Here is a 113,740-nt window from a genome sequence, read left to right as displayed (position 1 = left end):
CATGAAGCTGTTCGACGAGATTCCCCGTGAGCGCCCCGTGACGCCGCTGCTCGACTCCTTTGATCACCCCGCTGCCCTGCGGGCCATGAATGACCAACAGCTCGCCCAACTGGCTGATGAGCTGCGTGCTTACCTGTTATATAGCGTGGGCGTGTCGGGTGGCCACTTTGGCGCCGGGCTCGGCGTGGTCGAGTTAAGCGTTGCCTTACACCACGCCTTCCATACGCCCCATGATCGTTTAGTCTGGGACGTTGGCCACCAGGCTTATCCGCATAAGATCCTGACCGGTCGTCGTGAGACGATGCTGAGTATTCGTCAGCACGGTGGTTTAGCAGCGTTTCCGCGCCGCGCCGAGTCCGAGTACGACACCTTTGGTGTCGGCCACTCCAGCACGTCGATTTCGGCGGCGTTGGGTATGGCGCTGGCGGCCAAGGCACAGGGAAATAAGCGGCACGTGTGTGCAATCATTGGCGACGGCGCGCTAACCGCCGGCATGGCCTTTGAAGCCCTGGCCCACGCAGGCCACGTAGACGCCAACCTGCTGGTGGTGCTTAACGACAACGAAATGTCGATTTCCGAAAACGTCGGCGGCATGGCGACCTATCTTGCCCGCGTGCTCTCCAGCAAGCCCTATCTCAAAATACGCGAAGAGGGCAAAAAAGTGCTTTCTCACCTGCCCGGCGCGCTTGAGCTTGCCCGGCGCACCGAAGAGCACATGAAAGGCATGGTCAGCCCCGCCACGCTGTTTGAGGAGATGGGGTTTAACTATGTTGGCCCCATTGATGGTCACGACCTCAACGCGCTAACCGATACGCTTGAAAACCTGCGCGACCTCGACGGCCCGCAGTTCCTGCATATCAAAACGGTAAAAGGTAAAGGTTTCTTGCCTGCCGAGGCCGACCAGATTGGCTATCACGCCATTACCAAGCTGGAAAAGCCCAGCACCGCTGACAGTAACGGCGCCGCCAAAAAACCCATTATTAAACAAGCCGCAGCCAAGAAAAAATACTGCAATGTGTTCGGCGACTGGCTTTGCGATATGGCCGCCGCCGATTCGCGCTTGATGGGCATTACCCCCGCGATGCGCGAGGGCTCCGACCTGATTCGCTTCTCTAAAGAGTACCCACAACGCTATTTCGATGTCGCGATTGCAGAGCAGCACGCCGTGACGCTCGCGGCAGGTATGGCCTGCGAAGGCATGAAACCAGTGGTGGCAATTTACTCTACCTTTCTACAGCGCGGCTATGATCAGTTGATTCATGATGTGGCGGTGCAGAATCTGGATGTCACCTTTGCCATTGACCGTGCAGGCTTAGTGGGCGAAGACGGGCCCACGCACCACGGCAGCATGGATCTCTCATTCCTGCGCTGCGTGCCCGGCATGGTGATTATGGCCCCAGCGGATGAAGCTGAATGCCGCGCCATGCTCAGTGCTGCCTATCATCATCCTGGCCCCGCGGCGGTGCGCTACCCACGCGGCACTGGCCCCGGCGTGGAGATTCCCGCCCACCTTGAGCCGCTAACGATTGGCAAAGCCGAGGTACGCCGAAGCACCTCAAGCGACGGCGTTCGCATTGCGCTGTTGGCGTTTGGCAGCATGAATAGCGCTGCCGCCGACGTCGCCGAACGGCTCAATGCCACCCATATCAATATGCGCAGCATCAAGCCACTCGATCGGGATGCGGTGCTACACGCCGCCGACGAGCATGAACTGCTGGTAACACTGGAAGAGAACGTAATTGCGGGTGGCGCAGGCAGCGCTGTCAATGAATTGCTCCTCGCCGAAGGCGTGCAGGTGGAAGTGCTCAATCTCGGCCTGCCGGATGCCTTTGTCGAGCACGGCACGCCAGCGCAGCTACTTGCCGACTGCCAGTTGGATATTGAAGGCATCGAGCGCGCTATTCGCGTCCGGCTGCCCTAAAACTTATTGCTATTCGGTTGCCATCCGGCATTACCTTTAAACTACTTTTGAGATTTATATGCTACTGCTTATTGTTATTTTCGGCCTGATCGGTCTTGCGTTTGGTGGCCCGGTGGGGCTTCTGATTGGCGGCGGCTTGGGCTGGTGGTTGGGGCGACGCATCAGTCGTCGCTTGAATATCGCCCGAATGCGTATTCAGGAAGGTTTTCTTGAATCGATCTTCTCGGTCATGGGCTGCCTGTGCCAAGCCGATGGCAAAGTAACCGATGGCGAGCTGGATGTAGCCGAGAAACTGTTTGATCAGATGCATCTGCAGGGTGAACAACGCGCCAAGGCCCGCGCCGCCTTTGAGCGTGGCCGCGCCGATGACTTCAACTTAGACGCCGAATTGGCCAATGTTAACCGCCTCACCCAGCGTCAACCGGTGCTGCGCCAAGTATTTATCCAGGTTCAGCTCTCCGCTATCGCCGCTGACGGCGTGCTCCATCCGGCTGAACAAGAGATGATCCTGCGCGTTGCCCGTGGCGTGGGTTGCAGCGATACCGAACTACAGCAGATCGAAGCGATGCTCCACGGCGCTGCTGCTAACTCCCAAGGCGCCAGCGAAGAAGCGCTAAAAGATGCTTATCGCGTACTGGGGGTTTCGGACGATGCAAGCGATGCTGAGATCAAGAAGGCTTACCGTCGTCTAATGAGCCAAAACCACCCCGACAAATTGGCGGGTAAAGGCCTGCCCGAGAGCATGCGCGACATTGCCCAAGCGCGCACCAGCGAAATCGGCAATGCCTACGAGCGTATACGTACGGCGAGGGGCAGCGCCTAAAGGCAGCCTTAACAACAAGATAATCGACAGGTTCGCTAGCGCCCGCTAGATTCAAGCATCGACTGTTTTCGTCAGGAGCACGCCATGATCACGCTGTATAGTTTCCCCCAGTCGCGCTCGTTAAGAGTGGCTTGGGTACTTGAAGAGCTTGGCCTTGAGTACCAGTGCCAGCACGTGGCGCTGGATAAAGGCGAGGGCCAAACGGCCGAGCATTTGGCACGTCACCCGGACGGAAAGGTACCCGTCATTGAAGATGGCGATGTACATCTATTTGAGTCGGCGCCCATTTGCCGCTATCTGGCCGAGACCTATGGCGATGGCACACTGCTGCCCAGCGACCCCGCGGCCCGTGCCCAAGTTGATCAATGGCTCAGCTTTATCGTGACGGAAATTGAGCAGCCGCTGTGGAATCAGGCCAAGCATAAGTTTGCCTTGCCCGCTGATAAGCGCGTTCCTGCTATTTTGCCAGTTTGTGCCTGGGAATTTCAGCGTGCAATAAGTGCCCTGGCGCGCCGTTATAACGGTCAGGAATATCTGGTAGGTAACACCTTTACTCTGGCGGATCTGTTTCTGACTCATACCCTTTCCTGGGCGGCCAGCATGAAGCATCGCCTGCCCGAGCCGCTACTAGCTTACCGCGAGCGGCATATCAAGCGTCCCGCCATGGCTAAAGCCGTCGCGCGTGAGAAAGCCGCCGCTGAGGGTTAAGCAGACGTAACGGGGAGAACCGCGCTATAAATAGCAAAGTAGTGGCAGACGCTTCCACCTATTACAAATAGATGCCAAATAGCGTGGTTATAGGGGATGGCACGCACGGCGTAGAAGATAACCCCGAGCGTGTAGGTGATGCCGCCCGCGGCCAGTAGGGTGATGCCGGTTGATGACAAATTGGCCGCCATTTCTTCTGCGGCGAGTAATATCATCCAACCCATCAGCAAATAAATCGTGACGCGCAATACCGCAAAGCGATGCGGCCAACATAGTTTGCAGACAATGCCCGCCAACGCGAGCGACCATACAGCAGTAAATAGTATCCACCCGGTGGGGCCGCGCATGTTCACCAATAAAAAAGGCGTGTAAGTACCCGCGATGAGGAGATAAATCGCGCAGTGGTCAAGTATTTGAAAACGCAGCTTCCAACGCCGATGCGGAATGCCGTGATAAAGGGTCGAAGCGGTATACAGCAGTACCAGCGTAGTGCCGTACAGGCTAAGGCTAACCACCTTCCATGGGTCGACGTGTGCCGCTAGGCTCGCCACTGCGAGCAAGACCACCATGCCTACCAAACTAAGCGCAGCACCAATCCCGTGGGTAATGCTGTGCAGCCACTCTTCAATAACGCTGAATTCGCCCAGCGAGTCGTCGATATCGGTATTTTTCAAACGTGACACCTCTAAACGCCCTTATTAACTTATATCAGTCATGTAAAAAATAGCGAGTAGCTGACAATAAAGAGAGTGCTAGCGGCAGTTTGTTCCTTCGTTTAAGCAAATAGAAATAAAGCAACTAAAGCCGAGCCCGAAAAATAAAGCCAGGCTCGGTATTGATTGGAGAAGAAATTCTACCAATGCACGCAATGGGAATCTTTTTAAAGCGTTGGCGAGGGTAAAACATCCTTCATATCGGCGGGCACTTGAAAGCCTAGCGCAGCACCGCGCGCACTTGCTAACCCTTGGGGGAAGCCACTTCGATAGCTGTAATCAGGGGTAGCGCCTCCTTGATAGGCATGGCGCTGGCTCAAAGCCTTGGCACAGGCATAATCAAGGGCAGTAAGAATGCCCACCGCGGTTAGCGCCAGGTAAACGTTCTGCTTCTTGGGATTATGCTCATCCTTTAGCGCAAAGGAGAGGGCCGCAAGATCTAACACATCGCCGCCAACGCGGCTCCATATTGCTGGGGTAGGATTATCTGAAAGCGCGCCGATACCACTCATTACGCCTCTTACCCCACAGGCACGCAGGCTGTTTTCGCTGCCTTGCATGCCGAGCTCACGGGTAATCCTGCCTGGTGCTAGCAGTTGATAAAGCCCGACACCCAGGCTTAACCAACCGAGCCCTCGCGCCAGCTTATCCGCTGAGCTTTGCGACTGGGTCATGTCTGTGTGCTTATGCATACCTACCTCCATGTCGGTGTCTTCAAGGCTGGAGAATTACCTTGACGCAACCATCCTGTTTATCGCGGAAGGTCTTATACATTTCGGGCCCTTGCTCTAGGCCAACGGAGTGAGTAATAACAAATGAGGGGTCAATCTGGCCTTCTTCAATACGCCGCAGCAGATCATCGGTCCAGCGATTCACATGTGTCTGGCCGGTGCGCACCGTCAGCCCTTTATTCATTAACGCACCAATGGGGAGCTTGTCGACCAATCCCCCATAAACACCAGGAATCGAGAGGATGCCTGCCGGGCGGCATACATAGATCATTTCGCGTAATACGTGAGCTCGATCAGATTCCAACAGCATGGCTTGTTTAACGCGATCGTACATGGAGTCCAGTGAACGGGTGGCGTGTGCTTCCAGGCCCACCGCATCAATGCACTTTTCCGGCCCCTTACCGTTGGTCAGGTCTTGCAGGCGGCTCAGCACACTCTCTTTATCAAAATTAATGGTGATAGCACCGCCTGCTTCTGCCATGGCCAGCCGCTCGGGGACATTATCAATCACCACCACTTGCTTTGCGCCCAGCAGCACAGCGCTGCGAACACAAAACTGGCCTACTGGCCCAGCGCCCCAAATAACCACTGTATCGGTAGGCTGAATGTCACACTGTACCGCCGCCTGCCAACCGGTAGGGAAAATGTCACCTAGGAAGAGTACTTGTTCGTCAGTGAGCGTACTGGGCACTTTAATATGGGTGGTATCGGCAAATGGCACCCGGACAAATTCAGCTTGGCCGCCTGCATACCCGCCAGTGAGATGGGAATAGCCAAATAAACCCGCGCCACCATGACCAAACGCCTTATCGGCCAATGCCTTATTGCGATTAGAGCGCTCACAGACTGAATAATTGCCACGCTGGCACTGCTCACATTCACCACAAAAGATAGTGAAGGGAATTACGACACGATCACCTACCTTTAAATTCTTTACTTCGCTGCCTACCTCCATCACTTCGCCCATAAACTCATGGCCAAGCACGTCTCCCGACTCCATAGACGGTATGAAGTGATCGTAAAGGTGGAGATCAGAGCCGCAAATAGCACAGCTACTTACATTAATGATAGCGTCGCGTGGGTGCTCAATTTCTGGATCCGGTACCGTGTCATAGCGAACGTCGTTTTTACCATGCCAGCAAAGTGCTTTCATCGTCGCTTCTCCTTAACCTTTATACCCCTGGGTTAGCATCCTGCTATGTATCAACATAGCTCAGTTGCCGGGCAAAAAAGGTTAAAAAAAAGCAAGTTTCCGAGTCCGATTAAGCATCACGCGTTGCTAGTTTGTTGTTAGTTACCCCTTACGCTCAATATCCACATCGCTGGCCTGGGTGAGTGGCGCAGTCGGAGTAACTCAGGACTTAATGGCTAATCATCCATGGGCGTGCTGAGGGGAACATCTTATTACCTTCCGCCGTATAAAATACCTGGGGTTTATGACGTTCTCGATGACAGCATCCGCTCTCATGCTCACTATGCTGATTCCCATGCCTAGGCTCGTGTGCGGCTTTTTCATTACGAGCAAAAGCATTACGTTTTGTGGCGTCCATCATTAACAGCTGAGGGGCAACCATCAGTACTCTAGGGGATAGCGTTCCGCACGTTGGGCAAGCGTGAGAATCACCCGACTCTCGTAGGGGAACAAGCTCATGGAATAAGCCATGGGAAGCACACTTATAATCATAAAGAGGCATACCACTTTCTCCTTAATAGTTTCTGTTTCAAACAGGCAGCGATGTTAAGACGTCGCCGCCTATCTCAATGCTATCAACGCTTGGAAGTCTCTATTTATCTTTTGAGAGTGGTAAGTCAGCCCCCTGAGCGACTTGGGCACCGGGCCCATTGGCATTCGGTTTCACATCAATATCAAAAATATCCGTTGGCAGCCAAAGCGTTGCGCAAGCATTAGGAATATCCACGACGCCGCTAATATGCCCTTGCACTGGCGCGCACCCTAGCAACGAGTAGGCTTGGGCACCGGTATACCCAAACTTTTTGAGATATTCGATGGCATTGAGAACGGCCTGACGATAAGCCACATGCACATCCAAATAGTGCTGCTTGCCCTGCTCGTCTACCGATACCCCTTCAAAAATCAGATAATCATCGTATTTAGGCGTGATAGGACTCGGTTTGAAAATAGGGTTTTTGATGGCGTACTTCTCCATGCCGCCTTTAATCAGGTTAACCCGTAAGTGAATCCAACCGGCCATCTCAATGGCGCCGCAAAAAGTGATCTCCCCATCACCTTGGCTGAAATGTAAATCGCCTACCGATAGGCCGCCATCTTTGACATAAACGGGAAAATAAATGGTTGATCCCCGTGATAAATCTTTAATATCGCAGTTACCACCATGTTCACGAGGTGGTACTGTTCGAGCACCTTCAGCAGCCGCTTGCTGCTTGGCTGTACCCGATAACTTTCCCATATGAGCCGTATCTGCAAAAGGCAGTGCCGCTAACTGTGGTATACGATCAGGATCCGTATCATAGAGTTCTTTTTCTCGCTTATTCCATTCATCCAACATCTCCTTTGAAGGCAAACAACCAATCAAACCTGGATGAATCAGGCCTGCAAACTCTACACCGGGAATATGGCGGGATTTAGTAAACATACCATTGAAATCCCAAATCGACTTTTGTGCCTCAGGGAAGTGCTCGGTTAAAAAACCACCACCATTTTGTTTGGAAAAGAAGCCATTGAATCCCCATTGGCTCTCTTCAAAGGTACCAATATCGAGAATATCGACCACCAGCAGATCGCCAGGCTCTGCGCCTTCAATACCGACTGGACCTGATAAAAAATGCACCTGAGTTAAATCCACATCACGCACATCGTCGGCGCTATCATTGTTATGGATTTGTCCTCCAGTCCAGTCATGACACTCAATAATAAAGTCGTCACCAGGCTTCACCATGCTGGCCATGGGGATATCTGGATGCCATCGATTGTGAATCTGCTCGTTCTCGTAAGGCGACTGATTAAGGTCAACTTTAATGATTGTTTCAGCCATGACACATACCTCTTGCACGTAACGTCGAATAATGGTTATAGAGAAACCCGTTTTCCCTGTACCACTATGTAAAATCGTTACTCAGGCAGCCATAAGCTAATGCACCACGGCTACTACGTTATATGACGTATAAAAGCTATGGAGCGGTGATGGGCAGAACGCTAAGCGAATGGCTTTCGTTGATGCTGACTTGGAATAATTGCTTATCCGGATGTTTCAGCAGAGCGCTGGCCAGCACTGGCTCTAGCGTCACGCGCAGCCTTCGTGCTAAATCGCGAGCGCCAAATTTTGGGTCGCGTTTCTCGCACAACCAGTTTCGTGCATCGTCGGTTAGTTGCAGTGAGATTTGCTGTTTAGCGAGGCGTTTATCGAGTTTCGCGAGTTCGATATCCAACAAGGACGACCACCATCGTTCGTTCAGCTTCTCGAAAGGCAAAATACGATCTATACGATTGAGAAACTCAGGGTCGAAATGACGCTGCAGCGCCTGTTCTTGCACGCGGGTTTCTTTGTTTGGCTTCACCCCTAACCAACGACGCCAACCCTGCTCAAAACGGCTGCGATAGGCCACCACGTCAGTAGCACCGATATTGCTAGTCATAAAAATAAGCGTGTTACGAAAATCAATCTTACGTGTACCGCCCGACAGTACTAACTGGCCACTGTCCATTACGTTAAGCAGGCTACGTACCACTTCCTTCGAGGCCTTTTCCAACTCATCGAATAGCACGATACCGGGTTTACTGTAGCTGCCTTGAATGGCATCGATATCAAATAGCGTGTGCCCCTCTTTACTCCCCACATAACCCGGCGGAGCGCCCGTCAATGCCGCCGCATAGTGCTCTTGAGCAAGCGTGTTCATATCGATACGGCACAGCGCATCTGCGCGGCCAGCAATAGCCTCAGCCAGCAGGCGTACCGTCTCGGTCTTGCCCACCCCAGTGGGGCCAAGGAAAAGATTAACGGCTAATGGGCGTTCCTCGGCACCGATGTCAGCCTTGACCACGTACAACATCGCTTCCATGGCATCAAGTACGTGTTCCTGACCAACAATACGTTCGCGCAATCGCTGCATTACCTGTGCAGGGTCAAACCGGAAGCGTAAAGGCCTTCCGTTGGCCTTTGGCTCCCGCTCTAGATCAGCGATCTCGCGACTCTCCTCTAAGCGATCATTAATGAAGGGCATATGTCTAATTCCTTATCTGCCTGCGCCACGCTCCTTACCTTCGACGGGTAATTCACCCACCGGGCATTCGGCGACACCCACAGTTTTGCGCGTTAGCGCCTCAACGTTTTCTTGCGCCTTCTTGGCATCCATGACCCAGGTACGATAGAAATCAAAAGGACAATCGGCGATACCCTTATCACCGTCACCCGAGGCATGAACACCTGAGTAGCCCCGGTGTAAGAGCTTGAACAGATGGTTTTGCGACTGGTCATTAGCGCGGGCATCGCGAATCTGACTGATCGAAAGCTGGGCAAACTGGATTCCCATGTCCTCCTCGCCACACTCGCCTAGCGTGCGACCATCGAAGCCGATGATCGCCGAATGGCCAAAGTAGGAATAAACTCCGTCAAAGCCGCTGGCATTCGCCACCGCCACATAGCAGTTGTTGGCCCAGGCCATCGACTTAGACATCAACACCTGTTGCTCTTTGGCTGGGTACATATAGCCTTGGCAACGCACGATCAGCTCGGCTCCCTTCATAGCGCAATCGCGCCAGATTTCCGGGTAGTTACCGTCATCACAGATGATGAGGCTAAGCTTCATGCCCTTCGGGCCTTCGGTGACGTAGGTGGTATCTCCGGGATACCACCCTTCGATGGGGCACCAGGGGATGCACTTGCGGTACCGCTGTACGATCTCGCCCTGATTATCAATCAATATCAGCGTGTTGTAGGGCGCCTTATGGGGATGATCTTCATGCCGTTCCCCGGTGAGCGAAAACACGCCCCAGGTATTTGCTTCCCGGCAGGCGGCTGAAAAAATCGCCGTTTCATCGCCGGGAATAGTCGCGGCGGTGGCCATCATTTCATCGTTGTCATACATGATCCCCATGGTGCTGTATTCGGGAAAGATCACAAGATCCATTCCGGGCAATCCAACTTTCATACCTTTGATCATTTCAGCGATATTGCGTGCGTTGTCTAACACCTCTTCACGAGTATGTAGGCGCGGCATTTTGTAATTGACTACGGCCACACCGACGGTATCGGCACTGCTGGAAATATCTCCATGACGCATAAGATTCACTCCTGGGCTTGTTGAGCATTGATTAATAAAACAATGGCTTGATTAGAAAACAGACAGGTCAAACAGCCAGATAGCTGGCGATCTTGGCTTGATCGGCAGTGGCTCGACTCTCTTCATGAATAAACTCTCCCCGCTCAATGACGGTAAGTCGGTCAGCGATCTCCATGGTAAAGCTGAGTACTTGTTCGGAAACGAGAATGGCGATTTTTTTCATCTCACGAATGTCATTAAGTGTCCGAGCAATCTCCTTAATGATTGATGGCTGAATACCTTCCGTAGGCTCGTCAAGCAGCAATACTTTGGGCTCAGTGACAAGCGCCCGAGCAATGGCGAGCTGCTGTTGCTGGCCGCCAGAAAGGTTGCCACCTTTACGGTTGCGCATATCCAACAATACCGGGAACAGGTCAAAAATTTCCCGCGGCACTTTGCGGGTTCTCGCTGTCTCAAGACCAGATTCAATGTTTTCCATCACCGTGAGGTTGGGGAAAATCATTCGTCCCTGGGGAACATAGGCCAAGCCAGCGGCAACGCGTTTGTGGGCGGGCAGGCCACTCAGTTCTTTGCCATCCAAACGAATACTTCCCGCCCCGCTTGGCAGCACCCCGATCAAAGCCTTGAATAGGGTGGTCTTGCCCATACCATTGCGACCCATGATGGCCAAGGTTTCGTCTTGATTCATGTCGAAACTGACGCCGTGGATAACTTCACTTTGACCATAGCTAACATGTAAACCATTGACTTCAAGCATGATGGTGCTCTCCTTTAATGGCCTAAATAAACATCAATGACGCGCTGATCCTGCTTAAGTGTCTGCATGTCGCCCTCTGCTAGGATTTTGCCTTGATGAAGCACCGTTACCTTGCCGCCCAGAGAGGCAACGAATTCCATATCGTGCTCAATGACGATCACTGACCGTCCTTTTGCAATTTTTCGTAACAGATGCGCCGTTTCTTCGCGTTCACTTACGCTCATCCCTGCTACTGGCTCATCTAGCATCAATAGCTCTGGATCTTGAATTAGCAGCATGCCGATCTCCAGCCACTGCTTTTGGCCATGGCTGAGCAAGCCAGCCGATTCATCAAGCCGCGTTTCCAGCTGGATCTCCTTGGCCACTTCATTAATGCGGCGGAGCACTTCCTCGTCACGCTTGAACGCCAAGGCGCCGAAGACACTTCGTCCCCTAGGATAGGAAGCTTCAAGGTTGTCAAACACACTCAGCTCCTCGTAAATAGAAGGCGTCTGAAACTTGCGTCCTACACCCTCCCAGACAATACGATGCTCCCGCATACGGGTAAGCTCTTTGCCCCTGAACTTGATCGACCCTTCACTAGCACGGGTTTTTCCGCAAATCATATCCAGCAGCGTGGTCTTACCTGCACCGTTCGGCCCGATAATGACTCGTAACTCACTCTCATCCATGTATAAGTTCAGACCTTCAATGGCTTTGAAACCATCAAAAGAGACTGTTAAGTTTTCAATAGAGAGTAGAAAATTAGTGTTCGAGCTCATGGCCTTTTCTCCTGCAACGGCTCTTGAAAACCACCACTTGAAGCAGATGAACGAGCCTTTCTATCGCCGAGCCAGCGTTCAAAAGGGGTGCGCATACGGTGACCAAAGCGGCCATAAATGCTGGCCAATCCGTAGGGCAGCACCAGCACGACCAAGATAAAAACGGCACCTATCAAGAACTGCCATAGTTGCGGGTAGGCTTCGGCAAACATGGTTTTAGCAAAGCTGACCAATAGCGCCCCATAGACGCCACCCACCAGTGACAATCGCCCGCCCACTGCGGCAAAAATCACAAACTCGATGGAGGGCACGATGCCGATGAAGGAAGGTGACATAAAGCCAACCTGGAGTGTGAACATCGCGCCACCGATGCCGGAAATGAACGCCGCCAGGCAAAAGATGAACACCTTAAAGTTGGCCACGTCGTAACCGGAAAAGCGCACGCGCTCCTCTTTATCGCGCAAAGCGGTCAGAATGCGACCATATTTGCAGTTCAGTACCCAACGACCAATCAGCAAGCACCCGATTAACAAAACGGCGTTAAGGTAATACAGCAGATAGCGGGCGCTATCATCGCGAATATCCCACCCCATCAAGGTACGCAGATCGGTGATGCCATTAATGCCACCGGTATAGCCCTGCTGGCCGATAATCAGGATTGTCAGCACCACCGCTAGGGCCTGGGTGATAATCGCAAAATAAACGCCACTAACACGCCGCTTGAACATGGCAAAGCCAATCAAAAAGGCAAAAGCCGCAGGCAGCACCAGCACCGCGATGATGGTGAACGTTAGGCTATTGAAGGGAACCCAGAACCACGGCAATTCTGTGATACGGTTCCAGTCCATAAAGTCGGGTATGCCCGGCGTGGTCTGGATGCTGGTGCTTTCTGGGTCTGAGGCTTCAATCTTCAAAAACATCGCCATGGCATAGCCACCGATGCCAAAGAAAATGCCCTGCCCAAGACTGAGAATTCCGCCATACCCCCAACACAGCACCAGGCCTAGCGCCACAAAAGCATAGGTCAAATAACGCCCTGCCAAATTAAGGCGGTAAATATCAAACACAAGCGGCATAACAACCATCAGGACGATTGCCAGCAGCAAAATGCTGCCTAAGCCAGCATGACGATCCTGAAAAAAACTGAAAAGTCTGTTCATTAGATAGGACTCCTTAGCGGCGAACCTTGCTAGCCACAAGCCCTTCGGGGCGCAGCAGTAAGATGCCAATCACCGTCAGCAGCGTGAGTACCTTGGCCATAGAGGAACCCAGGAAGAATTCCATAAGTGACTGGGCTTGAGCGATGGAGAAGGCAGACGCGATAGTGCCCACTAGACTGCCCGCTCCGCCAAATACCACCACGAGAAAGGTATCAACGATATACAGCGAACCACTGGTGGGGCCGGTGGAGGAAATGGTGGTAAAGGCCGCGCCAGCAATACCGGCAATGCCACAGCCCAGCGCAAAGGTGACGCGATCAACCCGTTTCGTGTTAATGCCCACCGCGCCGCTCATATCGCGATTGGCGGTAGTACAGCGCACGCGCAGTCCCCAGCGCGAGCGATACAGGAACCACCACACACCTAATGTCACCAGCAGGGTAAGCACCAAGATGGCGATACCGTTAAGCGGAATATCAATCATCATGGTGGGGCGGTAGGAGCCACGTAACCAGTCCGGCACCAACACGCTCACCTCGCGGGCACCGAAGGCTGATCGAAATCCTTGCTGCATGATCAAGGCCAAGCCCCAGGTCGCTAGCAAAGTATCCAGAGGGCGGTGATAAAGATGCCTTATGAGCGCTATCTCGACGACATAGCCGACTAGGAAAGCGCTACCAAATGCGATAGGGATGGCGAAGAAAAGATAGTAGTCAGTCATCCCAGGCAAGGCACCTAGAGTGATAGAGCAGAGGTAAGTGGCGTAGGCGCCTATCACCATAAATTCACCATGTGCCATGTTGATAACGCGCATCTGGCCATAGATGATAGCCAGACCTAAGGCCATCAGTAGCAAAACACTAAAAAAACTCACGCCAGCAAAGCCTTGCATGGCAAAAATTGCTAGTAGCTCTTGGGTACTAAATCCACTCATGGCGGCCTCCCCCTGTAACAAAAATCAATATTTGGCAACAACATCACAGCGGCTTGCACCGCCGTGATGTGAATCGAAGCTTATTGATAACCTTCTGGGAAAGGGTTGGGTTCGACGAGATCAGACTCCCACACAACGGTAGCTTGACCATCTTCGTTCCAGCGACCTATGCGTGTTTTGCTCCATAAGTGGCGGTTAGGATGCACTTGGACGTAACCTTCCGGCGCTGTCGTCAACTCGATATCGGCCATGGCAGCAGAAACCGCGTCTACGTCAAAACTGCCCGCTTTCTCGACACCTGCCTTCCATAACCATGGCCCGAGATAGGCGGCTTGTGAAACGTCTCCAATAACGCTGTCTTCACCCCAGCGCTCCTTGAACGCTTCCACGAATGCAGCGTTATTTTCGTTATCTAGGCTCTGAAAATATTTCATGGAGGAGTAAAAGCCTTCGACGTTCTCACCACCAATACCGAGAACCTCATCCTCAGTGACCGAAATAGTCAACAACGTTTGATTGTCGGCATTAATCCCTGCGGCATTAAGCTGGCGAAACCAAGCAACGTTACTTCCGCCGACTACCGCCGCAAAAATGACATCAGGTTTGCGAAGGCGAATACGGTTGATGTTGGAGCCAAAGGAAGTGTGTCCCAACGGGGCGTAATCCTCGCCCAACACTTCACCGCCAAGCACTTCTTCAATATGGATGCGGGCAATCTTCATTGAGGTACGCGGCCAGATGTAATCCGAACCGATTAGGTAGAAGGTACGCGCGCCCTGTTCATTCCAAGCCCAGTTAATTCCCGCCAATATCTGCTGGGTGGCTTCCTGGCCGGTATAAATGACATTTGGAGACTCTTCGAGTCCTTCATAGAAAGTTGGGTAGTAAAGCAGGCCGTTCTCACGCTCTAGCACAGGTAGCATTGCCTTGCGCGAGGCCGATGTCCAGGCACCGAAGATGGCCGGAACATTATCCTGAGTTAGCAACTTACGTGTTCGGTCTGCGAAGGTTGGCCAATCACTCGCACCGTCTTCAATAATCGGCTCAATTTGACGACCAAGCACTCCACCCTGTGCATTGATTTGCTCAATCGCCAACTGTTCGGCTTCGACCGAACCTGTCTCACTGATGGCCATCGTGCCTGTCAATGAATGCAAAATACCTACCTGTACCGTATCGTCAGTCACGGCAAGTCCTGTGGTATTGACCTCTTCGGTGGGTGGTGCACTTAAAGCGTGCGACGAAATGCTCAGCGCGATAGGCAGTGCCACAATTCCGGTCAATAAAAAACGCCGCAAATGCGACAGCGTGGTATGTGTCGTCGTCATGATGGTGAGTCCCCAAGTCAGCGAAAACTAATCAGCGGAACGCAAGTCAGCGGAAAACCGCGGAATCTTGCTGATCCCTCGCTATTGAGTATGGGGAGACCTAGGTAAGCCAACCATGCGCGGAATGCACCAGACCACTACGTCATTTACCCCATACCTACCCTCTTACCTACCGTTTAAGATCACTAATACGCCTCGGGCATGGACGTTGCATAATTCTTCTCAGCATTGAGCGTTAAGAGGTCATCCAACCCTGCTGGCCGATATCCATTGGCCGATACAAGGCCCGCTATGACAAGCACAAAACAGCGTATATTTCCGGTTAGGCGCAACTACAATAAATGGGTAGCTAATCAAACATTAGAAGATTTTGCGCTACGCTTTACAGCCAAATCCGCACGGCGCTGGAGTGCCAAACGTGTTGCCCTGACGGCTTTAGGAACAATCTCATTTTTGGCTCTGGAAGCGATTGGGGGCGTCATTACTCTCAACTACGGCATTACTAATGCTATTGCCGCCATCGCAGTGGTCACGTTTGTTATTTTTCTGCTCGGCATACCTATCAGCTATTATGCGGCGCGCTACGGAGTGGATATCGATCTCCTGACTCGCGGCGCAGGATTTGGATACCTGGGCTCGACGTTGACATCCCTCATCTACGCCACATTCACTTTTATCTTCTTTGCTTTAGAAGCCGCTATTATGGCGATGGCTTTGGAAGTGTTATTTAACGTTCCTCTTACCTTTGGGTACATCATCAGTTCTCTGGTGGTAATACCTATTGTGACTCACGGCTTTACCTACATTAGTCGTTTCCAAGTGTGGACTCAGCCCCTATGGATATTCCTTCAGCTGTTACCCTTTATTTTTATTTTATTACAGGATCCCGACTCTCTCGAGCGCTGGGTCGATTTCGACAACCATATGATAGGGACTCAAGGTTTTAATTTGCTGTTATTCGGTGCAGCCACAACCGTGATGTTTTCTCTCGTCGCCCAAATAGGGGAGCAGGTCGACTACCTGCGCTTTCTACCCGAAGCTCAGCCTGGTAAACGCTTGCGTTGGTGGTCGGCAATGCTCGCCGGGGGCCCAGGCTGGATCATTATTGGTGCCGTCAAGGCATTGGCAGGCTCGTTCCTGGCGGTTCTCGCCATTCATCACGGCTTGGCCGCCGAACTTGCTCAGGAACCTATGCATATGTACTTGGTAGGGTTCAGCCATGTCACCACGCATCCTGCCATGTTAATGGCGCTGGCGGGCATTTTTGTTGTGCTTTCACAACTGAAAATCAACGTCACCAATGCGTATGCCGGCTCCATCGCCTGGTCCAATTTTTTCTCTCGCCTTACCCATAGCCATCCAGGTCGAGTGGTATGGCTACTCTTCAACGTAATGATCGCGCTGGTACTCATGGAGATTGGCATTTACCGCGCTTTTGAAGTTATTTTGGCCAACTACGCAATGGTCGCAATGGCCTGGATCGGTGCTTTGGTGGCAGATCTAGTAATCAACAAACCGTTGGGGCTCAGTCCGCGCCATATCGAGTTCAAGCGCGCTTACCTCTATGACATCAATCCTGTCGGCTTCGGTGCAATGTTACTGGCGACGGCTGTTGCGCTCGCCGCTAGAGGAGGGCTTTGGGGTGAAACGGCAGCAGCACTCGCATCCTTTCTAGCCTTACTGACCGCGTTTGTTAGCGCTCCGGCTATCGCGTGGCTAACCAAAGGACGCTATTACATCGCCCGCACTCCAGAACCCAAATCGATTCTCCAGGGCCACGGTTGTATCATCTGCGAGCACCATTTCGATATCGAAGATATGGCCTTTTGCCCTGCTTATAACGCACCTATATGCTCGCTCTGCTGTTCTCTGGACGCTCGCTGCAATGATGTTTGCAAGCAGCACGCCACCTTTCAAGAGCAGTTAATGGACTGGTTAGGCGTACTTCTCCCTAATCACATGCTTAAGCATTTCAACTCCCGCATGGGCCATTTCGCCAGCCTATTGATGCTTGTAACCCTGGTGATTGCCGGGTTCTTGATACTTGTTTTCTACCAGCTCCCAGACCTTACGCCTGATGTGGAGGCGTTAATGGCCACTACTTTAGCTAAAATATTAGCCATTCTCGTTATTGTCAGCGGCGTGGTAGCTTGGCTCTTTGTGCTGGCCAGCGAGAGTCGGGTGGTGGCGCATGAAGAGTCGCATCGCCAAACGCGCATGCTGCTAGAGGAGATCGACGCCCATGAGGAAACCGACCGAGAACTACAAAAAGCCAAAGAACTTGCTGAAGCGGCCAACCAAGCTAAAAGCCGCTATCTGACGAGCCTAAGCCACGAGCTTCGCTCACCGCTTAATGCTGCTTTCGGCTATGCCCAGCTCCTTGAGCATGATGACACCATTCCACCTGAGCGCCGAAAAGCGGTCGCCATCATTCGCCGCAGTACCGAACACCTTTCTGATTTAATCGAAGGACTGTTAGAAATTTCCAAAATTGAAGCTGGCCGCCTGGAGCTGTATCGAAACCAAGTACGAGTCAGCGAGTTGATTGATGAACTCGTCGCAATGTTTCGACTTCAGGCTCAGGAAAAAGGCATCGACTTCACTTTTACTAGCCAAGGACGCATCCCGGAGTGGGTCATTACCGACGAAAAACGCCTACGTCAAATACTGATTAACTTGCTCTCCAATGCCATTAAATTCACTAACCATGGCAAAGTATCGCTAAACTTTCGCTACCGCAATCAGGTGGCAGAATTCACTATTCGCGATACTGGAGTAGGTATAGAAGAGGAAGACATTCAACGAATTTTCAAACCCTTTGAACGTGTGCGCAAACCCGGTGTACCAGTTGCCCACGGTACCGGTCTGGGCCTAACGATTACTAAACTACTGACCGATATCATGGGCGGGGATCTACAAGTAATTAGCACACATGGAATCGGCAGTGAGTTTCGGCTTTCGGTAATGCTATCCAGTATAGAGCCCTTAGAGCTTGTAAGATCGCCCCATCAGGTAGTTCAAGGATATCAAGGTGAGCGATGTACTCTGCTGGTGGTCGATGATGATCCCTCTCATCGGGGTCTACTCAGTGACATGCTCACACCACTGGGATTTACGATAATAGAAGCGCCCGATGGGGTGACTAGCTTGGAGCTCTCCCGCCATACCCAATATGACTTGATCTTGATGGATATCGCCATGCCGGACACTGACGGGTGGCAAACCGCTCGCCTACTCCGCCAGCAAGGATTTCAGGGGCCTATTGTGATGCTCTCTGCCAATGCCCGCGAGAGCCAAATGGAAGCGCTTAGCGAAGGGTTGCATAACGACTACTTGATTAAACCCTTCAAGCAGGGAGCGCTTCTTGATGCACTAGCACGGCAGCTACAGCTGAAATGGCATCATCACCCCCCCTCTTCACCTAATTTTGCTCAGACTCAATTGACAGTCCCAGCCCATATTGACGCGGCATTGCGTGAAGAACTCTTGTCGCTAGTAGAAATCGGCCATATCAGTGGTCTACGTAACACTCTGAACGACGCCCAGTATCATGGAAGGATTAGTTCTTCACTGGCGACAGCGCTGGAAAGTGCTTTAGATCGTTTTGACTTCCACCAAGTGATGCGTTTGCTGGAGAAATTGCCATGAACCCGATTCAGCGTAAGGATCTCATCCTAGTCGTTGATGATTCTGCCGACTCCCTGGGAATGATTCATCATGCTTTAGAGCAGGCTGGATTAACTGCATTGGTAGCGATGGGTGGGGCTCAAGCAATCTCAATCGCGGAGAAAATGACGCCTGACTTAATTCTAATGGACGCCTTAATGCCTGGCATGGATGGCTTTGAGACTTGTCGTCATCTTAAGCTACATACCGAGTTAGCAAGCGTACCGATCATATTCATGACAGGACTAACGGATACCGAAGATGTGGTGCGGGGACTTGAAGCTGGTGGTGTGGACTATGTGACAAAACCCGTTCGGCCAAAGGAATTGGTGGCTCGTATTCGCGTACACCTCAATAACGCCCGCCTCGCCCAAAGTGCTCACACTGCCCTAGATAAACTTGGCCAGGTATCATTCTCAACAGACACGCAAGGAAGATGGCTTTGGGGTACGCCTCAGGCCGAGGATTGGATCAACATAGCTGAAGAGAATTTGATCAACCCACGCACGGAGCTTGCGGAACAAATTAAGCGCTGGCTAACCCGAACGCCGCAAACCGGCGACCAGCTAGCGCTGCCCTTGCCGCATAACGCCTTAAGATTGAGATACCTGGGCGAATCTACCGCAAATGAGCACTTATTCCGCTTGCTGCATCAGGATGGGGACAGCGAAAGCTTGCTTTTACAAAACCAACTCCGACTAACTAACCGTGAATCACAAGTACTGCTATGGATTGCACAAGGCAAGACTAATCGTGAGATCGGACAAATACTCGAATTGAGCCCCCGAACTGTTAATAAACACTTAGAGCAAGTCTTTCGAAAGCTCGGTGTTGAAAACCGCACATCCGCTGCCGCCATGGCATTCCAGTGTTTAACTAATATTTGACAACACCTTAATTCAACATCCTCGCATAGCCACTATCACCCCTTACGCTCAATATCCACATCGCTGGCCTGGGTAAAGTCATCCAGGGCCATCATATGGCCGAGCTTGCCCGCTTTAGTGGCAAGGTACTGCTCGTTATGCGGGTTCAGTCCGGTCGTGATCGACAGGCGCTCCACCACGTTCACCCCGTCGCGGGTAAGGGCATCCACTTTGCGCGGATTGTTGGTCATTAATCGCAGCGACGTAATGCCCAGGTGGTTGAGCATCGGTACGCAAAGGTCGTAGCGGCGCATGTCGGCGCCAAAGCCAAGCCGTTCGTTGGCTTCGACCGTATCCGCGCCTTGATCCTGCAAATTATAAGCGCGAATTTTATTCAGCAGACCAATTCCGCGGCCCTCTTGGCGCAGATAAAACAGTACGCCGCGGCCCTCTTCGGCAATACGCTTCAGCGCTTCCTGAAGCTGATAGCCACAGTCACAGCGCATAGAAAACAGCGCATCGCCGGTTAAACACTCGGAGTGCACACGCCCCAGCACCGGCACATCGCCGGTCACATCACCCAACGTTAAGGCGATATGATCCTTGCCAGTGGCCTCATCTTCGAAGCCATGCATCGTAAAGGTTGCCCAGGGGGTGGGCAGTTGGGAAGCGGCAATAAAGCGAATGGTCACAGGTTACCTCGCTGATTGACCAAACCAGTTAACCACACCAGTGTTGGCAAAATGGGCAAGTATTCTAACAGGAAGCGGCGCCCGCCTCACGATGGCAACGCAGCTAAAGTTGGCTAATTAGAGGAGAAAAATTGATCGGGTGCGACGATTTTTGCCACCGGTTACGCCGCCCTAGCGCCTATCTTCAAGTACAATTGCTCACATACGATTTCAAATACGACCCCAAGCACTGCTTCAAGTACGATGCGGGCAAATTTCTTAAGAGCAAGTATTTATGACCACCACACCGTTACAAAATGACCGTTTCCTTCGCGCATTAGCGCGCCAGCCCGTTGACCGCACACCTGTATGGATGATGCGCCAAGCGGGCCGCTACCTGCCGGAATACCGCGCCAGCCGTGCTGATGCGGGCAGCTTTATGGATCTGTGCCGTAATCATGACCTGGCCTGCGAAGTCACTATGCAGCCTTTAGAGCGCTATCCGCTGGACGCCGCCATTCTGTTTTCTGACATTTTAACCATTCCGGATGCGATGGGCCTGGGGCTCTATTTTGAAACCGGCGAAGGTCCTAAATTTCGCAAAACCGTGCGCACCCAGGAAGAAGTCGCGGCACTGAGCGTGCCCGATGCCGAGCGCGACTTGGATTACGTGATGCGTGCGGTGTCGACCATTCGTCGCGAGTTGAACGGCCGCATGCCGCTGATCGGCTTCTCCGGCAGCCCCTGGACGCTGGCGACCTACATGGTGGAGGGTGGTTCCAGCAAGGACTTCCGCCACCTGAAAACCATGCTTTACGATACGCCGGATACCATGCACCAGCTGCTAGATACGCTGGCCCATGCGGTCACCGATTACTTGAATGCGCAGATTCGCGCCGGCGCCCAGGCGGTGCAGATTTTTGATACCTGGGGCGGCGCGCTATCCACGCCTGCGTACCTAGAGTTTTCGCTGCGCTATATGGAGCAGATCGTGTCCGGCCTGATCCGCGAACAAGATGGTCGTCGCGTGCCGGTGATTCTGTTCACCAAGAATGGCGGCCAGTGGCTTGAGCATATCGCCTGCGCCGGTGCCGATGCCCTGGGTATCGACTGGTCTACCGAGCTTTCCGATGCCCGCGCCCGCGTTGGCCATAAGGTCGCACTGCAGGGCAACCTGGACCCTAACGTACTGTTTGCCCGCCCCTCGGCTATCCGCGCTGAAGTGGCCCGTGTGCTCGAAAGCTACGGCCACGGCCCTGGCCACGTCTTTAACCTGGGCCACGGTATCAGCCAGTTTACTAACCCGGATAACGTCACCGCCTTCATGGAGGCGCTGCACGAACTTAGCCCGCAATACCATCGGGATATCCCCACCCAATCCAACACACCGCATTCAGGAGCCTATTGATGAGCGAATTACGCGACGACCAGTGGTTTACCGAAGTCTTTGATAGCCACGGCAGCGCCTTCTCGCTGAAGATCTCTGAAAAGCTGCTGGATGTGCAGAGCCAGTATCAACATCTGGAAGTCTATGCTACCGAGACTTACGGCAACCTCATGGTGCTGGACGGCTGTGTGATGCTGACCGACCGCGACAACTTCCTCTATCACGAGATGATCGCGCATCCGGCGCTGTTTACCCATCGAGACCCCAAGCGGGTGGTGATTATCGGCGGTGGCGACTGCGGCACGTTAAAAGAGGTGCTGCGCCACTCAGGCGTTGAAAAAGTTACTCAGATTGATATCGATGAAGAAGTCACGAAAGCCTCCGAGCGCTTTTTCCCGACCTTGGTAGAATCGAACAATGATCCGCGCGCCGAGCTGTTGTTCGCTGATGGCGTGAAGTGGGTAGACGATGCACCTGATGAGAGCATCGATGTATTGATTATCGACTCAACCGACCCGGTCGGCCCTGCGGAAGGGCTGTTTAAAACCGACTTTCTCAAGCGCTGCCACCGTATTTTGAAAAGCGGCGGCGTGATGGTGCAACAGAGCGAGTCACCGCTTTACCACACGGGTTCGATCATTCGTGAGCTACGCCACGATATGCTTGAAGCGGGTTTTAACAGCGTCGCCACACTGCCCTTCCCGCAGCCGGTGTACCCATCAGGCTGGTGGAGCGTAACACTGGCGGGTAAAGCCATTGATGTGAATGCGTTCCGCGAGCAGGCAGCCGCCAGCCACGAGCTGCCGCTTGAGTACTACAGCGTTGATGCCCATCGCGGCGCGCTCGCCCTTCCTCCGTTTATGCGCAAGGCATTCGCGGCCGAATAACCCCCCGTTCATCGCGTACTTTCTGTCACCGCCCACCTCAGCTTGCCCTATAAAGGTGCAAAGCGAGGTGGGTGGTAACATTTTTTGCACCTAGACGTTCGTCTCGAATCCATTGAGTAGCGTTGAAAAGCGCTGAATTCACGCCTGTACCCTTGCTGGCATCTTCCTTGCTAGGTTTAGTGACATGCTACGGCATGCATAACTATTTTAATGACGGTTTTTAATCACTTCGAGGGAAACTAAATGTTCAATAAAAAACATCTAGCGCTTCTGGCGTCCGCTGGTTCACTGAGCCTAGCGGGAATGGCGACTGCTCAAGCCGACACCTTAGAAGATACTATTGAGCGTGGTGCCGTTCAGTGTGGTGTGAGCGATGGTTTGCCGGGCTTCTCAGCACCGGATGACGACGGTAATTGGCAGGGTCTGGACGTTGATGTTTGCCGTGCAGTAGCGGCAGCAGTACTCGGCGATGCGGATGCGGTTAACTATATTTCTCTAAACGCCGTTGAGCGCTTCACCGCCCTGCAGTCTGGTGAGGTTGACTTACTTTCACGTAACACCACCTGGACCACTACCCGTGACACCACGCTGGGCCTTAACTTCACCGGCGTTAACTTCTACGACGGCCAAGGCTTCATGGTTTCCCGCGACCTGGGCATTACCGGTGCCGACGAGCTCGACGGTGCTTCTATCTGTATTCAGTCGGGCACCACGACTGAGCTGAACTTGGCTGACTACTTCCGTGCTAACAACATGGAATTCAACCCCATCGTATTTGATACCTCTGAGCAAACCGTGGGTGGTTATCAAGCTGGCCGCTGTGATGTTCTGACCTCTGATACCTCTCAGCTAGCTGCGCTTCGTATTCAGCTAGATGACCCTGAAGCCTCAATGATCCTGTCTGATGTTATCTCCAAAGAGCCGCTGGGTCCTGTTGTTCGTCAGGGCGACGATCTTTGGTTCAACATCGTTAAGTGGTCGCTGTTCGCTATGCTTAACGCTGAAGAGTACGGCGTTACCAGCGAAAACGCTGAAGAGATGCTGAACTCAGAAAATCCTGATGTTGCTCGCCTGCTGGGCCAAGACGGCAACTACGGGGAAGGCATGCAGTTGGAAGCAGACTGGGCTTACAACATCATTAGCCAAGTCGGCAACTACGCTGAAAGCTTTGAACGTAACGTGGGTATGGACTCTCCGCTTGAAATCGAGCGCGGTGTTAACGCCCTGTGGAACGACGGTGGCTTCCAGTACGCTCCCCCGATTCGCTAAGCGTCTCGCTTGACCCCGGCCCGCCACCCTCTTTACAGGTATCTGTTTCAAAGGCCTGGCGGGCCATCTGATTGACCGTCCGTGTAGCGGAGACGCCATCCATGTCTGTAAGACCCAACATTCGCCCCGCCGGCCACAAGCCGCCGTTTTGGCGAGACCGCGCTAAGCGCGCACTTATTTTTCAAATCATTTTGGTCGCCGTTGTGGCGGCTTTCCTGATCTATATTATCGGCAATACCCAAGCCAACCTGAATGCCCGCGGCATCACCACAGGCTTTAGCTTTTTGGGCAACACAGCCGGCTTTGGTATTGGTCAAACCTTAATCGAGTACTCTTCCCAGAGTACCTACGGCCGCACCTTCGTGATTGGCTTGCTCAACACGCTGCTGGTCGGGGGGCTGGGGGTCATTGCCGCCTCGATTATCGGGTTTATCGTCGGTATTGCGCGGCTATCGCCCAATTGGTTGATCGCCAAGTTAGCCAACGCCTATATCGAAACCTTTCGTAATATCCCGCTGCTGCTGCAGATTTTCTTCTGGTACTTCGCGGTACTACGTACCTTACCCAGCGCTAGAGAGAGCATGGCGTTTGGCGAAGCCATTTTCCTGAACGTACGCGGGTTGTACTTGCCACAACCGCTGTTTGAATCAGGCTTTGGATTGATCCCTGCTACTTTTGTGGTAGCGATGATTGCCAGCATTGCGTTGGTCATCTGGAATAAGCGCCGCCACGAAGCGACCGGCAAACGCATACCGGTTTTCTGGATCTCGCTGGTGATTATTTTTGGCCTACCACTGCTGGTACTGGTGGCGACCGGCGTTCCGGTCACTTGGGAAATGCCGGTACTGCGTGGTTTTAACTTCGGTGGTGGTATTACTATCATTCCCGAATTTTTGGCCCTGTGGCTGGCGCTTTCCATTTATACCGCATCGTTTATTGCTGAGATTGTGCGCTCGGGCATTCAAGCGATTCCCCATGGCCAAACCGAAGCGGCCCAAGCACTTAGCTTGCCGCGAAAACTCGTTCTGCGTCTGGTGGTGATTCCTCAAGCCTTGCGCGTCATCATTCCGCCGCTGACCAGCCAATATCTCAACCTGATTAAAAACTCCTCTCTGGCCACCGCCATTGGTTACCCCGACCTGGTGTCGGTTTTTGCTGGCACCACGCTCAACCAGACCGGTCAAGCAATCGAAGTCATTGCCATGACCATGGCGGTCTATCTCATCATCAGCTTGCTGGTGTCCATGTTCATGAACTGGTTCAACGCTCGCGTTGCGCTGGTAGAACGCTAGGCCGGAGGCGACCCCATGATTCACAACAAAGAAACCATACCTCAGCGTCCGGCGCCTAAAGGCACGATCGGCCCGGTTGCCTGGCTACGGGGCAACCTGTTCAACGGTCCTATCAATAGTGTTTTCACGCTGTTGGGCCTGTACGTACTGTATCTGCTGGTGGTGCCAACCGTTCAGTGGGCGTTTATCGATGCCAACTGGGTGGGCGACAGCCGCGAAGACTGCACACGGGCGGGCGCCTGCTGGGTCTTCGTCAACGCGCGTTTCTCCCAGTTCATGTATGGCCTTTACCCAAGCGAAGAGTATTGGCGTGCCAACATCGTGTTTGCCATGTTTGCGGCCATTATTGCTTGGATGGTCATTCCTCGCCTGCCCTTTAAGCGCTGGATGGCCCTGTTTGCGCTGCTAATCTTCCCGGTCATCGCCTACGTGTTACTCCACGGCGGCTACTTTGACCTACCGCGTGTCTCGACCCACCGCTGGGGCGGCTTGATGCTGACCCTGCTCTTGGCCAGCGTAGGCATGATTGGCGCGCTACCGATTGGTATCGTGCTCGCCCTTGGGCGACGCTCGAACATGCCCATCGTCAAAACCTTCTGCGTGATTTTCATTGAGTTCTGGCGCGGTGTACCACTGATTACCATTCTGTTTATGGCCTCGGTGATGCTGCCGCTGTTCCTGCCTTCAGAAATCAGCGTGGATCGCCTGGTACGCGCCCTGATCGGCCTCACGCTGTTCCAAAGCGCCTACATGGCGGAGGTGATTCGCGGTGGTTTGCAGGCGATCCCCAAAGGCCAGGACGAAGCCGCCGCGGCGCTGGGAATGACGTACTGGAAGCGTATGGGGCTCATCGTCATGCCGCAGGCACTTAAGATGATGATTCCCGGTATCGTTAATACGTTTATCTCCCTGTTTAAAGACACCACCCTGGTGATGATCATCGGGCTGTTTGACCTGTTGGGCATTGTGCAAGCGGCGCTTTCCGACTCGCGCTGGCTGGGCTTCTCGATAGAGGGGTATGTATTTGCGGCGTTTGTGTTCTGGATTTTCTGTTTCAGCATGTCGCGCTACAGCCAGTACCTGGAACGCAAGCTTAATACCGGCCATAAGCACTGATGCCGCATCTCTTTACGATTTAAGTAGGATTTCAACATGACACAAGCAGCCACTAACACCTCTGACACCAGCACTTCTGACCTGATGGTCGAGATGCGCAACGTCAATAAGTGGTACGGCGATTTTCACGTACTGCGTGATATCTACCTTGAGGTAAAACGCGGCGAACGTATCGTGGTTTGCGGCCCTTCAGGTTCGGGTAAATCCACGCTGATTCGCTGCATTAACCACCTTGAAGAGCACCAAAAAGGTGAAATTGTGGTGGGCGGTGTACCGCTGACCCAAGACGTTAAGCGTATCGAGCAGATTCGCCGCAGCGTCGGCATGGTTTTTCAGCACTTCAATCTGTTTCCTCACTTAACGGTGCTGGAAAACTGCTGTATCGCGCCGATGTGGGTTCAGAAGAAGCCCCGTAAAGAAGCCGAAGCGCTGGCCATGGAGTATCTGGAACGGGTGCGCATTGCCGAGCAGGCAACTAAGTACCCTGGGCAGCTTTCGGGCGGCCAGCAGCAACGCGTGGCCATCGCCCGCTCACTGTGCATGCACCCTGACGTGATGCTGTTTGACGAGCCCACCTCCGCCCTAGACCCCGAGATGATCAAAGAGGTGCTGGACGTTATGGTGGAACTGGCGGAAGAGGGCATGACGATGATTTGTGTCACCCACGAAATGGGCTTCGCCAAAAAGGTCGCTGACCGAGTGATCTTTATGGATCAGGGTCAAATCATTGAAGAAAACGCGCCTGAACCGTTCTTCAATAACCCGCAGTCTGAACGCACCCAGTTGTTCCTGAGCCAGATTCTTGGGCATTAATCCACAGCCCAATCGACAAAGCAGCTGTTGATAAGTACGTCATCATGGGTCTCATTTGAGGCCCATGATGGTTAACAGACTTTAAAAAATGGCTATCAAATAAAGGACAAAGGCATGATTGAAAAGCTGTTTATTGACCGCGCGCCACAGCCCATCGCACCGTTTTCTCATGCGTGCCGCGTAGGTGATCTGGTGTTTATCACTGGGCAAATGCCGACCGTGCCGGAAACCAACGAAATGCTGCTGGGCACTTTCACCGAGCAGACACACCGGGTGATGCAGAACCTGGCGATTGTGCTGGAAGAAGTCGGCAGCGCTTTTGAATATGTGGTGCAGTCTAGGGTGTTTATTACCAATATGGGCCATTTCGATGAAGTGAATAAGGTCTACGCGAGCTACTTTCCGCAGCCGCTACCTACCCGCACCTGCATTGGCGTGACTGGCCTGGCGGGCGGCGCCGATGTGGAAGTCGATATGATCGCCTGGATTCCGCCGTCGCAGCAATAAACCTTATCAATAGGCGTTATCACGGCTGCCAGTGTGCCACGACGCGATTGCGCCCCGCCGCTTTGGCGGCATAGAGCGCTTGGTCAGCCTGGGCAACGGCTACTGCCTGACTGTGGTCTAAATCACTGGTGAGCGCCAAAGGTGCTATTCCCACGCTGACGGTGAGTGTCACCATCGTCGGCGTTTGAGAATCACTCGCCGTCAGATAAAACGGCTGCTGGGCTATTCGTTGGCGGATACGCTCGCCCAGTTGGACGGCCTTTTGGTGCGATAAATCACCGGCTGTAACAGCAAACTCTTCACCACCAAGCCTTGCCAGACAATCCTCCGGCCGCAGGACATCATGGACGCGCTTTGCCATCTCCACCAATAACTCATCCCCTGCGGGGTGGCCGTAGCGATCATTGATATGTTTGAAGTAATCAATATCAATCATCAACATATAATAGGCTGACACGACAGGACGCTCATTGAGTTGCACTAAGTGGTTAGCCAAGCCGCGCCTGTTGCGCGTGCCGGTCAAGGCGTCAAACTCCGCCGCCGCCCAGGCTTGCTCTTCGATTTTTTTACGTTGGCTAATATCGATGACTAGGCCGCCAATACGCGCCAAATAGCCATCATCGGTGTAGTAGCTTTCCATCACCAGCTCGTGCCAGCGCCACTGCCCGGATGCGACCCTGAGCTGGACATCAATACGACATTGGGTTTGCAGCCGCTGTTGGTACTCGCGAATCAAACCAAACACCCTTAAGCGGTCGGCGGGCATGGCATGGGCCAGTAAGCGACGCAACGGGAGCCTAGCGTAATCGCCAGGATAACCCAGCGAAAGCAGCAACGCCGAAGAGCACCAGGTGGCGCCGCTGCGCGTATTGATCTCCCAGGTGCCACAGGCGGCGACCTGCTGCAACAGATCAACCTGACGCTGCCTACGAGTAAGATGCTGACGATAAATAGCCGAGGCGATCAGTTCGGCGCCGATCACTAGCGCCTGCAACCCCGCTCCCTCCCAGTCAACTTCGCGTTCACAGTCGTCAAAGCCCAACGTGCCCCACCACTGACCATCCACCATAATCGGAACGGCCACCATCGATTGAATCGACTGGCTTTCCAAATTGTCTCGCAGCGTTCCCAAATCCACCTTCGACGTAATACAGGTGTACGATTCTCCGCGCTCACGGCGATTAACCATTTTCTCATACTCGGGATCGTCAATCATCGTGGTAAAAAAGCGAAAGCGTTTTTGCGTTCGCTCACGATAGTGCGATGAAGACGCCCACTCAAAAACAAAATCCTGCAGGACACCGTCTGGGTTGCGCTCTATGGTTTGAAATATCCACACTCGATTGACACCCGATGCCTCCCCTAACGCCGCCAATAGCTGATCAACACCCTCACTCCAAAAGTGAGCATTGATTAGCGCACGGCTGCCCACGGCAAGGGCATTTAGCAAGCTCGGCGCATCCGGCGGTAAAGGAGCAGGCATAATAGGATCTCTTTACTTTTCTTAGAGACTATCACACAGCTTTCTGTGGATTACACACCATGCCCATAAAGAGTGATGCTAGCGGGTGCTAACGGCGTTTGCTCACGATGGGTCGTCAGCGGTTTCCCGGCTAGCGCCGTGAGCAGGATTTGCAGCGGGTCGCCATGGCTTACCAACAGGATGATTTCACCTGCGTATTGCTGTTCTAGCCCTTCCATCACGGCGCTCATGCGCGCCGCTACTGAACTAACGGCTTCCACCTGATGATGAGTATGATCGGCATTACGGCTGTCCAGTGCCCATACGTCAGGATAATGCGCATCAGTCTGCCCATCGAATTCGCCAAAATAACGCTCCCGCAAGCGCTTATCGGTGGCCATCTCAAGCTTAAAAGCGCTCGCCACCTGGGCAGCCGTTTGGGTCGTCCTTAAAAAATCTGAATGCACCACTTTGGTGGGCACAGGCCACCCCCACTCAGCCACCGCCTGGGCAAGCTGGCGCTCGCCGATCGCCGAGAGACCAAACTCGTTAATACCGCGCTCAGGGCTGCTGATAATTAGCCCCTGTTGGTTTGCTTGGCTGTGGCCGTGGCGCATTAATAAATAGCGATTGCGCCAATGGTCAGAGGGAGGCTGTAAAGTATTTGACATAAGTTTGTCACAAACCCTAGATTGAAGGTGTCTGCTTTCGAAAATAACCATCCTTCGCGCGGAATGTCCACTTACGAACCATTTTTCGTTTTCATAAGTAGCAAATCGCAGTGAAGAGAACACAGCATTAACCATAGCAAGCACACAACAATAACCGTACAAACGAGGCATACCATGGCAACTTCGCTCTTCCGCAAGCGCCCGCTTGCAATGCTTACCGCCGCATCACTCCTTCCGCTCGCCCTGTTAACAACACCTGCTTTCGCTGAGTGTGAGCGGGGTGATTTGGCTGCCATTTATTGCGACGAAGATGGCGATATGGTCGCTGATCGTCCGTCTGACGAGTCTGAGTGGGTTAATCCCGATACGCTGATTTTTGCCTATACCCCGGTAGAAGATCCGGCCATTTATTCAGATATCTGGCAGCCCTTTATCGATCACTTGGCGGAAGTCACCGAGCGCGATGTGCGCTTCTTCGCGGTGCAGTCCAACGCGGCGCAGGTAGAAGCCATGCGCAGCGGGCGGCTGCATATTGCTGGGTTCTCTACCGGCCCCACACCGTTTGCGGTGAATTTGGCTGGTGCTGTGCCATTTGCATTGATGGGCTCTGATAGCGGCCAATTTGGTTATACCCTGCAGCTATTTACCCACGTCGATTCCGACATTCACGAGGTAGAAGACCTCAAAGGTAAGCGTGTCGCCCACACCTCGCCCACCTCCAACTCGGGGAACTTGGCCCCTCGCGCCCTGCTGCCTGAACTCGGCATTACGCCCGATGAAGATTACGAGGTTGTCTACTCGGGTAGCCACGATCAGTCCATGCTAGGTGTTGTGGCCCAAGACTATGACGCCGCTCCTGTGGCCTCTGAAGTCGTCGAGCGGATGGCCGCCCGCGGCCTTTACGATGAAGAGGACGTGCGGCTGATTTTTGAGTCCGACCGCTTCCCCACCACGTCTTACAACTACGCCCATAACCTGCACCCAGATCTGGTCAAAAAAATCGAAGAAGCCTTTTTCAGCTTTGATTTTGTCGGCACCGAGCTAGGAGAGGAGTTTGAAGGCGTCGAGAAATTTATTCCCATCAACTACCAGGATAACTGGAAGGTAATCCGCACCATTCAGGCGGCTAATGATGTGAGTTATACGCCAGAAAATCTGGAAGAGTAAACGTAACGCATCGCCTCCGGCGGTGCGGTTATTTTCTCGACGATGGAAGCGGACACATGCTGGAAATTACCAATCTGGTCAAACGTTATGGTCACGATGAAGCCGTGCTGAAAGGGCTTGACCTCAAGGTAAATGGGAACAGTGTTGTTTCTATCGTAGGCGCCTCGGGTGCAGGTAAAAGCACCATGCTGAGATGTATTAATCGCCTGGTCGAGCCCACCTCTGGCTCAATCAAACTCAACGGCAATGAGCTGGTGAACCTGAAAGGCGCTGAACTGCGCCGTGCTCGCCGCAAAATCGGCATGGTGTTCCAGGGCTTTAATCTGCTGGATCGTTTGACCGTGATGGAGAACGTGCTGGCCGGGCGGTTGGGTTACGTCAATCTCTATCAAGCGATATCGCGCCGCTATCCCCAGGCAGATATTGAACGTGCGTTTGTGCTGATGGAGCGGGTGGGAATCGCTCACTACGCCAACAAGCGCGCGGATGAGCTATCCGGCGGTGAGCGCCAGCGGGTAGGCGTGGTTCGTGCGCTAATGCAGGAACCTGAAGTCCTGCTGGCAGACGAACCAACGGCCTCTCTCGACCCACGCACCTCCGAGCAGATCATGATACTGCTGCAGAGCCTGGCCAGCGAGCTGTCGCTGCCGGTGCTCATTAATATCCACAACGTGGCACAGGCCAAAACCTATACCGAGCGCATAGTGGGTCTACGCCACGGCAAGATGATCTTTGATGGGTTGCCTGCCGACTTCAACAAAGACGCGCTAGACGCCATTTACGGCGGCATTGAAGCACCGGACGATGCGATCACCGAGAATCCAGCGGAGGAGCGCGCCCATGACTCCGCCTGACGCTACCACTGCCTCACCACGTACTTGGAAAAAGCCGCCGTTTATCGCCAATCCGCTGCTGCGCTACGGTTTGATCATCGTCGCCGTAGTCTATTTGGTCTGGGCGTTCGGCTCGCTGCCATTCAACTGGGCGCGAATCTCTGAAGGGTTGCCTCGCGCCACGCGTATTTTTAGTGGCGGCTTCCCGCCCAATTTAGAGCGCTACGAGCTACTGCTGACAGGTTTTAAAGAGAGCTTTCAAATCGCCATTTTGGCCACATTGATGGGGGTTTTGCTCTCTATTCCTTTTGCCGTGATGGCGGCGCGCAATATCGCTCCAATGCCGATTTACATCATTGGCCGAGCAGTGATTATTGTCTCACGCAGCTTCCACCCGGTGATCGTGGCGATTCTGTTCGTCGCTGCTGTCGGCTTTGGTCCGCTGGCGGGTATCCTTACCCTCACGCTCTATTCGATTGGTTTTGTCGGCAAGCTGCTCGCCGAAGAAATCGAGGAAATTAACTGGGGGCAGGTTGAAGCGATGAAAGCCGCGGGAGCGGGCTATTTGGCGATTCTATTTTATGCGGTTTTCCCGCAAATACTGCCACGCCAGGTCGGCCTTTCCATGTACCAATTGGACAGCAACCTTCGCGCCTCAGCAGTGGTTGGAATCGTGGGGGCAGGCGGCATTGGCGGCACGCTCATGAACGCCTTTGGGCGCTACGATTACGATTTCGCCTTTGCGATTCTGCTCGTTATTATCGCGGTCATTTTGCTCAGCGAAGGTGTCAGCGGCTGGGTAAGGAAAAAAATATGGTAGATCACGCACAGCAACTTGCCGACCGTGTTTGGCAACGTTACGACCGCAAGCAACGCCTTATTCGCTACGCCGTGCTCCTAGCCACCTTGATAGTAGTGGTCTGGACGGTGCGCGACATTGATATTTTTTGGCCCTGGGTATGGGATGCGCCTAACCAAATCTCTGCGCTTGGGGGGCGCATGTGGCCGCCCAGTGCAGCGGGATTTAATGGCATTATCGCAGCGCTCATTGAGACCGTGCATATCGCCACCCTGGCGACCTTCTTAACCATTTTCTTGGCCTTACCGGTGGCCTATATTGCGGCCCAAAACACTACGCCAAACCGTACCTGCCTGTGGCTGGGGCGTTTTATTCTCGTCTCCAGCCGTTCGGTAAACACCATTATCTGGGCGCTGCTATTCGTGGCAATTTTTGGTCCTGGCGTGCTAGCAGGGATACTCGCCATCGTATTTCGCTCCATTGGCTTTATCGGCAAGTTGATGGGCGAGGCAATCGAGGAAATCGACCGACGCCCCGTAGAGGCGATGGAAGCCACCGGCGCCTCCAAGGCCAAAGTGGTTGCCTATGCGATTGTGCCTCAGGTCATGCCAGCCTTTTTTGCCATTGTGATCCTGCGCTGGGATATCAATATCCGCGAATCGACAGTGCTTGGCTTAGTGGGTGCGGGCGGTATTGGGGTGATCCTGCAAGGTGCCATTGACACCTTTGCCTGGCCAACCGTGGCGACCATTTTGATTGCCATTATTGTGCTGGTGCTGATTGGCGAAGCCATCACCAGTTTGCTGCGCGGCAAAGTCCTGTAGGTGGCCTAAGCGTTTGACCTAGCGCCAAACGCTTGCCATGTTTAAAGGATCATCAACGACAAGGAGTATGCACAGCGATGACAACTTATATCGTGGTAGCCGACGCCGCTCGCGCGCGTATTTTTACCCGTGATTCGCTTAATCTTGCCGAAAAGGAAAGCCTGGTACATGCAGCAGGAAGACTTCATGAAGGCGATTTAATCACTGATCGCCGCGGCGCCGATGTGCATGAGTCAACATCCTCTACGTCACGCTCTTCTGGAGAAGAAAACGTTGCTTCACAGCACGAGAATGAACTGTTTGCTAAAGAGGTCGCTCAACACCTCTACAGTGCGCGGGTTAAGAACAGCCTGGAAAAGCTAATCATGGTCGCCCCACCTAAATTTTTAGGCCTGTTGCGTGACAAGCTTGATGGCCCGACCCAGAAACTGGTCATTCACTCCCTTTCGAAAGACCTAAGCAAAGCCTCGCTAGCAGAAATTCAAACTGCCGTGAGCGACTTACGTTAGACGTATTAACTTTACAATCTCCTTACTAACCTAAAGTAGTGGTCGCTCTCGCCGATACTAAGAAGTTCTATCAACAGTGCCTCCCTGGGTACTGACATGCACTTCGACGTCGAGAGCGATCATGTTTTCTACCCTCCGAGCACGCATTCTACTAGCTGCGCTAGTAGTGATTACTCTTGCCCTGATGATTAACGGCATTGCCAGCTATACCACGGTAAAACACCATAATAATCAACAAATAACCCGTAATCTAAGTGCCGTGGTTAAAGGTAATACGCAAGCTATCAACGAGTGGTTTAGCGCACGCTATACGATGCTGTCCAGTATGGAAGATGCGGTTAATAGCGATGACCCGCTTGCCGCGCTGCGCCAATTAGAGTCCTCAGGCAATTTCATGAGTACCTACATTGCCCACCCCTCTACGTCAGCCGCTATTTTTTCCGATGGCTGGGAGCCCCCTAGTGATTATGATCCTCGCCAGCGTCCCTGGTACCAAGACGCGGTAAGTGCAGGAGAAACCATTATTACTACCCCCTATGTAGATGCCCAAAGCGGTGGCCTTATCGTTACGTTTGCGCGCCCTTATTATCAAAACGAAAAGCTAGCAGCTGTGGTTGGGGCCGATATTGCCATCACTGATGTCATAGAGATTGTTAGCGGCATTGCACCGACAGACGCTAGCTTTGGTTTTCTTACTACGAATGACGGCACGCTCGTCGCTCACCCTGATGCTAACTTAACACTAGAGCCTGTATCAGCAATTAGCGCACAGCTTACCCCTGCGATGCTCGACCAACTGTCCCGTGCCTCCACACCCATTGCCCTCACACTACAAGATAGCGACAAATTACTTTTAGGCAGTCCGGTAGGTGGCAGTAGCGGTTGGCAATTAGTGGTGGCGTTAGATGAAGCCGAAGCCACAACGGGCCTTCGGGCAATCGCGACAACATCCATTGTGACGCTAATCATTGTTGCTGGCATCACGATAATTACATTTGGCCTGCTGTTAACTTTTCTCCTGCGTCGTTTGCTTAGCGTGCGCAATGCATTGATGAGCATAGCCAGCGGCAGCGGCGATTTAACTCAGCGCTTATCAGAAGATGGTCGCGACGAGGTGGCACAAATTGCCAGCGCCTTTAACCAGTTTGTCGCGAAAATGGATGGTGTCATGCTCACCATTCGTGACAGCAGCCAATCGGTTCAAACCGCGGCCAGTGAAATCGCCCTTGGTGGCCAGGATTTATCGCGGCGCACCGACAATGCGGCCTCAAGCCTTCAGCAGAGCTCTGCTTCCATTGAAGAAATCACCAGCACTATCGAACATACCGCTTCCTCGGCACAACATGCTAATCAACTGTCGTTAGACGCATCTGAAGTAGCGAACCGCGGTGGTGACGTAGTGGGCCAGGTTGTTGCCACCATGGACGATATTTCGGCTTCATCTACGCGAATCAGAGAGATTGTTACGTTCATGGATGGCATCGCCTTCCAGACCAACCTGCTGGCATTGAATGCCTCTGTAGAGGCTGCACGCGCTGGTGAGCATGGCCGTGGGTTTGCAGTGGTAGCCGATGAAGTACGTAAACTGGCTCAGCGCAGCAGCGATGCCTCCAGTGAGATCAAAACGCTCATAGATACTTCTCACCAAACTGTTACCAACGGTACTCAGTTGGTTAAGAGCGCGGGCTCTACCATGCAAGAGATTGTCGTTAGCATCACTCGTGTAACCGATGTATTGAACGAAATTACCGCCGCTACGCGTGAGCAAAGTGATGGTATCAGTCAGGTCAATATTGCCGTGTCCGAACTCGACCGCATGACGCAACAGAATGCCGCCATGGTGGAAGAATCCACCACTGCAGCTGAGCAGCTAAAAGATCAGTCACTACGCTTGGCAGATGCAGTGGGCGGCTTCAAACTTTCAGAATCAGCGTCTGCTCCGTTAGCATTAAGCAACGCCAGAGCCTATACCACCTAATCTCAAGAGCAAAGCCAGTGGAGATGTTAAGGAATCGGCGGCAGCGCAATATCGTCACTGCGTTTAGCCCCAGCGGTCATTTCACGGCATAGCCGCAAGAACTCACGCACACCGGTGGTGAGGTACTTGTGGCGGTGCCATATAAAGGTGAATTGACGCTTCAAATCCAACTCCGGCGTGGGCAGCGGTACCAAGCTGCCGCGCCGGAAGGCATCGCGCAGGGCTAGGCGTGAGACACAGCCAATGCCCAACCCTGATTCCACGGCGCGCTTGATGCCCTCGGTGTGCTCAAGTTCCAACAAGGTATTAAACCGGCTGCGGCGGTGGCGTGCGGCGTGCTCCAGCGTCATCCGCGTGCCCGAGCCCTCTTCACGCATGATCCAGTCTTCACGCAGTAGTTGCTCTAACTCAAGGTGCTCACGGCCTGCCAGTGGGTGGCGCGGCGAGCAGAACACGCACAGCTCATCTTCGACCCAGGGCTGGCTGATGATCATCTCATCGTCGCACTGCCCCTCAATCAGCCCTAAATCCAGCGAATGTTGACGCACACCTTCGATAATATGGCGGGTATTGCGCACTGCTAAGCGCACTCGGCTGCCGGGGTGGCGCTGCATAAAGTCGCTGATCAGCAGCGTGGCAAGGTAGTTACCGATGGTTAGCGTGGCGCCTACCTCCAGCGACCCAACCCCCTGTTGACCACGCAGGAGTTCCTCTATCTCTTCCCCGCGGTCGAGCAGCGCCACCGCTTTGGGCAACAGTTGAAAGCCGAGTGCGTTGAGCTTTAGGCGCTTGCCGATGCGATCCAGCAGTTGGCAATCGAACTGCCGCTCCAGCTCGGCAAGCGCGGTACTGGTCGCTGACTGAGACATGGAGAGCGCCCGCGCCGCATGGGAGACGCTCTCATGCTGGGCGACCGCTACAAAAACTTCCAACTGCCGCAAAGTGTAGTGCATAACGTCTGACCTTTATTTGATCTATATCTATTTTTCAGATAACCGATATCAATATAATTCGATTAACAGATATACCACCCTTTGCTTAGACTTGCTGGCAACTTATTTAATCATTTTTATTCTTTTTAAGAATATGCCCGATGCAGTAGCACGTCCGCATCGGCTAAGGGAGAAACGGCATGAGTAAGTTTGCTCTGGAAGAAGTGCTTAGTGTTCATCACTGGAACGATACCCTGTTCAGCTTTCGTACCACACGCGAGCGCAGCCTGCGTTTCAAAACCGGTCAGTTTGTAATGATTGGTCTGGAAGTGAATGGCAAGCCGCTAATGCGCGCTTACTCGATTGCCAGCCCCAACTATGAAGACCACCTTGAGTTCTTCAGCATCAAAGTGCCCGACGGCCCGCTAACCTCACGCCTACAGCACTTGAAAGTGGGCGATCAGATCATGGTCAGCCGCAAGCCAACCGGCACGCTGGTGACCGATGATCTACTGCCCGGTCGTAACCTCTACATGCTTTCGACTGGTACTGGTCTGGCGCCGTTCATGAGCTTGATCCAAGACCCAGACGTTTACGAACGCTACGAGAAAATCGTGCTGGTACACGGTGTCCGCGAGGTCTCTGAACTGGCTTACGCCGACTTCATCACCAAAGAGCTGCCTGCGCACGAGTATCTGGGTGAAGATATCACTGAAAAGCTGGTCTACTACCCGACCGTTACCCGTGAAGAGTTCCACACCATGGGCCGCCTGACCGATCATATCCGTACCGGTAAGCTGTTCGAAGATACCGGATTGCCACCCATCGATCCGCGTCAGGATCGTGCCATGATCTGCGGTAGCCCCGCCATGCTGGACGATACCAGCGCACTGCTTGATGAGCTGGGGCTCAATATCTCGCCGCGCATGGGCGAGCCGGGCGACTACGTGATTGAACGCGCTTTCGTTGAAAAATAAGTTAACCACTAGCCACTAAAAACCCCCGCTACTCGGTTTGAGGATATAAACCGGCTAGCGGGGGTTTTGTATGCTGGCGCCTTTAAACGGCGTCTTTACCGGTTTCGCCGGTACGGATACGGATCACCTGCTCTAGCGGCATCACAAAGATTTTGCCGTCGCCGATTTTCCCTGTATTCGCGACCTGGGTGATCGCATCAATCACCTGTTCGGCCATGTCGTCGTCCACGGCTACTTCCAGCTTCACCTTGGGTAGAAAGTCCACCACATACTCAGCGCCACGATACAGCTCGGTATGCCCTTTCTGGCGCCCAAAGCCCTTCACTTCTGTCACCGTAATACCCTGCACGCCGATATCGGAGAGCGACTCGCGCACATCGTCGAGCTTGAACGGCTTGATAATAGCTGTGATCAATTTCATTACCATATCCTCTAACTGGGTGGCCGTGATGGGGTTGGGTTGCACGGCTGCTGATAAGGCAACCAATAACCACTAACCACCAGCATACACCGCTATCGGCAGAGAATAAAAAAGCCTCCCACTTTAGGGGAGGCTATAAGGAGCACACCAGCTCAAAGAGTTGGCATTAAATTATTTCTTAATACCAAATTCGGGGTAGGCTTCGAGACCACATTCAGCGATATCAACGCCTTCATACTCTTCTTCTTCGCTGACCCGGATACCCATGATGGCTTTCAGGATCAACCACACCACCAGGCTTGCCAGGAACACCCAGCCGAAGATACCCGCGATACCGATGATCTGCGCACCGAATGACGCGCCCTCGTTAGTCAACGGCACGGCCAACACGCCCCAGATACCGACAACACCGTGCACCGAAATCGCACCCACCGGATCATCCAGTTTCACTTTATCGAGGGTGACGATGGCAGCGACAACGATGATGCCGCCAATCGCGCCGATAATCGTGGCGCCCAGTGCGGTCGGAGAGAGCGGATCAGCAGTGATTGCCACCAGACCCGCCAGCGCACCGTTCAGTGCCATGGTAAGGTCCGCTTTACGGAACCACAGTTTGGCCAAAATTAGTGCCGCAATAACACCACCTGCTGCAGCAGCATTAGTATTTACAAACACTTGCGCCACGTTATTCGCAGAATCGACGGCCGCCAGTTTAAGTTCGGAACCACCGTTAAAGCCGAACCAGCCCATCCACAGAATGAACGTACCTAGTGTCGCCAGCGGCATATTGGCACCGGGAATCGCGTGGATAGAGCCATCTTTACCGTACTTGCCTTTACGTGGGCCTAGCACGATGACACCGGCGAGAGCTGCAGCTGCACCGGCAAGGTGCACAATGCCTGAGCCAGCGTAGTCAGAGTAACCGACTTCGGACAACCAACCGCCGCCCCACGTCCAGTAGCCAGACACCGGATAGATAAACGCGGTCATCACCACTGCAAAGGCCAGGAATGCCCACAGCTTCATACGCTCGGCCACGGCACCCGACACAATCGACATGGCGGTGGCAACAAACACCACTTGGAAGAAGAAGTCAGAACGCATGGAGTAGTAAGGTGCGTCATCGCCACCGGCGGTTACTGCATCAGCGCTGTTTTCGGCGCCAATGAGGAAGCCCAGATTAGGCAAGAAGCCGCCAGCGCTGCTGGAGTACATGATGTAGTAGCCCACCAGCAGGTACATGGTGCAGGCAATCGCAAACAGCGCGATGTTCTTGGTCAGGATTTCAGCGGTGTTTTTGGAGCGTACCAGGCCCGCTTCTAACATGGAGAAGCCAGCGGCCATCCACATCACCAGCACGCCGCAAATTAGAAAGTAGAACGTATCGAGCGCGTAGCTCAAATCAGCTAACTCATTCATGAGGTGTTCCCCGTTATTTTATGAGAAGTTATACGCAAAAGACGGCTCTGCAGCCTGTTCGCGTGGCGCCAGTTATACGGCGTCAGCGCCGCGTTCACCGGTGCGGATACGAATCACGTCTTCCAGTGGCGTAACAAACACCTTGCCGTCACCGATTTTGCCGCTATTGGCAGCGCTACAGATCGCATCCAACACGCTTTCTAAACGCGCATCGTCAACAGCAACTTCTACTTTTACCTTGGGTAGAAAGTCGACGACATATTCCGCGCCGCGGTACAGCTCGGTATGCCCTTTCTGACGACCAAACCCTTTAACTTCAGTGACCGTAATGCCCTGAACGCCGTTGTCGGCTAATGCCTCACGAACGTCGTCGAGCTTGAATGGCTTGATGATAGCGGTGATGAGTTTCATCCCGGATCTCCCTTGCTGGATAAGTCCTGCTAGATTGGTAGCGGCACAGCCGCCAGAATAAGCACCTGAACCGATAATGCGCATACTGTGCCAGCTGATTTTTTTTGCCTATAAGTCAATCAATTAGGAAACAAAAGGAGTCCTTAAAAGCGCTTAATTGCGTCAAATTCACCGTCACAGCACGGCTATTGCACCAAAAAAAGGCATAAGCAAATGTTGCCTGCTCTATTTCGATGCAAGCCACCCGCTGAGCAGTTAATCCATTCGACGCATGCGAATTCGCCAACTGTTGCGTATCCTTACGGGTAAGCCGTTTTTATATATGTTCATTTAGTGAGTGATTAAGGAGAGAGCAGCTATGGCGCCTCAAGACCGCATCAGCCGACTGGCACAGCAGATTGGCGACCGTTTACAGAACGCCTCTCAGGCACCGGAAGATATACAAAAGGGCGTCCAGCAAGTCGTGCGTGGCGCTTTCGACCGACTAGAGCTTGTCTCGCGGGAAGATTTCGATATTTTGATGGACGTGCTGCAGCGTACGCGCTCACGGGTAGAGGCGTTAGAACGCCAAGTCGCCCACCTTGAAGCAGCCGTTGAAGCCTCCACAGCGCCAACTACCACGCCGGTGGAAGCAGAAGTACCGCCAGTGCCTACACCAGAACCAGACGATGACAGTGACAGCAATGAAGACAAAAAACCGACCCAACGGTAAATCCATTTACTGCTCAGTCACTTAGTTAGCGGTTATCGGCAATAGCGTGACGTCACCTATTGCCGACATCTGCCGTCATGATGGCTCACCTTGCTCTATCGTATCCTTTCAAAACGCCCCACCCCATAAATACGAATCAATATCATTGACATTTTAACTGCTAATGTTACCTTTCTGGTCTAGCAGCCCTTTTAAAGGCCATTCGTTGTTCGCTAGTGGCGTTCTTGCGAAAGCCGGCCTGTAAAAAAGTCGCGTGTAAGCACCAAGATAGGTCAAACCGGTGCCGACACCGCGTTGGGATGGCCTCTGCCAGCGCGGACTTTTTCATTTTGATAAGTCGTCTTGCGTACTGATGCGCCAATTTGATGCATATCATCGAAAACGATAGCGCCATGACCTATGAAAACACTCTCTGCTCACCCGCCTGCAGACCAAACACAGCATACTCTGACGCCGCAATCGCTAGAGCAGCTGGGATCACGCTTCGGTATCGAGTACCGAATTGAAGGTAGCTGCGCAGGTGTTGCTCCCGTTGCCCAGGGCCGTGTTCACGATGTTAGTCTCTCTGCATCACTGCATTTAACGCTCTCTGATCTTCAGGTTGAACGCACCTACTGGTCAGCTTCTCGCCAATCGGTACCCTGGTTCCTTAGTGTGGTGCTGGAAGGACACATTAACGCCACGGTAGGTAATCAATGCCTGGCCTTTGCAGCAGGTGATGGGCTTTGCGCCCACTTCACCCCCCAGCACTCGCTCACTGTCTACCAGCCAACGCAACCGCGCCTGCGCACGGTCAACCTAGCCGTACTCGCCACAGCCCCCCATGATCTCCCCTTAGCACCGAAAGAACCTTTGCTGCATCGCTGGCGGCTCCCTGAGCCGCTTATCACGCTCCTGCGCGCCACTATCGACCAGCCACCTAGCGCCTGCCGCCAACCTCTGGTATGGCAAGGGTTAGCACTGCAGCTACTCGGCCATGGCTTGCCGCAAAATCAGTTATCACCCCTGGCAGAGCACTCCGCCAGCCACCGACCTGAGACTCGCTTGACCTCACGTGACCGCGACTGTCTAACACGGTTGCATCAACGCATTGCCGATGACCCAACCCAACGCTACTGCTTGAACGACTTAGCCCGTGAAGCCGCCATGAGCCCCAGCAGCCTGCGCCAGAAGTTTCGCGCCTGTTATGGCTACTCGCTGTTTGATCACCTACGCCATAGCCGCTTAGCGCAGGCGTATCGTGACTTACAGCGCGGCTATAGCGTGCAGCAAGCCGCTCATGCCTGTGGTTACCGCCACGCCACTAATTTTGCTACTGCCTTTAAACGGGCCTTTGGCATCGCACCTCATGAAGTGCTCAACCAAGGCTAGGTTGCACAGACCTTAATGCTGCAAGTTCCTGGATAAAGGCTTTCTTGGCAGTACGCATAGCTGCTTTGTCATCCCGCATACCTTTTAAACGCCATTAAACGCAATAATTCTTATTAACAATTTAGTTAATCGATTTTTGCGCAGGTACTCACTCCATGTACATCTCCGATCTCCGCTTACTCCCTATGCACTCTTTGTCACGCACCCCGCTCAGCGTGGCCGTCATCGCCGCATTAGCGGTATCACCCCTTTATGCACAAGAGAACACCGAGCTGGGCACTGTCACGGTGACTGCGCAGCAGGCCGCTACCAAGGTAGAAACGCCCTTTATCGAAACACCTCAAAGTGTTTCGACCATTACGCGAGAACAGATGGATAACCGCGGTGTCAGCACCGTCCAGCGCGCCACCGACTACACGCCCGGTGTCTACAGCAATCAGATAGGCGCCTCCAACCGCTTTGATTATCTCGTGCTGCGCGGTTTTTCAGACGGCAGTTTGAGCAACACCTTCTTAGATGGCTTAAAGATCATGGGCGATGCCAACTCCCATAGCAGCATGCGTATCGACCCGTGGTTTCTAGAAAGTATCGAAGTAGTGCGCGGGCCCACCTCGGTGCTCTATGGTCGTGCCTCCCCTGGCGGAGTGGTCGCCCTGAACAGTAAGCGGCCCGAATTTGAACAGGGCGGTGAGCTGCGTTTTCGAGTGGGTAATAATAACCAGCGCAGCGCCGCTTTTGACCTTACCGGGCCACTTGGCGCTGAGCAGCGGGTGGCCTTTCGCCTGACCGGCATTGCCAGCGCCGCGGACACCCAGTTTGGCCCGGCAGAAGAGGAGCGCTACGCCATTGCGCCCCGGCTCGCTTGGGATATCACCGATGACACCAGCCTAACGGTAGAAGCCTACTTGCAGGATGAACCCGAAGGCGGCTACCACTCCGGCGTCCCCTATGAAGGCGCCGTGGTCGCCCACAATGGCCGTAAGATCAGCAACAACTTCTTTGATGGCGAAGAGGATTACGACACCTATGAGCGCACCCAGCGCATGGTCGGCTACGCCCTGGAGCACCGCTTTAACGATCAGGTGACCGGTCGGCAGTTGATGCGCTACCTCAATTCAGATGTGGTGCTCAATCAGGTCTACGGTTTTGGCTGGACCTCGCCTACGTCTGATGAACTCACCCGCTACTACTCCGGCAGCAATGAATCGCTAGACGCCTGGACGCTCGATAACCAGTTAGAAGCCAACATTAGCAGTGGCTTTATGGATCACACGCTGCTGTTCGGGGTGGATTACCAGCAGCGGGAAAACGACGTCTCTTGGCCATCCGGGTATTTTCCGTCGATCAATGCGTTTAACCCTGTGTATGGCAGCGAACCCATCGAGTTTTACGCCCCGGTGCGGGAACGCCACGAAATCGACCAAACCGGCGTTTACCTGCAAGACCAAATCGCCCTCAATGACTGGCGCTTCACCCTGGGCGGCCGCTACGACTGGGTGAATATCGACAATACCAACCGCGACAGTGGGGATACCAGCTCGCTCAGCGATACCCAGTTCAGTGGCCGCGCCGGGGTGGTCTACCTGTTCGATAACGGCGTGGCGCCCTACTTAAGCTACTCCACCGCGTTCACCCCCACCAGTTTCGTGGATGAAAGTGGCGATCTGCTGCAACCGATGGAAGGCGAACAGTGGGAAACCGGCGTCAAATTCCAACCAAACGGCAGCGCCAGCCAGTACAGCGCGGCCCTGTTCCACATCAGCCAGGAGAACGTCGCCACCAAAGAGCAGCCCACTGACCCTTACCGGGCCGTGGGTGAAATCGAATCCCAAGGGCTGGAACTGGAAGCGCAAACACGGTTGAGCGACACCCTTTCGCTACAGGCGGGCTACAGCTTCACCGATATCACTTACGCCAAAAGCGATGACGGCAATCAGGGCAATAACGCGATTTACTCACCCCGACACCAGGTTCAACTGTGGGGCCACTACGAGGGCAACAAGGGTTGGCTAAACGGTGTGGATATGGGGATTGGTGTACGCCACTATGCGGATATTGCGGCTGACCGGGCCAACACCGAAAGCGTGCCCGACTACACGCTGGTCGATGCCACCGTTGGCTACGACCTCAGCCAACTCGGCGTTGAAGGGGTCGAAACACGCTTAAACGTGAACAACCTGCTGAATAAAGAGTACGTGGCTTCCTGCAACTCCCTGGAGTACTGCTACTTTGGCGCCGAGCGTGGCATCACTGCCAGCGTTCACTACCGATTCTAATCCTCCGCTCAGAGCCATTGCCTAAGTATCGAGAAGTAATCATGAACATATTTGCCCAGGCCGCCGCGCCTGGGCTTTTTTACCTGCACTCATGTTTGCAAACAATAAATATTATCGTTTAAATACAGCTCTTATTTTTCTGGATGGCCTCTCTTCATCATGCGCCAAACCACCCTGCTCTCTTTATTTGTACGCTGTGGGCTGTTCGCCGTTTGCCTAATGACTTTTTCAACGGCAAAGGCGCAGTGGGCAACGGTCGACTGGACTATCGCCGAAACCCTGCTGGCCATTGACGCCCCTATTAGCAGCGTTGCCCAACAGGACGCTTACCACGACTGGGTAGGTGAGCCCCGTATATTTAACAGTGCCACTGATATGGGCCTGCGCACCCAACCCAATCTGGAGCTATTGGCCCAAGTACCGCCCGAACAGATACTGATCTCCCCCATGTTCGCTGGCTTAACACCGCGCCTGGAGCGAATCGCACCGGTCACCTCGTTCGCGCTCTATTCGCCCGGCACCGATACCTGGCAAGAGATGCAAACCCTCACTCGCCAGCTAGGCGAGTTAACCGAGCACCAGCCCCAAGCAGAAGAGCTAATTGAAGACACCCAAGCCTTGATGGCTAGCCTGCGCAAATCACGCCCCCTCTCACAGTCAGAAATCGCGCCGCTACTCATGATTCAGTTTATGGATGCCCGCCACGTGCGCGTCTTTGGCGATAACAGTCTTTACAACGCTGTTCTAGAGCAGCTCGAACTCCCTAATGCCTGGGACCAGCCCACCAACGCCTGGGGGTTTGCGCTGGTAGGGGTTGAAGCGTTGGCGCGTTACCCCGAGGCAACGCTGGTGATTATCGACCCATTGCCTGCCGGGGTTGAAGAGCAGCTTTCCAAAAGCGGTCTGTGGCAGCATCTTCCCAGTGTCAAAAACGACAGGATAGTTCGCCTGCCGCCGGTATGGAGCTTCGGCGCGCTTCCCTCCGCCCAGCGGTTTGCTCGCGAACTGACTGCGGCGCTAGATGCATCGGCTGTGGTGAACGCCCCCTCTACTGATTAGCAAGCCATGAGACTACCAAAGCGTTCTTAATTACGTTAGTTTAAATACTTAAGATAACGTAGGTTTCGGCAAGCATTAGCTTCAGGCCGTACGAAAAATCAGCGAGGGAATGCAATGACGCTAGCCATTGTCGCCACACGCGCAGGCGTAGGTTTAGACGCACCGGCGGTGCATGTTGAAGTGCATCTCGCTAATGGCTTGCCGGGCCTGACGTTAGTGGGCTTACCCGAAACCGCCGTCAAAGAGAGCCGTGAACGGGTGCGCAGTGCATTGGTCAATGCGGGCTTTGATTTCCCTAATACGCGACGCATCACGTTAAACCTCGCCCCCGCTGATCTTCCCAAAGAGGGTGGCCGCTTTGATCTACCTATTGCATTAGGCATTTTGGCCGCCTCTGGGCAAATTCCGGTGGAAGCATTGGAAGGCATGGAGTGTGCCGGCGAATTGGCCCTTGATGGCAAACTGCGCGCAGTACCGGGAATCCTACCCTTTGCTCTGGCTACGCGGCGGGCGAAAAAAGCGCTGATTATTCCCCGGGAATGTGCCGATGAAGCTGCCCTGGCGGGCGATTTACCGGTGCTGCCTGCCGACACCCTATGGCAGGTCGTGGCGCACTTGCTCGATCAAGAGAAGATTCCCCCGCACAAGCTCAGCGCCTCGGTTAAGGCCTCTACGCCGGTGGATGACCTCGCCGATGTGCGCGGCCAACAGCAGGCACGGCGTGCGCTCGAAGTCGCCGCTGCTGGTGGTCATAATCTCATATTCGCAGGCCCGCCAGGCACCGGCAAAACCATGTTGGCCAGTCGCCTGCCGGGCATTCTGCCGCCGCTTTCCGAAGAGGATGCCCTGGAAGTCGCCGCCGTGCGCTCGGTCTGCGGCCTGCCACTGGAAGCTGACTGGGGCAAAAGGCCGTTTCGCCAACCCCATCACAGTGCCAGCGCCGCCGCCCTGGTCGGCGGCGGCTCAAAACCCAAACCCGGCGAAATATCACTCGCTCACCACGGCGTGCTTTTTTTGGATGAACTCCCCGAGTTTTCACGCCATGTATTAGAGGTACTTCGGCAGCCACTGGAAACTGGTGAAATTCATATAGCCCGCGCCAGTCATGAACGTCGGTATCCAGCTCGGTTTCAATTGGTAGCCGCAATGAATCCATGCCCCTGCGGGCACTTAGGCGACCCACGCCAGCGCTGCCAGTGCACTGCCAGCCAAATCCAGCGTTATCAAGCGCGGCTTTCCGGGCCGCTGCTGGACCGCATCGACCTTCAGGTGGAAGTCCCCGCACTGCCACCTGAACAGCTCACCGCGCAAACTCAAGGCGAGTCCTCCGAAGCCGTGCGTGAGCGAGTAATCGCGGCGCGGGAGCGCCAAATGGCGCGCGGCGCGCTTAACAGCCAGTTAAGCGGCAAAGCCCTGGAAGCCGCCTGCGACCTGAATGATGAAGAACGCGCCTGGCTTGCAGGCGTGCTCGAAAAGCTCAAGCTTTCCGCCCGCGCCTACCACCGCGTTTTGCGGGTGGCGCTTACGCTAGCCGACCTGCAGGGTGAACCCAAACCCACTCAACCGCACTTTATTGAAGCGATTGGCTACCGGCAGTTGGATCGGATGCTGAAGGGAGCTTAGCGAAAAGCGGCGCTAGGCCTGATTTTCGCTTAACTGGTCTACAAACCCATCCAGCGCTTCAAAAAGCACCTCCCGGATGGAATCGGCTTCATTGACCAGATGATGACGCGCTTCCGGGTGGCGATGAATCTCGGCATTGGGAAACTTCTTCGCCAGAATCGCTAAATTCCACTCCCAATCAACGGTCAAATCCTGCTCGCCCTGCAAAATCAACGTCGGTAACTGGCTTGGCTCCTGCGCTAGCAGCCGGGGCATCCAGCGGCGCATGGCGCTTACCCAGGCAACGCTCAAGCGCTCGGGCTGCAGCGGGTCACCCTCGCGTAGAAATTCAGTGAACTGCTCGTCGGTAGAGTTGGGCCGATATTTACGCGGCAGCTCTTTTACAAATGGGCTGGCAATCAAGTGCAGCCAGCTTGTTTGGCTCCATCCCCAAGGCCGCACCAGCGGCGCCAGAAGCACCAAGCCTGACCAGCCCGAATCCTCTCGGCGGGTGAGCGCATCGGTAGCTAGAATTGCCCCGCCGGTGCTCTGCCCCACCCCCAGCCACGGGGCAGGCGCCATTCCCTGGCTCTTGAGGATGGTCTGCAAATGCGTCAGGCAGTGCTGGTAATCGTCGAAATCTTCTATTTCTGCCCGCGCTCCGCTTGAAAGGCCGTGACCGGGAAGATCCCACAGCACTACCCGCCAGCCTTTGGCCAGCAGACGCTTTAATAAATGACGGTACAGTCCCATATGATCAAAGTAACCGTGCACAACAAAAGCAGTGCCTACCGGCTGAGGTGGACTCCACACTTGGCACCAGAGCGCAAAGCGTCCAGTATCAATAAAGCCTGCGTGTACTTCACTGGTATCGAGTAGCAGCGCTTCCAGGCCGTAATGCTGAAAGTAGTCCTGCACGGCATCTGTCAATATTTCACCTGGCAGCAGACGGCTAAGGGCGGTCTCGCCCGAAGCATGGCGAAACAAGCCTTCCAGATGTTGGAAATCACGCATCGTTGTTTCTCCATATCGCCCTTTTACGTTGGCCTAGACGCGGCAGGCGAGTCGCGCTATCAACTTCTAATTGCTAGTCATTTGGTCGCGCATTTTACCGCTTTAGGGTCTACGCTGTTTACATGCCTGAGCAAATGTGGAATTATTTTCCATAAATACATTTTACTCTGCCCACGGCAAACCATGTTTTAAGAATCATGTCCTAAAAAAACATGTTCTAAAAAACAGAGTGCCCACGGGCATCCTCACAGGAGATACCCCATGAGTGAGCGTATCACGCGCCACCGTTTACAGGTGGCAGCCGATTTAGATCGTTTTATTAATGAGCAGGCGCTACCCGGAACAGGCGTTGACGAAAATGCCTTTTGGGCCGGTGTGGATGCTCTGTTTCACGATTTGACCCCTAAAAACCGTCAATTGCTGGAAGAGCGCGACACGCTACAAGAGAAGCTTGACGTGTGGCACCGGGAAAACCCCGGCCCGGTTACCGATATGCCTGCGTACCGCAGCTTCCTGAAAGAGACCGGCTACTTGGTGGAAACCCCCGCTAACGTCAAAGCGACAACGACGAATGTTGATCGTGAAGTAGCTGTTCAAGCAGGCCCGCAGCTGGTAGTGCCGGTAAGCAATGCGCGCTATGCGCTGAACGCTGCCAATGCACGCTGGGGCAGCCTTTATGATGCTCTGTACGGCACCGACGCGATTTCAGAAGACGACGGCGCCGAGAAAGGCACCAGTTTCAACCCGAAACGCGGCGCCAAGGTGATTGCCTACGCCCGCGGCGTGCTGGATCGCGCGGCACCGTTGGCCACTGGTTCACACCGTGACGCGGTGAAATACGCTATCCGTGATGAGCATTTGGTCGTCACCCTGGAAGGTGGCCGTGAAACAGGCTTGAAGGATTCCGGCAAGCTGATCGGTTTCACTGGCGAAGCAGCCAAACCCGACGCGATTCTGCTGGGTAACAATGGTCTGCACCTGGAAATCCAGATCGACGCCAGCGATTCCATCGGCAAAACTGACCCGGCTGGCGTGAAGGATGTCGTCGTCGAAGCTGCCCTGACCACGATCATGGACTGTGAAGACTCCGTTGCTGCGGTGGATTCAGAAGACAAAGTCGGCGTTTACAGCAACTGGCTCGGCCTGATGAAGGGCGACCTGGAAGAGAAGATCGAGAAAGGTGACAAGACGTTTACGCGTAAGCTGAACGCCGACCGCACCTGGCAAACCAGCGATGGCGGTAGTGTCACCCTCCCCGGTCGTTCGCTGATGTTCGTGCGTAATGTGGGTCACTTGATGACCACACCAGCGATTCTGGATGAAAATGGCAACGAGCTGCCAGAAGGTATCCTGGATGCAGTGGTTACCTCGCTACTCGCGCTGCACGACCTGAAAAAGGATGACAGCCAGCCGCGTAACTCGCGTACCGGCTCGGTCTATATCGTGAAGCCGAAAATGCACGGCCCTAAAGAAGTCGCCTTTGCCAATGAACTGTTTGGCCGCGTTGAAGATCTTCTGGGCATGGACCGTGACACCCTGAAAATGGGCATTATGGACGAGGAACGTCGTACCACCGTCAACCTCAAAGCGTGTATTGCCGAAGCCGCTTCCCGCGTTGCGTTCATCAATACCGGCTTCCTGGATCGCACCGGCGACGAAATGCATACCGCCATGGAAGCAGGCCCCATGGTGCGCAAAGGCGATATGAAGAGCGCTGCGTGGATCCAGGCCTATGAAAAGAGCAACGTGCAAGTCGGTCTTGCCTGTGGCCTACGCGGTCGTGCGCAAATCGGTAAAGGCATGTGGGCCATGCCGGACCTGATGCACAACATGCTGGAGCAGAAAATCGGCCACCCGAAAGCGGGCGCCAACACCGCCTGGGTACCTTCTCCCACGGCTGCCGCGCTACACGCGCTGCACTATCATCAGGTCAACGTCACCGACGTTCAGCGCGAGCTAGAAGCCCTGGGCGAGCCCGATTATCTCGATGACCTGCTCACCGTGCCGGTCGCGGAAAATCCCAACTGGTCGGATGAAGAGAAGCAACAGGAGCTGGATAACAACTGCCAGGGTATTCTGGGCTACGTGGTGCGCTGGGTAGAGCACGGTGTAGGCTGTTCGAAAGTACCGGACATTCATAACGTCGGCCTGATGGAAGACCGTGCGACGCTGCGTATCTCAAGCCAGCACATTGCCAACTGGCTGCACCATGGCATTGTCGATGCGCCGCGGGTGGAAGAAACCCTTAAGCGTATGGCCAAGGTAGTCGACGAGCAGAACGCAGGCGACCCGACCTACACCGCTATGAGTGCGGACTTTGAAGCCTCTACCGCGTTCAAAGCTGCCTCCGACCTGATCTTCAAAGGTCGTGTACAGCCTTCTGGCTACACCGAGCCGCTACTCCACGAGTGGCGCCAGGTGCACAAAGCAAAACGTGCATAAGGTTAAGTAAGCCCACACGCTTACTTACATAGCCCCAAGGCTTGCGCCTTGGGGCTTTTTATTTAGGCTGATTGACGTTAACGTTAAAGAAAACGTGAGGAATAATAACAATGACCGTGATGACTGCTGAGCAGATTGAGCACTTTCTGGATGAAGTCTTTCCCCAGCGAATGGGCAAGATAGAGAGCGTGGGCGAGATGAGCGCCACCATGCGCCTAAAGATTGGCCATGAACATCTACGCCCTGGCCCGCGGGTTTCCGGGCCCACGATGATGGGGTTTGCAGATGTCGCTATGTACGTCGCTATCTTGGCGCAAATCGGCCCAGAGGCGATGGCCGTGACCAGCGACTTAAACTGCCACTTTCTGCGCGCGGCTTCCGGTGATCACGACATTATCGCCCACGCCAAGCTGATCAAACTCGGCCGCCGCCTAGCGGTGGGCGAAGTACAAATCTACTCAGCCAGCGATGATGCACGCCCAGTCGTGCATGTCACCGCCAGCTATGCGCTGCCAGATAAGCCTTAAGCGGCCGTTCTTCAAGGCGCCAGTGTCATGAACGGCTCATCATGCTGGTCGCTAAACGCGTAGACGTTATAGGGCTCGTCCTGAGGACCAGGCATACCCGGCGTACCAATGGGCATACCGGCCAAACCAATACCATTGACGTCTGGCTGCTCTTCAAACAGCTTTGTAACCGCTTCCATCGGCACATGCCCTTCAATCCAATACTCACCCATCTCGATGGTATGGCACGATCCCAAGCCATAAGGCACGCCCGCCTGTTGCTTGATATCACCCAACTCCACGTCATCAATAATCGTCACTTCTACGCCGAGCTCTTCAAGATGACGTGCGTAACCGTCACAGCAGCCGCACTGGGGATTTTTATATAGTGTGGCCTCGTCAGGCAGTGCCGCATGCGCCGAGGTCGCCCCGAGAACTAGAGCGCTAGATAGGAATAGTGAGGTGGTTAAGCGGCTCATAAATACCCTCCTGATTAAGAGCGAATAAAGAAACGTTGGTAAGCGACGCAACATCCAATTGAAAGTTTACAACCTGTGTGTCACCCCAAGGTCAAGCTAGCTCAACGCTCAGTGCTAGGGAGTTGATCGATCATGCGATCCAGCGTCATCGGGTACTCACGGATCCGGACACCGGTGGCATTGTAGATCGCGTTGCCAATCGCGGCGGCTACGCCGCAGATACCCAGCTCACCCACTCCTTTTGCTTTTAGAGGCGATGAAGCAGCATCGGTGGTATCTAAAAAGATGACCTCCTGCTCGGGAATATCCGCATGTACCGCCACTTCGTAGCCTGCCAGGTCGTGGTTGACGAAGAAGCCGCGCCCGGTATCCACGCTCATGCCCTCGGTCAAGGCAGCGCCTACGCCCATGGTCATGCCGCCAATTACCTGGCTGCGCGCCGTGATGGGGTTGAGGATGCGGCCTGCATCGCACACGGCCAGCATGCGCCGCACGCGGGTTTCCCCGGTATAGGCATTCACAGCCACCTCGACAAAGTGCGCGCCGAAAGTACCTATCTCCAGCTCGTCCTTGAAGTCGCCAAAGTTGATCGAATCTTCAGCCACTATTTCTTCGCCATCGGCTATGTCGGCCAGCGCCAGATCTGTCTGTCCGGAAACCACGCGGCCATTTTCAAAGCGCGCCTCGTCAACGTTTAGGCGCTTAGCGATCTGCTCCTGAAGTGCCACACAGGCAGCATATACGCCAGCGGTGGCGCTTGTCGCACCAAACTGCCCGCCTGAGCCGGATGAGGTCGGGTAGGCGCTATTGCCAAGGCGCACTTCTACGTCCTGCATCTCCATTCCCATGGTTTCTGCCGCGGTTTGAGTCAGGATGGTGTAGGAGCCGGTACCGATATCGGTCATATCGGTTTCCACGATCAGGCGCCCTTTCTGCAAGCGCACCCGCGCGCCCGAGGTCATGGTGGGCGCGCCGCGATAGGCACCGGCCATGCCGTGGCCAATCAGCCACTGGCCTTCGCGCTGGCCGCCCGGCTTAAGGTTACGCTCAGCCCAGCCGAAGGTATCGGCGCCCTTACGCAGGCACTCCACAAAGTGGCGATCGCTGAAGGGTTTCGATGGCTCCTCGGGGTTAACCTGGGTGTCGTTGAGAATCCGGAATTCCACCGGATCCATGCCGAGCTTCTCCGCCATCTCGTCCATGGCGATCTCCAGCACCGCCAGCCCCGAGGCTTCACCAGGGGCACGCATGTCCGCCGATTCGGGCAGGCCCATATCGATAGGATGGTGCGCTACGCGACGATTTTCACCCGCGTAGAAGCAGCGGGTCTGGTTGACCGCGTCTTCACCGCTGCCGCCGGGCAGCGTATGGGAAACGGCGGCGTGGTCGAAGGTGGTAATCTTGCCATCTGAACCGGCTGCGATGCGCAGGCGCTGAATGGTGCCAGAGCGGTGCGTAGCATTGTTGAAGATCATCGGGCGCGGCAAGGCGACTTTGACCGGCCGCCCGGTCTCGCGCGAGCCAAGTGCCGCCAGCACCGCATCGGCGCGTAGCCACAGCTTGCCGCCAAAGCCACCGCCCACGTAAGGGCTTTCCAGGCGGATTCTGTCAGCGTCGATATCAAAGGTGGTGGCGAGCGCCTGCCGCGTCCACTCGATCATCTGGTTCGACGTCCATACCGTCATCTGGCCGCCATCCGACCAGTCCACGATAGAAGCGTGGGGCTCCATCATGGCGTGGCTTTGCGACGCGGTGCGGTAGGTTTCATCCAGCGTGACCGGCGCGGCAGCAAACGCCGCATCCACATCGCCGACATTGGCCACCGGCTCGCCGGTGCTCTGAAGGCGCGTCCAGGCATCTTCAAGATCGAACACCCCTGGCGCCTCTTCGTAGCGCACCTCGATCAATGACGCCGCACCACGCGCTTGCTCCAAGGTATCGGCGACCACCACGGCGATGGCCTGGTGGTAGTGCTCAACGGTGGCGCCGCCAAACAGGTGGGCTATATTACTGTCGGCACGCGCCAGCGGCTCAAGCTCCAGAGTGGTAATAACGGCCGCCACGCCAGGTGCAGCGCGGGCAGCCGAGGCGTCCATATGAGTGATTTTCCCCCGCGCAATCGTTGCGCACACGGGGTAACCCACCAGTTGGTTGGCTGCCACGTCATGCCGCTCGTAGGCGTAGGGCGCGCGACCGGTGACTTTGAGCAGACCGTCGATTCGCGCGTGAGGCTTGCCGATAATGCGGGCATGATCGAACAGGTTATCTTCCGTTGATTGATTAAAATCCATGTGTCACTCCTGAGCCAGCAGCGCGGCGAGCGTTCGTTCTGCTAGGATAATCTTGTAGGCGTTCTCTTGCGTTGGGCGGGCGCCGTCCAGTAAGCGGGCCATGACAGCGGATGCGCCCTGCGGTAACGCCGCGTCGGCGTCATCACGGCGCCAGGGCTTGGGTGCCACACCGCCCAGGGCAACGCGCCCCGTTCCATCGGGGGCTTGAATCAGCGCAACGGACACCAGCGCAAAGGCGTAAGAGGCCCGGTCGCGCACTTTATAGTAGGCGTGGCGGCCTTTGACAGGGGGCGGCAGCAGCACGGCTGTGATCATTTCGCCTGCTTGCAACGCGTTCTCTATCTCCGGGGTATCGCCGGGCAGTTGATAAAACTCATCCAGTGTCAGGCGGCGCGTTTCACCGGTTGATGTCACGGTTTCTACTTCGGCATCCAGCACGCGCAGGGCAACGGCCATATCAGAGGGGTGCGTGGCAATACACGCATCGGACGTGCCGATAATGCCCAGCTGACGCGTGGTGGCGCCTTCGCTCAACGCTGCGCAGCCCGCCCCAGGCGAGCGCTTGTTGCAGGGCATGCCAGTGTCATAAAAGTAGCCACAGCGCGTGCGCTGGAGCAGGTTGCCGCCGGTGGTCGCCTTGTTACGCAGCTGGCCGGAGGCACCCGACACCAACGCTCGGCTCAATACCGCGTAGTCCTTACGAATCCGGGTATCCGCCGAGAGCGCGGCGTTGCTAACCAGTGCACCAATACGCAGGCCGCCATCCTCCGTCGGGGTAATATCGTCAAGACCCGTGCCCCCTACGTCGATCAGGTGATTGGGAATTTCGATCTCATGCTTCATCAAATCCAGCAGGTTAGTGCCGCCCGCAATAAACTTGGCGCCCGGCACTTCCGCCGCACGGGCTGCCGCCTGGGCCGGGTCGCTGACGCGTTCATAGGAAAAGGCTTTCATGAGCGCGCCTCCGCAACCTGGTTGATGGCCTTGAGAATGTTGGCGTAGGCGCCGCAGCGGCAAAGATTGCCTGACATCCGCTCGCGAATTTCCGCATCGCTGATCTCAATAGGCGCATTCAAATCTTTGGTAACATGGCTTGGCAGCCCCGCTTGAATCTCTTCAAGCACCGCCTTGGCCGAGCAGATTTGCCCCGGCGTGCAGTAGCCGCACTGAAAAGCGTCATGATCGACAAAGGCTTGCTGCATGGGATCAAGATGGTCGACCTCAGCCGCCCCTTCGATGGTCGAAATATCATCATCTTCATGCATGACCGCAAGGGACAAGCAGGCGTTGATGCGTTCGCCGTTCACCGACACCGTGCAGGCGCCACACTGGCCGTGGTCACAGCCTTTCTTGGTGCCCGTAAGCTTTAGATGTTCACGCAGGGCATCCAGCAGCGTTGTGCGGTTATCCAGAGTTAACGTATGCCGTTCGCCATTGACGGTTAGTGAAAAGGTGCTGCTATCGGGGTTCACGGTCTTGGGGTGTCTTTCGACGTTATTAGAGGGGTTCATTGCTATATGCCTTCCTTGCGCGTTGCTTTCGCTTATTTAGTGCCATAAGGCCTTTAGCATAGCCACTATTACGCCAGGTAGCCCAACTCTGTGTCCAAACGTTGTAAAACAAAACCTCTATCTGCGTCAGGTGCGCTACGCTATGACACGTCTATCCACGCAAGACAGGCAATGGATGCCGCTTGCTCACTATTGGAAACGTTTGAAATGCAACACTTGGACTTGCAGGTTATAGATCAAGCGCTGACCTGGTCCCAGGAGGGTGAAACGGTCTGGCTGTGCACCGTGCTCGCCACGTTTGGCTCATCTCCCCGCGCGCCCGGCGCTTGGATGGCGGTGACCAGGGATGGCAGACACCTGGGGTCGCTCTCCGGCGGCTGTGTGGAGGATGACTTCATCAAGCGCCTGGCCAAGGGGCAGTTTGAAACGCCGGCAGTCGTTATTCGCTACGGCGATGCAGACGACGCTCAGGGCGGGCATATCGCGCTGCCCTGTGGCGGCATTCTTGAGGTGCTGGTGGAGCGCCTGCCTGCCACGCCGGATATAAGGGAGCACCTTGGCACGCTGAAGGCGGCGTTGGAAGGCCACCGCCAGTTGATGCGACATGTCGATATTCACGCTGGCACCCGCCACTTTACCAACGACGCCACATTGGGGCCGCGGGTGGTCTGGCCCAGTGAAGATGGCGCGCCGCACCGGTTAAAAATGCGACTCGCCCCCGCACGGCGGTTGATCATTGCCGGCATTTCGCCCGTCTCCAGCGCCTGCGCTTCGTTTGCCGCCACATTAGGGTTTGAGGTGATTGTCTGCGACCCCGACGAAGCCGCCTGCCAGGCGTTTGATGTTCCAGGGGTAACAGTCATAGCGCAACTGCCTTCCCAGTACATTGCCGCCAACGGCTGCCACGGCGCCACGGCCATTGTGGCGCTCACCCATGATCCACGTATAGATGACCTGGCGATGATGGAAGCGGTGCGCACACCTGCGTTTTATATCGGCGTGATGGGCTCAAAGCGCACCTCTACTGCGCGCGCCGAGCGGCTGATTCGCTCAGGAGGGCTGACCGAAGAGCAAGTCGAGCGATTGCACATGCCGATTGGTCTAGCGCTAGGCAGCATGACCCCGGCGGAAATAGCCCTCGCGATCATGGCGGATATCGTCCGGGTCCAATACGGAAAAGCTACCAATGAGCTCTAGCAATGTCGTCGCCCTGGTGATGGCGGCTGGCTACTCGCGCCGATTTGGTGAGGATGACAAGCGCTGCGCGACCTTAACCGACGGACGCTCGCTGCTGGCAGCCTCTGTCGCGAATGCCGAGCAAGCCTTTCCTATACTGCGCGTGGCGATCCGCGAGGAGGATGATCTGGGCCTGCTAGGCCTTGCAGAAAACACGCCTCTGGTGCGACTTCATCAGGCACATCTTGGGTTAGGGGCAAGCATCGCCGAGGCGGTGGCCGAGCTTAGCCACGACGCCCGCCTGAAGAGCGTCGAAGCAGTCGCGATTTTATTGGGCGATATGCCCTGGATTCAGCAGGAGACGCTGCTGTCGTTACAGCGTATAGCCACTCGCGACACCATCGTGCGGCCCTGCCATGAAGGCAAGCCGGGGCATCCGGTTATATTTGGGCGTACGCTTTGGCCCGCGCTTGAAGCGCTAAGCGGCCATACGGGGGCCCAAGAGATTATTCGCCACAACGCCGCGCACTACCGTGAGTATCACGTGCAGGATGCGGGTACGATGATGGATATCGACTTGCCCGCTCACTTAGCGTCATCAAAACACGCTACCCCTGGCGGAGCGTAATGCGGGTTAGCTCTGAGGGCTTGCCGAGGCGTAAAGCAAACCCTGGCCACAAGCCTGTACCGTTATTGACGTAAAGCGTCATGTCTTGAACATTATAAAAGCCTGAAACGAAACCATTGTTAGCGCTGGCAACCAGTTGCTCGAAGCCTAGTATCATCCCACCATGAGTATGTCCGGAGAGCTGCAGATCTACACCGGCTGCAGCCGCAGCCACCGCATTGCGGGGCTGATGATCCAGCATAATAATCGGCGAGTCGCTCGGTGCCCCTGCTATCGCCTCCTCGACATTCGGCGCAGCAAAAGCATGCCTGGCGGCCGTAAAATCCGTCACTCCCGCAAGGACTAAGTTCGCCCCCTCGTTGTCGATCACAACATGTTGATTTGCCAATACCTGCATGCCGAGCGACTGGTAATACGCCATCCACTGCGGGTAACCAAAATAGTACTCATGATTACCCGGAATGGTATAGACGCCGTCGGGCGCTGCAAGCGCTTGTAAAGGCGCCACATCTGCGCGACGCACATCAAGGTCGCCATCGATCAGGTCGCCGGTGATGACGATTAGGTTTGGCTCAAGCGCATTGGCCTGCGACACCACCGCTTCAACCCACGGGGCTTCAAACAGTCGGCTAATATGCAGATCGGTTAACTGCACAATTTCGTAGCCTTCAAACTGAGAGGGCAACCCTTGAATGGTAACCTCGATATCCTTCACCAGCGGCACCCGCGCCGCTTGGCTAACGGCGAAAGCAGCCACGCCTAACGCCAACGCGCCCATGCTGTAACGCAATGAAGAAGGAATGGCGACACGCCTTCTTTTTACCGCCATCAGCATCAGCGCTATCGCATCAACCACTAGCTGAAACACTGCTAGAAACAGCATCGTGCCGAAAACCCAATTGACGATCAGTACGATGGCTCTTGGCACCTCGGGAGAGAACATGGAGCCAAACGCCATCAAGGTAAGCCAATGATGCTGAGCTACCAGTAACAGCGCAACGCTGAGGAGGCCTTTAAACCAGAGCGGCCATTTGAGTGGCACTAAATAGCGAAGAATAACAATCAGGCAGGGTATGGCGACGACAAAATGAAACATAGAGATGCTCATAAAAAGGAAGAAGCGCGGCGCATAGCCACGCGAATATTTGGCCTACAAAGGTACTTACTGCTTGGCCATCAGTGCGACGACCGCAAGCGCCAGCCACCCGGCCATTAATAAAACGCCGCCAATAGGCGTCACAATGCCGAGGCTTAGCCCAGCCAAGGCCATTAAGTAGAGCGAGCCTGAAAAACACACAACCCCCACCGACCATAGCGCCAGCACCCAACGCTGCCCCGCCAGCGGATGCACTCGGCGCCACACCAGTACGATCATAATGGCTAGGGTGTGCCACGCCTGGTAACGCACACCGGTTTCGACGGCACTCACCATGACCTCGGTCGTGCGAGCAGCCAAGCCGTGTGCCGCATAGGCGCCCAGCATTACCATCATGGCGCCTGACAGCGCCGCTATACACCACCACACTTTATCTGTTTGTTGCACACTGCTCTCCTGCTTCAATTTCATCTCTCACTTTCGCTTTGTCCATCGCGCTGATTATACCCACGGCGTACCTTGCGCGGCGCTAAACCGCTACAATAGAGAACGAACTGCCATGACGAATGAGACGCGCCCTATTATGTCTATACAGATACGTCTAAACGGTGAACCGCATACACTGTCCACCGGCCTAACCGCCGCCGATCTAGTAGAACAACTGGGTCTTAGTGGCCGTCGTATTGCCGTGGAAATTAACGAAGAGATTGTCCCCCGCAGCCAACACGCCGACACCCACTTGGCCGATGGCGACCACGTGGAAGTGGTTCACGCGATTGGCGGTGGCTAGAGGAAACACTATGACGCAATTAACGCATGAACCGCTCACTGATACGCCGCTAACCATTGCCGGGCGCGATTTTCATTCGCGCCTGCTGGTGGGCACCGGCAAATACAAAGACTTTACCGAAACCGGCGCCGCCATTGCCCAGAGCGGCGCAGAGATTGTGACCTTTGCCGTGCGCCGTACCAACTTAGGCCAGGACGCCGAGGCGCCCAATCTGCTAGATGTTATCTCGCCCGAGCGCTACACCCTGCTGCCCAATACCGCTGGTTGCTACAACGCGAAAGATGCCGTGCGCACCTGCCGTTTGGCCCGCGAGCTGCTTGATGGCCACAACCTGGTCAAACTGGAAGTGCTCGGCGATGACCACACGCTCTACCCCAACGTGGTAGAGACCCTGAAAGCCGCTGAAACGCTGCTTGCCGACGGTTTCGACGTGATGGTTTACACCAGCGATGACCCTATTGTGGCACGCGAACTCGAAGCCATGGGCTGCTGCGCCATCATGCCACTGGGCTCGCTGATTGGCTCTGGCCACGGCATTCAAAACCCGCACAACGTGCGCTTGATTGTTGAGCAGAGCAACGTTCCGGTGCTGGTGGATGCGGGCATTGGCACGGCGTCGGATGCCGCCATGGCGATGGAGCTCGGCTGTGACGGCGTACTGTTGAACAGTGCCATTGCCCACGCTCGCGACCCGCTGCGCATGGCCAACGCCATGAAACTGGCCGTAGAAGCTGGTCGCGATGCATTTTTAGCCGGCCGCATGCCGCGTCGTCAATCCGCCGATCCTTCTTCACCTTTTGCTGGCCGTATTAACGGTTAATTGATTCGAGACCTCATGACTGAACCCAACGATACCGTACCAGAAAGTCACACCGCGCCCGAAAGCAACGCCACCACAGGCCCGGAAGGTACGGATGCACCGCTGCACCGCCGCGGCATTAAAAGCTACGTGATCCGCGCGGGTCGTATGACCCAGGCCCAGAACCGTGGCTTAGAAGATATCTGGCCGCGTTTTGGCCTGACCATCGCCGACGGCCGCCAAGACCTGGACGTCCTGTTTGGCCGTCAGGCACCGCGGGTAGTAGAAATCGGCTTTGGCATGGGCAACTCGCTGATAGAACAGGCTGAGACTCACCCAGACACCGACTTTATCGGCATTGAAGTGCACGCCCCAGGCGTTGGCAAATTGCTCGATGAAGTCGATAAACGTGGCCTCACCAACCTGCGCGTTTACCGCGAAGATGCCCTGGCCGTGCTAGAGCAGTGCCTGCCGGAAGGCTCGCTAACCACGCTGCAGCTGTTCTTCCCTGACCCCTGGCCGAAGAAAAAGCATCACAAGCGGCGTATCGTGCAGCCAGCCTTTGTTGAGCTGATTCGCACTCGTCTGATGCCCGGCGGCACCTTCCATCTAGCTACGGACTGGGAAGCCTACGCGGAGTGGATGGCGGAAGTGATGGAGGCGGCCCCCGGTTATGCCAACACCGCAAGCGCAGAGACCGCCCCTTACGTGCCCCGCCCGGCCTTCCGCCCGCTCACCAAGTTTGAAGCCCGCGGCGAAAAACTCGGCCACGGCGTGTGGGATTTGATTTATCTGCGGGAAGGGTAAAACGCTCGGCTCATTAGGTTATTGCTGCGAAAGACGCTACGGTCAGAACCAACCCTGCGTGAGCGTCTTTCGCATTAGCTAAAAATAGCGGCATATCGGCCTACTATTTAACATATTCTTTTTATTATTTATTTATATTAAGCGACGTTAAGATACCCATTTGATGCAAACTACCGATTTCAGCATATATTTCTTCGCAGAAAGATTCAGCTACATTACTTAACGGCTTGTGTTTAGATTTCAGCAAGGCAATTTCCCAGTCAATCGTTGGCTCCATTGGCTTCGATATTACCGCAGTTCCCTGAAGCAACAGTTCTGCAATAGGGTCAATCACCGCAATACCAAGCCCACGATCGACAAGGGCACACACCCCACGCATATGACGCATTTCAGCAGCGATATGTCTTTTTATATCAATAGTCTGCATGATGTAATCCACCCTGGCACGCAATGGACTATCGGCCATCAGCTCCACAAACGTTTGGTTTTGCAAACTGGTAATGGCAACAACATCTTCCTTAGCGAGGGGGTGTGAACGGTGCATAATGCAACGCGCTGAGCAGCGCGCTAGGCTAGTCACCGTTGCCCCATAAGTATCTGCTTCGAGCGTTATCCCCAGCGCTACATCACAGGTGCCGTTGTCGATCATTTTTAGTAACTCTTGTAACCCTGCATCAATTACTCGGACGCCTACGTTGGGGTGATTTGTTTTAAATCGTTTGATCACATCAAGTAAAAAGGTATCGCAAAAAATTGGCTGGGCAGCCACCACGACACTACCAAGCTGGTTATTAGAAATTGCATCCGCGTCTTTTTGGGTATCCCGGATACTGACCATCAGCCTTAGCACAGAGGCGTGATACAAAAACGCTTCAGGCGTCGGCGACAACTGATTCCGGGATCGCTTAAATAGCGCAAAGCCCAGCTCATCTTCTAGTCCCGTTAGTAAACGACTTACCATTGACTGGCTAATTCCCAACGTCTCGGCGGCCGCCTTAGTCGTACCGTGCTTCATAAACGCATCAAAAGCTTCAATCTCTTTAATTTTCATACTTTTAAACCCTATGAGGGGCAATTATCTAAGCAGGTTTTAGCTACAAATAGTCTTTATAAAGAAAAGATTGCAACTTCGCCCCACCACTAGAACAAAAACGAATACTAAATAGAATTGTTGCAACAATTTTCATACTTGTCTATGTTAAAAGCGCTGGATTCAAACGGCTGTTAATAACTAATTCCAGAACAGCTATGCAAAAACATTGCGGAGATAAGTATGAAACTCACCTTAAGCTTAGCGGCAGCATCGATTCTCGCTGCCTCCACCGCCTATGCCCAGAGCTACCCCTCCGAACCCGTCACGTTGGTTGTGCCTTATGGCCCAGGCGGCGCCTCCGACCTAGCCGGTCGGGCCCTTGCGGAGTCTGCTCGTGAGTACTTAGGACAACCTGTCACGGTCGTCAATCAAGCCGGTGCGGGTGGAATGACAGGCGCTCGCGATGTGACACAGGCAGATCCCGATGGATACACCCTGCTTTTAGCCCGCGTAGGCATGGCACTGTCACCAGCGGTAAACGAAAACAGCAGCGTTGATTGGGACGAATACACCTTCATCAGTCCGCTTGAAGCCACTCCAATGATTCTTGCCGTGGCAGAAGACTCACCTTATGAAAGCGTTGAGGATTTGCTGGAAGGCATCGAAAACGACCCTGGCGCAATGAGCTATGCAGCCTCTGGTGCCACCGCCATTGATGGTTTTACGGTGCAGTCGTTACTTGCTGACGCAGAAATGGATCCACTGACAGCGGCGACACTGATTCCCTATCGTGGGGGCGGTGAACTTGCGACCGCTTTACTGGGTGGACATGTTGATTTTCTCGCCATCGCAGCAGCATCACTGATGCCCCATATTGAGAGCGGTGACATGCGTCCTTTAATGGTGTTCTCGCCAGAGCGTATGGAAACACTGCCGGAAGTGCCCACCGCTGAAGAGCTCGGCTATGAGCTAGCTGGGCAAGTGATTGGCTGGAGCGCTCTGTATGGTCCGCCGGACCTACCTGAAGAGGTCATGAACACCTGGGGCGAGGTAATGGAGCAGGTTGCTGAGGATGAAATGTGGCTCAGCCGTGCCGATGATCGCGGCTCAATTTCCACTATCGGTAGCGTCGATATGGAGACCTACGCACAGGAACAGTATGAGTTTTATCGCACCTTGGCGGAGCAGTTTGGCTATCTAGAGTGAGCCAGCGCTAGGCACGCTGACGTCACGGTAAACATCATTTCATCAATGGAGGGGTCATGGGTATAACACGCGGTTTAGTTATTACAGCGCTGTTCGGTGTCGTTCTGTTTTTACTGATTCCAGCCTATGTGCCCCGCCCACGCTTTATTCCTGGGTTTGCACCACCGCCGGATATGTGGCCAAGAACGGTCTCCATGCTAGGCATGGCCCTGGGCATACTGCTCGTAGGGTTGTCTTTTTCACGTAAAACCGAAGCAATCGCCGACCCTGAAGATGCCAGCGCCATCCGAGGTGACACGCCAATTGGCACGCTACTCACTCGCTTCGGTTGGACGATACTTGTCTTTGCGCTCTTTATCGGCTCAGTGATGCTGCTAGGTTTTTTGCTATCAAGCATTCTACTGTTAATAACGATGCTGATACTGACGGGTTATTGGCGCCACAAAGTGGTGGCGGCCATCGTTGCCGTCGCACTCCCACTGGTTCTCTACCTGTTTTTCTCCAGCGCACTCAATACGCGTTTCCCTGTCGGCAGCCTCTTCAAGGCTATCGGTATTTAACCTACCGCGTATAGGACTGACCACTATGCTCAACGATCTGCTGGTAGCCTTCCAGGCGGTTGCCACCATTGAGAATTTTTTAATCATGGCCGCCGGTATTTGGGGTGGCGTAATTATCGGCGCTATTCCCGGTATGACCGGTACCATGGCGGTTACGCTGGCACTGCCCTTTACTTTTTATATGCAGCCGATTCCGAGTATTTTACTACTTGTCGCGCTTTATAAGGGCTCAACCTACGGCGGCTCGGTATCCGCGATATTAATCAAGACGCCAGGTACTGCTTCAGCTGCCTGCACCACCCTTGACGGCTACCCATTGGCCCAGCAAGGCAAGGCGGGCAAAGCCCTCAACATGGCGCTCTATTCGTCATGTACCGGGGATTTTATTTCCAATCTCTCGCTGATTTTTATTGCCGCGCCACTGGCGCTACTCGCGCTGCGTATTGGGCCACCCGAATATTTCATGCTGATGATTTTCGCGCTCACCACCGTCGCTGGAGTGTCAGGGCGTTCACTGTTGCTTGGGCTTGTGTCGGCATGTTTAGGGCTACTGCTCGCCACAGTGGGTGAAGATATGTACGGCTCGTTCCGCTTTGACCTTACCGTGGATATGCAGAGCGGTCTTGCCGTTGCACCCGTGCTCATCGGACTGTTTGCAATTCCTGAACTGCTTAAAATTATCGTCTTTCGACACAACCAAAGCCATAAGCCCATGCAGCTGGGCGATAACCGCGTTACGCGAGATGAGCTACGCCGATCCTTAAAGGCAATGCTCAAAGGCAGCATGATTGGTGTCGTGATGGGGGCCATTCCCGGCATTGGGCCTTCGGCAGCAGCGTTCTCCTCCTATGGTGAAGCACAGCGCAGCTCAAAAAATCGCGAGAACTTTGGTAAGGGCGAACTGGAAGGGATCGCGGCATCAGAGTCCGCCAATAATGGCTGCTGTGGTTCGACCATGATTCCGCTGTTAGCGCTGGGCGTGCCGGGTGATGTGATTACGGGCGTAATGCTGGGCGCCTTTATGATTCACGGGATGACCCCAGGCCCCATGCTCTTCGAGAACAACCTTCATGAGGTTTACATGCTGTTTATTGGCATGCTGTTCTCATCTGTTTTGCTGTTTGGTGCTGGCAAAGCAACGATGCGCTTTTTCTCGCATATCTCGCGGATTCCTCCCGGCTTAATGGCACCGATCGTACTCGCTCTGTGCGTATTCGGTATTTTTTCGATCTCCAACAGCATGTATGACGTCATCGTGCTGCTGGCGATGGGCGTATTTGGCTTTTTCATGTTCCTTTTCGCCATTCCTGCCGCACCCTTTTTAATCGCCTTCATTCTTGGCCCAATGCTGGAAGAGAACCTGCGTCGTGCACTTGCGCTCTCTCGTGGAGATCCAAGCATTCTGGTGTCGTCACCTATCACCTGGCTATTCGCTTCGCTGGCGATATTCGTGGTCGTAGTGACGATTCGTCAGCAGCTTAAGAAAGCCAAGGTCTGAGCCAAAGATTCCCTTATTGCCAAGGATTTAACCCTATGCAAGCTAGTGCTAAGCCTAACGCTCACCCGCAGTTGGAAGCCGCGATATCACATCTCGCTAACCTGATTGCTTACAACACAACAAGCGCATACCCCAACCTCGAACTTATTCATCACATGGAGAGTTTCTTCGCCAGTCTTGGCGCGGAGGTAATAGTATTGCCGGACGAGAGCGGAGAAAAAGCTAATTTGGTTGCCCGCCTGGGGCCCGCCGACGTACCCGGCATCGTACTCTCTGGCCATACCGATGTGGTGCCCGCCAACCCAAAAAGCTGGCAAAGCGACCCTTTCAAAATGGAGCAGCGTGGCAGCCGCTTGTTTGGACGTGGTACCTGCGATATGAAAGGCTTTGCAGCCTGCGTAATGGCCGCGGCACCGGCTTTCGCCAACGGTGAACTGCAGCGGCCATACTATTTCTGCTTCTCTCACGATGAGGAAGTAGGCTGTCTAGGGGCGCCAGCCATCGCCCGTTACTTAGCAGCACTCAAGGTGCCACCTGCTCTGGCGATTATCGGCGAACCCAGCGAAATGAAGCTAATCAACGGCCAGAAAGGCAAGATCGCCATGCGGGTGACGGTACGCGGAGAAGGGGGCCACTCCTCGTTTTCCCCCCAGCATGTCAACGCAGTGGAGTATGCCTCGCGCATCATCACCATTATCGCCGAACGATCACGACGATATGAGCAAGATGGACCTTTTGACCACGATTTTACCGTTCCCCACGCCACAACACTGACCACCATAATAGAAGGCGGTGTGGCGACCAACGTTACTCCTGACACCTGTAGTTTCATCTTTGAGCTACGCAGCATTGATCAGGAAGCGGCCGCCACTGATATTCAAGCGCTGATCAGTGATGTTGAGGCTGCCCTACTACCCGAAATGAAGCGCCAATCCGCTGACTCCGCGATTGAGTGGCAAGAACTATTTGCCTACCCCGCCATGGGCGATGCCACCGATAGCGAGATGTTCAAGAAGCTTGAACCGATTCTTCCCGAGCGCGGTGGCAAGGTCTCTTATGGTTCAGAAGGCGGCGTGTTCGAGATCAATGGTGGCATCCCCTCGGTGATCGTTGGGCCCGGCTCTATTCGCCAAGCCCATAAGCCCGATGAGTTTATTGAAATTGATCAGCTCAGCCAGTGCCTAGCCTTCTTCGATGAGTTAAACACTTGGATGAAACGCTAACTACCAAATTAGTGGAGGTGGGTCACTTGGCACACAGCCGGTGCAGAGTGCCCTCTCCACTTTCAAACGCATCGATATTTGCCAGCGTGGTCTCGGCGATATTGGTCAGTGCCTCGGTCGTGAAGAACGCCTGATGGCCGGTGATTAGCACATTATGAAATGTCGTTAGCCGCATAAACTGATCATCGTTAATCACACCGTCGGAGAGGTCCTCGAAGAACAGCTGCTCTTCCTCTTCGTAGACATCCAACCCTAAGCGGCCGATTTTGCCGCTTTTTAAACCAGCGATTACCGCTTGGGTATCGACCACTCTTCCTCGCCCGGTGTTGATGATCATCACGCCGCCTTTCATTTGATTGATGGCTTCGGCATCAATCAAATGGTTGGTTTCAGGCGTTAACGGGCAGTGCAGCCAAATAATGTCGGCGCTGGCATATAGCGTGGCTAGCGTTACATATTCTAAAAACGGCTTTGCCTGTGGATTGGGGAAAGGATCACTAGCCACTACCTGACAGCCAAAGCCATGCATGGTGTCGGCAAAGATCAAGTCAATTTGCCCGGTGCCAATCACGCCTACGGTTTTGCCATACAGATCAAAACCCAGCAGGCCGTCCAACGCAAAGTTACCTTCACGCACTCGATTATAAGCGCGATAGGTCATGCGATTTAGGCTCAGCAACAAAGCGACTGCGTGCTCTGCAACGGCATGAGGCGAATAGGCAGGTACCCGCACAACCGTCATACCCAATCGATCGGCAGCCGCTAGATCGACATGATTAAAACCCGCTGAGCGAAGCGCCACTAAGCGTGTGCCGCCACCATACAGTTGCTCTAATACGTTGGCATCAAGGCAGTCATTCACGAAGGCGCAACTGCGTCAAGGCTGTTGGCCAAAGGGGCCGTATCCACCGTTAGGCGCGCCTCTAAAAAGCTCAACGCATGGCGCTCCCCCTTGTTGGCGCGAGTAATAAAAGTGCGATCATAGGGTTTAGCGCTGAATACGGCGATGCGCATTGGCGTTACTCTTTAAGCGGTTCAATCGGCTCCCAATCTGAACGATTGGCCAGAAACTCCGGCCGGGGCCGATTACCGCAGTAAGGGTCGTGAAGGGTGTTTTCAACACTGTTATAAACAAAGAACAGATTACTTCTCGGCCAACAGGACATATTCGTGTTGGAGCCGTGCATGGTATTGCTTTCGAAAATCACCAGGGATCCGGCGGGCCCCTTGGGCGCTTCAATATCGTTCTCCAACATTAATTCGCGCAGACTGCTGGCTGGCGGCACTCCCACCTCTTGGCTTTTGAGTGACTCTTTGTAGTTATTCTCCGGCGTTCGCCCTACACAGGGAACAAAGTAGCGGTGCGAACCAGGAATCAACATCAGTGGCCCATTAAACTCACCGTTATCGGTGAGCACGATGGAACAGCTCAGCGCGCGCATGCGCGGCATGCCATCTTCGCTATGCCATGTCTCAAAGTCTGAGTGCCAATCAAACCCTTTGCCTTTGAACCCAGGCTTATAATTGATTCGTGACTGATGGATATAGACATCGCTGCCCAGCAATTGCTTGACGATAGCCAACAGCTTGGGGTCCTGGGTCAGGCGTTGGAAACGCTTGGACACTTCATGAATACCGAACACGGTGCGTATCTCTTCACGCCCTGGTTCAAGAATCGTGCCTTCTGAAAGCTTAAGATCGGCATCATCTTCGTACTCACGCAGCTCTTTAAGAAACACCTGCATATCATCGGCGTCAAAAAAACCTTCAAAGGAGAGAAATCCCTTTTTCTCATACTCCTCAATTTGCGACCTATTCAGCGGCCCATCAGCAAGCTGGGATTCATCGCCATATACCACGGGATCGATGCGTTCAAACATTCCCAATTTTCGCTCCAAGCGAGTAGGGAAAAGATCTTGGGTATCGTTCATGGTCAACTCCTCCATTAGCATGCGTTTAACAAGCGCTTTTAAGCATTACGTATAAAACGTAGACGCCAAAACGCACCTCAGCAATGCCCTTTGGAGGTCGCCGAAAAGACAACATCAGTAATGAGGATATTAGCAGGGTGTAGAAAAAAGAAAGCCGCTCCATGGGAGCGGCAAAAAAGACCGTGACTAGCAATGAGAGGGAGAAACCATGACAGTAAACTGGCGCCAATTGTTGGCTAGTAGCTGTCTTGGCTGCCAGCGTCTCATTAAACGCTGACAATCACACTGTAATAGTTCTCATTTACTTCGTCAATACAAATACGAATATTTTTTATTTACAGCTTTGAGACTGCGTAGCCATCAGCTTACCAATCGTAGCCAGAACGGTAGCGTCGCCATGGCCAGTAGGGTTTGTCCGGTGATAATGGCCGCCATCAGTTCAGCATCGCCGCCCAGTTGGCGGGCTAAAATATAGGCAGATGTAGCGGTGGGCAGCGCTGCAAACAGGAGCGCCACATCACGACTGACCGGGTCCAGTTGCAGCACCCAGGTTAATATCAAGACAAACGCGGGCATCAGCAACAGCTTAACGCTATTGGTAGCCAGCACGCCGCGGTCAATACGCAGCAACGCCGCCGGGCGCAGCGCTACCCCCACCGCTACCAGCCCCAGCGGCAACGCCGCACGACCCAATAGCTCGACCGTGTCTTGGCTCCAACCAGGTAAACCGACACCGGAAAGGTTCAGGCCAATACCAATAAGGCAAGCAAGGATTAGCGGATTTTTAATCAGCGCCATTGCGCTTTTACCCACGCTAGCGCCGCCCAGAGTGCCAGCGGCCACAAAGCTTGCCACGCACATCACGTTAACCACCGGTACCATTAGTGCCACCGCGACGGCTGCAGTGGTCGCTCCTAAGCTGCCGTGTAGCGCAGCGGCACCAGCAACGCCCACATAAGTATTAAAGCGTACCGCTCCTTGAAACACCGAGGTAAACGCAGCGGGTGTAAGCCGTAACCAGCCTCGTAAACGCCAAAGCAGTATGCCAAACAACGCCATTGCGCCCAGCAATACCAGTGCTAGGCGGCCTACCGGCACTTGGCTCACATCGGCCGTTGCCAACGTTCCCACCAGCATGGCGGGGAACAGTACAAAATAGATCAGCCGCTCCATCTGCGGCCAGAAAGTATCGCTAGGCCAACGCCAATAGCCGAGCATGGCGCCCAGTAAAATCAATAAAAACAGGGGGCCTAAAGCGCCAGTGATACTCTCCATTTGCGTCCCTTTTGCCTGCGACATCCCAGCACAGCGATATCGGCTCGATTACTGTTACCATGGCGAAACACCCGCCTCACGGCTTGCGTAGCGATTATTCTGCCATGAAGATGATATCAAAACTTGCACACCCGGCAGGCTTTCCTGCTTTAAGGGTACTGATACTGGTCACTGGTTTAGCGCTGGCTGCCTGTGCTTGGTATGCCTTTGCGCATTGGTTGCACCGCGATAGCGATGTGACCTGGTTTCCGCCTGCGGCAAGCTGCAACTTGCATACAGCGCCTTGTTCCGCCACGTTGGGCGATAAAGGCCGCATCACCCTCCATGTTCAAGCGAGTGGGCAGATTGATGCATTAGAGGTATTACCACTGGAAGTTGAGGTTGACGGCGTTACGGCCACTCAGGTTGACGTTGATTTTGTTGGCCGTGATATGGACTTAGGGCTGCACCGTTTTGCCCTCAGTGCAGGTGCGCCCGGCCATTTTCAAGGACAAGGCCAAGTGGGGATTTGCACCCAAACCGTTATGCCCTGGCGAGCGCGTGTCATACTGGACACTGCAGAAGGTAAAGTGGGTAGTTGGTTCGATTTTGACGTTATTCGGAGTTAACGCACATGGCACGTAAACCGTTATGGCTGGGCGCTGGTGTCGCCGCTGTATTAATTGTGGTTAGTGGCATCGGTCTCTATCACTACGCTTTCGCCCCCAAAGATGGCGAACCTGTAGGTGGCCCTGTGGAAATGCCTTCGACCCAGGGTGATTTTTCGCTGACCCAGCTGGATGACGACCAGCTAGCCATTTTGTCGTTTGGTTACACGTTCTGCCCCGACATATGCCCGATGACCCAGTCGGTCAAACGCCAAGCCTTGGCTCAACTCTCTGAGGAACAGCGCGAGCGGGTGGTGCCGGTGATGATTACCGTTGACCCCGAACGCGACACCATAGAGCGCATGCAGGAGTACATGGGCTTTTTCGGCGAGGAGTTCATTGGTGCGGTAGGTAGTCAGGAGCAGCTTGAAGATGTTGCGTCGCGCTATGGCGTGATATGGCGAAAAGTCGAAGCGCCGGATTCGGCAATGGCATACACCATCGATCACAGCGCCTCGCTATTTTTAGTCAATCGCGAAGGCGAGATATTGCAGCGAGTGCTCTATTCGCCAACTCCCCATGGGTTAGTCTCGGCATTAGAGAGCGAACTGGGCAGTTAGTCGACTTTACTCTGGCGAGGCGTTTTCGGGAGCAGTTTGCAAGCGATCCAACATCGCCATCAGCGCACCAATCTGGGTGCCACTACGGGTATCGTGCTGAGGGCTTAACTGCCAAGTGCTTTCGGCAAATCCCCACCAGTCCCAGCAGCCTTGCGGATTCGCCATACTGCTTTCCGCCTGGGGATAAAGCACAATTTGCTGATGCGCTGACGCCCAGGCGTTTAACCCAGTGTAACGCACAAACGTTTCACCAATCGCCTCTGCGTTCATTTGGCAGCCGTGCAGCGCCAACGTTACCGGGCAGTTACCCGCTTCACAGCCTTCCGGTATAAACACATAGCCTGTGTCGGCTAGTCCTTTTACCGCAAATTCCGACTGATCAAACGCGGCTAACTCGCCACCCAGTTTGTCGTTCGCCTCAGAGGCTTCACGTTCGGGATAAAGCCAGTTCAACATATCACCAGCGATATCTTCATCGCAGGCTAATACATAACTACCGCCCCCTTGGCGACAATCGCCCCACTCTTGGGGGCCGGGCGATACATCATCAGGTAAGCGTACCGGCCAGCCATGCCCGGCATTTTCGCTACGCGCAACGCGCAGTTGACTTGGCGAGGCAAGCCATTGCGTCCACTGCTCGGCAAGGAGATCGCCCAGCAGCGGTTCAACGACGTCATCTTCTTCGCCGTGCCAAAAGTAGGCCCGCAGCTGGCTAAGGCGCTCTGTGCTTCCGACCTGTTCAAGCGCTATATAGCGATCATAGCGGCTCGCCAACTCGTCTAATGATGGCGCGCCGCGGCGCGTCATCATGCACTGGTTAAGCGCCAAACTCAGCGAGCCTTGTGCACAACTCCAAGGCCCCGCTGCCAGTACGCCCAGGCCGCTAAACCGTTCTGGCCAAGCGACCGCTAGCTGGGTTGCCATATAGCCGCCTGACGATACCCCCACCACGCTTGCCTGCTCGCTAACGGCACCCAGGGCGGGTAATGCCTCGGGCTCAACCTCCGGCTCGGCCTGTGCCAACAACGGGATACCAAGGCTCAGGCAGACCAGAGCGTATGCAAGTGGGCGAAGCATGGAAGGGGCGGCTGAAGTCATTGCTTATTCGACGCCTAACAATTCAACGCGGAAGGTCAGCACTTCATTGGGTCCAATCGGCCCTTGACCATTTTCGCCGTAAGCAATATCAGCGGGAATATATAGCATCCAGCTATCGCCAACGCTCATCATCTGCAGCGCTTCCTGCCAACCTTCGATCACTTGGTTGGTTTGGAAACTGACTGATTCACCGCGCTCAAAGGAGCTATCGAATACAGTGCCGTCTAACAGCATGCCTTCGTAGTTCACTTCAACAGTGTCTTCAGGGCCAGGTGTTGCGCCATCGCCCGACTCAAGCACTTCATACTGAAGGCCAGAATCCGTCACGGTCACTTCTTCACGTTCAGCGTTTTCGGCCAGGAAAGCTTCGCCTTCTTCGAGATTAGTTTGCGCTATCTCTTCAGCTTCGGCTTCACGTGCTTGCATTGATTGCTCTTGGAAGGCCATCAATGCTTCGGTCATCTCTTCTTCACTAAGCGCTAAGTCATTACCTTCAAACACGTCACTCATGCCGTCATGAAACGCATCTAAGTCGAGGTCTTCGATATCGGCCTGCATGCTTTCACCCAAGGTGACACCCAGGCTGTAAGCCAAACGCTGTTCATCGGTTTCGGGCGCTGCCGCTGCAAAAGGGGCGACCAAAAGCAAACCTGTCAGAGCCGTTGTAGAGAGCAGTAGTTTCATGAAAGATCCTTTTATCTTTTATATAGCGGCGCCGAACGCCTATCTGTGTCACTTAAAGATTAACACCCACCGCCCCAAGCTGCATCTTTGGGGCGGTGGGTGTTAATAAGACCATAAAGCAAGCAAGAGGTTTAACGAATTTAGACGACCAACGTAGGACAGTGAGCGGCGCCAGCAACCCGCTGAGACACACTGCCCAGCAGCGGATTCTTTTCGCCGTTGGTGCCCTGGGCGCCAATCACGATCAGATCGCACTCTCGCTTACGGGCGAAACGCACGATAATACGCGAGGGGCGCCCACCTTTTACAAAGGCACGCACGCGGGAGTCATCAGCGCCCAGCTCAATAGCATGCGCCTTCGCATGTACGGCAATCTCGGTGGCGTACTCTTTTAACGCATCGTCAGGAATATCCAACTGATTGGGCCGCACCATGGAAAGCGAGGCTTCCAGCAGGCTGTGGTGTTTAAACACGCACAGCAGATAAAGCTCGGCGCCCGTTAGCATCTGTAAGCCTACCGCCTTCTCCAGCGCCCTTAAGGCGCCTTTTGAGCCATCCACCGGGACTAATATGCGATTAAACATTCGCGTACTCCTTGTGGCTGTTTAGCGGAAGGCAACATCGCGCAGGAACAGCGCAATTTGCGGGAACATGATCAATAAGGCGGCCGCTAAAATCAGCATGAAAATAAACGGCGGTGTGCCTTTTATGACATCCCAGTAAGGGCGTTTGAAAATCGCAATCGCAGTAAAGATATCGCACCCAAAGGGCGGTGTTGCCGACCCTATCGCCACCTGCAGCGTAATCAAAATACCCACCAGCACAGGGTCGAGTCCGGTGGCTTCAATCGCCGGTGTAAAGATCGGCGTTAGCACCAGGATGACGACGATGGGGTCAACGAACATACAGGCGACGAAAAAGGCGATACAAATGGCAATCAACACGCCCGTGGGGCCTGCTTCATTGATCCCCACTGCCTCCAGAATCATTTGCGGGATCTGGGCAAAAGAGATAATCCACGAGAAGCCATTACCCACTGCCACCAAAATAAACACCACAGCGGTGATTAAACCGGTGGATTTGGCAATGGCGTAAATGTCGTTCATTTTGAGCGAGCGGAAGACTACAAACTCAAGCAAGATGGCATACAGCACACAGGCGGCGGCGGCTTCGGTCGGGCTAAAGATACCGCCATAGATACCACCAACAATAATCACCGGAAAGCCGAGCGGCCATAACGCTTGTTGTACTGCTTTTGCGCGCTCTTTCCAGCTCGATTTTGGTTCTGTGGGTACATCCTTAACAATGGCGTAGATAATGCAGTAAGCCGAGAACATACATAGGATCATCAAGCCTGGACCAATCCCGGCGATAAATAGCTCACCGATAGAAGTACCCGAGATAACCCCGTAGATAATCATGCCGATACTAGGCGGAATCAGAAAAGCAATATCGCTGGCATTAATGATCAGCGCCAGCGTAAACGAGTCTGAGTAGCCCGCTTTAAGCATTTTCGGGCGCAATGGTGAACCAACGGCCACCACGGTCGCTTGCGTTGACCCGGACACGGCACCAAACAGTGTGCAAGAGGCCGCCGTACTCACCGCTAAGCCACCTTTAATATGGCCGATAAACGACATCACCATATCAATTAAGCGATTAGCGGACTGCCCGCGAGTCATAATATCGGCAGCAAGAATAAACATTGGCACAGCAATGAGTGAGGCTGGGCGTATACCCGCCATCATCTGCTGGATCAGTGTATCCATCTGGCCGAAGCCGTTAAACATCATGAAGAAGCCAATTATCGCAGCGGTAATCAGCGGAATCATCATTGGAAAGCCCAGCAGCAGCAGGGCAATCATGGTAGTAACCATTATTGTCGTCATAGCTGTTCCCCTAGGGTGCAGTGTCCCGCGTTAGACTTCAGTTTCCGTGTCTTTATAACCATCCACCACGCCCGTCGAGAGATACACATCGTGGGAGGTAACGTTTTTAACAGCGGTCAATAAATATTGAATCCCGGTGACCAAAAAGCCCAGCGGTACCCATAGGTAAATGATCCATACCGGTAAACCCAGGGAGGGAAGCACGCGCCCTTTGCTATACAGGTCAACAATATAAATAATTGAATAATAAAGAAGGAAAAACATTACCATCGATGTGAATAGTGCAATACCAATCATCAGCACTTTGCGGCCACCCACCGGCAATGCATCATAAATAGCCGACATACGAATATGACGGCCATGTCGGGCGGCATAGCCAATCCCGGCAAAGGTGATCATGATGATCAAAATTCGGTTTAATTCACCAGAAAACATAATGCTGTTGCCAAACACGAAACGGGCAACCACGTTGGTGACCGTATTCAGCGCCATTAGCAAAACGCCCATCGCCAGGATCACGGCTTCCATTTTGCTAATTGCAGTGTCGATCACACCTAAAATCCCCGGCAAACCGGAGCGATAACTCTTTTCCATCTCTTCATCGGTCATGGCCGGACTCCTTTCTAACGGCTTTAACGGCATCAGTTCAGTGCCGTTAGCACAATTAACACAGCGTTATTCCAGACCTACCTATTGCAAACCTGCCCGCGTTATTCAGCAAAGAATCGCTACTAGCGTAACGGTATGCCGCCGCTAGTGATTCAACGCTAGATATACGTAACCCAGCGTAATGATGCTAAATTCCAAACCGAAAACCCATAGCTTACCGCGGCAGCATAAAAAAGGGGCAGCCTTTGCTGCCCCTCGGGTAAATCATCCAACATGCAAATGCGGCTTAAGGATGATTACTCGTTGCTTACGGCTTCCAAATCGGCTTTGAACTGCTCAAGCAATTCTTCGCCTTTGTCGCCGGTCATTTCCAAGAAGGCTTCTTCAACCTGTGGAGCACGGTCACGGAAGGCTTGAATCTGCTCTTCATCCAGGCGCGTTACGGTCACTTCATCAGACGCTTCCTGAATCTTCGCTAACGACTCTTCAGCCAAGCCTTGGATATGCTCGATGGTGTGGTCATAAGCTGCTTGTGAAGCTTCATCAACCAGTGTTTGGTCTTCTTCAGACAGGCCTTCATAGAAGTCCTGGTTAGCCATCATCGCGGTGGTGAACCAGCCATGGCCAGTGAAGGTCAGGTGCGGAGACACCTCATACAAACCACCGGACTCGATCCAGAAAATCGGGTTCTCTTGACCATCGATGATGCCGGTCTGTAGGCCACCATAGACTTCACCCCACGGTAGCGGCGTAGGCGTCGCACCAAAGGCATCGTAAGTTTCTGATAGCAGCGGGTTGGTCATGGTACGGATTTTTTTATTATCCATATCTTCCGGCGAGCTGATCGGCTCGTCGGTCGTTATGACCATTTCACCTTCTGGATACATCTTCAGTAGCTCAAGGCCTTGCTCGGCATAAAGCTCTGGAAACATCTCGTTGATTGCTTCGCTTTCTTCGAAGAACGTTAGTACGGTCTCTTCGTCGGTCGGCAGCAGGTAAGGAATGAAGAAAATTTGCGCTTCAGGAATCAGCGCACCGGTAAAGCCGGGCGACTGGTTCACAAACTGCAGAATACCGTTCTGAGTCTGCTCCATAATATCGTCAGACTCACCCAGCTCACCAAAGCGGTAAACCTGAACCGTGTGATCGGAGTTCTCTTCGATATGCTCTTTAAAAGCATAGGCAAAGACATCCTGTACGTCGCCTTCGTACTCTTCATGAGCATAACGCCAGTTATCCGCTTGCGCGACAGCTGTCATGCCCATCAACAGTGCACCCACGCTTGCTGTTGTCACTAATTTGGTGGTTACAGAACGATTAAATACGGGTTTGCTTGCCTTCATACGGTGTTCCCCTTGCAGTGATAAGCGCGCTATTCAAGTGCGCAAAAACCTAGGTCAGTTTTGCTTTTCTAAACACGACACTGTCATTTACGACACTGTTATTCGCTAATTGGTGTTCACTAACAAACACTGAAGTACTGTTCTTAAAGGTGTGCTAGCGAGCGAATAACGCTAGGTATTTCAAAATCAGCTTAAATTCAGGCTAGCGCGCTCCTTGATGAGGGTCAAGCTGGCAAGTAAGCATTTGTAGCGCCTCACACAGTGCCGACGTGGTATTTAAGCTACTCTCCGAGTGGGTGTTAGCTTTACTAAAAAGCAGCTGATTTCGCAGCCATTTAGCCGAATCTTGCGGAATTTCGACGATATTCATTACACGCTGCTCATCAGCATGCACTTCTAAAACCCATTCTTGCCAACGTTGAAGGTTCTCACGCTCGGCCATTAGTTCCGCCTGCTTAATGGTTTCGCGCAGCGCTGCCACAGAGTCACTAGACGCTGCCGAGGCTTTTAAATCGCGACGTAAACCACGCAAAACTGCCGTGACACTGCTCTGCCATTGGCGACGCTGCTCGCGCTGGCGAGCGACCGCGCGGGGGATCGCTTCTAAATCGCACGAGTAGAGCCAGCAATGAAATAGTAGCTCACAAACATCCAGCTCACCCTCCTCTTGCAGCGTCAGGCAAGCAGTCTCAACACCCGGCTTGGCGTAAAGCGACAGCGCAAATTCCCATAACGGTGCCTGCTGTAGGCGCTGCAATCGGGTAGAATCAAGCGCAATAGAATTTTGCATCGTATGACCCACTTTTTTCGGGAGAAAGCATGATCGCACTGCGCCAAGTCGCCCTGCAACGCGGCACGCAAACGCTACTCGACAATGCAGACGTTACCCTTAATAACGGGGTGAAGGCCGGTATTATCGGGGCAAACGGCGCCGGCAAATCGAGCCTGTTCAAACTGCTGCTGGGCGAGATTGCTCCTGACCAGGGCGATGTCGAGATGAGCGGCGGCCAGCGCATCGCGCATATGGCCCAGGAAGTTGACGCCCTTGATCGCCCCATTATTGAGTATGTACTTGATGGCGATGTAGCGCTACGCCAGGCAGAAGCCGACTTGCTGGCCGCTCGGGAGGCCGGAGAAGCCCATCGTGAAGCCGAACTGCACGGCTTGATTGAAACCCTGGATGGCTACCGCGCGGAATCGCGCGCAGCACAGCTACTGGTGGGGCTAGGCTTCCTTCAGACCGATCTCACCCGCCCACTCTCGGCGTTTTCCGGCGGCTGGCGGATGCGGGTCAACCTCGCCCGTACGCTGTTTATGCCTTCTGACCTTCTGCTGCTGGATGAGCCCACCAACCACCTGGATCTGGACGCCCTGCTGTGGCTGGAGCAGTGGCTGACCCGCTACCCTGGCACGCTGCTGCTGATTTCCCACGACCGCGACTTTTTGGATGCCGTATGTGATCACATCGTGCACATGCATCACCAAACGCTGGAGCTTTACCGCGGCAATTACTCCCAGTTTGAGCGCACCCGCGCCGAAAAGCTCGCCTTGCAGCAAGCCGAAGCCGCTAAGCAGCAGGCCCGCCGTGAGGAGATCGAGCGCTTTATCGCCCGCTTTAAAGCCCAGGCGACCAAGGCAAAGCAGGCGCAAAGCCGGGTCAAGATGCTGGAGCGGATGGAAGATATCGCTGTGGCCCATGTGGATTCTCCCTTCCACTTCACCTTGCCTGCTGCCGATAAAACATCGCGCCCGCTACTGGTGCTTGATCAGGCGCAGCTAGGTTATCGCGGTAAAAAGGGCGACGGAAGCGACGACAATATCCAGTTGGACAAGGTCAACGTTACCCTGCTGCCCGGCAGCCGCATTGGCCTGTTAGGCCCCAACGGGGCGGGTAAATCGACGCTAATTAAGTCGCTCACCGGCGAACTTGAGCTACTTAACGGCAAGCGCGTGCCTGGCGAGCATTTGGCGATTGGCTATTTTGCTCAGCATCAGCTTGAGAGCCTGGACGTTTCATCGACGCCTTTTGTGCATGTCCAACGCCTCTCGCCCACCGCCAGCGATCAGGATATCCGTAACTTCCTGGGCGGTTTTGGGTTTAAGGGCGACGACGCCTTCGGCAAAGTCGCCAACTACTCAGGTGGTGAGAAAGCCCGCTTGGCGCTGGCGCTCGTTGCTTGGCAAAAACCTAACCTACTGCTGCTTGATGAGCCGACCAACCACCTGGATCTAGAAATGCGCGAAGCGCTGACCCAGGCGCTGGCAAGCTTTGAAGGCACGGTGATTCTGGTGTCTCACGACCGTCACTTGCTACGCGCCACGGTCGATGAGTTTTGGCGGGTAGCGGATCACCGCGTTGAACCTTTCGATGGCGATTTAGAAGATTACCGCGTTTGGCTCAAAGCGCGCCTGGAAGAGAGCCGTCGGGATTCCCGCGGCGAAAAAGCCGAGCGCCAGAACCAGCAACCCAGTGGCGACAGCCGTGAAGCGCGCAAGGCATCGCGTAAAGCAGCAGCCGAGCTGCGTGAGAAGCTACGCCCACTGAAAAAACAGCGCGATCAAGCGGAAAAAGCGATGGAAAAGACCCAGCAGGAACTTGATCAGGTAGAACAAGTGCTGGCAGACCCCGAGCTCTACACCGACAGCGCCCGCAAACCCGAGCTGACCAAGACGCTTAGTCAACAAGCTGAAATCAAAGCACGACTGAATGAAGCAGAACAGCAATGGCTTAGCGCCGAAGAGGCGCTGGAAGCAATGGAAGCCGAGCTGCTCGCCAGCGAAGAGACGGCTAGCTAGCTTTCGAGTAAAAACGTTACCGGGCCATCGTTGATTAGCGCCACCTGCATATCGGCGCCAAACTCACCGGTAGCGACATGTGGCCAGGCAGTGCGCGCCTGGGCAACCAGCAAATCAAACAGCGCTTCACCCTGGGCGGGGGGAGCGGCGCTGGAGAAGCTGGGCCGTAGCCCTTTGCGGGTATCCGCCGCCAGCGTGAACTGAGAAACAAGCAGCAAGCCTCCACTCACCTGCTGCAGGTTGTGATTCATTTTGCCTTCGGCGTCGCTGAATACCCGGTAGTGCAGCATTTTATGCAACAGCTTCTCTACCGCCGCCGCATCATCGTGCTTCTCAACGCCTATCAGCGCAAGTAGTCCGTGATCGATACTACCGACAATTTCCCCTTCCACTTCTACGCTGGCGCGCTTTACGCGCTGAATGAGTGCCTTCACAACGCCTCTCCCCGGCAAAGAAACGGCTATTGTAACCGCCGCTCATTCGCTTTTCCTTCACCGAGTCAGTTTCGCCCTAGTAGCGCGTCGCGGAAGTCGTCGTCCAGTGGGCGCTCACCGAGCCAAATACTAAACATCGCGCTGGCAAACTCGGCACTCTCCTCTTCAAACAGCACCTCACCATTGAGCGCAAGGCGCAGCTGCTCGCCGTTCCAGCTAAGCAGGTAGCGGTCACCGGGAACGACATTGCGATAGCGTTGATTTAGGCGCCCAAGTGGTTCTTCGATCTGAGTGAATTCATACAGCGTAAGAGTGTCTTGCAGCGTTTTTTCAGTCGCTTCGGCAAAGTCGCTGGCTTCAATGGCATGAAAGTAGGCAAGCTCCAAGCGCCGCGGAATATTGCCTAACGGCTGAGGCTGGGTTTCACCCTCAAGCTGATAATATGCCCCCGCGTAGGCCGTCCAGATCATGTAACGGAATACGCCACTGCCAATCAACGTATAGCGTTGGCCTTCCTCTACTACACTGCGCTCAAACGACTCGCCGTTTTCTGACACGTTACTGGCCATCACCCAAGGAGCCAGCATTAACCCCACTAACATCAGCGTAGTTTGGGCGGGAATGGGCGTGAACATAAAACCTCCTCATGGACGCATTGCTATACATAGCAATACACTCAATAAAGGTTTTGCACAATATCCAGCCTATCCAAAAGCAATATACATGATGAGTCGCCTACCAAGCGCGGCAGAGCATCAAATCGCAGTGCGGCTCACACAGCAGCATCTCGGTGAGCTGGCTAGTGTGGTGGGGTTGCCCACGGCTGCCGATCATGACGAGATCGGGTGAATGACGTTTCATATAGGCCTGAAGCACATCACAGCGTGCGCCCTGCTCTAGCACTAGCTCACCGTCTGGCACCCCCTCTAGCTCGCGCATTAGGCTATCGACCTCATTGGTCAGCTGTTCGCGCAAGCGCTGCACTTCATGCTCACGCCAATGGGCATAGTACGCTTGCGAACCCAACTCACGCTCGCCGGGAAGCGACCAAGCGTGCAGCAGCGTCAGCGAGGCATCAGGGAAGCGAATCAGCGCCTCTCTCAAGGTATGCCGCGCGGTGAGCGAAAAGTCGATAGGCACCAAAATATGCTGCCAGGGCTGGGTGGGTTGATAAGAGGCCACCACCACCGGGCAAGGAGCGCTGCGCAGCACACGCATCAATGTTGTACCCATCAACAGGTCTTTTTGCCCGCGCTTGCGATGCATGCCCAGCACAATCAGCTCGGCGTTGCGCTCATGGGCTTCACGTACAATCTCAACGTGGGGCGAACCTGTCACGGTTTGGATCAGCGTTTTCGGCGCCTCCAAAGCGTAGTCTTCACGCAGATCGGTCAACGTGGTGGTAATGTCCTCTACTACCGCGCTCTCTACATCAAGCAAGACACGCCGCGGTAAGTAAGGGTCCAACACGTGCAGCACGTCGAGCTGAACCCCGTAAGCGTAGGCTAAACGCAGCGCACGGGCACAGGCGGCGCGATTATCAGCAGAAAGATCGGTGGCAAACAGAAGTGTACGAGGCATGGCGAAACGCTCCTCAGCTGAGCAACTCAGCCTTATAAGCCGTTAAGCAGACACTCCTCAGCATGGTGTGCAATACCCATTCACGCAAGCTACCTATTACGCTGATGGCAGCGCCTCACCACCAGGCGTGAAAATGGTGCACCGGTCCGCGCCCTTTACCCACATTTAAGCGCACACTCGCTTCCAGCGCTGCATGTAGCCAACGCTTGGCATCGCCGATCGCCGCCACCGGGGCATCAGGGCCTGACTGCTCTGGCAGTTTCGCCAGACAGGCGGCAATCGCCGAGGAGAGCGCGCAGCCGGTGCCGTGCAAATTGTTGGTGTCGATTCGCGAGGCGGGCAACCATTCATGGCCGTTGGGGGTTGCCAGCAGATCAGGGCAGGTCGCTCCGCGCAAATGGCCGCCTTTTAGTACCACATAGGGCGCCCCCAGCTGGGTCAGTCCCGGCAACATCGCCTCCATGTCATCCAAGCTGGTAGGCGATGGCGAATCAAGTAGAACCGCGGCTTCCGGCAAGTTGGGGGTAATAACATCGGCAAGCGGCACCAAGATGTCACGCACGGCACGAATACCGGCATCATCGACCAGTATGTCACCGCTCTTGGCGACCATCACAGGGTCGAGCACGATCCAGCGCGGTCGGCGCTGGCGCAGCACGTCGGCGATTACCTCAGCCACCTCACGGCTGGCCACCATGCCAATTTTGACCGCGTCCAGCGCCACATCATCCAGCAGGTGCTCAAGCTGCTCGCGAATGGCCTGGGGAGAGACCGGATACACCGAGGCGACGCCACAGGTATTCTGAGCAATCACCGCGGTGATCACGTTAGTGCCATACACGCCGAGAGCCGAAAAAGTCTTCAAATCGCCCTGTAAACCAGCTCCGCCGGACGGGTCGGAACCAGCGATGGTGAGCACATTGCGCAGACGGGAATGGGTAGACATGAGGCTCCTTTACGACAAAATCGTCACTGTCTGCCTAGGATACCCAAGCTATGCGTTTTGTGCTGCTTAAAACCTACGCTCCAGACACACAACAGCCGCCCGAAGGCGGCTGTTGTGCTTGTGTGCGTTAAGCACGGCAGTCTATTGCGCGGTGTCGCCTTCCGGGTTACGGGCGTTGTAGTACGCCTGCTCGGAGATAGCGTGGTAATCCTCAACCTTTTCCTGGAACGCTTGATAAGAGTCATAGATACGCGTGGCTAATTCGCTCGATTCCGCCAGCTCGCCAACAACATCAGCCGAATGCTCGCGGGCTTGAGCAAGCACGTCGTCAGGAATACGGCGCAGCTCAACCTCGTGCTCGTTCACTAGGGTTTCCAGCGCATCGTTGTTACGTGCGGTGTACTCATCCAGTACGCTTTGGTTGATATCGCTAATAGCGGTACGCAGGATCGCCTGCAAATCCGCTGGCAGCTCAGCGAAAGCGTCTTCGTTAACGATCGCCTCGAACATGACCGTCGGCTCGTGCCAACCTGGGTAGTAGTAATAGTCAGCAGCCTGATGCAGGCCAAACGCCAAGTCGTTATAGGGGCCAATCCACTCGGTAGCGTCAATCGCGCCCGACTGCAGCGAGGTAAAGATCTCGCCGCCCGGCATATTCACAATCGCTACACCCATGCGGCTCATCACTTCGCCACCCAGGCCGGGCATGCGCATTTTCAGGCCGTCTAGGTCATCAACCGAGTTGATCTCTTTGTTGTACCAGCCGCCCATCTGTACACCTGAAGCACCGGCGACCATGACGTCAACGCCAAAATCGTCGTAAAGCTCGTTCCACAACTCCATACCGCCGCCATAGCTTAACCAGGCGTTCATCTCCTGAGCGTTCATGCCAAACGGCACGGCAGCAAAGAACTGAGCGGCGGGGGCTTTGCCCTTCCAGTAGTAGGAAGCGGAATGGCCAAGTTCAGCAGTGCCGTCGGAAACGGCGTCAAACACTTCAAACCCCGGCACCAGCTGACCAGCACCGAAGACTTCGATAGTCAGGCGGCCATCCGACATTTCATCCACCAGCTCAGATAGGCGCTCTGGGCCTTGGCCAACACCTGGGAAATTCTTCGGCCAGGAGGTGACCATTTTCCAACGGAACTCGTCCTCTTGCGCCTGGGCGTGGTTATCGAAGCTAGAGACCACCAGCAAACTGGCGGAGAGAGCGGTCGTCATGGCGATGGCGACTGGGAGTGTTTTGGCTTTCATACAATAACCCTCTTACTTTCTATTATTACTATTATGAGTAGGGAATACCCCGCCTAGCGTAGAACGCTAGGCGGTTTGCTACAGACCATTATTTGCTATAGGACACTAATGGCTCGTTGCTGCTTTATAGTTAGGTTGCCACATATATTCGTTGATAGCTGCGTTGACCACAGTGATACTTTTCAACTTACCTCTTGTTGACTAGAACTGCGAGGGAAGCCAAGTTGCCAACTGCGGGAAGAAGCTAAGCATGAGCAGCATACCCAACTGCATCAGAATAAACGGGATAACGCCACGGTAAATAGCCGACGTCGACACAGACGGCGGCGCGACACCGCGCAAGTAAAACAGCGCGAAACCAAACGGCGGCGTTAAGAACGATGTCTGCAGATTGATGGCAATCATGATGCCCAGCCAAATCGGGTCAAGCCCCATGGCAAGCAGAATTGGCCCGACAATCGGCACCACCACAAAGGTGATTTCGATAAAGTCGAGAATAAAGCCGAGCAGGAATATAACCAGCATGACGATAATCGTTGCGCCCACCACGCCGCCAGGCATGCCCTCGAACAGCTCGGTAACCATGTGCTCGCCGCCGTAGGCACGGAAGACCAGCGAAAACAGCGCCGCACCGATCAAGATCAGAAACACCATGGTGGTAACGTGAGTGGTCGAGCGCAGCACGTCTTTCAGGGTCGCCCAGTCGAGCTGACGGTAAGCCAGTGCAAGCACCAGAGCGCCAAAGGCCCCTACCGCGGAGGCTTCAGTCGGTGTGGCAAAGCCGCTTAGGATCGACCCCAGCACCGCCACAATCAGCACAACGGGTGGCACTAAGCCTTTGAGCAGCAGCATGCCAATCCCTGAGGTATGGCCAAGCTCGGCCATTAACTCTTCACGGTCGGCAGCGGGTGCCATGTGCGGTCGCAACCATGCCACCAGCGCCACATAAATCATATATATCACGACTAGCAGCAACCCAGGCACCAACGCGCCCATAAACAGATCGCCCACAGAGACCGTTTTAGGGCTGAAAATCCCCATATCCAGCTGTGCTTGCTGGTACGCCGATGACAACACATCACCCAGCAGCACCAGGGCGATAGAAGGCGGAATGATTTGTCCCAACGTGCCGGTGGCACAGATAGTGCCGGTCGCAAGCGATGTGCTGTAGCCACGCTTTAGCATGGTGGGTAGCGACATCAGCCCCATGGTGACCACTGTGGCCCCCACAATGCCGGTAGAGGCAGCCATCAACATGCCCACCAGCGTCACCGAAATACCCAACCCACCGCGCATGGCACCAAACAGCAGGGCCATGGCATCCAGCAACGTTTCCGCCACTTTGGATTTTTCCAGTAAGACGCCCATCAATACAAAGAGCGGCACCGCCAACAGCGTTTGGTTGGTCATAATGCCGTATAGCCGGTTAGGCAAGGCGGCGAGATAGCCACTATCAAAGTTAGCGTCGATACCAATGGCTTCCAGGCCCAGCCCCATACCGGCAAATAGCAGCGCCGTACCCGCTAGCGAAAGCGCTACCGGAAAGCCGAACATCAATACTATGCAGATGACGGCAAATAAAATAATCGGCATGAATTCCAGCATCAAACACGCTCCTCAAGATGGTTGCCACCGGCAGCTGCCGGCGTTATCCGTCCGGCCATTACATAACTATTACGCACAATCTCAACCACGCCTTGCACGATCATCAGCACGGCAAACAGTGGAATTAAGGTTTTCAGTGCATAAACAGCCGGAATGCCGCCGTAGTCGGAGGAGGTTTCCAGAATGCGCCAGGAGTTGGCCACGTAGCCCAGGCTGGAAGCGATGATAAAGATCATCACTGGAATCAATAGCGTAATAATGCCCACGACATTGATTAACGCTTGGCGGCGCGGGGTCATGCCTCGATAGAAGATATCCACCCGCACGTGGCCGTCGTGGCGAAACGTATAGGCGGCAGCGAGCATAAAGACGCTAGCGTGCATATACATCACTAGCTCTTGCATAAAGATGCTGTTCACGCTGAAGGCATAACGAAGCAGTACAATCGCGAACTGAATCAACATCATAATGATGATCAGCCACGCAAGGGTACGGCCGAACCACTCTGAAGCGCGGTCCAGCGCACCAATAAAGGCAGGTAGTTGTGTTGTGTCCGACATGGAAGTGTCTCGCGTAAAACGACTAAGGGGAGTCAGCGCCCCAGACAATAGCGCATATACGCGGACAATGCAGCGTCCACAATCAGCAAGAGACGTGAATTCTTAAACGCTTGAACGAATAGCCGCTAAGCAAGCCTCTGGCAAAGGAAGATTTACGGCTATCGGCAGGTGATCAGAGAACAGATGATCCAGCACGCGCACTTCCGCGGCCTCTAGTGATTGCGACAACAGAATATGATCCAGCGCATGGCGCGGTTGCCAGGAAGGATAGCTAAAAAGGGGTTTAACCGGGTGCAGGGGCAGCGACAAACTAAAGCGCTCGTGAGCGTGTAGTTGGTCAGGCGTACAGTTGAGATCGCCCATCACCACTACATGGCGCAGCGGCTGAATAATATCGCTTAAATAGTTGAGTTGGCGCACACGACCGCGGTGGCTAAGCGCCAAGTGAGCAACAAAAATATGCAGGGCATCCGGGCCTTCACCAAAGCGGGCATGAATAGCGCCTCGGCCAGGCATTGCGCCCGGTAAGCGGTGCTCAACGACCTGACTAGGTACCAAGCGCGACAGTAACCCATTGCTGTGCTGGGCAATACGCCCCAGGTTGCGGTTTAACTGCTGAACATGGTGCGGAAATCCCGCTTTGGTAGCGAGATACTCCACTTGGTTAACGCGGCTGGAGCGAAAGCTGCCGCCATCAACTTCTTGTAGCCCAACTATGTCGAACTTACTCAGCACTTCGCCCATCATGTCCAGCCGCTGCTGGCGACGCGGATGCGGTAATAAGTGCTGCCAGCTGCGCGTGAGATAGTGATGATACGCTGACGTCTGGATACCCACCTGCAGGTTAAACGTTAACAGCCGCAGATGGCCCTCTTCCAACTGCACCGGTCGATGGCTACTGGGTACTGCCTCATCACGCTCTCTCGCTTCACGCAACACGGTTATTCTGCGCGCTCTGCACGCACCTGCTCGACCAGCGCATCAGCGATTTTCGGCATATTTTCCAGGCTACCGGCTGAACTCGGCGAAACAACGTAGCGACCGTCAATCACCAGCGCGGGCACACCCATCAACTTCATCTCACGCATACGGTTGTTGGCTTCATTGACATCGCTACGCACACTAAAGTCAGTCAGCGCTTTTTTGGCCTCTTCTTCGCTGACACCATAGTTAGCGAAGAAAGCGGCAATCTCATCGGACTCAGTGAGCGACTGATTTTCCTGATGGATAGCATTAAAGAAATCGGCGTGTAGCTCGTCTTCGATGCCCAGCGACTCAGCCGCGTAGAAAGCAGTAGCGTGGGTATTCCAGTCGCCGCCCATGGTAGCTGGCATATGTTCTACGCTAACGTCGTCTTCCAGCGTCTCGTACCACTCATTAACCGGTGTTTGTAGCCGGTAACAGTGCGGGCACCCAAACCAGAACACTTCAGTAACTGCAATTTGCCCGTCCTCAGCGTGGGTTTCTACCGGGGACTCAAGCACTTCATAGTGCTGGCCTTCAACCACATCCTGAGCACTCACTAGCGCAGAAAAACCTAGACCGGCCATCGTAACCATTAGCGTTTTAAACATTGTCGTTTTAAACATCGTATAAATCTCTCCATGGGTAAGCGAGGACTAAGACCGTGGTTATATTAGCGGGTTCCCTCATTTCAAGCACATAGACAAATGAGGGAACCAAACGGCACAAGGAGGTATAAAATTTTGCAGCCTTAATTCAGTCCTAATACGTAATTCGCCACTGCTTCCATATCCCTGTCACTCATTTTGGAAGCAATATCGCCCATAATATTATTGGGGTCATTGGTGCGATCGCCGGACGCAAATGCCTGCAGCGTAGAAACCGTATATTGAGCATGCTGCCCGGAAAGGCCAGGATACACGGCACTGCCGATACCTACCCCGGTCGGCGTGTGACAGGCTGAACAGGCGGGGATACCCTTAGCCATATCGCCAGCACGGTAAATCTCTTCGCCGCGCGCCAATAATTCAGCGTCTTCGTCGTTGGTTTGGCCCAAGTTAGCGTCTTGTTCCGCAAAGTAGGCCGCAGCATCCCAGGCGTCTTGGTCAGAGTAGTCATCCACGATGCCCGCCATTTGAGGCACCACACGATCACCGTCGCGGATATCCATAATCTGCTTGGCCAGGTAAGACATTTGCTGCCCAGCCAGGTTAGGAAACGCGCCTGAAGGGCTAATACCCTGCTGCCCATGACAGGCGGCGCAGACTTGGGACATTTCTTGACCAGCAGATGCGTCCGCATCGGCTTGATAGTCCGTTTGAGCGTGGGCAGCGCCAACGGCGCCCATGGTAATTGCCAGGCTTGCCAGTAACTTTCTCATTGCTCTTCCACTATGCCGTTTTATGTTTGACTGGTACGCACCCTGGGCGCTTCCCAGGCTCCACAAATTACCAGGGTTAGCTCCGCCAAAACGAACAACGTGTCGCGTTGGTCGCTGCCGGCTAGAGGGCGATGGTACACTAGCGCCCCAGGTCGCAGATATAAACCGCTTGCATTATAACGAATCACCCCAGCGGCGGGAATGCAAGTCCTGGTCTGCTTTAGGGGTAATTCGTCGCAGTCCTGCTCTCATTTCTCTATTATGCGTCGCTACCAAGCGTTCTACTTTACGCGCTGAAGAAGCCATAATGGGTTGATAGTGCGTTGATGATAGCGCATTGATGAGCACATTGATGATAGTGCGTTGAGTAGGCCGCTTTTATGTTCGTTTTTCAGGATTAAGTCCATGACTACCCCCCACGATAGCCCAGTCCCTCGGCTGAACTACCCGACGGCAAGTTTTATTATCAGCGCGCCTACCTTGGCTTTGTGCCCAGATGATACCGGCGCTGAAGTAGCTTTTGCCGGGCGCTCTAACGCGGGCAAATCAAGTGCTATCAACGCCTTAACACAACAAAATGCGTTGGCGCGCACGTCGCGTACACCGGGGCGCACTCAGTTGATTAACTTCTTCAGTGTCATGAACGATGAATCGCTGCGCTTGGTCGACCTGCCCGGCTACGGCTACGCCAAGGTTCCAGAATCGGTCAAGCTAGAGTGGCAAAAGCACTTAGCAGAATACCTACGCAATCGCTTTAGTCTACGCGGCTTAGTACTGCTAATGGACGTTCGCCACCCGCTCACTGAGTTCGATCAGATGATGCTCAATTATGCCGACCAGCGCGAAATGCCAGTGCATATTCTGCTGACGAAAGCGGACAAGCTTAAAAAAGGGCCCGCCAGCGCTTCGTTGCAGAAAGTTCGTTCGCGCTTGAAGGAGTGGGAAGACTTGGTCTCTGTACAGCTCTTCTCTTCGCTCAAGCGTGACGGCGTCGATACACTATCTCAGAAACTCAATCAGTGGCTATACACACCGCCTGAATGAGGCGTTTCTAAGCTCGCCTTTTCTAACATCTCAAGCACGCGGGGCAGCTCTTTAATATGAGCAATACGGTGTACCCGCGGGGGAAGTGGTTGATCTTCCAGCGCGGAAATCCACACGGCATGCATACCCAGCTGCTGGGCGGGTAATACATCTTCCTGCCATGAATCGCCTACGTGCATGGCGTGTTCGGGGGCCACGTTCAAGCGCGCAAGCGCCGTCAGAAACGGCGTGGGATCAGGTTTAGGCGCTAACAACTCGCCAGCTGCGATGGCCACTGGAAAATAGGCGGCCAATGGCTGGCGCGCCAAATGAATATTGCCATTCGTGATGGCTGCTAGCTGATAACGCTCGGTTAACACCGCCAGTAAACCGGCCGCCTCTGGGTGTGGCGTGACTTGCACGCGCAGGCGATGGAACTCATTCATCGCCGCTGCCGCCCACAACAAAGCGGCACTGCGGGTCAGGCCTTCCGCTTCTAACTGCGCTTCCAGGGCGCGCATACGCAGCCAAGTAAAGTCACCGCGCCGTTCGGGCACCTCTTTGGCTAACTGTTGACGACGCTGAAGGTAATCCTCCCGGCCGCCTTCTTGGGTCAATGTTAGGGCTGGTTCCTGGCGTGCCGCTCGCCAAGCCTCAAGCGCCTCCAATAGCCAGCGGTAGTGCCCCTCTTCGGTACGCGCCATCACGCCATGGTTGTCCCACAGCGTGTCGTCTAAATCGAAGGTAATGGCCTTCAATTTTGTCATGGTTTGCTCCTGGGGCTATTGGTTTCTGTTTTCGCCGTTTCTGGGACTGGGGCTTCTTTTAGCCCGGGGATGCGCCGCATCGTAGCTGGTTGCAAGATGCTGCCAGTCAAGCCGGGTATAGATTTGCGTGGTCGACAGGTTAGCGTGGCCCAACAGTTCCTGCACCGCGCGCAGATCCTGGCTCGACTCAAGCAGGTGGCTAGCAAAGGAGTGGCGCAAACGGTGCGGGTGCAAGTGCTCCGGCAAGCCGCGGGCAATCGACAGCTGCGCTAAGCGTTTTTGAATGGCCCGATGGCCTAGACGCGTGCCACGCTGCCCCACAAACAGCGCCAATTCATCCACCGATGCGAGCGCGGAGCGACAGCCCAGCCACTCCACCAGCGCTTGCTGGGCGCGCCGCCCTACCGGCACTTGACGTGGTTTACCGCCTTTGCCGATCACCCTTACCCGGCTGTTTTGCAAATCGCCAAGCTCAAGGGCCGCAAGCTCTGCCAGACGCAGGCCGCTGGAGTAAAACAGCTCAAGGATAGCCTGGTCCCGCACGCCTAGCGGCGAGCCGTCGTGAGGGGTATCGAGAAAGCGCGCCAGGGCGTCAACATCCACTGGACGAGGCAAATGGCTCGGCTGTTTGGGCGTACGCAACAACCCCACCGGGTTATCGGCCAGCACTCCCTGTTTCACCAAATAATCAGCAAATTTGGAAAGCGCCGCCCGTCGCCGGGCAAGGCTTCTTGGCGCTAAGCCCCGGCTGCGCTCCGACCCTAAAAACGCCCGCAGCAGCGCGGTATCTAACGCCGCGGGGTCCGTCACCTCGCGGCGCTCGGTAAAGGCACACAGCGCGGCCAGATCATGCCGATAGGCCTCCACCGTTGCTGGGCTTGCATGGGACGCCAGCGCGGCTAGAAAGCCGTCAATGTGCTTGGCAACCGACACTTCACCCAAGGGAGCCTCAACCATGATCACCCAGGCGCACCAGTAGCCGTGCCACGATATCGCCCAAGTACTCGGTGAAGAGTGTGTCCATGCTGGCTCGATAGGCATCCGGGCTGGGGCTTGCCAGCAATAGATACCCGAGCGGGTCGCCTGCGGATAGGCGAGAAATCGCACAGGAGCCCGCTTTACGCGGCGCTTTAACGTGAGGCAGCAGGCACTTCCAATCGCTAACGCTAAGCTTAACGCAGCGGCTGGTGCGGCCATCCAACAGCGCTGCCAGCCGAGCGCTGGCGTGTTGATCCAACACATGGCGCGGAGGCTGAGGCGGTGTTGGCTCACTGTCGCTTAATGTGGCCGGGCACCATAGCGCCATGGCCGGCGTTTCAAAGCGCTCGCTGAGCTGGGTAGCCAACGCTTGCGCCAGCGCATCGCGGTCTTGCGCTTCCACCAGCGCAATCAGCGTTTCGCGCAACCGACGGTATTGGGACTCGTTATGGCGAGCGGTTTCCAGCAAGTGCTCCAAGCGGCCTTCTGCGTTTTCAGCGCGCTTGCGTAGATCAAAGACCAAGCGTTCCAGCAGCGATACCGCCCCGTCGATATGCGGGTGGGGCACCTGCAATTGCTGCAGAAGCCCTTCGCGACCGACGAAAAAATCGGGATGACGCGCCAGCCAGAACGCCACTTGATCAGGATCGAGCGTTTTGCGGGGTTCGGGGGCTTGTGACATCGCCGTTCTCCTCGAATTAATTAATGGCTACGCGGCCATCGAAGACGCGTGTAGCCGGTCCCACCATCGTTAGCGCCCCTTCAGGATCAGGCCACTCAATGCTGAGTTCTCCACCGGGCAAATGAACCTTCACGGGACTTTTCAGCAGCCCCTGACGGATACCGCTGGCCACGGCGGCGCAAGCACCGGTACCGCAAGCCAGCGTTTCGCCACTGCCGCGCTCATACACGCGCAGACGGATTTCGCTGGGCGAGACGACCTGCATAAAGCCCACGTTAACACGCTTGGGAAAACGAGGATGCGCCTCCACCAACGGCCCCAGGCGCTCGACCGGCGCAGTGTCCACATTGTCGACCTGAATCACCGCATGAGGATTACCCATGGAAACCACACCGATCTGTAGTGTTTCATCGCCCACTTCTAAGCGGTGCAGTGGTTGGTCCCCTGGAGCATCGAACGGCAGCGCCAAAGGACTAAACCGCGGGCGGCCCATATCCACACGCACCATGCCGTCGTGCTGCACGGTCAGCACCAAGGGTCCGCCTGCAGTTTCCACATGGATTTCATGCTTATGAGTCAGCCGCTGATCACGCACAAAACGGGCAAAACAGCGCGCCCCGTTGCCACAGTTTTCCACTTCACTGCCATCGGCGTTGTAAATGCGGTAGCGAAAATCCATCTCGGGATCGCGGGGTGGCTCCACGACCAACAGCTGGTCAAAGCCAATGCCAAAACGTCGGTCAGCCAGCGCGCGGATCTGGGCTTCGTCTAGCCGGGCGCGCTGAGTGACCAGATCCACCATGACAAAATCATTGCCTAGACCATGCATTTTGGTGAAGTGTAAAAGCATCAGCGCTCCCCTTCGGGCAGCAGCGCCTCACCCGCCCACAGGCTGGCGACAGTTTCCCGTGCACGTACCACGTGGCAGTTGTCGCCATCGACCATTAACTCGGCGGCGCGAGGGCGGCTGTTATAGTTCGACGCCATGACAAAGCCGTAAGCCCCCGCCGAACGCACCGCCAGCAGGTCGCCTTCGGCAATTGCCAGCTCGCGCTCTTTGCCCAGAAAATCACCGGTTTCGCACACGGGGCCGACTACGTCGTAAAGGTCACTTTCCCGCGTTTGGCGAGTATCCACCGGGACAATCGCCTGCCACGCCTGATACAGCGCCGGGCGAATCAAATCGTTCATGGCTGCATCAACGATGGCGAAGTTCTTGGTCTCACCGGGCTTGAGAAACTCTACCCGAGTGAGCATGACGCCAGCATTAGCGGCGATGGAACGGCCGGGCTCAAACAACAGTGTCAGCGCTTCGCCACCTTCCCAGCGCGATAACCGTGCCAACAGCTGGCTCGCGTAATCGAACGGCTGGGGCGGTTTTTCATCGCGGTAAGGCACACCCAAACCGCCGCCTAAATCGAGATGTTCTATTTCGATGCCGCGTTCACGCAGGCGCTCCATGAGTATCAACAAGCGATCAAGGGCATCCAGAAAGGGTGCCGTTTCAGTAAGCTGAGAACCAATGTGACAATCGAGCCCCTTCACCTTCAAATTAGGCAGGCTCGCGGCTAGTTCGTAAACATCCAGCGCTTCATCTACCGGAATGCCGAACTTGTTGTCTTTCAAACCGGTAGAGATATACGGGTGGGTGCCCGCGTCCACATCCGGGTTCACTCGTAGCGAGACCGGCGCGATTTTTCCCAGCTCACCGGCAACGCGGTTCAAGCGCTCAAGCTCCGGGCGCGATTCAACGTTAAAGCACTTAATGCCCACTTCCAGCGCTCGGGCCATTTCGTGAGCTTGCTTGGCCACGCCAGAAAATACCACCTTGGCCGGGTCACCACCGGCTTTAAGCACGCGTTCAAGTTCGCCGATAGAGACAATATCAAACCCCGCGCCGAGCTTGGCCAAAAGGCCCAGTACTGCCAGGTTGGAATTCGCCTTCACCGCATAACAAATCAGGTGCGGGTGGCCACCCAGCGCTTCAGTGTAAGCGCGAAAGTGACGTTCAAACGTCGCTTTTGAGTAGACGTAGCAGGGCGTGCCGTGCTCGTCGGCAATCCGTGATAGCGGCACATCTTCGGCATACAGCACGCCATCGCGGTAATTAAAATGATCCATAATGCTCTCCCCTTCTCCTGGCCTGCAACGCTCTATTCAGCAGCCTGACTAGACTGCTCATCAGCAGGTGCATCGTCCGGCAAATAAAGCGGCCCTTTTTGCCCACAGCCTGCCAGCCCGGTTAACAGCAGTGTGGTAAGGGTCAAGATTGCCAACGTTTTCATGCGCCCGCCTTGAGTGCGCTGAGTGCCTCACGCGCTCGCTGGGCAGCAGCCCGCACTTGGTTTGGCGCGGTGCCGCCAATGTGGTTGCGGGCAGCTACCGAACCTTCCAGGGTAAGTACCTCGAACACATCCTGCTCGATGGTAGCGGAGAACTGCTTAAGCTCATCAAGGCTCATTTCAGACAGATCTTTTTCGGTTTTTAGGCCATAGGCTACTGACTGACCAACGATTTCATGAGCGTCGCGGAAGGCCACGCCTTTGCGCACCAGATAGTCAGCCAAATCAGTCGCGGTGGAGAAGCCGCGCCGCGCCGCTTCATACATGCTGGCTTTTTTGGGTTCAATCGCGGGCACCATGTCGGCGAAGGCTTTTAAGCAGTCGCGCACGGTATCCACCGCATCGAACAGCGGCTCTTTATCTTCCTGGTTGTCTTTGTTGTAAGCCAACGGCTGCGATTTCATCAGCGTGAGTAGCGACATCAGGTGACCATATACCCGGCCGGTTTTGCCGCGCACCAGCTCGGGCACGTCAGGGTTCTTCTTCTGCGGCATGATCGAAGAGCCGGTGCAGAAACGGTCAGGTAGATCGATAAAGTCGAACTGGGCGCTGGTCCACAGCACCAACTCCTCACTCATGCGCGACAGATGCATCAGTAGAATGCTGGCAAAGCTGGTAAATTCAATCGCAAAGTCGCGGTCTGAAACGGCATCCAGAGAGTTCTCTGAGGGTCGATCAAAGCCTAGTAGCTCTGCGGTCACGTGGCGGTCAATTGGATAAGTAGTGCCAGCCAATGCGGCCGCGCCCAGCGGCATCACATTGACGCGCTTGCGACAGTCCAGCAGGCGTTCATGGTCACGCGCCAGCATCTCTTGCCAGGCTAAAATATGGTGCCCAAAGGTAACCGGCTGGGCGGTTTGCAAGTGGGTAAAGCCGGGCATGATAGTCTCGGCTTCACGATCAGCCAACTCGATCATGCCTTCGCGCAGGCGCTTCAATTCCACTTCGATCACATCGATCTCGTCGCGCATAAACAGGCGAATATCGGTGGCGACCTGGTCGTTACGCGAACGACCGGTGTGGAGTTTTTTGCCGGTAATACCGATCTTTTCTGTCAGCCGCGCCTCGATATTCATGTGCACATCTTCTAACGGCACCGACCAGTTAAACTCGCCGCGCTCAATTTCGGCCTGAATCTCGTTAAGGCCGTTAATGATGGCGTCGCGTTCGTCATCGGTGAGTACGCCTACACGGGCTAACATGGTGGCGTGGGCGATAGAGCCCTGAATATCCTGGCGCGCCAGGCGCTGGTCGAAAGTCACAGACGCGGTGAAACGTGCGACAAAGGCATCGGTGGGCTCGCTAAAGCGACCGCCCCAAGACTGATTCGTTGCTTGGCTCATCGAAGGTATATCCTGCTGACAAAACGTAAAAGTCGTTACGGAAAGTGGGAGTCGTTGCGGAAAGTGTACCAGAGTCGCCGGTCAGCGAGCAGCAAACACAGGGGGTGATGCCAAAAATGCGCAGAGGGCATCTAAGGGCATAGGACGAGCGAAGTAGTAGCCTTGAAAGTAGTGGCAGTGGTGCTGTTCAAGGTAGGCAAACTGCTCCAGCGTCTCTACCCCTTCCACTAGTACTCCTAACCCCATTTTTCCCGCCATGGCGACAATACCATCGATAATGGCCGCATCGTTGCGATCGGTAATCACATCGCGCACAAACGAACGGTCAATTTTAATTTTATTAATCGGCAGGCGCTTAAGGTAGCTCAAGCTAGAGAAGCCGGTGCCAAAATCGTCTAAGGCAATATGAACGCCCAACGCAGACAAATCCGCTAATGCCTGGATTGCTTGTTCGGCGCTGTCCATTAAAACCCCCTCGGTAATCTCAAGCTCTAGCAGGACTGGCGCTAAGCTACTCTGGGTCAGCACCTGTTCAATAGAGGCCAGAAAACCGGGGCGTTGAAACTGCATCGGGGAGATATTGACCGCCATGATGATCGGGCCAACACCCATGGCATTAAGCTGCTGGGCATCCCGGCAAGCGGTCGCTAGCACCCAATCGCTGATAGGTATGATCTGCCCGGTATCTTCTGCCAAGCTGATGAAATCAGACGGCGGAACATTACCGCGCTCTGGATGTTGCCAGCGGATTAATGCTTCTACGCCTACCACACGGCCACTCGGGGCATGGACTTGTGGCTGGTAATAAAGCGTAAACTGTTGTTGCTCAATGGCTTGCTGAAGCGCGCTGCGTAAACTAACCCGCTCACTCACCTTGCGATTTAAGTCTTCGGTATACCAGTGGTAGGTGTTGCGTCCACGTCGCTTGGCCTTGTACATGGCCAAATCTGCTTGTTGGATAAGTTGGCGAGGGTTTTTCATATTGCCATCGTTGATAGCAATGCCGATGCTGGCGGTAATACGCAGCTCGCTGCCGCGGTACCAATAGGGCGGCGAAAGCCTCTGCAGCACGCGTTCAACCACCTGTATCACGTCTTTTTCATGGGCTAAGTCGGGCAGTAAAACAACAAACTCGTCGCTGCCAAAGCGCGCCACGGTGTCCCAAGGGCGTAGTTCATCTTCAAGACGCTTGGCAACCTCGACTAAGATAAAGTCGCCCACCTCATGGCCGAGCGTATCGTTAATGGGTTTAAAATCATCCAGATCGATAAACAGAACGGCAATAAAGCGCTGATAGCGACGTGCTAACACGCACCCCTCTTCCAAGCGCTGACCAAGCATTACCCGATTAGGCAGCCCGGTAAGCGCATCGTGATTGGCGTTATAGGTAAGCTGGGCCTGATATTCGCGCTGTTCAGATACATCGTTTTGAACACCCAGATAGTGAGTCACGTCACCTGTTCCGTCGCGCACTGGCGAAATATACAAGTCGTTCCAAAAAACCGAACCATCACGCCGATAGTTACGGATCACTACGTGCACTTCGTGCTGCTCAGTAACACCCTCCCGCAACAACTTGATGGTAGCGGGGTCGGTATCTTCGCCCTGCAAGAACCGGCAATTACGCCCCAGCGCTTCACTGCGCGAATAGCCGGTTATGCGTTCAAAGGCGGCATTGACGTAGACCATGGGGAGATCACTGCTTTGAGCATCGACAATAATCACCCCATTGGTGCTTGATTCCACACTACGCTCTAGCAGCTTCAGCTGATGCTCACTCGCTTTGCGCTCGCTAATGTCGCGAAAATAGACGGTAAGCCCTTCAGCTGAAGGATAAACATGCACTTCCAGCCATAACTCTAACCGCGGATTGAAAGCTTCAAAATGTACCGCCGTTTGTTGGCTAGCCGCACGTTGATATTCGTCGTCAAAGTAGCTGCCTTTTGCATCAGGAAAGCTCTGCCAAATATGCTGGCCCAGCAGTTCGCCTTCGCGGCGCTTCAAAATACGCTCCGCCTGACTATTAACGTAGGTAAAGCACCAATCCGTATCTAAAGTGAAGAAACCATCGGTGATACTGTCAAGCGTAATGGTGAGTCGTTGCGCAAGCTGGGTTAGATTTTCACGCAGCTGTTTTTGCTCAGTAATATCTTGCGTCGAGCCCTCCACCTGACTGATTTCCCCACGCTCATCGCGCACGGCCTTACCAATAACACGCACCCAGATATGCTTACCTTGGTAAGTGATCACCTCTAGCTCTTCGTCAAAACTTACCCCCTGTTGGCAGCAGGCGGTAAAGACCTCCTGGATACGCGGCTGGGAGGAGGGCGCATAAAACCCAATTGCCTGTTCAACGGTCGGCTGGAAGCCGGGAGCCACACCATGGAGGCGGCAAATTTCATCCGACCAGTTAGGCATCCCTATGACCATGTCCACGTACCAGCCGCCTATCAGCGCCGTTTCACCGACTATTTTAAATAGTCGCTGGTTGCTCAGTAACTGTGCTTCTGCCAACTTACGCTGCGTGATGACCCGGGCAATAATATAAATAACATCACCACCGGCAGTCGGGGTAATTTCAATCCAATGGACCTCCCCAGACACCGAGATGGCGCGGACTTCAAAGGGAACAACAATTTCCCTGCGCTGCATACGCACCAGCGCCGCTTCAATCACCGGATAATCCTGCGGATCTACCACCACTCCGCAGCGACGCCCGACTAACGCACCGGCTGAATATCCTAACAGCGACTCAAAGGCAGGATTAACCTCAAGCAACGTGCCCTGAAAGTCGATACAGCAGAACAGATCCTGCGAGAGCAGAAAGAACTGATCCAACTGACCTTTAGTAAGCACTGAGGACATACGATTTCCTAGGCAATGAAAAGACACGTTGCGAGAGCATAATTAGCTCCGTTATTTTTACTGTGACGCTCGGTGCTTTATGATGAGGTTTAACATAGTTTGACTCGCCGTGTCTGCGGTATTAGGGAGAATAACGTGCTATCTATCACCAAATTGCGCATTGCCACGCGTAAAAGCCAACTGGCTATGTGGCAGGCTGAGTACGTTCGCGACCGTTTAATGGCGGAGCACAGTGGTCTTGAAGTGGAGCTTGTGCCTTTATCCACCAAGGGCGATAAAATTCTCGATACGCCGCTTTCAAAAATTGGCGGTAAGGCACTGTTCGTCAAAGAGCTGGAAGACGCCATGCTGGATGGCCGCGCCGACATTGCCGTTCACTCCATGAAGGATGTGCCGATGCACTTCCCTGAAGGACTGGGTTTATCGGTCATTCTGGAGGGCGCCGACCCAACCGATGCATTTGTATCCAACCACTACTCTAGCATTGATGAGCTTCCAGAAGGGGCGCGTATTGGCACCGCCAGCCTGCGCCGCGGGTTGCAAATGCGTGAAGCCCGCCCTGACCTGCAAATTCTTAATCTACGCGGCAATGTGCAAACGCGGTTGGCCAAGCTAGATGCGGGCGAATTCGACGCCATCATTTTGGCTACCTCGGGCCTTAAACGCTTGGGTTTGGATGAGCGCATTGCTCAGGCGCTGCCACCGGAAGTGTGCTTGCCCGCCTGCGGCCAAGGCGCGTTAGGTATCGAATGCCGCCTGCATGACCCCGAACTCGTCGCGTTGCTGGCGCCGCTGGATGATGCCGATACTGCCACGCGCGTGCGTGCAGAGCGGGCCATGAATACGCGTTTAGAAGGCGGTTGCCAAGTGCCTATTGCGGGCCATGCGGTGCTGGACCTGGATAATGAAACCTTGTGGCTGCGCGGCCTGGTCGGTAACCCTGAGGGCACAGAAGTGCTACGCGCCGAAGGGCGAGGCTCGATGCATGAACCTGAAGCGCTGGGTATTCGCATTGCCGAAGAGTTGCTCGACCAAGGCGCTGGCGATATTTTGGCAGAGGTTTACGGCCGCGAAATATGAGCCAACCGGTACTGATCTGCCGCCCAGGGGAACGCGGCGAAGCGTTAGCGGCGGCGTTGCGCAACCAGGGCGAAAGCGTTGAATCACTCAATGTGATGCAGCTTGAAGCACTGCCAGAAGACCCCGCCATGCGGCAAATTTGGCTGGATATTGATCAGTACCGTAAGATAATTGTCATCAGCCCTTTTGCTGCCACCTGCTTAAGTGAGGCGCTGGATCGCTTCTGGCCGCAGCTACCGGTGGGAATTGACTACTATAGTGTTGGCAGCGCCACCGCGAGTACGCTTTACAATCAATTGGGAATCCGCGTCCATGTGCCTTCGCCCACCGCGGGCGAAGATACTAGCGAAGCGCTGCTGGCGCTTGCATCGCTGCAGCAATTAGCGCATCAGCGTGTTCTACTGGTGGCAGGAGAAGGCGGCCGACCCCTGCTCGCTGAAACGCTTGCCGAGCGGGGTGCAAAGGTGACGCGCATTGCCGTGTATCGGCGCACCTTTCATGCGCTTGCACCTGCTCAGCAGGCGCGCCTTTTTTCAGGTAATTATCGGGCGTTGATCGTCACCAGCAGCGAACTGCTGGAACATCTGGCAAAATGGTGTAATCAGGCGGCCTTGAACCAACCGCTAATCGTTTCCAGTCGCCGTTTAGCTACACTGGCTGGCATACTGGGGTTTTGTAACCTCAAGGTGGCGTCTGGAGCAACGCCAGCTGCGTTGATAGCGGCGTTGGAGACCTGCGACCCACAGGGTGCCGATGTCGATCAAGGAACTTACTAAGGGCTAGCGACAGATGAGCAAACAAGTAAACGATCAGGACGATGTACAACCTACGTCCGCCGATGCCTCCCAAGGCGTCCCCACGACGACTGACAAAGCAGCTTCCACTACCGACGCCACTGAGCCTAGCACGCAGTCACCCCCGACTAGCTCAGCAACACCGTCTCACAGTGGGGCTAAAAACAGTCGTTCGCGGCGGCGTGGAAAAGGATCCCAGAATACGGGCTCAACTGCTGCTAGCTCTTCAGATAGCACCTCAGACAGTGCCTCAGAAAAGAACCCTGCCGCGGCCAGCACTTCACAGGCGAGTGCAAAACCGGCGGATGTAACGCCGACGACGATTTCCAGCACGGCTAAAGGCAGCAGCACAGCTTCGCCGAGCGCGGCTGCACCAAGCTCTTCAAACACCTCGTCTAACGCTTCTTCAGGTTCCACAGCTTCAAAACCCGCTACTGAGAAGGCTGGCAGCGCGGGCCATGGTAGTGGAAATGTTAGTGGTGGAAACAGTGGTCGTGGAAATAGTAGCGGTGGAAACAATAGCGGCGGGAATAGCGGTAAAAAGGGCAGCGGTCTCGCCATCGCCCTGGTACTTATCTTAGCCATTGCCTTAGCGTTTGTTGCTTGGCAAGGCTGGCAGCGTCTTGAAAGCCAGCAACAACGCCTCGACGAACTGGCGCAACAGGCTGAAGGTAGTGCTTCGCAACAGGCGGTCAGCGACCTTGAGTCGCGTTTAGACAGTGGTGAAGCGGAGCGCAATGAAGCAATTCAAAGCACCATGGATGAGCTGCGCAGTGAGTTTGACAGCTACCGTAGTGATGTCGACGAGACGCTAGGCCAAGTGCTTGACCAACTCTCTCAAGAACAGGACACAGACGAGCGCGAATGGCTGCACGCCGAAGCCGCTTATCTACTACGCCTAGCCAACCAACGCCTGCAGCTAGAAGGCGACGTTGATGGCGCCGCCGCGCTACTGCGCACTGCCGATGCACGTTTGGTCGATGCGGATAACCCCGCGCTGACCCCCGTTCGCGAAGCGATTGCCAATGAGCTAGCCGCGCTTGACGCCGTGCCCCAGGTTGACCGTACAGGGCTCTACCTAGCACTGAATGCGCAGCAGGAGCGCATTTCTGAACTGCGTCTCTCGCAAGAAATTGAAGAGCAGGCGGTAACTTCGAGTATCGAGCAGCCGCCTACCGGCACGTTCCAGCGCCAGTTAGCGCGTTTCGGTGAAGAGCTCAAAGACTTGGTGGTGGTTCGCCACCACGACGAAGCCCTGGAAGCACTGATTACCCCGGAGCAAGAGTCTTACCTGCGCCAAAGCCTGCGCTTAGTACTGGAGCAGACTCAGCTAGCCCTGCTCAATGAAGAAAAAGAGCTTTATGACGCGAGTATCGATAAAGCGCTACAGCTGCTAAACGACTACTACGACACCACTCGCGAAGAGACGCAAAGCGTTATTACTCGTCTAGAGGAGCTACAGCAAGCCGAGGTTAAACCGGAGCTGCCGGATATCAGCGCTTCTCAGCAGGAACTGGCACGCTTTATCGAGAACCGCTATGAGACGCGTGGCCAAAGCGGAGGTGATGCATGAGAAAGCTCGTTCTCCTCATTGTCGCCGGGCTTGCCGTCGGGGCCCTCTTTGGGCACCTGATGATGTCGGTACCCGGTTACTGGCTGATCCGCGTGGGCGACTCATCTATTCAAACCTCTTTCTGGTTTGGCCTAGTCCTGCTGTTCGCGGCGTTTGTCGTGCTGCACTTTGTACTGCGCTTACTCAGCGGCATTATTCGCCCCATGGGGCGCTTTCGCACCTGGAACAGCCGTGCTCGCAACCGCCGCGCCATGCAGCGCACTCAGCGTGGTTTGGTAGCGCTCACCGAAGGCCGCTGGAAAAAAGCCGAAAAGACCTTGGTGAATGCCGCTGACGACTCTAGCACACCGCTGGTCAACTACCTCTCGGCGGCCCTGGCCGCGCATTACCAAGGGCATCACGCGAAATCCCAAGAGCATCTCAACCAAGCGCAGCTAACCACCGACGGCGCCGATACCGCGGTGGGCTTGATGCAGGCGCAAATGATGATTGAGCGTCAGCAGCCGGAAGAGGCGCTGGCGATCCTGAACCGGTTGGATAAAAAGCTCTCGAACCACCCGCAGGTACTCAAGCTACTCAAACAGGTGCATTTGAGCGTCAACGACTGGGAAGGCCTACGGCGCTTGATTCCAAGGCTAGCTGCGCAAAAGCTGATTACCCAGCAAGAGCGTGAGCAGCTGGAATTTAAAGCCTACCGCGAACTGATCGTGTTTGAAGCGCAAAACCCCACCAACATTGAGCGAGTGCGTGGGCTGTGGGCCGACATGCCCGACTACCTGCGCGGCAACACCGAGCTAATCGTGCTCTACACTGAAGCGCTGATTCAGGCTAACGAAGAGCCGATTGCCGAGCGTTTGCTCAACCACTCGCTGGATCATCACTGGGACGCGCGCTTGGTGAAACGCTATGGCCTGCTGAATGTGGACGCAGGACGCCAACTGGCGAAAGCTGAGAAGTGGCTGCAGGAACGCCCCAATGATCCTGAACTGCTGCTCGCCTGTGGTCGTCTCTCGCTGCGTGTTGGCCAGTGGGAAAAAGCGCAGGAGTACTTCGAAGCCAGCCAACGTCAACGCCCCAATGGCGTGGTATGTGCTGAGCTTGCCCGCCTCTATGCAAGCCTTGGCGAGCATAACAAAAGCCAACTCTATTACCGCCACAGCGTCGAAATGCTGGCCAAATCGCTACCTTCGCTGCCCCAACCAAGCGATGCGAGCGATAGTCAAAAGCCGGATACGAAAGCGGCCAAAAAACGCGCTTAACCTAGTTTTTCTATCATTGAAAAAGCGGCTTTAGAACACGCAAAAAGGTGCCTGAACAGGCACCTTTTTGCGTTAGATGATTACTTGGCAACCGGCGTTTCAGTGGGCTGGGGAGACAAAAGTTCAGCCGATGCCTCTGGGGACGGCAAGGCCGCCGTGCAGTGTCCACACCGTGTGGCTTTGATCGGCACCACCATTAAACAATACGGGCAAGGCTGCTCTGTAGGGCTCGCAGGCGCCACCGCCTCTTCGCGCTTTAACCGGTTGATGGTGCGCACCAACAGGAACACCACGAAAGCGACAATCGTAAAGCTGACGACCGCATTAATAAACAGCCCCACGTTCAATGTCACCGCCCCAGCGGCTTGCGCATCCCCAAGCGTTGCATAAGGCCCAGCGACCACTCCTTGGCGTAACACCACAAACAGGTTCGAAAAATCGACGCCGCCTACCAGCAACCCAATCAGCGGGTTCATCACATCCGCCACCAGGCTCTGCACAATCAGCGTAAACGCCCCACCGATGATGATGCCCACCGCCATATCGACCACATTGCCTTTTACCGCAAACTCTCTGAATTCCTGGAAGAATTTTGTCATTTTGTCGACGTCCTAGCGTTTCGTTTTAACCAATACCCTAAGTTATAGCGTCCTGCCAAAAGCATGGGCTAGGGTGTGTTAGGCGGCAAGTAATTTCCTTGCGGTTCGATACTAGGCATTATAAATGCGTTGAAGCCCCTTTCTCGTGCAACTATGTGTCAGCGACTAACCAAGCTATACGAGTCGTTGCTGAAAGCTCAGCGAATAGGTGTACACGGAAGCTCTCCCCCTCTTGTGACTACCTTGCATTACTAAAGTCTTAGACGTTATTTAGCTTTCAAGTGCGTAAATACTGGTAGCGTTATAGCACCTCACCTAGCTAGTAGCAGATTGCCCGGTTGTTTGAGCAATGCAGCCTGATTGGAAGCCACCGAAGGTAAATGCCACCATTAGTTAAGAAGTTACTCATACCTTGGAGTTCTTATGGAATTACGCCACCTGAGGTACTTTTGCGTTGTCGCTGAAGAGCTTAATCTCACCTGTGCCGCTAAACGCTTGCATATGTCCCAGCCACCTCTTTCACGCCAAATGAAACAGCTTGAGCAGGAAGTTGGGGTCGAACTGTTTGAAAGAAACTCGCGTGGCCTTCGCTTAACACCATCGGGTATATTTTTTCAGCAGCGTGCTTTAGAAATTTTAGAGAAAGTCGACGTCACCATTGATACAACACGCCACATGGCACGTAGTAAGCGAACACTATTTAGCATTGGCTTTGTTCCCTCTATCTTTTATGGGCAGATTCCAATGCTGGTGCGCGATTTGCGTCACATTAAGAATGTAGAAATATCATTGACAGAGCTTACGACCATACAGCAAGTGCAGGCGCTTAAAGCGGGCCGTATTGACATGGGGTTTGGACGTCTTCGCATTGATGATCCAGACGTAGAGCAAGAGATACTCTTCAATGAGCCATTTATTGCAGCCCTTCCTAGTGGGCACCCCCTAGAGGGCACTACGCCTACAAGCGAAGAGTTGGCACGCTATCCACTCATTCTTTTCCCCGCCAAACCACGCCCTAGCTTGGCAGATATGGTACTGGGTATTTTCCGCCGACAAGGTTTAAAGGTTGAGGTCATACAGGAAGCGAACGAAGTCCAGACAGCACTTAGCCTAGTCGCCTCCGGCATCGGTATTACGCTGGTACCTGAGGAAGTAAAACGCGTACAACGAGACGGTATTTCTTATGTGGCATTGGCGGACAAGACAATTACCTCACCTGTTGTCTGCAGCCGTCGCCGAGGTGAAAAATCGTCCCCTCTCATGGATGAAGCGACCACCATTTTACACAAGCTTGTTGATGATCGCTTCATGGGCCGCTATCCATAACCTAAGATATTCAGTGGAATATGGATCTTTTGGGGTTTGTCATTATCTCTTCCGAACGCAGCCCTGCTTTAAAGCCCTTAAGGCATTTAAAGGAACTTAACGAGACTATTAAACCTTCGCTGTACCCGCCAACTGGCTGGCGAGATCCTGCTCGTCTTCCTTGGCGCGGGGGCGGGCGTGACGCACTTGCAGCTCAGGGGCTTCGGTTTTAGCCAGTTCGACGTTAAACACCACATGGGAGAACGGGCCGTCCAGGTCGCGCTTGGCGATCTGGGCCGGATCTTCGATCCGTTCAGCGGGCACCACCAGCTCTTCCCGTGTCGCGAAGGCGAAGTCGTCAAAGGTGTAGGGGTCGCCCGCCAGGTTGATCTGGGTGGTCAGGTGCTGATGGCCCGGTGCGGAGACGAAGTAGTGGATATGCGCCGGGCGTTCGCCGTGACGGCCCAGGGACTTGAGCACCACATCGGTGGGGGCGCCTTCAGGCACGCCGTAGCCGGAGGGAATGATGCTGCGCGCGGTGTAGCGGCCTTCGCTGTCCGCATAGATCGTGCGGCGCATGTTGTACTCATCCTGGGAGGGATCAAAGAACGAGTAGCCGCCCTTGGAGTTGCAGTGCCAGATTTCAACCTTAGCGCCGGGGATCGGGGTACCGTCGACATCGCGCACCTGACCGGTCAGCCACATCACCTCGGCATCGGGATCACTGCCGTCGTCCATGCGGGCGAAGCCTTCCGCTTCCGGGGCACCGGCCACGTAGAGCGGGCCTTCGATGGTACGCGGGGTGCCGCCGGTGCGCTTGGCTTCGGCATCGATGGCGTCTTGACGCATATCGAGGAAGTGGTCAAAGCCGAGACCGGGCGAGAGCAACCCGAACTGGGTTTGGCTACCCAGGGCATTGAGCAGGTTGACACCGGCCCAGTACTCTTCCTCGGTGACATCGAAGTCATCGATCAGCTTGAACAGGTCGCTGACCAGGCGATGGACGATCTGCTTGGCGCGGTCATTGCCACCGGCTTTATCAAAGCCGGCCACGGTTTTGATGAAGTCTTGAACCTCGGGCGTGTCGAATATTTTTACAGTCATGGTGAAACCCTCTGTTTGTTATGGGGTGTTGTTGTCGTCATACGATTTGGCGTGTTATGTGGAGAACTAGCTGTCGTCATCACGCACTGAAGAGGGGTGACGACACAGCGGTTTGACGCTGATCTCCATATAGGGGAAGAGCGGCAGATTGCTGACCAACTCTTGCAGCTCGGCGTTGTCTTCCACGTCAAAAATACTGACGTTCGAGTAGCTACCCGCTACCCGCCACAAGTGGCGCCACTTACCCTGGCGCTGCAGGTCTTGGGAATACGCCTTTTCCGTTGCCTTGATCTTGGCTGCCTGCTCGGCAGGCATGTCCGGCGGCAACTTAACGGTCATCTCAACTTGAAACAGCATATAGCTCTCCTCTTTCATCGCGGGCGATCACAAACGATGGCTTTATTTACTGCGGCTTTTACTTACGTGACGTTTACTTGCGTGAGTAATGCGCCAACTTATCTTCATCTAGAGTGATGCCGAGCCCAGCCCCTTGCGGTAACTCCACCCCAAATTCGGTGTAGTTGAGAGGGGAAACGACGATGTCGTCTTGCAGCAGCAGCGGGCCGAACATTTCCGTGCCCCAGGCCATTGCTGGCAGCGTTGCCCAGGCATGTAGAGAGGCAGCCGTACCGATAGTGCCCTCCAGCAGGGTGCCGCCATATAAGCCAATGCCAGCCGCTTGGGCGACGTGAGCTAACTCTAGTACCCCGTAAATACCGCCGGATTTGGCAATCTTCAGCGCAAAGGCACCACTGAAGCCGCCGCACACAAGATCAAGCCCGTCGCGGGCATCTTGCACCGCCTCATCGGCGAGCATTGGCACATTGAAGCGGTTAGCCAAGCGAACTAAGCCGGCATGTTCACGAGCGCCAATGGGCTGCTCAATTAACTCGATGCCAGCATCCTGTAGCACCTGAATACCGCGAACGGCGGTGGATTCATCCCACGCCTGATTAACATCAACTCGCACGCTGGCCCGATCACCCAGCGCTTCCTTGATAGCCGCCACATGGCGCACGTCCTGATCCACCGGGTTAGCACCAATTTTTAACTTGAAGTCGCAGTGCCGACGCTGTTCTAAACGCAGCATGGCCTCATCAATATCTTTGGCGGTATCACCACTGGCTAGCGTCCATAGTACGGGCAAGTGATCCTGACGTACGCCGCCCAGCAGCTCGGCGACGCTCAATCCCAAGCGCTTGCCCTGAGCATCCAACAGAGCCGTTTCTAATGCAGATTTGGCGATCATATTGCCGCGAGCATGACGGTTAAGCCGGGCACGCAACTGGTGGACATTGTTGGAGGGCTGGCCAATCAGCAAGGGAGCTAGATAGGTATCAATATTGCGCTTAATGCTCTCCGGGCTTTCTGGGCCATAGGCCAGGCCACCAATGGTGGTGCCTTCGCCGAGCCCTTCGATACCGTCGGAGTGGCGCATGCGCACAATGACCATGGTTTGGCAGGCCATGGTGGTCATGGAGAGTTTGTGAGGACGGATAGTCGGTAAATCGACCAGCAGCGTCTCAATATGTTGGATGACGGTTGACATGCAGGCTCCAGCGTCTGGCAATCATTAGCTAGGCTGCAGTTTGGTAGCATCTGATTTTAGAAACCAATATTGTTTAAGTGCCTTTCCATACCGTAAGGGTATCGCCAACCCAGCATTAGCGTTGCTGTTTAACGCTCATATGTAGCTGTAGCTTAAATTAAACCGTGCAAAACAAACTAAAAATATATTTTCTCAAATACTGATAGATTAAAATTCAACTAAATCAAATGACTACAATAAAAAATGGTGCAGCTTAACGCTGCACCACTAATCACTAAATGAGCATAAATGCCTTAAATAACGAAATGAGAAATGCCGTAGCACTTCAGCCGTTAGCCCGATACGACAGCCATTTGCCGCGGCCGCTAGGGTTCTCAACCACATCGCGCTACAAAATACATTTACGACAAAAGGATAATACTGGCTGCTTTATGAAAAATTACCTGTGACTACTGACATATCGCGAAGTAAGTAGCCCTCTCTGACACCTTAAAGACGACTGCACAACAATCCGATGGTGATTGAGTATGTTCCTTCACCCACCATTGGGTAGCAGCTAACATTTTTACACATTGTTCAACCCAAGCATCTCACGCGCCTGCTGCCAAGTAGCCACTGGGCGCTCATACCTTTCGCATAGGACTACGGTGCGCTCGACCAGCGCGGCGTTGGAGGGCGCCAGGGTATTACTATTCAGGCGAACATTATCCTCAAGCCCCGTCCGAGTATGACCACCAGCAGCAATCGACCACTCGTTAAGTACGTATTGATTGGCGCCGATGCCTGCGCCACACCACTGTGCATCCGGCGCTAGCCGCTTGAGTGTCTCGATATAGAAATCAAAAGTCGGCTTATCCGCTGGCATCGAATTCTTAACGCCCATGACAAACTGCACATAGAGCGGTGCTTTCAGCTTTCCCTGCTTGGAGAGTGCAACCGCCTGATGGATATGCGATAGATCAAACGCTTCGATTTCAGGCTTAATGCCATACGTGAGCATCTCATCGGCAAGCCACTCCACCAACTGGGGCGGATTCTCGTACACACGATTGGGGAAGTTATTGGAGCCCACCGAGAGGCTGGCCATATCAGGCTTGAGCGACAGCATGCCGCCGCGCGCCTCACCGGCGCCGGAGCGCCCGCCGGTTGAGAGCTGAATAATCATGCCTGGGCAGTGCTTCTTAAGCCCTTCCATTAGGCGACCAAACTTCTCCGGGTCAGATGAAGGCGCTTGGTCATCATTACGCACGTGGCAATGAGCAATGGTAGCTCCCGCCTCGAACGCCGCCTGAGTACTTTCAATTTGCTCTTCAACCGTAATCGGCACGGCAGGATTGTTCTCTTTGCGCGGCAGGCTGCCGGTGATAGCGACACAAATAATACAGGGCTGAGACATGGAAACCTCTCCTTGTTCACATTGCGAACACTAATTTTTATTACGAACAAAATAGAGCGAATCTTTACCAGCGTCAAATCCGAATCGCTGCCAATGACGTTGACAACCACATTTTAGAAAGAGACATCGAATACCAAAGGGACAATGGTGTAGAGCGCGACCATAATCACCAGCAAACCGATGACGTTGAGCCAGATACCTGCTCGGATCATGCTCTTGATTGGAAGATCCCCCGTTGCGAAAGCCACTGCATTTGAAGGTGTCGCCACGGGCAACATAAAGGCGCAGCTCACGGCAAAGGTAACCACGATGGTCATCAGAAAAGGTTCGATACCCAGTCCCACGGCAATAGATCCCATAATCGGGAAGAAGGCAGCCGCCGTCGCCGTGTTACTGGTTAGCTCGGTCAATAGGATAATGACGATAGCCGTGATGGCTAGGATCAGAATCGGAGGTAACCCCGATAATCCCGAGACGCTCTCGCCAACCCACGCACTCAAGCCAGTGGCGGTGAACTGGGCTGAGAGTGTTAGGCCACCGCCAAACAAAATCAGTACCCCCCAGGGCACGTCACGGGTAGCCGACCACGCCAGCAACGCCCCTTTTCCATTAGAGGCAGGAATCACAAACATCAGAATCGCCGAGAGAATCGCCACACTAGTATCGTTGATGTTACCCAACCAAGGCAGCGCGCTCTGCACTACAGGAATTCTCGCGATTAAAGGCAGGAATACCCAGCAGAACACTGCCCCGGCAAAGACCATCAATACACGTGACTCTTCAGGCGATAGTCGGCCCATCCCCTTGAGCTCTGCCTCGATCATCGCCCGGCCACCCTGGATGCTCTCGACTTCCGAGCGGAACACCAGTTTGTTAAGCACAAACCAAGCCAGCATTAGCATGGTGAATGAGAACGGCACACCCACCAGCATCCAGTGGCCAAAGCCAATGCTAAGACCGTGAGTGTCTTCCATGTAGGCCCGCATTAGCGCCATCGGCGGCTGGCCGATCAATGTGGCCATGGAGCCAATGGTGATGGCATAGGCAATGCCCAGTAGCACAGAGGCAGAAAACTTGGGCGTGTCATCACCGTTACCCAGTGACTTCACTAGCGCAATGATCGAGCCTCCAATGGGCACCATGATCACTGCGGTGGCGGTATTGCTGACCCACATGGTGATAAACCAGCTAGCGAACATCAAACCGAAGACGATTTGAGCCGGCTTAGTACCCACGGTGAGCACCGTCAGTAGCGCGAAGCGGCGGTGTAAATTCCAGCGTTGCGTTGCCAAGCCCAGCAGTACGCCACCCAATACTAGAAAGACAATGCTGTGAGCATAGGGCGAGGCGGTCTCACCGACCGAGGCAATATCGAAAAAAGGGAACAGTACAAGCGGCAACAGCGACGTGGCAGGAATGGGTATCGCCTCGGTCATCCACCAGGTGGCCATCAGCATGGCAATACCCGCCACTAGACGAGCGTTGAAGGCCAGCGTTTCAGGCAAAAGGAAGAAAACACCCAAGCCAATGACGATACCCATTACAAGTGAGATTGGCTTGAAAGCAGAGGCTTCAGCGTAGGGCGCTTGTTCAACGGCCCCTGTGGTATGCGACATGATCATTTTACCTGCATAGCAATAACGGTGCAGGTGAGTGTTACGACTGATGGGCCGAGTCGCCAATACCTCTCAGGTTGATTTGTATACCTAATTGAGCAAATTGACATGGATACAGAAAAACCCACATATCCAACAAAATCAGTTAATTAACTATAAAATAGCAACTATTTCCGTGCTTCACCTATTCGTAATTTTCACAAGGGATAGGGAATATCCTGCTTAATTACACGTATAGTTTACGACTAATGGATGGGCTACTGCACAAGCGTGGCAATTTCACTACCCGCGTGTCGCTTAAGCACAAGCGCATAGCGGAAGTTTGCACAAAAGGAGTCGTTCAGAATAAGGCAGGGCCATTAGATAGCCCATAGGGCAAATGTAAGCACTTTGCCGCGGTGGTAGTCATTTCAGCGTCCCTCAAGACCCTAAAGCGCGTTTAGGTTATGAAACATCCTACTTAAGCACTGATTGATATAAACAATGTCCTGTTTACTGAAATCGGCAAAGGCTTTTTCCACCAGACGGCTAGTAACTTGCCGAGCAATATCCAGCTTTGCCTCACCCGCCTCGGTAAGCTCTACTTCAGTGACGCGACCATCCTGCGGGCTGGCTTCTGTTTTGAGCAAACCCGACTCTTGCATTCGATATACAATTTTGGTGATAGTTGACAATTTTGCAACAGCGTGTACTGATATATCCGACATGCTAAGGCGCCCATGTTCATGTAGGATCATGAGAATGCGCCACTTAGACGAACTGAGCCCTTGTGGTTTCAGTAGTGTATCGACATCAGCGCTGTATTTAGCATTCAGCCTCGCGACCCAATAAAAAGGAAAATCACGCGAGCGAAACTCATCGGCAAGAGGAAAAAAGGAAGACGATAATTCATCCTTGTCGACCATAAGAAGCACGCCATCCAAAAAAATAGTGGATTATTCTAGCATATATCCATTCAAGTGTAAGCGCCTGGAGCCTCTAAGGATAGCGCGTGCCATCTACTGGCCCAGCCGATATTGCCTCGGCTTCACACCCCAAAACCATCACCTACTTGGTGCATTGTTGAGGTGAACCATGGGTACAACACCGTTTCTGCTGCAGAAGCACGCTATTCTGCGCACCGATTCACAAGAGATCATTCGTGAGCATGTTACCCACTACCTGTGCCCACATCGCATGCGTTTATTTGACGGCCCGCGACTTGCCTCACGCTTAAGTGCGGTCAGCTTCGACCAATTGGCTATTATCGAACTGCAGTATGGTGCCAATGTCGAAATTGACCCTGTCGAAGAATCGAACGTTTACCTGTTTCGTATCACTCTCGAAGGCCAGGGAACCATCGTATACGCTGACCGTCAGGTCAGTATGATTCAGGGAGGTGTTACCGTCACCTCCCCCTGTCAACGCGCCCTCATTCAAACCTCTCCGAACTGCCATAACATCATCGTTCGAGTACCGCGCCATCATTTGGAGCAACGCTTGTCGTGTCGGCTCGATCAACGCATTGATCTTCCGATCATCTTTGACCACTACTTTCCCGAACACTATCCCGGCACGGTTTTTCTGCTGGATACCATCAAGTATTTTGCTCGTCTCACCGACTCTCTTCACCAGCAAAATGCCCCGCGACAGCAAATCAAGCTGATGGAAGAGTACTTATATGACAGCCTGCTGGAGCTGTTCATGAACAACTATAGTCAGCGCTTGAGTGGTAATCCTTCTCCTCTCCCACACTATGTAAAAAGCGCCAAAACCCATATAGACCAGAACCTCAAGCAGGGTATCGAGCTCGATACTATGGCCTCGATGGTGGGGGTATCAAAGCGCACGCTGCAGTACGGCTTTCAGCAATTTATCGGGCTCTCACCCAAAGCCTATTTTACTCAGCAACGCATGAAGAGTGTGCACCAGGCGCTGCTTGATGCCCCTCGCGGTCATCGCGTCACCGACGTCATCATGCAACATGGCATCAACAGCCCTGGCCACTTCTCCGCACAGTACAAGGAGGTCTATGGGGTGACCCCCGTGCAAACACTGCAGTCAAATCACGAACATACTACTGGTAACGAATTGGCCAACGTCTGACCCTGAACTTAGTATCGCCTCTGCTCTTTTTATTCAGCCTCGGTACGATACTCCTCGATCAGCTCCTGCATTCGTTCTGCAAAGGCATACGCAGGTAGGCCTTGCTGCTCTGCATCCGACAGGATAGTTTCATTGACCGGAGCGAGCTGGCCATCCCAGCGGCTAGCCTCATCATCGTCAAGCGCTATTACTTCAACGCCCTCTTCCTGCTGCGCCCACTCGAGTGAACGCTGTATATGCTCATCGAGATATTGGCCGGTGACGCCAAAGCGATAAAGGCCGACAGCATATAGAACACTATCAAGCGCTGGTCGAAGCGCACTATCGCGAGCAGCCCAGCATTGAAGCGTTAGCCGAGCAGTTAGGGGTGAGTAGCGCACACTTGAATATGCTGTGCCGCCAAATCGCTGGTCGCAGCGCCCTGCAATTGCTGCATGAGCGCCTACTGCTAGAAGCCAAGCGCCAGCTCACCTATACCAATATGACCATTGGCCAAGTCTCTGACAGCTTAGGCTTCTCTGAACCGGCTTACTTCACGCGTTTTTTTAAGCGCAATACAGCGCTTTCACCAAGGGATTTTCGGCTCGGCAGCAAGCATAGTCATAAGTACTAAGTACTAAGTACTAAGTACTAAGTACTAAGTATTAAGTACTAAGCCGTTTATACGCATAATGATACTTTCATTCACACGGACATGCTCAGACATACGCCAGTGGTTTTTCTTATATATACTGTATATTTGACGTGGACAGTGCCATCGCTGCTCTCCGTCATCCAGTCTGGCTTACTTAAATGCGTAGTGTAGCCGCTGGTGTTGTTACGCTATTGCTTATGCCTGAGCTGATTGAGCAGAGACTAGAGCCTATTTTCTATTATGTTTTGAGAGTTTCTACAGCCACAAAGTTGGCATAATTGGCTAGTTTGGAGTGCTAGCCAAGAATTAGTCCCCAATGACCCATTTGTTAGCTCCTTCCAAAATCGTAGAGGTTTTTGAAAGCCTTTGACTGCGCTAATTTTGTTTCAGAAATAAGCTTTTCTATTTCAGATTTTTTTTCTGACTCTATAGGCTCAAAGTCAATAAATTCAAACAGTTGCTGTCTTACAATAGTGGCGAGCTTTAGTGGAATTGCTAACGCGCAATGATCTTCATCAAAACAATATACATACATGTCATCATTAATATATATTTCAACTTGCTCTTTTAATTTCGACTTATTGAAAAGACTAGGGAAGAAATATTTATTACTAGGCTCTGTAAACTCTCTCTCGATAGTTGACTTGATTTCGAAGCTCCATCAGCCAATCATAAACATTTTTACCATTAACAGTATTTGTTAGCAAAATATCTGTATCTGAAAACACTGACATAAAAGTAACTGTCGTTGTTTTATGATCGCCGCTTACTCTCTCGCCCAAATGGGTACCTTGATCTCGTCGTTGAGGCTTTTCTCCTTCCTCTAAATTTAAGGTATATATTCCATTGTTTTTTAAAAAAGCTACATTCTTTGTAGCTAACGAACATCTAAGTAAGAAAAAAACAGAATAATATACCTTTATCACTGCCCATGAATGTCGCCCATGATATAGGCCATTGATAGCATCTAAAAGACTAAAAATCGCTTTAAAATAAAGATCAGCAGCATCTTTCTTTAACCTGAATCCGTGAAGCCGGCGCCGACACTTTCCCTATCACCGCCAGCGAGCACTTTTTGATCATTCGCCCCGTGCAAGTTGGCTTTCGCAAGCCCGTTATTGCCAAAACCCACCGTGCTG

General features: G+C 54.2%; 108 protein-coding genes and 1 pseudogene (1 of these 109 cut by a window edge). 46 read left to right on the top strand and 63 right to left on the bottom strand.

Going from position 1 to position 113,740, the window contains the following annotated elements:
• The 3 genes from dxs to V8L71_RS05845 form a co-directional block, all read left to right on the top strand.
• A protein-coding gene (gene dxs / locus V8L71_RS05855) for a 1-deoxy-D-xylulose-5-phosphate synthase (RefSeq protein WP_336269357.1) crosses the window boundary here: on the top strand, positions 1–1,921 show its 3' portion. 5 nt of this gene lie to the left of the window's left edge; the window shows 1,921 of its 1,926 coding nt (coding positions 6–1,926); its start codon lies off the left edge, out of view; the stop codon is at positions 1,919–1,921.
• 58 nt (positions 1,922–1,979) lie between these two features.
• A complete protein-coding gene (gene djlA, locus V8L71_RS05850) occupies positions 1,980–2,744 on the top strand; it encodes a co-chaperone DjlA (RefSeq protein WP_176303918.1) in 765 nt (254 codons plus the stop codon).
• Between the two features lie 84 nt (positions 2,745–2,828).
• Positions 2,829–3,452, top strand: coding sequence for a glutathione S-transferase family protein (locus V8L71_RS05845; RefSeq protein WP_336269356.1), 624 nt, complete (start codon positions 2,829–2,831; stop codon positions 3,450–3,452).
• Here V8L71_RS05845 and trhA read toward each other — a convergent pair.
• The 12 genes from trhA to urtA form a co-directional block, all read right to left on the bottom strand.
• Positions 3,449–4,126 (bottom strand): PAQR family membrane homeostasis protein TrhA, encoded by a 678-nt coding sequence (gene trhA, locus V8L71_RS05840; protein ID WP_336273526.1) that lies wholly within the window; start codon positions 4,124–4,126, stop codon positions 3,449–3,451. The genes V8L71_RS05845 and trhA overlap by 4 nt on opposite strands.
• A 206-nt stretch (positions 4,127–4,332) precedes the next feature.
• On the bottom strand, positions 4,333–4,857 hold the full coding sequence (locus tag V8L71_RS05835; protein WP_336269355.1) for a hypothetical protein: 525 nt from the start codon (positions 4,855–4,857) through the stop codon (positions 4,333–4,335).
• Positions 4,858–4,879: 22 nt separating this feature from the next.
• A complete protein-coding gene (locus tag V8L71_RS05830) occupies positions 4,880–6,049 on the bottom strand; it encodes a zinc-dependent alcohol dehydrogenase (RefSeq protein ID WP_336273483.1) in 1,170 nt (389 codons plus the stop codon).
• Between the two features lie 208 nt (positions 6,050–6,257).
• On the bottom strand, positions 6,258–6,590 hold the full coding sequence (locus V8L71_RS05825) for an FmdB family zinc ribbon protein (RefSeq protein WP_176303922.1): 333 nt from the start codon (positions 6,588–6,590) through the stop codon (positions 6,258–6,260).
• 90 nt (positions 6,591–6,680) lie between these two features.
• Positions 6,681–7,910, bottom strand: a complete 1,230-nt coding sequence (gene fmdA / locus V8L71_RS05820; protein WP_176303923.1) for a formamidase — start codon at positions 7,908–7,910, stop codon at positions 6,681–6,683.
• A 136-nt stretch (positions 7,911–8,046) separates the two neighbouring features.
• The gene (locus tag V8L71_RS05815) at positions 8,047–9,096 is read right to left on the bottom strand and encodes an AAA family ATPase (protein ID WP_176303924.1); all 1,050 of its coding nucleotides are present in this window, start codon (positions 9,094–9,096) and stop codon (positions 8,047–8,049) included.
• A gap of 12 nt (positions 9,097–9,108) precedes the next feature.
• Entirely contained in the window at positions 9,109–10,155 is a 1,047-nt protein-coding gene (locus V8L71_RS05810) for an aliphatic amidase (protein WP_176303925.1), read from the bottom strand.
• A 67-nt stretch (positions 10,156–10,222) separates the two neighbouring features.
• Positions 10,223–10,912, bottom strand: coding sequence for an urea ABC transporter ATP-binding subunit UrtE (urtE, locus tag V8L71_RS05805; RefSeq protein WP_176303926.1), 690 nt, complete (start codon positions 10,910–10,912; stop codon positions 10,223–10,225).
• A gap of 14 nt (positions 10,913–10,926) precedes the next feature.
• The gene (urtD, locus tag V8L71_RS05800) at positions 10,927–11,673 is read right to left on the bottom strand and encodes an urea ABC transporter ATP-binding protein UrtD (RefSeq protein WP_336269353.1); all 747 of its coding nucleotides are present in this window, start codon (positions 11,671–11,673) and stop codon (positions 10,927–10,929) included.
• Positions 11,670–12,833: an urea ABC transporter permease subunit UrtC gene (gene urtC, locus V8L71_RS05795; RefSeq protein ID WP_176303928.1), complete on the bottom strand. Its 1,164-nt coding sequence runs from the start codon at positions 12,831–12,833 to the stop codon at positions 11,670–11,672. Before urtC ends, urtD begins: the two co-directional genes overlap by 4 nt.
• Positions 12,834–12,846: 13 nt before the next feature.
• The gene (urtB, locus tag V8L71_RS05790; RefSeq protein ID WP_176303929.1) at positions 12,847–13,767 is read right to left on the bottom strand and encodes an urea ABC transporter permease subunit UrtB; all 921 of its coding nucleotides are present in this window, start codon (positions 13,765–13,767) and stop codon (positions 12,847–12,849) included.
• Between the two features lie 80 nt (positions 13,768–13,847).
• Positions 13,848–15,095 (bottom strand): urea ABC transporter substrate-binding protein, encoded by a 1,248-nt coding sequence (gene urtA / locus V8L71_RS05785; RefSeq protein WP_176303930.1) that lies wholly within the window; start codon positions 15,093–15,095, stop codon positions 13,848–13,850.
• Between the two features lie 291 nt (positions 15,096–15,386).
• On the opposite strand from urtA, the gene V8L71_RS05780 reads away from it, so the two are divergent.
• Both V8L71_RS05780 and V8L71_RS05775 read left to right on the top strand, forming a co-directional pair.
• The gene (locus V8L71_RS05780; RefSeq protein WP_336269351.1) at positions 15,387–18,743 is read left to right on the top strand and encodes an ATP-binding protein; all 3,357 of its coding nucleotides are present in this window, start codon (positions 15,387–15,389) and stop codon (positions 18,741–18,743) included.
• Positions 18,740–19,648, top strand: coding sequence for a response regulator transcription factor (locus V8L71_RS05775; protein ID WP_176303932.1), 909 nt, complete (start codon positions 18,740–18,742; stop codon positions 19,646–19,648). The genes V8L71_RS05780 and V8L71_RS05775 overlap by 4 nt, the downstream gene beginning before the upstream one ends.
• A 35-nt stretch (positions 19,649–19,683) precedes the next feature.
• On the opposite strand, the gene ribA is transcribed toward V8L71_RS05775, so the two are convergent.
• Positions 19,684–20,319, bottom strand: coding sequence for a GTP cyclohydrolase II (gene ribA, locus V8L71_RS05770; RefSeq protein ID WP_336273482.1), 636 nt, complete (start codon positions 20,317–20,319; stop codon positions 19,684–19,686).
• Positions 20,320–20,593: 274 nt separating this feature from the next.
• Between ribA and hemE the strand changes: the two genes are divergently transcribed.
• From hemE to V8L71_RS05735, 7 genes are all read left to right on the top strand, one after another.
• A complete protein-coding gene (gene hemE / locus V8L71_RS05765; protein WP_336273481.1) occupies positions 20,594–21,706 on the top strand; it encodes a uroporphyrinogen decarboxylase in 1,113 nt (370 codons plus the stop codon).
• The gene (gene speE / locus V8L71_RS05760) at positions 21,706–22,572 is read left to right on the top strand and encodes a polyamine aminopropyltransferase (protein WP_336273480.1); all 867 of its coding nucleotides are present in this window, start codon (positions 21,706–21,708) and stop codon (positions 22,570–22,572) included. Before hemE ends, speE begins: the two co-directional genes overlap by 1 nt.
• A gap of 243 nt (positions 22,573–22,815) precedes the next feature.
• Positions 22,816–23,841, top strand: a complete 1,026-nt coding sequence (locus V8L71_RS05755; protein ID WP_176303935.1) for an amino acid ABC transporter substrate-binding protein — start codon at positions 22,816–22,818, stop codon at positions 23,839–23,841.
• Between the two features lie 101 nt (positions 23,842–23,942).
• Positions 23,943–25,133: an amino acid ABC transporter permease gene (locus tag V8L71_RS05750; protein WP_336273479.1), complete on the top strand. Its 1,191-nt coding sequence runs from the start codon at positions 23,943–23,945 to the stop codon at positions 25,131–25,133.
• Positions 25,134–25,148: 15 nt separating this feature from the next.
• Positions 25,149–26,249 (top strand): amino acid ABC transporter permease, encoded by a 1,101-nt coding sequence (locus V8L71_RS05745; protein ID WP_101146860.1) that lies wholly within the window; start codon positions 25,149–25,151, stop codon positions 26,247–26,249.
• Positions 26,250–26,333: 84 nt separating this feature from the next.
• Positions 26,334–27,062: an amino acid ABC transporter ATP-binding protein gene (locus V8L71_RS05740; protein WP_035583650.1), complete on the top strand. Its 729-nt coding sequence runs from the start codon at positions 26,334–26,336 to the stop codon at positions 27,060–27,062.
• A gap of 114 nt (positions 27,063–27,176) precedes the next feature.
• Positions 27,177–27,569, top strand: a complete 393-nt coding sequence (locus V8L71_RS05735) for a RidA family protein (protein WP_022521312.1) — start codon at positions 27,177–27,179, stop codon at positions 27,567–27,569.
• A 19-nt stretch (positions 27,570–27,588) separates the two neighbouring features.
• Here V8L71_RS05735 and V8L71_RS05730 read toward each other — a convergent pair whose 3' ends face one another.
• Positions 27,589–29,052: a sensor domain-containing diguanylate cyclase gene (locus V8L71_RS05730; RefSeq protein WP_336273478.1), complete on the bottom strand. Its 1,464-nt coding sequence runs from the start codon at positions 29,050–29,052 to the stop codon at positions 27,589–27,591.
• Between the two features lie 50 nt (positions 29,053–29,102).
• Positions 29,103–29,702 (bottom strand): histidine phosphatase family protein, encoded by a 600-nt coding sequence (locus V8L71_RS05725; protein ID WP_336273477.1) that lies wholly within the window; start codon positions 29,700–29,702, stop codon positions 29,103–29,105.
• 174 nt (positions 29,703–29,876) lie between these two features.
• On the opposite strand from V8L71_RS05725, the gene phnD reads away from it, so the two are divergent.
• The 6 genes from phnD to V8L71_RS05695 all read left to right on the top strand — a co-directional run bounded on the left by phnD (position 29,877) and on the right by V8L71_RS05695 (position 35,812).
• Positions 29,877–30,869, top strand: a complete 993-nt coding sequence (phnD, locus tag V8L71_RS05720; RefSeq protein WP_008956569.1) for a phosphate/phosphite/phosphonate ABC transporter substrate-binding protein — start codon at positions 29,877–29,879, stop codon at positions 30,867–30,869.
• Positions 30,870–30,925: 56 nt separating this feature from the next.
• Positions 30,926–31,723 (top strand): phosphonate ABC transporter ATP-binding protein, encoded by a 798-nt coding sequence (phnC, locus tag V8L71_RS05715; protein WP_336269348.1) that lies wholly within the window; start codon positions 30,926–30,928, stop codon positions 31,721–31,723.
• A complete protein-coding gene (gene phnE, locus V8L71_RS05710; RefSeq protein ID WP_336269347.1) occupies positions 31,710–32,522 on the top strand; it encodes a phosphonate ABC transporter, permease protein PhnE in 813 nt (270 codons plus the stop codon). Before phnC ends, phnE (V8L71_RS05710) begins: the two co-directional genes overlap by 14 nt.
• Positions 32,516–33,325 (top strand): phosphonate ABC transporter, permease protein PhnE, encoded by an 810-nt coding sequence (phnE, locus tag V8L71_RS05705; RefSeq protein ID WP_336269346.1) that lies wholly within the window; start codon positions 32,516–32,518, stop codon positions 33,323–33,325. Before phnE (V8L71_RS05710) ends, phnE (V8L71_RS05705) begins: the two co-directional genes overlap by 7 nt.
• Before the next feature lie 77 nt (positions 33,326–33,402).
• Complete coding sequence (locus V8L71_RS05700; protein ID WP_008956565.1) at positions 33,403–33,834, top strand: host attachment protein; 432 nt, start codon at positions 33,403–33,405, stop codon at positions 33,832–33,834.
• Between the two features lie 121 nt (positions 33,835–33,955).
• Positions 33,956–35,812 carry a methyl-accepting chemotaxis protein gene (locus V8L71_RS05695; protein WP_336269345.1) on the top strand — a complete coding sequence of 619 codons (1,857 nt, stop codon included), beginning with the start codon at positions 33,956–33,958 and terminating at the stop codon, positions 35,810–35,812.
• Positions 35,813–35,838: 26 nt separating this feature from the next.
• Here the strand turns inward: V8L71_RS05695 and V8L71_RS05690 are convergent, their stop codons facing one another.
• Positions 35,839–36,765, bottom strand: a complete 927-nt coding sequence (locus tag V8L71_RS05690; RefSeq protein ID WP_008956563.1) for a LysR family transcriptional regulator — start codon at positions 36,763–36,765, stop codon at positions 35,839–35,841.
• A gap of 179 nt (positions 36,766–36,944) precedes the next feature.
• Between V8L71_RS05690 and V8L71_RS05685 the strand changes: the two genes are divergently transcribed.
• The gene (locus tag V8L71_RS05685) at positions 36,945–37,721 is read left to right on the top strand and encodes a ferredoxin--NADP reductase (protein ID WP_008956562.1); all 777 of its coding nucleotides are present in this window, start codon (positions 36,945–36,947) and stop codon (positions 37,719–37,721) included.
• Between the two features lie 82 nt (positions 37,722–37,803).
• On the opposite strand, the gene glnK is transcribed toward V8L71_RS05685, so the two are convergent.
• The 3 genes from glnK to V8L71_RS05670 form a co-directional block, all read right to left on the bottom strand.
• Positions 37,804–38,142, bottom strand: a complete 339-nt coding sequence (gene glnK / locus V8L71_RS05680; protein ID WP_007112362.1) for a P-II family nitrogen regulator — start codon at positions 38,140–38,142, stop codon at positions 37,804–37,806.
• 171 nt (positions 38,143–38,313) lie between these two features.
• Positions 38,314–39,561 carry an ammonium transporter gene (locus tag V8L71_RS05675; protein ID WP_336273476.1) on the bottom strand — a complete coding sequence of 416 codons (1,248 nt, stop codon included), beginning with the start codon at positions 39,559–39,561 and terminating at the stop codon, positions 38,314–38,316.
• 72 nt (positions 39,562–39,633) lie between these two features.
• Positions 39,634–39,972: a P-II family nitrogen regulator gene (locus V8L71_RS05670; protein WP_007112359.1), complete on the bottom strand. Its 339-nt coding sequence runs from the start codon at positions 39,970–39,972 to the stop codon at positions 39,634–39,636.
• Between the two features lie 358 nt (positions 39,973–40,330).
• Between V8L71_RS05670 and V8L71_RS05665 the strand changes: the two genes are divergently transcribed.
• From V8L71_RS05665 to V8L71_RS05645, 5 genes are all read left to right on the top strand, one after another.
• Positions 40,331–40,684 carry an accessory factor UbiK family protein gene (locus V8L71_RS05665; protein ID WP_336273475.1) on the top strand — a complete coding sequence of 118 codons (354 nt, stop codon included), beginning with the start codon at positions 40,331–40,333 and terminating at the stop codon, positions 40,682–40,684.
• Positions 40,685–41,083: 399 nt separating this feature from the next.
• Positions 41,084–42,055 carry a helix-turn-helix transcriptional regulator gene (locus tag V8L71_RS05660; protein WP_336273474.1) on the top strand — a complete coding sequence of 324 codons (972 nt, stop codon included), beginning with the start codon at positions 41,084–41,086 and terminating at the stop codon, positions 42,053–42,055.
• A 155-nt stretch (positions 42,056–42,210) separates the two neighbouring features.
• Entirely contained in the window at positions 42,211–44,331 is a 2,121-nt protein-coding gene (locus V8L71_RS05655; protein ID WP_336273473.1) for a TonB-dependent siderophore receptor, read from the top strand.
• A 159-nt stretch (positions 44,332–44,490) separates the two neighbouring features.
• Entirely contained in the window at positions 44,491–45,390 is a 900-nt protein-coding gene (locus V8L71_RS05650) for an ABC transporter substrate-binding protein (protein ID WP_336273472.1), read from the top strand.
• A 114-nt stretch (positions 45,391–45,504) separates the two neighbouring features.
• Positions 45,505–47,013, top strand: a complete 1,509-nt coding sequence (locus tag V8L71_RS05645) for a YifB family Mg chelatase-like AAA ATPase (RefSeq protein WP_336273471.1) — start codon at positions 45,505–45,507, stop codon at positions 47,011–47,013.
• Positions 47,014–47,025: 12 nt separating this feature from the next.
• On the opposite strand, the gene V8L71_RS05640 is transcribed toward V8L71_RS05645, so the two are convergent.
• Complete coding sequence (locus V8L71_RS05640) at positions 47,026–48,006, bottom strand: alpha/beta hydrolase (protein WP_336273470.1); 981 nt, start codon at positions 48,004–48,006, stop codon at positions 47,026–47,028.
• A 261-nt stretch (positions 48,007–48,267) separates the two neighbouring features.
• On the opposite strand from V8L71_RS05640, the gene V8L71_RS05635 reads away from it, so the two are divergent.
• Together V8L71_RS05635 and V8L71_RS05630 are read left to right on the top strand one after the other, a co-directional pair.
• The gene (locus V8L71_RS05635; protein ID WP_336273469.1) at positions 48,268–50,448 is read left to right on the top strand and encodes a malate synthase G; all 2,181 of its coding nucleotides are present in this window, start codon (positions 48,268–48,270) and stop codon (positions 50,446–50,448) included.
• Positions 50,449–50,558: 110 nt separating this feature from the next.
• Positions 50,559–50,975, top strand: a complete 417-nt coding sequence (locus tag V8L71_RS05630; protein ID WP_336273468.1) for a PaaI family thioesterase — start codon at positions 50,559–50,561, stop codon at positions 50,973–50,975.
• A gap of 11 nt (positions 50,976–50,986) precedes the next feature.
• On the opposite strand, the gene V8L71_RS05625 is transcribed toward V8L71_RS05630, so the two are convergent.
• The 4 genes from V8L71_RS05625 to V8L71_RS05610 form a co-directional block, all read right to left on the bottom strand.
• Positions 50,987–51,433, bottom strand: coding sequence for a DUF411 domain-containing protein (locus tag V8L71_RS05625; RefSeq protein ID WP_336273467.1), 447 nt, complete (start codon positions 51,431–51,433; stop codon positions 50,987–50,989).
• Between the two features lie 101 nt (positions 51,434–51,534).
• Entirely contained in the window at positions 51,535–53,724 is a 2,190-nt protein-coding gene (paoC, locus tag V8L71_RS05620; RefSeq protein WP_336273466.1) for an aldehyde oxidoreductase molybdenum-binding subunit PaoC, read from the bottom strand.
• A 3-nt stretch (positions 53,725–53,727) separates the two neighbouring features.
• Positions 53,728–54,678, bottom strand: coding sequence for an FAD binding domain-containing protein (locus tag V8L71_RS05615; RefSeq protein ID WP_336273465.1), 951 nt, complete (start codon positions 54,676–54,678; stop codon positions 53,728–53,730).
• Positions 54,675–55,235, bottom strand: a complete 561-nt coding sequence (locus V8L71_RS05610; RefSeq protein WP_008956541.1) for a 2Fe-2S iron-sulfur cluster-binding protein — start codon at positions 55,233–55,235, stop codon at positions 54,675–54,677. Before V8L71_RS05610 ends, V8L71_RS05615 begins: the two co-directional genes overlap by 4 nt.
• A gap of 207 nt (positions 55,236–55,442) precedes the next feature.
• Between V8L71_RS05610 and V8L71_RS05605 the strand changes: the two genes are divergently transcribed.
• The gene (locus tag V8L71_RS05605) at positions 55,443–56,432 is read left to right on the top strand and encodes an XdhC family protein (protein WP_336273464.1); all 990 of its coding nucleotides are present in this window, start codon (positions 55,443–55,445) and stop codon (positions 56,430–56,432) included.
• Positions 56,422–57,039: a nucleotidyltransferase family protein gene (locus V8L71_RS05600; RefSeq protein ID WP_336273463.1), complete on the top strand. Its 618-nt coding sequence runs from the start codon at positions 56,422–56,424 to the stop codon at positions 57,037–57,039. The genes V8L71_RS05605 and V8L71_RS05600 overlap by 11 nt, the downstream gene beginning before the upstream one ends.
• On the opposite strand, the gene V8L71_RS05595 is transcribed toward V8L71_RS05600, so the two are convergent.
• Both V8L71_RS05595 and V8L71_RS05590 read right to left on the bottom strand, forming a co-directional pair.
• Positions 57,020–58,135: a metallophosphoesterase gene (locus V8L71_RS05595; RefSeq protein ID WP_336273462.1), complete on the bottom strand. Its 1,116-nt coding sequence runs from the start codon at positions 58,133–58,135 to the stop codon at positions 57,020–57,022. The genes V8L71_RS05600 and V8L71_RS05595 overlap by 20 nt on opposite strands.
• Positions 58,136–58,201: 66 nt before the next feature.
• A complete protein-coding gene (locus V8L71_RS05590) occupies positions 58,202–58,582 on the bottom strand; it encodes a DUF423 domain-containing protein (protein ID WP_336273461.1) in 381 nt (126 codons plus the stop codon).
• 136 nt (positions 58,583–58,718) lie between these two features.
• Between V8L71_RS05590 and thiS the strand changes: the two genes are divergently transcribed.
• The 3 genes from thiS to trmB are packed head-to-tail and all read left to right on the top strand — an operon-like array spanning position 58,719 to position 60,531.
• Positions 58,719–58,925: a sulfur carrier protein ThiS gene (gene thiS / locus V8L71_RS05585; RefSeq protein ID WP_035555041.1), complete on the top strand. Its 207-nt coding sequence runs from the start codon at positions 58,719–58,721 to the stop codon at positions 58,923–58,925.
• Between the two features lie 10 nt (positions 58,926–58,935).
• Complete coding sequence (locus V8L71_RS05580) at positions 58,936–59,745, top strand: thiazole synthase (protein WP_336273460.1); 810 nt, start codon at positions 58,936–58,938, stop codon at positions 59,743–59,745.
• Positions 59,746–59,760: 15 nt separating this feature from the next.
• Positions 59,761–60,531 (top strand): tRNA (guanosine(46)-N7)-methyltransferase TrmB, encoded by a 771-nt coding sequence (gene trmB / locus V8L71_RS05575; protein WP_336273459.1) that lies wholly within the window; start codon positions 59,761–59,763, stop codon positions 60,529–60,531.
• Between the two features lie 124 nt (positions 60,532–60,655).
• Here trmB and V8L71_RS05570 read toward each other — a convergent pair whose 3' ends face one another.
• A complete protein-coding gene (locus tag V8L71_RS05570) occupies positions 60,656–61,582 on the bottom strand; it encodes a LysR family transcriptional regulator (RefSeq protein WP_336273458.1) in 927 nt (308 codons plus the stop codon).
• 222 nt (positions 61,583–61,804) lie between these two features.
• On the opposite strand from V8L71_RS05570, the gene V8L71_RS05565 reads away from it, so the two are divergent.
• The 4 genes from V8L71_RS05565 to argE are packed head-to-tail and all read left to right on the top strand — an operon-like array spanning position 61,805 to position 66,051.
• Positions 61,805–62,770 carry a Bug family tripartite tricarboxylate transporter substrate binding protein gene (locus V8L71_RS05565; RefSeq protein WP_336273457.1) on the top strand — a complete coding sequence of 322 codons (966 nt, stop codon included), beginning with the start codon at positions 61,805–61,807 and terminating at the stop codon, positions 62,768–62,770.
• A 56-nt stretch (positions 62,771–62,826) separates the two neighbouring features.
• On the top strand, positions 62,827–63,330 hold the full coding sequence (locus tag V8L71_RS05560; protein WP_336273456.1) for a tripartite tricarboxylate transporter TctB family protein: 504 nt from the start codon (positions 62,827–62,829) through the stop codon (positions 63,328–63,330).
• A gap of 25 nt (positions 63,331–63,355) precedes the next feature.
• The gene (locus tag V8L71_RS05555; RefSeq protein WP_228219202.1) at positions 63,356–64,828 is read left to right on the top strand and encodes a tripartite tricarboxylate transporter permease; all 1,473 of its coding nucleotides are present in this window, start codon (positions 63,356–63,358) and stop codon (positions 64,826–64,828) included.
• 35 nt (positions 64,829–64,863) lie between these two features.
• Positions 64,864–66,051 carry an acetylornithine deacetylase gene (argE, locus tag V8L71_RS05550; protein ID WP_336273455.1) on the top strand — a complete coding sequence of 396 codons (1,188 nt, stop codon included), beginning with the start codon at positions 64,864–64,866 and terminating at the stop codon, positions 66,049–66,051.
• A gap of 22 nt (positions 66,052–66,073) precedes the next feature.
• Here argE and V8L71_RS05545 read toward each other — a convergent pair.
• The 3 genes and pseudogenes from V8L71_RS05545 to V8L71_RS05530 form a co-directional block, all read right to left on the bottom strand.
• A pseudogene (locus V8L71_RS05545) lies at positions 66,074–67,065 on the bottom strand (2-hydroxyacid dehydrogenase).
• 5 nt (positions 67,066–67,070) lie between these two features.
• Positions 67,071–67,982: an ectoine hydroxylase gene (gene thpD / locus V8L71_RS05535; protein ID WP_336273452.1), complete on the bottom strand. Its 912-nt coding sequence runs from the start codon at positions 67,980–67,982 to the stop codon at positions 67,071–67,073.
• Between the two features lie 360 nt (positions 67,983–68,342).
• Complete coding sequence (locus V8L71_RS05530) at positions 68,343–69,257, bottom strand: AEC family transporter (RefSeq protein ID WP_336273451.1); 915 nt, start codon at positions 69,255–69,257, stop codon at positions 68,343–68,345.
• A 104-nt stretch (positions 69,258–69,361) separates the two neighbouring features.
• On the opposite strand from V8L71_RS05530, the gene V8L71_RS05525 reads away from it, so the two are divergent.
• Together V8L71_RS05525 and V8L71_RS05520 are read left to right on the top strand one after the other, a co-directional pair.
• Entirely contained in the window at positions 69,362–69,865 is a 504-nt protein-coding gene (locus V8L71_RS05525; protein ID WP_336273450.1) for a hypothetical protein, read from the top strand.
• Between the two features lie 5 nt (positions 69,866–69,870).
• Positions 69,871–70,464: an SCO family protein gene (locus V8L71_RS05520; RefSeq protein WP_008956530.1), complete on the top strand. Its 594-nt coding sequence runs from the start codon at positions 69,871–69,873 to the stop codon at positions 70,462–70,464.
• Positions 70,465–70,470: 6 nt separating this feature from the next.
• On the opposite strand, the gene V8L71_RS05515 is transcribed toward V8L71_RS05520, so the two are convergent.
• The 7 genes from V8L71_RS05515 to V8L71_RS05485 form a co-directional block, all read right to left on the bottom strand.
• Positions 70,471–71,562, bottom strand: a complete 1,092-nt coding sequence (locus V8L71_RS05515) for a PHB depolymerase family esterase (protein ID WP_336273449.1) — start codon at positions 71,560–71,562, stop codon at positions 70,471–70,473.
• A gap of 3 nt (positions 71,563–71,565) precedes the next feature.
• Positions 71,566–72,246: a BamJ family beta-barrel-assembly machinery protein gene (gene bamJ, locus V8L71_RS05510; RefSeq protein WP_176303036.1), complete on the bottom strand. Its 681-nt coding sequence runs from the start codon at positions 72,244–72,246 to the stop codon at positions 71,566–71,568.
• Between the two features lie 140 nt (positions 72,247–72,386).
• Entirely contained in the window at positions 72,387–72,830 is a 444-nt protein-coding gene (locus V8L71_RS05505) for a universal stress protein (protein WP_008956527.1), read from the bottom strand.
• A 21-nt stretch (positions 72,831–72,851) separates the two neighbouring features.
• Positions 72,852–74,135, bottom strand: coding sequence for a TRAP transporter large permease (locus V8L71_RS05500; RefSeq protein WP_101146890.1), 1,284 nt, complete (start codon positions 74,133–74,135; stop codon positions 72,852–72,854).
• A 30-nt stretch (positions 74,136–74,165) separates the two neighbouring features.
• Positions 74,166–74,744: a TRAP transporter small permease gene (locus V8L71_RS05495; protein ID WP_336273447.1), complete on the bottom strand. Its 579-nt coding sequence runs from the start codon at positions 74,742–74,744 to the stop codon at positions 74,166–74,168.
• A gap of 296 nt (positions 74,745–75,040) precedes the next feature.
• Entirely contained in the window at positions 75,041–76,087 is a 1,047-nt protein-coding gene (locus V8L71_RS05490) for a TRAP transporter substrate-binding protein (RefSeq protein ID WP_008956524.1), read from the bottom strand.
• A gap of 202 nt (positions 76,088–76,289) precedes the next feature.
• Complete coding sequence (locus tag V8L71_RS05485) at positions 76,290–76,877, bottom strand: TIGR02444 family protein (protein ID WP_101146892.1); 588 nt, start codon at positions 76,875–76,877, stop codon at positions 76,290–76,292.
• Positions 76,878–76,906: 29 nt separating this feature from the next.
• Here V8L71_RS05485 and V8L71_RS05480 point away from each other — a divergent pair, with 29 nt between their 5' ends.
• Entirely contained in the window at positions 76,907–78,883 is a 1,977-nt protein-coding gene (locus V8L71_RS05480; protein ID WP_336273445.1) for an ATP-binding cassette domain-containing protein, read from the top strand.
• On the opposite strand, the gene dtd is transcribed toward V8L71_RS05480, so the two are convergent.
• The 10 genes from dtd to V8L71_RS05430 all read right to left on the bottom strand — a co-directional run bounded on the left by dtd (position 78,880) and on the right by V8L71_RS05430 (position 87,607).
• Positions 78,880–79,317, bottom strand: a complete 438-nt coding sequence (dtd, locus tag V8L71_RS05475) for a D-aminoacyl-tRNA deacylase (protein WP_101146894.1) — start codon at positions 79,315–79,317, stop codon at positions 78,880–78,882. The genes V8L71_RS05480 and dtd overlap by 4 nt on opposite strands.
• Before the next feature lie 65 nt (positions 79,318–79,382).
• Positions 79,383–79,952 carry a chalcone isomerase family protein gene (locus V8L71_RS05470; RefSeq protein ID WP_176303029.1) on the bottom strand — a complete coding sequence of 190 codons (570 nt, stop codon included), beginning with the start codon at positions 79,950–79,952 and terminating at the stop codon, positions 79,383–79,385.
• Between the two features lie 100 nt (positions 79,953–80,052).
• Positions 80,053–80,898 carry a universal stress protein gene (locus V8L71_RS05465; RefSeq protein WP_336273444.1) on the bottom strand — a complete coding sequence of 282 codons (846 nt, stop codon included), beginning with the start codon at positions 80,896–80,898 and terminating at the stop codon, positions 80,053–80,055.
• Between the two features lie 115 nt (positions 80,899–81,013).
• Positions 81,014–81,844 (bottom strand): bifunctional hydroxymethylpyrimidine kinase/phosphomethylpyrimidine kinase, encoded by an 831-nt coding sequence (gene thiD / locus V8L71_RS05460; RefSeq protein ID WP_101146897.1) that lies wholly within the window; start codon positions 81,842–81,844, stop codon positions 81,014–81,016.
• A 141-nt stretch (positions 81,845–81,985) separates the two neighbouring features.
• Positions 81,986–83,098, bottom strand: coding sequence for a TRAP transporter substrate-binding protein (locus V8L71_RS05455; protein ID WP_336273443.1), 1,113 nt, complete (start codon positions 83,096–83,098; stop codon positions 81,986–81,988).
• 201 nt (positions 83,099–83,299) lie between these two features.
• Positions 83,300–84,703 (bottom strand): TRAP transporter large permease, encoded by a 1,404-nt coding sequence (locus tag V8L71_RS05450; protein ID WP_336273442.1) that lies wholly within the window; start codon positions 84,701–84,703, stop codon positions 83,300–83,302.
• On the bottom strand, positions 84,703–85,263 hold the full coding sequence (locus V8L71_RS05445; protein ID WP_336273441.1) for a TRAP transporter small permease subunit: 561 nt from the start codon (positions 85,261–85,263) through the stop codon (positions 84,703–84,705). Before V8L71_RS05445 ends, V8L71_RS05450 begins: the two co-directional genes overlap by 1 nt.
• Before the next feature lie 102 nt (positions 85,264–85,365).
• Entirely contained in the window at positions 85,366–86,199 is an 834-nt protein-coding gene (locus V8L71_RS05440) for an endonuclease/exonuclease/phosphatase family protein (RefSeq protein WP_336273525.1), read from the bottom strand.
• Between the two features lie 5 nt (positions 86,200–86,204).
• Complete coding sequence (locus V8L71_RS05435) at positions 86,205–86,837, bottom strand: thiol:disulfide interchange protein DsbA/DsbL (RefSeq protein WP_336273524.1); 633 nt, start codon at positions 86,835–86,837, stop codon at positions 86,205–86,207.
• Between the two features lie 140 nt (positions 86,838–86,977).
• Positions 86,978–87,607 carry a c-type cytochrome gene (locus V8L71_RS05430; protein WP_101146900.1) on the bottom strand — a complete coding sequence of 210 codons (630 nt, stop codon included), beginning with the start codon at positions 87,605–87,607 and terminating at the stop codon, positions 86,978–86,980.
• A 405-nt stretch (positions 87,608–88,012) separates the two neighbouring features.
• Between V8L71_RS05430 and yihA the strand changes: the two genes are divergently transcribed.
• Positions 88,013–88,651, top strand: a complete 639-nt coding sequence (gene yihA / locus V8L71_RS05425; RefSeq protein ID WP_008956511.1) for a ribosome biogenesis GTP-binding protein YihA/YsxC — start codon at positions 88,013–88,015, stop codon at positions 88,649–88,651.
• On the opposite strand, the gene V8L71_RS05420 is transcribed toward yihA, so the two are convergent.
• The 8 genes from V8L71_RS05420 to V8L71_RS05385 all read right to left on the bottom strand — a co-directional run bounded on the left by V8L71_RS05420 (position 88,624) and on the right by V8L71_RS05385 (position 97,607).
• A complete protein-coding gene (locus tag V8L71_RS05420; RefSeq protein ID WP_336273440.1) occupies positions 88,624–89,397 on the bottom strand; it encodes an HAD family hydrolase in 774 nt (257 codons plus the stop codon). The genes yihA and V8L71_RS05420 overlap by 28 nt on opposite strands.
• A 15-nt stretch (positions 89,398–89,412) precedes the next feature.
• Positions 89,413–90,354, bottom strand: coding sequence for a tyrosine recombinase XerC (locus tag V8L71_RS05415; protein ID WP_336273439.1), 942 nt, complete (start codon positions 90,352–90,354; stop codon positions 89,413–89,415).
• Positions 90,347–91,057: a DUF484 family protein gene (locus tag V8L71_RS05410; RefSeq protein ID WP_008956508.1), complete on the bottom strand. Its 711-nt coding sequence runs from the start codon at positions 91,055–91,057 to the stop codon at positions 90,347–90,349. The genes V8L71_RS05415 and V8L71_RS05410 overlap by 8 nt, the downstream gene beginning before the upstream one ends.
• Before the next feature lie 16 nt (positions 91,058–91,073).
• Positions 91,074–91,907 carry a diaminopimelate epimerase gene (gene dapF / locus V8L71_RS05405; protein WP_336273438.1) on the bottom strand — a complete coding sequence of 278 codons (834 nt, stop codon included), beginning with the start codon at positions 91,905–91,907 and terminating at the stop codon, positions 91,074–91,076.
• Complete coding sequence (lysA, locus tag V8L71_RS05400; RefSeq protein ID WP_336273437.1) at positions 91,907–93,178, bottom strand: diaminopimelate decarboxylase; 1,272 nt, start codon at positions 93,176–93,178, stop codon at positions 91,907–91,909. The genes dapF and lysA overlap by 1 nt, the downstream gene beginning before the upstream one ends.
• Positions 93,179–93,210: 32 nt before the next feature.
• Positions 93,211–93,342 carry an LPS translocon maturation chaperone LptM gene (gene lptM / locus V8L71_RS05395; RefSeq protein WP_336273436.1) on the bottom strand — a complete coding sequence of 44 codons (132 nt, stop codon included), beginning with the start codon at positions 93,340–93,342 and terminating at the stop codon, positions 93,211–93,213.
• Positions 93,339–94,742 (bottom strand): argininosuccinate lyase, encoded by a 1,404-nt coding sequence (gene argH, locus V8L71_RS05390; RefSeq protein ID WP_336273435.1) that lies wholly within the window; start codon positions 94,740–94,742, stop codon positions 93,339–93,341. The genes lptM and argH overlap by 4 nt, the downstream gene beginning before the upstream one ends.
• An 81-nt stretch (positions 94,743–94,823) precedes the next feature.
• Positions 94,824–97,607 (bottom strand): bifunctional diguanylate cyclase/phosphodiesterase, encoded by a 2,784-nt coding sequence (locus V8L71_RS05385; RefSeq protein ID WP_336273434.1) that lies wholly within the window; start codon positions 97,605–97,607, stop codon positions 94,824–94,826.
• A 135-nt stretch (positions 97,608–97,742) separates the two neighbouring features.
• On the opposite strand from V8L71_RS05385, the gene hemC reads away from it, so the two are divergent.
• From hemC to V8L71_RS05365, 4 genes are read left to right on the top strand one after another with little or no spacing between them, the layout of a single operon-like run.
• Positions 97,743–98,687 carry a hydroxymethylbilane synthase gene (gene hemC, locus V8L71_RS05380; RefSeq protein WP_336273433.1) on the top strand — a complete coding sequence of 315 codons (945 nt, stop codon included), beginning with the start codon at positions 97,743–97,745 and terminating at the stop codon, positions 98,685–98,687.
• A complete protein-coding gene (locus V8L71_RS05375; protein WP_336273432.1) occupies positions 98,684–99,463 on the top strand; it encodes a uroporphyrinogen-III synthase in 780 nt (259 codons plus the stop codon). The genes hemC and V8L71_RS05375 overlap by 4 nt, the downstream gene beginning before the upstream one ends.
• Before the next feature lie 13 nt (positions 99,464–99,476).
• The gene (locus V8L71_RS05370; RefSeq protein WP_336273431.1) at positions 99,477–101,054 is read left to right on the top strand and encodes a uroporphyrinogen-III C-methyltransferase; all 1,578 of its coding nucleotides are present in this window, start codon (positions 99,477–99,479) and stop codon (positions 101,052–101,054) included.
• The gene (locus V8L71_RS05365; RefSeq protein WP_176303016.1) at positions 101,051–102,313 is read left to right on the top strand and encodes a heme biosynthesis HemY N-terminal domain-containing protein; all 1,263 of its coding nucleotides are present in this window, start codon (positions 101,051–101,053) and stop codon (positions 102,311–102,313) included. Before V8L71_RS05370 ends, V8L71_RS05365 begins: the two co-directional genes overlap by 4 nt.
• A gap of 80 nt (positions 102,314–102,393) precedes the next feature.
• Here the strand turns inward: V8L71_RS05365 and mscL are convergent, their stop codons facing one another.
• Positions 102,394–102,912, bottom strand: a complete 519-nt coding sequence (gene mscL, locus V8L71_RS05360) for a large-conductance mechanosensitive channel protein MscL (protein WP_176303015.1) — start codon at positions 102,910–102,912, stop codon at positions 102,394–102,396.
• A 423-nt stretch (positions 102,913–103,335) separates the two neighbouring features.
• On the opposite strand from mscL, the gene V8L71_RS05355 reads away from it, so the two are divergent.
• Positions 103,336–104,238, top strand: coding sequence for a LysR family transcriptional regulator (locus tag V8L71_RS05355; protein WP_176303014.1), 903 nt, complete (start codon positions 103,336–103,338; stop codon positions 104,236–104,238).
• 108 nt (positions 104,239–104,346) lie between these two features.
• Here the strand turns inward: V8L71_RS05355 and catA are convergent, their stop codons facing one another.
• The 6 genes from catA to V8L71_RS05325 all read right to left on the bottom strand — a co-directional run bounded on the left by catA (position 104,347) and on the right by V8L71_RS05325 (position 110,787).
• The gene (gene catA, locus V8L71_RS05350) at positions 104,347–105,321 is read right to left on the bottom strand and encodes a catechol 1,2-dioxygenase (protein ID WP_176303013.1); all 975 of its coding nucleotides are present in this window, start codon (positions 105,319–105,321) and stop codon (positions 104,347–104,349) included.
• 66 nt (positions 105,322–105,387) lie between these two features.
• Entirely contained in the window at positions 105,388–105,678 is a 291-nt protein-coding gene (gene catC, locus V8L71_RS05345) for a muconolactone Delta-isomerase (RefSeq protein WP_035565030.1), read from the bottom strand.
• Positions 105,679–105,751: 73 nt separating this feature from the next.
• The gene (locus V8L71_RS05340) at positions 105,752–106,870 is read right to left on the bottom strand and encodes a muconate/chloromuconate family cycloisomerase (RefSeq protein ID WP_176303012.1); all 1,119 of its coding nucleotides are present in this window, start codon (positions 106,868–106,870) and stop codon (positions 105,752–105,754) included.
• 565 nt (positions 106,871–107,435) lie between these two features.
• The gene (locus V8L71_RS05335; protein WP_176303011.1) at positions 107,436–108,266 is read right to left on the bottom strand and encodes a 3-oxoadipate:acetyl-CoA acetyltransferase; all 831 of its coding nucleotides are present in this window, start codon (positions 108,264–108,266) and stop codon (positions 107,436–107,438) included.
• A 113-nt stretch (positions 108,267–108,379) separates the two neighbouring features.
• On the bottom strand, positions 108,380–109,882 hold the full coding sequence (locus tag V8L71_RS05330; protein ID WP_176303010.1) for an SLC13 family permease: 1,503 nt from the start codon (positions 109,880–109,882) through the stop codon (positions 108,380–108,382).
• Positions 109,883–110,310: 428 nt separating this feature from the next.
• Positions 110,311–110,787 (bottom strand): MarR family winged helix-turn-helix transcriptional regulator, encoded by a 477-nt coding sequence (locus V8L71_RS05325; RefSeq protein WP_176303009.1) that lies wholly within the window; start codon positions 110,785–110,787, stop codon positions 110,311–110,313.
• A gap of 169 nt (positions 110,788–110,956) precedes the next feature.
• Here V8L71_RS05325 and V8L71_RS05320 point away from each other — a divergent pair, with 169 nt between their 5' ends.
• Positions 110,957–111,967 (top strand): AraC family transcriptional regulator, encoded by a 1,011-nt coding sequence (locus tag V8L71_RS05320; RefSeq protein WP_176303008.1) that lies wholly within the window; start codon positions 110,957–110,959, stop codon positions 111,965–111,967.
• A 29-nt stretch (positions 111,968–111,996) separates the two neighbouring features.
• Here the strand turns inward: V8L71_RS05320 and V8L71_RS05315 are convergent, their stop codons facing one another.
• Entirely contained in the window at positions 111,997–112,347 is a 351-nt protein-coding gene (locus tag V8L71_RS05315; RefSeq protein ID WP_176303007.1) for a hypothetical protein, read from the bottom strand.
• Here V8L71_RS05315 and V8L71_RS05310 point away from each other — a divergent pair.
• Positions 112,335–112,580 carry a helix-turn-helix domain-containing protein gene (locus V8L71_RS05310; RefSeq protein WP_336273428.1) on the top strand — a complete coding sequence of 82 codons (246 nt, stop codon included), beginning with the start codon at positions 112,335–112,337 and terminating at the stop codon, positions 112,578–112,580. The two genes, V8L71_RS05315 and V8L71_RS05310, sit on opposite strands and share 13 nt — an antisense overlap.
• Positions 112,581–113,740: the final 1,160 nt, after the last annotated feature.

The organism is Vreelandella indica, assembly GCF_037070225.1.
In the GTDB taxonomy this organism is placed as follows: Bacteria; Pseudomonadota; Gammaproteobacteria; order Pseudomonadales; family Halomonadaceae; genus Vreelandella; species Vreelandella arctica.
This window is presented reverse-complemented; position numbering and strand designations above follow the sequence as displayed.

What these genes read in the sequence shown, in the direction of transcription:
- V8L71_RS05830 (WP_336273483.1), bottom strand. Translation starts at nt 6,049, where the DNA reads ATGAAAGCACTTTGCTGGCATGGTAAAAACGACGTTCGCTATGACACG.
- V8L71_RS05570 (WP_336273458.1), bottom strand. Translation starts at nt 61,582, where the DNA reads ATGAAAATTAAAGAGATTGAAGCTTTTGATGCGTTTATGAAGCACGGT.
- V8L71_RS05735 (WP_022521312.1), top strand. Translation starts at nt 27,177, where the DNA reads ATGATTGAAAAGCTGTTTATTGACCGCGCGCCACAGCCCATCGCACCG.
- speE (WP_336273480.1), top strand. Translation starts at nt 21,706, where the DNA reads ATGAGCGAATTACGCGACGACCAGTGGTTTACCGAAGTCTTTGATAGC.
- V8L71_RS05435 (WP_336273524.1), bottom strand. Translation starts at nt 86,837, where the DNA reads ATGTTTAAAACGCTAATGGTTACGATGGCCGGTCTAGGTTTTTCTGCG.
- V8L71_RS05650 (WP_336273472.1), top strand. Translation starts at nt 44,491, where the DNA reads ATGCGCCAAACCACCCTGCTCTCTTTATTTGTACGCTGTGGGCTGTTC.
- lysA (WP_336273437.1), bottom strand. Translation starts at nt 93,178, where the DNA reads ATGGATCATTTTAATTACCGCGATGGCGTGCTGTATGCCGAAGATGTG.
- V8L71_RS05515 (WP_336273449.1), bottom strand. Translation starts at nt 71,562, where the DNA reads ATGACTTCAGCCGCCCCTTCCATGCTTCGCCCACTTGCATACGCTCTG.
- V8L71_RS05430 (WP_101146900.1), bottom strand. Translation starts at nt 87,607, where the DNA reads ATGAGAAAGTTACTGGCAAGCCTGGCAATTACCATGGGCGCCGTTGGC.
- V8L71_RS05525 (WP_336273450.1), top strand. Translation starts at nt 69,362, where the DNA reads ATGAAGATGATATCAAAACTTGCACACCCGGCAGGCTTTCCTGCTTTA.
- V8L71_RS05530 (WP_336273451.1), bottom strand. Translation starts at nt 69,257, where the DNA reads ATGGAGAGTATCACTGGCGCTTTAGGCCCCCTGTTTTTATTGATTTTA.
- V8L71_RS05610 (WP_008956541.1), bottom strand. Translation starts at nt 55,235, where the DNA reads ATGAACCCCTCTAATAACGTCGAAAGACACCCCAAGACCGTGAACCCC.
- V8L71_RS05730 (WP_336273478.1), bottom strand. Translation starts at nt 29,052, where the DNA reads ATGCCTGCTCCTTTACCGCCGGATGCGCCGAGCTTGCTAAATGCCCTT.
- urtC (WP_176303928.1), bottom strand. Translation starts at nt 12,833, where the DNA reads ATGAACAGACTTTTCAGTTTTTTTCAGGATCGTCATGCTGGCTTAGGC.
- V8L71_RS05385 (WP_336273434.1), bottom strand. Translation starts at nt 97,607, where the DNA reads ATGTCCTCAGTGCTTACTAAAGGTCAGTTGGATCAGTTCTTTCTGCTC.
- V8L71_RS05490 (WP_008956524.1), bottom strand. Translation starts at nt 76,087, where the DNA reads ATGAAGGCAAGCAAACCCGTATTTAATCGTTCTGTAACCACCAAATTA.
- glnK (WP_007112362.1), bottom strand. Translation starts at nt 38,142, where the DNA reads ATGAAATTGATCACAGCTATTATCAAGCCGTTCAAGCTCGACGATGTG.
- argH (WP_336273435.1), bottom strand. Translation starts at nt 94,742, where the DNA reads ATGAGCCAAGCAACGAATCAGTCTTGGGGCGGTCGCTTTAGCGAGCCC.
- V8L71_RS05740 (WP_035583650.1), top strand. Translation starts at nt 26,334, where the DNA reads ATGGTCGAGATGCGCAACGTCAATAAGTGGTACGGCGATTTTCACGTA.
- V8L71_RS05500 (WP_101146890.1), bottom strand. Translation starts at nt 74,135, where the DNA reads ATGACGACAATAATGGTTACTACCATGATTGCCCTGCTGCTGCTGGGC.
- fmdA (WP_176303923.1), bottom strand. Translation starts at nt 7,910, where the DNA reads ATGGCTGAAACAATCATTAAAGTTGACCTTAATCAGTCGCCTTACGAG.
- V8L71_RS05775 (WP_176303932.1), top strand. Translation starts at nt 18,740, where the DNA reads ATGAACCCGATTCAGCGTAAGGATCTCATCCTAGTCGTTGATGATTCT.
- V8L71_RS05595 (WP_336273462.1), bottom strand. Translation starts at nt 58,135, where the DNA reads ATGTTTCATTTTGTCGTCGCCATACCCTGCCTGATTGTTATTCTTCGC.
- V8L71_RS05835 (WP_336269355.1), bottom strand. Translation starts at nt 4,857, where the DNA reads ATGCATAAGCACACAGACATGACCCAGTCGCAAAGCTCAGCGGATAAG.
- V8L71_RS05505 (WP_008956527.1), bottom strand. Translation starts at nt 72,830, where the DNA reads ATGTTTAATCGCATATTAGTCCCGGTGGATGGCTCAAAAGGCGCCTTA.
- mscL (WP_176303015.1), bottom strand. Translation starts at nt 102,912, where the DNA reads ATGACAAAATTCTTCCAGGAATTCAGAGAGTTTGCGGTAAAAGGCAAT.
- V8L71_RS05320 (WP_176303008.1), top strand. Translation starts at nt 110,957, where the DNA reads ATGGGTACAACACCGTTTCTGCTGCAGAAGCACGCTATTCTGCGCACC.
- lptM (WP_336273436.1), bottom strand. Translation starts at nt 93,342, where the DNA reads ATGAAAACGTTGGCAATCTTGACCCTTACCACACTGCTGTTAACCGGG.
- V8L71_RS05565 (WP_336273457.1), top strand. Translation starts at nt 61,805, where the DNA reads ATGAAACTCACCTTAAGCTTAGCGGCAGCATCGATTCTCGCTGCCTCC.
- V8L71_RS05520 (WP_008956530.1), top strand. Translation starts at nt 69,871, where the DNA reads ATGGCACGTAAACCGTTATGGCTGGGCGCTGGTGTCGCCGCTGTATTA.
- V8L71_RS05470 (WP_176303029.1), bottom strand. Translation starts at nt 79,952, where the DNA reads ATGTTCACGCCCATTCCCGCCCAAACTACGCTGATGTTAGTGGGGTTA.
- djlA (WP_176303918.1), top strand. Translation starts at nt 1,980, where the DNA reads ATGCTACTGCTTATTGTTATTTTCGGCCTGATCGGTCTTGCGTTTGGT.
- V8L71_RS05375 (WP_336273432.1), top strand. Translation starts at nt 98,684, where the DNA reads ATGAGCCAACCGGTACTGATCTGCCGCCCAGGGGAACGCGGCGAAGCG.
- V8L71_RS05480 (WP_336273445.1), top strand. Translation starts at nt 76,907, where the DNA reads ATGATCGCACTGCGCCAAGTCGCCCTGCAACGCGGCACGCAAACGCTA.
- catC (WP_035565030.1), bottom strand. Translation starts at nt 105,678, where the DNA reads ATGCTGTTTCAAGTTGAGATGACCGTTAAGTTGCCGCCGGACATGCCT.
- V8L71_RS05695 (WP_336269345.1), top strand. Translation starts at nt 33,956, where the DNA reads ATGTTTTCTACCCTCCGAGCACGCATTCTACTAGCTGCGCTAGTAGTG.
- urtE (WP_176303926.1), bottom strand. Translation starts at nt 10,912, where the DNA reads ATGCTTGAAGTCAATGGTTTACATGTTAGCTATGGTCAAAGTGAAGTT.
- argE (WP_336273455.1), top strand. Translation starts at nt 64,864, where the DNA reads ATGCAAGCTAGTGCTAAGCCTAACGCTCACCCGCAGTTGGAAGCCGCG.
- V8L71_RS05745 (WP_101146860.1), top strand. Translation starts at nt 25,149, where the DNA reads ATGATTCACAACAAAGAAACCATACCTCAGCGTCCGGCGCCTAAAGGC.
- V8L71_RS05755 (WP_176303935.1), top strand. Translation starts at nt 22,816, where the DNA reads ATGTTCAATAAAAAACATCTAGCGCTTCTGGCGTCCGCTGGTTCACTG.
- hemE (WP_336273481.1), top strand. Translation starts at nt 20,594, where the DNA reads ATGACCACCACACCGTTACAAAATGACCGTTTCCTTCGCGCATTAGCG.
- V8L71_RS05410 (WP_008956508.1), bottom strand. Translation starts at nt 91,057, where the DNA reads ATGTCACAAGCCCCCGAACCCCGCAAAACGCTCGATCCTGATCAAGTG.
- V8L71_RS05690 (WP_008956563.1), bottom strand. Translation starts at nt 36,765, where the DNA reads ATGCACTACACTTTGCGGCAGTTGGAAGTTTTTGTAGCGGTCGCCCAG.
- V8L71_RS05420 (WP_336273440.1), bottom strand. Translation starts at nt 89,397, where the DNA reads ATGACAAAATTGAAGGCCATTACCTTCGATTTAGACGACACGCTGTGG.
- urtA (WP_176303930.1), bottom strand. Translation starts at nt 15,095, where the DNA reads ATGACGACGACACATACCACGCTGTCGCATTTGCGGCGTTTTTTATTG.
- V8L71_RS05555 (WP_228219202.1), top strand. Translation starts at nt 63,356, where the DNA reads ATGCTCAACGATCTGCTGGTAGCCTTCCAGGCGGTTGCCACCATTGAG.
- phnD (WP_008956569.1), top strand. Translation starts at nt 29,877, where the DNA reads ATGGCAACTTCGCTCTTCCGCAAGCGCCCGCTTGCAATGCTTACCGCC.
- V8L71_RS05455 (WP_336273443.1), bottom strand. Translation starts at nt 83,098, where the DNA reads ATGAAAGCCAAAACACTCCCAGTCGCCATCGCCATGACGACCGCTCTC.
- V8L71_RS05340 (WP_176303012.1), bottom strand. Translation starts at nt 106,870, where the DNA reads ATGTCAACCGTCATCCAACATATTGAGACGCTGCTGGTCGATTTACCG.
- V8L71_RS05655 (WP_336273473.1), top strand. Translation starts at nt 42,211, where the DNA reads ATGTACATCTCCGATCTCCGCTTACTCCCTATGCACTCTTTGTCACGC.
- V8L71_RS05560 (WP_336273456.1), top strand. Translation starts at nt 62,827, where the DNA reads ATGGGTATAACACGCGGTTTAGTTATTACAGCGCTGTTCGGTGTCGTT.
- V8L71_RS05780 (WP_336269351.1), top strand. Translation starts at nt 15,387, where the DNA reads ATGACAAGCACAAAACAGCGTATATTTCCGGTTAGGCGCAACTACAAT.
- catA (WP_176303013.1), bottom strand. Translation starts at nt 105,321, where the DNA reads ATGACTGTAAAAATATTCGACACGCCCGAGGTTCAAGACTTCATCAAA.
- V8L71_RS05330 (WP_176303010.1), bottom strand. Translation starts at nt 109,882, where the DNA reads ATGTCGCATACCACAGGGGCCGTTGAACAAGCGCCCTACGCTGAAGCC.
- V8L71_RS05660 (WP_336273474.1), top strand. Translation starts at nt 41,084, where the DNA reads ATGAAAACACTCTCTGCTCACCCGCCTGCAGACCAAACACAGCATACT.
- V8L71_RS05600 (WP_336273463.1), top strand. Translation starts at nt 56,422, where the DNA reads ATGAGCTCTAGCAATGTCGTCGCCCTGGTGATGGCGGCTGGCTACTCG.
- V8L71_RS05605 (WP_336273464.1), top strand. Translation starts at nt 55,443, where the DNA reads ATGCAACACTTGGACTTGCAGGTTATAGATCAAGCGCTGACCTGGTCC.
- V8L71_RS05810 (WP_176303925.1), bottom strand. Translation starts at nt 10,155, where the DNA reads ATGCGTCATGGAGATATTTCCAGCAGTGCCGATACCGTCGGTGTGGCC.
- V8L71_RS05630 (WP_336273468.1), top strand. Translation starts at nt 50,559, where the DNA reads ATGACCGTGATGACTGCTGAGCAGATTGAGCACTTTCTGGATGAAGTC.
- V8L71_RS05355 (WP_176303014.1), top strand. Translation starts at nt 103,336, where the DNA reads ATGGAATTACGCCACCTGAGGTACTTTTGCGTTGTCGCTGAAGAGCTT.
- trmB (WP_336273459.1), top strand. Translation starts at nt 59,761, where the DNA reads ATGACTGAACCCAACGATACCGTACCAGAAAGTCACACCGCGCCCGAA.
- V8L71_RS05640 (WP_336273470.1), bottom strand. Translation starts at nt 48,006, where the DNA reads ATGCGTGATTTCCAACATCTGGAAGGCTTGTTTCGCCATGCTTCGGGC.
- V8L71_RS05750 (WP_336273479.1), top strand. Translation starts at nt 23,943, where the DNA reads ATGTCTGTAAGACCCAACATTCGCCCCGCCGGCCACAAGCCGCCGTTT.
- V8L71_RS05665 (WP_336273475.1), top strand. Translation starts at nt 40,331, where the DNA reads ATGGCGCCTCAAGACCGCATCAGCCGACTGGCACAGCAGATTGGCGAC.
- V8L71_RS05645 (WP_336273471.1), top strand. Translation starts at nt 45,505, where the DNA reads ATGACGCTAGCCATTGTCGCCACACGCGCAGGCGTAGGTTTAGACGCA.
- V8L71_RS05625 (WP_336273467.1), bottom strand. Translation starts at nt 51,433, where the DNA reads ATGAGCCGCTTAACCACCTCACTATTCCTATCTAGCGCTCTAGTTCTC.
- phnE (WP_336269346.1), top strand. Translation starts at nt 32,516, where the DNA reads ATGGTAGATCACGCACAGCAACTTGCCGACCGTGTTTGGCAACGTTAC.
- V8L71_RS05615 (WP_336273465.1), bottom strand. Translation starts at nt 54,678, where the DNA reads ATGAAAGCCTTTTCCTATGAACGCGTCAGCGACCCGGCCCAGGCGGCA.
- V8L71_RS05450 (WP_336273442.1), bottom strand. Translation starts at nt 84,703, where the DNA reads ATGCTGGAATTCATGCCGATTATTTTATTTGCCGTCATCTGCATAGTA.
- V8L71_RS05675 (WP_336273476.1), bottom strand. Translation starts at nt 39,561, where the DNA reads ATGAATGAGTTAGCTGATTTGAGCTACGCGCTCGATACGTTCTACTTT.
- V8L71_RS05445 (WP_336273441.1), bottom strand. Translation starts at nt 85,263, where the DNA reads ATGTCGGACACAACACAACTACCTGCCTTTATTGGTGCGCTGGACCGC.
- V8L71_RS05725 (WP_336273477.1), bottom strand. Translation starts at nt 29,702, where the DNA reads ATGTCAAATACTTTACAGCCTCCCTCTGACCATTGGCGCAATCGCTAT.
- V8L71_RS05635 (WP_336273469.1), top strand. Translation starts at nt 48,268, where the DNA reads ATGAGTGAGCGTATCACGCGCCACCGTTTACAGGTGGCAGCCGATTTA.
- V8L71_RS05365 (WP_176303016.1), top strand. Translation starts at nt 101,051, where the DNA reads ATGAGAAAGCTCGTTCTCCTCATTGTCGCCGGGCTTGCCGTCGGGGCC.
- V8L71_RS05485 (WP_101146892.1), bottom strand. Translation starts at nt 76,877, where the DNA reads ATGCAAAATTCTATTGCGCTTGATTCTACCCGATTGCAGCGCCTACAG.
- V8L71_RS05685 (WP_008956562.1), top strand. Translation starts at nt 36,945, where the DNA reads ATGAGTAAGTTTGCTCTGGAAGAAGTGCTTAGTGTTCATCACTGGAAC.
- urtB (WP_176303929.1), bottom strand. Translation starts at nt 13,767, where the DNA reads ATGAGTGGATTTAGTACCCAAGAGCTACTAGCAATTTTTGCCATGCAA.
- dapF (WP_336273438.1), bottom strand. Translation starts at nt 91,907, where the DNA reads ATGCTTTTACACTTCACCAAAATGCATGGTCTAGGCAATGATTTTGTC.
- V8L71_RS05325 (WP_176303009.1), bottom strand. Translation starts at nt 110,787, where the DNA reads ATGGTCGACAAGGATGAATTATCGTCTTCCTTTTTTCCTCTTGCCGAT.
- V8L71_RS05815 (WP_176303924.1), bottom strand. Translation starts at nt 9,096, where the DNA reads ATGCCCTTCATTAATGATCGCTTAGAGGAGAGTCGCGAGATCGCTGAT.
- phnE (WP_336269347.1), top strand. Translation starts at nt 31,710, where the DNA reads ATGACTCCGCCTGACGCTACCACTGCCTCACCACGTACTTGGAAAAAG.
- V8L71_RS05465 (WP_336273444.1), bottom strand. Translation starts at nt 80,898, where the DNA reads ATGCCTCGTACACTTCTGTTTGCCACCGATCTTTCTGCTGATAATCGC.
- V8L71_RS05335 (WP_176303011.1), bottom strand. Translation starts at nt 108,266, where the DNA reads ATGTCTCAGCCCTGTATTATTTGTGTCGCTATCACCGGCAGCCTGCCG.
- phnC (WP_336269348.1), top strand. Translation starts at nt 30,926, where the DNA reads ATGCTGGAAATTACCAATCTGGTCAAACGTTATGGTCACGATGAAGCC.
- V8L71_RS05670 (WP_007112359.1), bottom strand. Translation starts at nt 39,972, where the DNA reads ATGAAACTCATCACCGCTATCATCAAGCCATTCAAGCTCGACGACGTT.
- urtD (WP_336269353.1), bottom strand. Translation starts at nt 11,673, where the DNA reads ATGAGCTCGAACACTAATTTTCTACTCTCTATTGAAAACTTAACAGTC.
- yihA (WP_008956511.1), top strand. Translation starts at nt 88,013, where the DNA reads ATGACTACCCCCCACGATAGCCCAGTCCCTCGGCTGAACTACCCGACG.
- bamJ (WP_176303036.1), bottom strand. Translation starts at nt 72,246, where the DNA reads ATGAAACTACTGCTCTCTACAACGGCTCTGACAGGTTTGCTTTTGGTC.
- V8L71_RS05580 (WP_336273460.1), top strand. Translation starts at nt 58,936, where the DNA reads ATGACGCAATTAACGCATGAACCGCTCACTGATACGCCGCTAACCATT.
- V8L71_RS05370 (WP_336273431.1), top strand. Translation starts at nt 99,477, where the DNA reads ATGAGCAAACAAGTAAACGATCAGGACGATGTACAACCTACGTCCGCC.
- V8L71_RS05700 (WP_008956565.1), top strand. Translation starts at nt 33,403, where the DNA reads ATGACAACTTATATCGTGGTAGCCGACGCCGCTCGCGCGCGTATTTTT.
- paoC (WP_336273466.1), bottom strand. Translation starts at nt 53,724, where the DNA reads ATGGATTTTAATCAATCAACGGAAGATAACCTGTTCGATCATGCCCGC.
- thiD (WP_101146897.1), bottom strand. Translation starts at nt 81,844, where the DNA reads ATGTCTACCCATTCCCGTCTGCGCAATGTGCTCACCATCGCTGGTTCC.
- thiS (WP_035555041.1), top strand. Translation starts at nt 58,719, where the DNA reads ATGTCTATACAGATACGTCTAAACGGTGAACCGCATACACTGTCCACC.
- V8L71_RS05845 (WP_336269356.1), top strand. Translation starts at nt 2,829, where the DNA reads ATGATCACGCTGTATAGTTTCCCCCAGTCGCGCTCGTTAAGAGTGGCT.
- V8L71_RS05415 (WP_336273439.1), bottom strand. Translation starts at nt 90,354, where the DNA reads ATGGTTGAGGCTCCCTTGGGTGAAGTGTCGGTTGCCAAGCACATTGAC.
- V8L71_RS05495 (WP_336273447.1), bottom strand. Translation starts at nt 74,744, where the DNA reads ATGACCGATGAAGAGATGGAAAAGAGTTATCGCTCCGGTTTGCCGGGG.
- thpD (WP_336273452.1), bottom strand. Translation starts at nt 67,982, where the DNA reads ATGAACGATACCCAAGATCTTTTCCCTACTCGCTTGGAGCGAAAATTG.
- V8L71_RS05825 (WP_176303922.1), bottom strand. Translation starts at nt 6,590, where the DNA reads ATGCCTCTTTATGATTATAAGTGTGCTTCCCATGGCTTATTCCATGAG.